This window comes from Corynebacterium sp. LaCa78, assembly GCF_046717505.1.
Taxonomy (GTDB): Bacteria; Actinomycetota; Actinomycetes; order Mycobacteriales; family Mycobacteriaceae; genus Corynebacterium.
Genome location: NZ_CP177112.1, coordinates 169,566 through 284,908, shown reverse-complemented (window position 1 = coordinate 284,908; position 115,343 = coordinate 169,566). Strand labels below are relative to the sequence as shown.

The 115,343-nt window shown below is 59.1% G+C and carries 98 protein-coding genes, 3 tRNA genes, 1 other RNA gene and 8 pseudogenes (2 of these 110 cut by a window edge); 52 read left to right on the top strand and 58 right to left on the bottom strand.

The genetic code is table 11. The features are described 5' to 3' along the window. Positions 1-794 carry the 5' portion of a DUF445 domain-containing protein gene (locus ACLI1O_RS01415; RefSeq protein WP_284772056.1) on the bottom strand. The gene continues 565 nt to the left of window position 1, outside the view, so 794 of the gene's 1,359 nt are visible here — the first part of the coding sequence; its start codon is at positions 792-794; its stop codon lies off the left edge, out of view. Between the two features lie 849 nt (positions 795-1,643). Here ACLI1O_RS01415 and ACLI1O_RS01410 point away from each other — a divergent pair. The 5 genes and pseudogenes from ACLI1O_RS01410 to ACLI1O_RS01390 all read left to right on the top strand — a co-directional run bounded on the left by ACLI1O_RS01410 (position 1,644) and on the right by ACLI1O_RS01390 (position 7,898). Continuing rightward, positions 1,644-1,874, top strand: a complete 231-nt coding sequence (locus ACLI1O_RS01410) for a helix-turn-helix domain-containing protein (protein WP_284772329.1) — start codon at positions 1,644-1,646, stop codon at positions 1,872-1,874. Continuing rightward, positions 1,867-3,537 (top strand): DEAD/DEAH box helicase family protein, encoded by a 1,671-nt coding sequence (locus ACLI1O_RS01405; RefSeq protein WP_411706907.1) that lies wholly within the window; start codon positions 1,867-1,869, stop codon positions 3,535-3,537. The genes ACLI1O_RS01410 and ACLI1O_RS01405 overlap by 8 nt, the downstream gene beginning before the upstream one ends. Further along, positions 3,515-4,752 (top strand): IS3 family transposase gene (locus tag ACLI1O_RS01400; RefSeq protein WP_411701846.1). Its coding sequence is split into 2 segments (ribosomal slippage): positions 3,515-3,842 and positions 3,842-4,752, totalling 1,239 coding nucleotides; the frame shifts between segments, so codons are not numbered across the junction. The genes ACLI1O_RS01405 and ACLI1O_RS01400 overlap by 23 nt, the downstream gene beginning before the upstream one ends. 51 nt (positions 4,753-4,803) lie before the next feature. After that, positions 4,804-6,489: pseudogene (gene hsdR / locus ACLI1O_RS01395) on the top strand (type I restriction-modification system endonuclease); the annotation flags it as partial. After that, on the top strand, positions 6,486-7,898 hold the full coding sequence (locus tag ACLI1O_RS01390) for an N-6 DNA methylase (RefSeq protein WP_284849792.1): 1,413 nt from the start codon (positions 6,486-6,488) through the stop codon (positions 7,896-7,898). The pseudogene hsdR and the gene ACLI1O_RS01390, both read left to right, overlap by 4 nt. A gap of 92 nt (positions 7,899-7,990) precedes the next feature. Here ACLI1O_RS01390 and ACLI1O_RS01385 read toward each other — a convergent pair. Then, a protein-coding gene (locus ACLI1O_RS01385; RefSeq protein ID WP_411706906.1) for an IS3 family transposase occupies positions 7,991-9,207 on the bottom strand; the annotation gives its coding sequence in 2 pieces (ribosomal slippage) (positions 7,991-8,946 and positions 8,946-9,207; 1,218 coding nt in all). 149 nt (positions 9,208-9,356) lie between these two features. On the opposite strand from ACLI1O_RS01385, the gene ACLI1O_RS01380 reads away from it, so the two are divergent. The 3 genes and pseudogenes from ACLI1O_RS01380 (at position 9,357) to ACLI1O_RS01370 (ending at position 13,236) form a co-directional block, all read left to right on the top strand. After that, the gene (locus tag ACLI1O_RS01380) at positions 9,357-10,454 is read left to right on the top strand and encodes a restriction endonuclease subunit S (RefSeq protein WP_411706905.1); all 1,098 of its coding nucleotides are present in this window, start codon (positions 9,357-9,359) and stop codon (positions 10,452-10,454) included. Positions 10,455-10,664: 210 nt separating this feature from the next. Next, positions 10,665-12,015, top strand: a pseudogene (locus ACLI1O_RS01375) (IS256 family transposase). Next, a pseudogene (locus tag ACLI1O_RS01370) lies at positions 11,999-13,236 on the top strand (IS3 family transposase). The pseudogenes ACLI1O_RS01375 and ACLI1O_RS01370 overlap by 17 nt, the downstream one beginning before the upstream one ends. A 312-nt stretch (positions 13,237-13,548) precedes the next feature. Here the strand turns inward: ACLI1O_RS01370 and ACLI1O_RS01365 are convergent. Genes ACLI1O_RS01365 through ACLI1O_RS01350 form a run of 4 tightly spaced genes read right to left on the bottom strand, consistent with a single transcriptional unit; the run spans position 13,549 to position 17,515 of the window. Continuing rightward, positions 13,549-13,923 (bottom strand): hypothetical protein, encoded by a 375-nt coding sequence (locus ACLI1O_RS01365; protein WP_005276566.1) that lies wholly within the window; start codon positions 13,921-13,923, stop codon positions 13,549-13,551. 56 nt (positions 13,924-13,979) lie between these two features. Then, complete coding sequence (locus ACLI1O_RS01360) at positions 13,980-14,729, bottom strand: succinate dehydrogenase/fumarate reductase iron-sulfur subunit (RefSeq protein ID WP_284771956.1); 750 nt, start codon at positions 14,727-14,729, stop codon at positions 13,980-13,982. Continuing rightward, positions 14,729-16,744, bottom strand: coding sequence for a fumarate reductase/succinate dehydrogenase flavoprotein subunit (locus ACLI1O_RS01355; protein WP_284771957.1), 2,016 nt, complete (start codon positions 16,742-16,744; stop codon positions 14,729-14,731). The genes ACLI1O_RS01360 and ACLI1O_RS01355 overlap by 1 nt, the downstream gene beginning before the upstream one ends. A gap of 15 nt (positions 16,745-16,759) precedes the next feature. Further along, positions 16,760-17,515, bottom strand: a complete 756-nt coding sequence (locus ACLI1O_RS01350) for a succinate dehydrogenase cytochrome b subunit (protein WP_284771958.1) — start codon at positions 17,513-17,515, stop codon at positions 16,760-16,762. Positions 17,516-17,887: 372 nt separating this feature from the next. Between ACLI1O_RS01350 and ramB the strand changes: the two genes are divergently transcribed. Continuing rightward, positions 17,888-19,297, top strand: coding sequence for an acetate metabolism transcriptional regulator RamB (ramB, locus tag ACLI1O_RS01345; protein WP_284771959.1), 1,410 nt, complete (start codon positions 17,888-17,890; stop codon positions 19,295-19,297). 92 nt (positions 19,298-19,389) lie between these two features. On the opposite strand, the gene lpdA is transcribed toward ramB, so the two are convergent. Beyond that, positions 19,390-20,802 carry a dihydrolipoyl dehydrogenase gene (gene lpdA / locus ACLI1O_RS01340; RefSeq protein WP_239268886.1) on the bottom strand — a complete coding sequence of 471 codons (1,413 nt, stop codon included), beginning with the start codon at positions 20,800-20,802 and terminating at the stop codon, positions 19,390-19,392. 658 nt (positions 20,803-21,460) lie between these two features. Between lpdA and ACLI1O_RS01335 the strand changes: the two genes are divergently transcribed. The 6 genes from ACLI1O_RS01335 to rfbA all read left to right on the top strand — a co-directional run bounded on the left by ACLI1O_RS01335 (position 21,461) and on the right by rfbA (position 29,054). Beyond that, entirely contained in the window at positions 21,461-22,540 is a 1,080-nt protein-coding gene (locus ACLI1O_RS01335; protein ID WP_239268888.1) for an alpha/beta hydrolase, read from the top strand. A gap of 39 nt (positions 22,541-22,579) precedes the next feature. Then, complete coding sequence (locus tag ACLI1O_RS01330) at positions 22,580-23,905, top strand: M1 family metallopeptidase (RefSeq protein WP_239268889.1); 1,326 nt, start codon at positions 22,580-22,582, stop codon at positions 23,903-23,905. 163 nt (positions 23,906-24,068) lie between these two features. Next, entirely contained in the window at positions 24,069-25,625 is a 1,557-nt protein-coding gene (locus ACLI1O_RS01325; protein ID WP_284849724.1) for an HNH endonuclease signature motif containing protein, read from the top strand. Positions 25,626-25,759: 134 nt separating this feature from the next. Further along, positions 25,760-26,764: a dTDP-glucose 4,6-dehydratase gene (rfbB, locus tag ACLI1O_RS01320; RefSeq protein WP_239268892.1), complete on the top strand. Its 1,005-nt coding sequence runs from the start codon at positions 25,760-25,762 to the stop codon at positions 26,762-26,764. A gap of 2 nt (positions 26,765-26,766) precedes the next feature. Beyond that, positions 26,767-28,203 carry a dTDP-4-dehydrorhamnose reductase gene (rfbD, locus tag ACLI1O_RS01315; protein WP_239268894.1) on the top strand — a complete coding sequence of 479 codons (1,437 nt, stop codon included), beginning with the start codon at positions 26,767-26,769 and terminating at the stop codon, positions 28,201-28,203. A 2-nt stretch (positions 28,204-28,205) separates the two neighbouring features. Beyond that, entirely contained in the window at positions 28,206-29,054 is an 849-nt protein-coding gene (gene rfbA, locus ACLI1O_RS01310; RefSeq protein ID WP_239268896.1) for a glucose-1-phosphate thymidylyltransferase RfbA, read from the top strand. Here the strand turns inward: rfbA and ACLI1O_RS01305 are convergent. From ACLI1O_RS01305 to ACLI1O_RS01295, 3 genes are read right to left on the bottom strand one after another with little or no spacing between them, the layout of a single operon-like run. After that, the gene (locus ACLI1O_RS01305; protein WP_411706904.1) at positions 29,051-29,665 is read right to left on the bottom strand and encodes an MBL fold metallo-hydrolase; all 615 of its coding nucleotides are present in this window, start codon (positions 29,663-29,665) and stop codon (positions 29,051-29,053) included. The genes rfbA and ACLI1O_RS01305 overlap by 4 nt on opposite strands. After that, entirely contained in the window at positions 29,665-30,765 is a 1,101-nt protein-coding gene (locus tag ACLI1O_RS01300; RefSeq protein WP_239268900.1) for an S-(hydroxymethyl)mycothiol dehydrogenase, read from the bottom strand. Before ACLI1O_RS01300 ends, ACLI1O_RS01305 begins: the two co-directional genes overlap by 1 nt. Positions 30,766-30,817: 52 nt before the next feature. After that, positions 30,818-31,636, bottom strand: a complete 819-nt coding sequence (locus tag ACLI1O_RS01295) for a GDSL-type esterase/lipase family protein (RefSeq protein WP_239268902.1) — start codon at positions 31,634-31,636, stop codon at positions 30,818-30,820. A gap of 152 nt (positions 31,637-31,788) precedes the next feature. Here ACLI1O_RS01295 and ACLI1O_RS01290 point away from each other — a divergent pair, with 152 nt between their 5' ends. Next, positions 31,789-33,411 carry an AMP-binding protein gene (locus tag ACLI1O_RS01290; RefSeq protein WP_239268904.1) on the top strand — a complete coding sequence of 541 codons (1,623 nt, stop codon included), beginning with the start codon at positions 31,789-31,791 and terminating at the stop codon, positions 33,409-33,411. Here ACLI1O_RS01290 and ACLI1O_RS01285 read toward each other — a convergent pair. From ACLI1O_RS01285 to ACLI1O_RS01275, 3 genes are all read right to left on the bottom strand, one after another. Beyond that, positions 33,395-33,736, bottom strand: coding sequence for a hypothetical protein (locus tag ACLI1O_RS01285; protein ID WP_239268906.1), 342 nt, complete (start codon positions 33,734-33,736; stop codon positions 33,395-33,397). The two genes, ACLI1O_RS01290 and ACLI1O_RS01285, sit on opposite strands and share 17 nt — an antisense overlap. 224 nt (positions 33,737-33,960) lie before the next feature. Then, a tRNA-Thr gene (locus ACLI1O_RS01280) sits at positions 33,961-34,036 on the bottom strand. 101 nt (positions 34,037-34,137) lie between these two features. Then, entirely contained in the window at positions 34,138-35,337 is a 1,200-nt protein-coding gene (locus ACLI1O_RS01275; protein WP_239268908.1) for a DNA polymerase III subunit delta', read from the bottom strand. Positions 35,338-35,374: 37 nt separating this feature from the next. On the opposite strand from ACLI1O_RS01275, the gene ACLI1O_RS01270 reads away from it, so the two are divergent. Both ACLI1O_RS01270 and ACLI1O_RS01265 read left to right on the top strand, forming a co-directional pair. Further along, a complete protein-coding gene (locus ACLI1O_RS01270; protein WP_239268910.1) occupies positions 35,375-36,907 on the top strand; it encodes an adenylate/guanylate cyclase domain-containing protein in 1,533 nt (510 codons plus the stop codon). Further along, complete coding sequence (locus ACLI1O_RS01265) at positions 36,907-38,115, top strand: DUF418 domain-containing protein (protein WP_239275271.1); 1,209 nt, start codon at positions 36,907-36,909, stop codon at positions 38,113-38,115. Before ACLI1O_RS01270 ends, ACLI1O_RS01265 begins: the two co-directional genes overlap by 1 nt. Here ACLI1O_RS01265 and ACLI1O_RS01260 read toward each other — a convergent pair. Together ACLI1O_RS01260 and topA are read right to left on the bottom strand one after the other, a co-directional pair. Next, the gene (locus tag ACLI1O_RS01260) at positions 38,108-38,866 is read right to left on the bottom strand and encodes a hypothetical protein (protein ID WP_239275269.1); all 759 of its coding nucleotides are present in this window, start codon (positions 38,864-38,866) and stop codon (positions 38,108-38,110) included. The two genes, ACLI1O_RS01265 and ACLI1O_RS01260, sit on opposite strands and share 8 nt — an antisense overlap. A 26-nt stretch (positions 38,867-38,892) precedes the next feature. Next, complete coding sequence (gene topA, locus ACLI1O_RS01255; RefSeq protein ID WP_284869869.1) at positions 38,893-41,886, bottom strand: type I DNA topoisomerase; 2,994 nt, start codon at positions 41,884-41,886, stop codon at positions 38,893-38,895. A gap of 246 nt (positions 41,887-42,132) precedes the next feature. Here topA and ACLI1O_RS01250 point away from each other — a divergent pair, with 246 nt between their 5' ends. After that, positions 42,133-42,762, top strand: a complete 630-nt coding sequence (locus ACLI1O_RS01250) for a DedA family protein (RefSeq protein ID WP_284849727.1) — start codon at positions 42,133-42,135, stop codon at positions 42,760-42,762. 22 nt (positions 42,763-42,784) lie between these two features. Here ACLI1O_RS01250 and ACLI1O_RS01245 read toward each other — a convergent pair whose 3' ends face one another. Next, entirely contained in the window at positions 42,785-42,988 is a 204-nt protein-coding gene (locus ACLI1O_RS01245; RefSeq protein ID WP_005276524.1) for a cold-shock protein, read from the bottom strand. 180 nt (positions 42,989-43,168) lie between these two features. Between ACLI1O_RS01245 and ACLI1O_RS01240 the strand changes: the two genes are divergently transcribed. Beyond that, on the top strand, positions 43,169-45,541 hold the full coding sequence (locus ACLI1O_RS01240) for a DEAD/DEAH box helicase (protein WP_284849728.1): 2,373 nt from the start codon (positions 43,169-43,171) through the stop codon (positions 45,539-45,541). Here the strand turns inward: ACLI1O_RS01240 and ACLI1O_RS01235 are convergent. The 8 genes from ACLI1O_RS01235 to ACLI1O_RS01200 form a co-directional block, all read right to left on the bottom strand. Continuing rightward, positions 45,538-45,861 (bottom strand): Rv3654c family TadE-like protein, encoded by a 324-nt coding sequence (locus tag ACLI1O_RS01235; RefSeq protein ID WP_284849729.1) that lies wholly within the window; start codon positions 45,859-45,861, stop codon positions 45,538-45,540. The two genes, ACLI1O_RS01240 and ACLI1O_RS01235, sit on opposite strands and share 4 nt — an antisense overlap. Beyond that, positions 45,854-46,168: a hypothetical protein gene (locus ACLI1O_RS01230; protein WP_284849730.1), complete on the bottom strand. Its 315-nt coding sequence runs from the start codon at positions 46,166-46,168 to the stop codon at positions 45,854-45,856. The genes ACLI1O_RS01235 and ACLI1O_RS01230 overlap by 8 nt, the downstream gene beginning before the upstream one ends. A gap of 33 nt (positions 46,169-46,201) precedes the next feature. Continuing rightward, positions 46,202-46,405 (bottom strand): DUF4244 domain-containing protein, encoded by a 204-nt coding sequence (locus ACLI1O_RS01225; RefSeq protein ID WP_005276515.1) that lies wholly within the window; start codon positions 46,403-46,405, stop codon positions 46,202-46,204. A gap of 57 nt (positions 46,406-46,462) precedes the next feature. Further along, positions 46,463-47,086 (bottom strand): type II secretion system F family protein, encoded by a 624-nt coding sequence (locus tag ACLI1O_RS01220; protein WP_284849731.1) that lies wholly within the window; start codon positions 47,084-47,086, stop codon positions 46,463-46,465. Further along, a complete protein-coding gene (locus ACLI1O_RS01215; protein WP_284849732.1) occupies positions 47,083-47,862 on the bottom strand; it encodes a type II secretion system F family protein in 780 nt (259 codons plus the stop codon). The genes ACLI1O_RS01220 and ACLI1O_RS01215 overlap by 4 nt, the downstream gene beginning before the upstream one ends. Next, positions 47,855-49,057 carry a TadA family conjugal transfer-associated ATPase gene (locus ACLI1O_RS01210; protein ID WP_284849733.1) on the bottom strand — a complete coding sequence of 401 codons (1,203 nt, stop codon included), beginning with the start codon at positions 49,055-49,057 and terminating at the stop codon, positions 47,855-47,857. Before ACLI1O_RS01210 ends, ACLI1O_RS01215 begins: the two co-directional genes overlap by 8 nt. Further along, the gene (gene ssd / locus ACLI1O_RS01205) at positions 49,054-50,124 is read right to left on the bottom strand and encodes a septum site-determining protein Ssd (protein ID WP_284849734.1); all 1,071 of its coding nucleotides are present in this window, start codon (positions 50,122-50,124) and stop codon (positions 49,054-49,056) included. Before ssd ends, ACLI1O_RS01210 begins: the two co-directional genes overlap by 4 nt. Before the next feature lie 350 nt (positions 50,125-50,474). Further along, positions 50,475-51,191, bottom strand: a complete 717-nt coding sequence (locus ACLI1O_RS01200; protein ID WP_284849735.1) for an oxidoreductase — start codon at positions 51,189-51,191, stop codon at positions 50,475-50,477. A gap of 126 nt (positions 51,192-51,317) precedes the next feature. Here ACLI1O_RS01200 and ACLI1O_RS01195 point away from each other — a divergent pair, with 126 nt between their 5' ends. Continuing rightward, positions 51,318-51,821 carry a phage holin family protein gene (locus ACLI1O_RS01195; protein ID WP_023025036.1) on the top strand — a complete coding sequence of 168 codons (504 nt, stop codon included), beginning with the start codon at positions 51,318-51,320 and terminating at the stop codon, positions 51,819-51,821. Positions 51,822-51,899: 78 nt separating this feature from the next. After that, positions 51,900-52,808, top strand: a complete 909-nt coding sequence (locus ACLI1O_RS01190; RefSeq protein ID WP_284849736.1) for an alpha/beta fold hydrolase — start codon at positions 51,900-51,902, stop codon at positions 52,806-52,808. A gap of 65 nt (positions 52,809-52,873) precedes the next feature. Here the strand turns inward: ACLI1O_RS01190 and ACLI1O_RS01185 are convergent, their stop codons facing one another. The 4 genes from ACLI1O_RS01185 to nth form a co-directional block, all read right to left on the bottom strand. Then, positions 52,874-54,070, bottom strand: coding sequence for a MarP family serine protease (locus tag ACLI1O_RS01185; protein ID WP_239268932.1), 1,197 nt, complete (start codon positions 54,068-54,070; stop codon positions 52,874-52,876). Between the two features lie 62 nt (positions 54,071-54,132). After that, on the bottom strand, positions 54,133-54,834 hold the full coding sequence (locus ACLI1O_RS01180; RefSeq protein ID WP_239268934.1) for an NUDIX hydrolase: 702 nt from the start codon (positions 54,832-54,834) through the stop codon (positions 54,133-54,135). Further along, the gene (locus ACLI1O_RS01175) at positions 54,831-55,427 is read right to left on the bottom strand and encodes a TlpA family protein disulfide reductase (protein ID WP_239268936.1); all 597 of its coding nucleotides are present in this window, start codon (positions 55,425-55,427) and stop codon (positions 54,831-54,833) included. Before ACLI1O_RS01175 ends, ACLI1O_RS01180 begins: the two co-directional genes overlap by 4 nt. Before the next feature lie 4 nt (positions 55,428-55,431). Next, complete coding sequence (nth, locus tag ACLI1O_RS01170; RefSeq protein WP_239268938.1) at positions 55,432-56,085, bottom strand: endonuclease III; 654 nt, start codon at positions 56,083-56,085, stop codon at positions 55,432-55,434. Between the two features lie 341 nt (positions 56,086-56,426). On the opposite strand from nth, the gene glxR reads away from it, so the two are divergent. After that, entirely contained in the window at positions 56,427-57,110 is a 684-nt protein-coding gene (gene glxR, locus ACLI1O_RS01165; protein WP_005276495.1) for a CRP-like cAMP-activated global transcriptional regulator GlxR, read from the top strand. Positions 57,111-57,198: 88 nt separating this feature from the next. Here glxR and ACLI1O_RS01160 read toward each other — a convergent pair whose 3' ends face one another. The 4 genes from ACLI1O_RS01160 to ACLI1O_RS01145 form a co-directional block, all read right to left on the bottom strand. Beyond that, the gene (locus ACLI1O_RS01160) at positions 57,199-58,014 is read right to left on the bottom strand and encodes an MBL fold metallo-hydrolase (RefSeq protein ID WP_239268940.1); all 816 of its coding nucleotides are present in this window, start codon (positions 58,012-58,014) and stop codon (positions 57,199-57,201) included. Positions 58,015-58,032: 18 nt separating this feature from the next. Continuing rightward, a complete protein-coding gene (locus ACLI1O_RS01155; protein WP_239268942.1) occupies positions 58,033-58,491 on the bottom strand; it encodes a RidA family protein in 459 nt (152 codons plus the stop codon). Further along, on the bottom strand, positions 58,492-58,650 hold the full coding sequence (locus ACLI1O_RS01150; protein WP_126318073.1) for a DUF4177 domain-containing protein: 159 nt from the start codon (positions 58,648-58,650) through the stop codon (positions 58,492-58,494). Positions 58,651-58,740: 90 nt separating this feature from the next. Beyond that, positions 58,741-59,064, bottom strand: coding sequence for a WhiB family transcriptional regulator (locus ACLI1O_RS01145; protein ID WP_005276491.1), 324 nt, complete (start codon positions 59,062-59,064; stop codon positions 58,741-58,743). Between the two features lie 145 nt (positions 59,065-59,209). Here ACLI1O_RS01145 and ACLI1O_RS01140 point away from each other — a divergent pair, with 145 nt between their 5' ends. Beyond that, the gene (locus ACLI1O_RS01140; protein ID WP_239275261.1) at positions 59,210-61,681 is read left to right on the top strand and encodes a transglycosylase domain-containing protein; all 2,472 of its coding nucleotides are present in this window, start codon (positions 59,210-59,212) and stop codon (positions 61,679-61,681) included. A 3-nt stretch (positions 61,682-61,684) separates the two neighbouring features. On the opposite strand, the gene ACLI1O_RS01135 is transcribed toward ACLI1O_RS01140, so the two are convergent. Continuing rightward, entirely contained in the window at positions 61,685-62,149 is a 465-nt protein-coding gene (locus tag ACLI1O_RS01135) for a GatB/YqeY domain-containing protein (RefSeq protein ID WP_005276488.1), read from the bottom strand. A gap of 43 nt (positions 62,150-62,192) precedes the next feature. Between ACLI1O_RS01135 and ACLI1O_RS01130 the strand changes: the two genes are divergently transcribed. After that, on the top strand, positions 62,193-63,080 hold the full coding sequence (locus ACLI1O_RS01130) for a metallophosphoesterase (protein WP_239268946.1): 888 nt from the start codon (positions 62,193-62,195) through the stop codon (positions 63,078-63,080). A gap of 68 nt (positions 63,081-63,148) precedes the next feature. Beyond that, positions 63,149-63,222: transfer RNA gene (locus ACLI1O_RS01125), tRNA-Pro, on the top strand. 68 nt (positions 63,223-63,290) lie between these two features. Here the strand turns inward: ACLI1O_RS01125 and ACLI1O_RS01120 are convergent. The 4 genes from ACLI1O_RS01120 to ACLI1O_RS01105 form a co-directional block, all read right to left on the bottom strand. Continuing rightward, positions 63,291-64,655 (bottom strand): CitMHS family transporter, encoded by a 1,365-nt coding sequence (locus ACLI1O_RS01120; RefSeq protein WP_239268948.1) that lies wholly within the window; start codon positions 64,653-64,655, stop codon positions 63,291-63,293. A gap of 350 nt (positions 64,656-65,005) precedes the next feature. Next, positions 65,006-66,469, bottom strand: a complete 1,464-nt coding sequence (locus ACLI1O_RS01115) for a hypothetical protein (protein ID WP_239268950.1) — start codon at positions 66,467-66,469, stop codon at positions 65,006-65,008. A 107-nt stretch (positions 66,470-66,576) separates the two neighbouring features. Beyond that, entirely contained in the window at positions 66,577-66,831 is a 255-nt protein-coding gene (locus tag ACLI1O_RS01110) for a hypothetical protein (protein ID WP_239268952.1), read from the bottom strand. 426 nt (positions 66,832-67,257) lie between these two features. After that, positions 67,258-68,808 (bottom strand): catalase, encoded by a 1,551-nt coding sequence (locus ACLI1O_RS01105; protein ID WP_284849738.1) that lies wholly within the window; start codon positions 68,806-68,808, stop codon positions 67,258-67,260. 183 nt (positions 68,809-68,991) lie between these two features. Here ACLI1O_RS01105 and ACLI1O_RS01100 point away from each other — a divergent pair, with 183 nt between their 5' ends. Together ACLI1O_RS01100 and ACLI1O_RS01095 are read left to right on the top strand one after the other, a co-directional pair. Then, positions 68,992-69,534 (top strand): RNA polymerase sigma factor, encoded by a 543-nt coding sequence (locus ACLI1O_RS01100; RefSeq protein WP_023025019.1) that lies wholly within the window; start codon positions 68,992-68,994, stop codon positions 69,532-69,534. Between the two features lie 260 nt (positions 69,535-69,794). Next, positions 69,795-71,153 carry a hypothetical protein gene (locus ACLI1O_RS01095; RefSeq protein ID WP_349819869.1) on the top strand — a complete coding sequence of 453 codons (1,359 nt, stop codon included), beginning with the start codon at positions 69,795-69,797 and terminating at the stop codon, positions 71,151-71,153. Between the two features lie 91 nt (positions 71,154-71,244). On the opposite strand, the gene ACLI1O_RS01090 is transcribed toward ACLI1O_RS01095, so the two are convergent. Next, positions 71,245-72,276, bottom strand: a complete 1,032-nt coding sequence (locus ACLI1O_RS01090) for an aspartate-semialdehyde dehydrogenase (RefSeq protein WP_239268957.1) — start codon at positions 72,274-72,276, stop codon at positions 71,245-71,247. A 35-nt stretch (positions 72,277-72,311) separates the two neighbouring features. Then, positions 72,312-73,577, bottom strand: coding sequence for an aspartate kinase (locus ACLI1O_RS01085; RefSeq protein WP_023016575.1), 1,266 nt, complete (start codon positions 73,575-73,577; stop codon positions 72,312-72,314). Between the two features lie 238 nt (positions 73,578-73,815). Here ACLI1O_RS01085 and ACLI1O_RS01080 point away from each other — a divergent pair, with 238 nt between their 5' ends. Beyond that, complete coding sequence (locus ACLI1O_RS01080; RefSeq protein WP_239268959.1) at positions 73,816-74,658, top strand: DMT family transporter; 843 nt, start codon at positions 73,816-73,818, stop codon at positions 74,656-74,658. On the opposite strand, the gene ACLI1O_RS01075 is transcribed toward ACLI1O_RS01080, so the two are convergent. After that, a complete protein-coding gene (locus tag ACLI1O_RS01075; RefSeq protein WP_411706903.1) occupies positions 74,655-75,740 on the bottom strand; it encodes a mannosyltransferase family protein in 1,086 nt (361 codons plus the stop codon). The two genes, ACLI1O_RS01080 and ACLI1O_RS01075, sit on opposite strands and share 4 nt — an antisense overlap. Before the next feature lie 234 nt (positions 75,741-75,974). On the opposite strand from ACLI1O_RS01075, the gene leuA reads away from it, so the two are divergent. The 6 genes from leuA to ACLI1O_RS01045 all read left to right on the top strand — a co-directional run bounded on the left by leuA (position 75,975) and on the right by ACLI1O_RS01045 (position 83,423). Next, a complete protein-coding gene (leuA, locus tag ACLI1O_RS01070; protein WP_005276465.1) occupies positions 75,975-77,792 on the top strand; it encodes a 2-isopropylmalate synthase in 1,818 nt (605 codons plus the stop codon). A gap of 34 nt (positions 77,793-77,826) precedes the next feature. Continuing rightward, positions 77,827-78,609: a hypothetical protein gene (locus ACLI1O_RS01065; RefSeq protein ID WP_239268963.1), complete on the top strand. Its 783-nt coding sequence runs from the start codon at positions 77,827-77,829 to the stop codon at positions 78,607-78,609. 423 nt (positions 78,610-79,032) lie between these two features. Next, positions 79,033-80,145, top strand: a complete 1,113-nt coding sequence (locus ACLI1O_RS01060; protein WP_370657788.1) for an exonuclease domain-containing protein — start codon at positions 79,033-79,035, stop codon at positions 80,143-80,145. 27 nt (positions 80,146-80,172) lie between these two features. Continuing rightward, complete coding sequence (locus ACLI1O_RS01055) at positions 80,173-81,450, top strand: Mur ligase family protein (protein ID WP_239268967.1); 1,278 nt, start codon at positions 80,173-80,175, stop codon at positions 81,448-81,450. Further along, entirely contained in the window at positions 81,443-82,216 is a 774-nt protein-coding gene (locus ACLI1O_RS01050) for a type 1 glutamine amidotransferase (RefSeq protein WP_284849740.1), read from the top strand. Before ACLI1O_RS01055 ends, ACLI1O_RS01050 begins: the two co-directional genes overlap by 8 nt. 124 nt (positions 82,217-82,340) lie before the next feature. Next, the gene (locus tag ACLI1O_RS01045; RefSeq protein ID WP_239268971.1) at positions 82,341-83,423 is read left to right on the top strand and encodes an HNH endonuclease signature motif containing protein; all 1,083 of its coding nucleotides are present in this window, start codon (positions 82,341-82,343) and stop codon (positions 83,421-83,423) included. 4 nt (positions 83,424-83,427) lie between these two features. Here the strand turns inward: ACLI1O_RS01045 and ACLI1O_RS01040 are convergent, their stop codons facing one another. The 6 genes from ACLI1O_RS01040 to ffs form a co-directional block, all read right to left on the bottom strand. Beyond that, positions 83,428-84,084, bottom strand: a complete 657-nt coding sequence (locus tag ACLI1O_RS01040) for a recombination mediator RecR (RefSeq protein ID WP_239268973.1) — start codon at positions 84,082-84,084, stop codon at positions 83,428-83,430. Positions 84,085-84,156: 72 nt separating this feature from the next. After that, positions 84,157-84,525: a YbaB/EbfC family nucleoid-associated protein gene (locus tag ACLI1O_RS01035; RefSeq protein ID WP_005276451.1), complete on the bottom strand. Its 369-nt coding sequence runs from the start codon at positions 84,523-84,525 to the stop codon at positions 84,157-84,159. A gap of 56 nt (positions 84,526-84,581) precedes the next feature. Further along, positions 84,582-87,110, bottom strand: coding sequence for a DNA polymerase III subunit gamma and tau (locus ACLI1O_RS01030; RefSeq protein ID WP_239268975.1), 2,529 nt, complete (start codon positions 87,108-87,110; stop codon positions 84,582-84,584). Between the two features lie 18 nt (positions 87,111-87,128). Next, the gene (locus ACLI1O_RS01025; protein ID WP_239268977.1) at positions 87,129-87,722 is read right to left on the bottom strand and encodes a suppressor of fused domain protein; all 594 of its coding nucleotides are present in this window, start codon (positions 87,720-87,722) and stop codon (positions 87,129-87,131) included. Continuing rightward, positions 87,676-88,947, bottom strand: a complete 1,272-nt coding sequence (locus ACLI1O_RS01020) for an aminotransferase class I/II-fold pyridoxal phosphate-dependent enzyme (protein ID WP_239268979.1) — start codon at positions 88,945-88,947, stop codon at positions 87,676-87,678. The genes ACLI1O_RS01025 and ACLI1O_RS01020 overlap by 47 nt, the downstream gene beginning before the upstream one ends. Positions 88,948-89,011: 64 nt before the next feature. Then, positions 89,012-89,108, bottom strand: an RNA gene (ffs, locus tag ACLI1O_RS01015) — signal recognition particle sRNA small type. A gap of 198 nt (positions 89,109-89,306) precedes the next feature. Here ffs and ACLI1O_RS01010 point away from each other — a divergent pair. Beyond that, a tRNA-Ser gene (locus ACLI1O_RS01010) sits at positions 89,307-89,395 on the top strand. A gap of 106 nt (positions 89,396-89,501) precedes the next feature. Here the strand turns inward: ACLI1O_RS01010 and ACLI1O_RS01005 are convergent. The 3 pseudogenes from ACLI1O_RS01005 to ACLI1O_RS00995 form a co-directional block, all read right to left on the bottom strand. After that, a pseudogene (locus tag ACLI1O_RS01005) lies at positions 89,502-89,825 on the bottom strand (IS481 family transposase); the annotation flags it as partial. A gap of 92 nt (positions 89,826-89,917) precedes the next feature. Next, positions 89,918-90,181, bottom strand: a pseudogene (locus tag ACLI1O_RS01000) (integrase core domain-containing protein); the annotation flags it as partial. Positions 90,182-90,217: 36 nt separating this feature from the next. Then, positions 90,218-91,568, bottom strand: a pseudogene (locus tag ACLI1O_RS00995) (IS256 family transposase). Between the two features lie 55 nt (positions 91,569-91,623). Here ACLI1O_RS00995 and ACLI1O_RS00990 point away from each other — a divergent pair. The 7 genes and pseudogenes from ACLI1O_RS00990 to ACLI1O_RS00960 all read left to right on the top strand — a co-directional run. Beyond that, a pseudogene (locus tag ACLI1O_RS00990) lies at positions 91,624-92,085 on the top strand (IS6 family transposase); the annotation flags it as partial. Positions 92,086-92,726: 641 nt separating this feature from the next. Beyond that, positions 92,727-93,200: a hypothetical protein gene (locus ACLI1O_RS00985; RefSeq protein WP_239268981.1), complete on the top strand. Its 474-nt coding sequence runs from the start codon at positions 92,727-92,729 to the stop codon at positions 93,198-93,200. 171 nt (positions 93,201-93,371) lie between these two features. Further along, on the top strand, positions 93,372-94,025 hold the full coding sequence (locus ACLI1O_RS00980) for a hypothetical protein (protein WP_239268983.1): 654 nt from the start codon (positions 93,372-93,374) through the stop codon (positions 94,023-94,025). Next, positions 94,025-94,381, top strand: a complete 357-nt coding sequence (locus ACLI1O_RS00975; protein ID WP_239268985.1) for a hypothetical protein — start codon at positions 94,025-94,027, stop codon at positions 94,379-94,381. Before ACLI1O_RS00980 ends, ACLI1O_RS00975 begins: the two co-directional genes overlap by 1 nt. Positions 94,382-94,859: 478 nt before the next feature. After that, a complete protein-coding gene (locus ACLI1O_RS00970; RefSeq protein ID WP_284849797.1) occupies positions 94,860-95,852 on the top strand; it encodes a hypothetical protein in 993 nt (330 codons plus the stop codon). Next, a protein-coding gene (locus tag ACLI1O_RS00965) for an IS3 family transposase (protein WP_232208497.1) occupies positions 95,779-96,992 on the top strand; the annotation gives its coding sequence in 2 pieces (ribosomal slippage) (positions 95,779-96,052 and positions 96,052-96,992; 1,215 coding nt in all). Before ACLI1O_RS00970 ends, ACLI1O_RS00965 begins: the two co-directional genes overlap by 74 nt. A 79-nt stretch (positions 96,993-97,071) precedes the next feature. Beyond that, positions 97,072-97,677, top strand: a complete 606-nt coding sequence (locus ACLI1O_RS00960; RefSeq protein ID WP_284869963.1) for a hypothetical protein — start codon at positions 97,072-97,074, stop codon at positions 97,675-97,677. A 134-nt stretch (positions 97,678-97,811) separates the two neighbouring features. On the opposite strand, the gene ACLI1O_RS00955 is transcribed toward ACLI1O_RS00960, so the two are convergent. From ACLI1O_RS00955 to ACLI1O_RS00940, 4 genes and pseudogenes are all read right to left on the bottom strand, one after another. Continuing rightward, entirely contained in the window at positions 97,812-98,069 is a 258-nt protein-coding gene (locus ACLI1O_RS00955; RefSeq protein WP_239275893.1) for a hypothetical protein, read from the bottom strand. 238 nt (positions 98,070-98,307) lie between these two features. Further along, positions 98,308-99,201 (bottom strand): annotated as a pseudogene (locus tag ACLI1O_RS00950) (IS3 family transposase); the annotation flags it as partial. A gap of 38 nt (positions 99,202-99,239) precedes the next feature. Further along, on the bottom strand, positions 99,240-99,722 hold the full coding sequence (locus tag ACLI1O_RS00945; protein ID WP_411702026.1) for a transposase: 483 nt from the start codon (positions 99,720-99,722) through the stop codon (positions 99,240-99,242). A 4-nt stretch (positions 99,723-99,726) separates the two neighbouring features. After that, a protein-coding gene (locus ACLI1O_RS00940) for an IS3 family transposase (protein WP_411701846.1) occupies positions 99,727-100,964 on the bottom strand; the annotation gives its coding sequence in 2 pieces (ribosomal slippage) (positions 99,727-100,637 and positions 100,637-100,964; 1,239 coding nt in all). Positions 100,965-101,075: 111 nt separating this feature from the next. Here ACLI1O_RS00940 and ACLI1O_RS00935 point away from each other — a divergent pair. The 6 genes from ACLI1O_RS00935 to ACLI1O_RS00910 all read left to right on the top strand — a co-directional run bounded on the left by ACLI1O_RS00935 (position 101,076) and on the right by ACLI1O_RS00910 (position 107,626). Beyond that, complete coding sequence (locus ACLI1O_RS00935; RefSeq protein ID WP_411706902.1) at positions 101,076-101,675, top strand: hypothetical protein; 600 nt, start codon at positions 101,076-101,078, stop codon at positions 101,673-101,675. A 589-nt stretch (positions 101,676-102,264) separates the two neighbouring features. Continuing rightward, positions 102,265-102,636, top strand: coding sequence for a hypothetical protein (locus tag ACLI1O_RS00930; protein ID WP_411706901.1), 372 nt, complete (start codon positions 102,265-102,267; stop codon positions 102,634-102,636). Next, a complete protein-coding gene (locus ACLI1O_RS00925) occupies positions 102,623-103,714 on the top strand; it encodes an AAA family ATPase (RefSeq protein WP_411706900.1) in 1,092 nt (363 codons plus the stop codon). Before ACLI1O_RS00930 ends, ACLI1O_RS00925 begins: the two co-directional genes overlap by 14 nt. 606 nt (positions 103,715-104,320) lie before the next feature. Continuing rightward, complete coding sequence (gene istA / locus ACLI1O_RS00920) at positions 104,321-105,955, top strand: IS21 family transposase (RefSeq protein ID WP_411696935.1); 1,635 nt, start codon at positions 104,321-104,323, stop codon at positions 105,953-105,955. Between the two features lie 2 nt (positions 105,956-105,957). Next, positions 105,958-106,755, top strand: coding sequence for an ATP-binding protein (locus ACLI1O_RS00915; protein ID WP_349837246.1), 798 nt, complete (start codon positions 105,958-105,960; stop codon positions 106,753-106,755). 196 nt (positions 106,756-106,951) lie between these two features. Further along, the gene (locus ACLI1O_RS00910; RefSeq protein WP_411706899.1) at positions 106,952-107,626 is read left to right on the top strand and encodes a hypothetical protein; all 675 of its coding nucleotides are present in this window, start codon (positions 106,952-106,954) and stop codon (positions 107,624-107,626) included. Between the two features lie 35 nt (positions 107,627-107,661). On the opposite strand, the gene ACLI1O_RS00905 is transcribed toward ACLI1O_RS00910, so the two are convergent. From ACLI1O_RS00905 to ACLI1O_RS00895, 3 genes are all read right to left on the bottom strand, one after another. Then, positions 107,662-108,078: a hypothetical protein gene (locus tag ACLI1O_RS00905; RefSeq protein WP_411706898.1), complete on the bottom strand. Its 417-nt coding sequence runs from the start codon at positions 108,076-108,078 to the stop codon at positions 107,662-107,664. Between the two features lie 282 nt (positions 108,079-108,360). After that, a complete protein-coding gene (locus ACLI1O_RS00900) occupies positions 108,361-108,534 on the bottom strand; it encodes a hypothetical protein (RefSeq protein ID WP_349864389.1) in 174 nt (57 codons plus the stop codon). A gap of 22 nt (positions 108,535-108,556) precedes the next feature. Further along, positions 108,557-109,138 carry a hypothetical protein gene (locus tag ACLI1O_RS00895; protein WP_411706897.1) on the bottom strand — a complete coding sequence of 194 codons (582 nt, stop codon included), beginning with the start codon at positions 109,136-109,138 and terminating at the stop codon, positions 108,557-108,559. 1,052 nt (positions 109,139-110,190) lie between these two features. On the opposite strand from ACLI1O_RS00895, the gene ACLI1O_RS00890 reads away from it, so the two are divergent. The 3 genes from ACLI1O_RS00890 to ACLI1O_RS00880 all read left to right on the top strand — a co-directional run bounded on the left by ACLI1O_RS00890 (position 110,191) and on the right by ACLI1O_RS00880 (position 114,017). Next, a protein-coding gene (locus ACLI1O_RS00890) for an IS3 family transposase (protein WP_411701846.1) occupies positions 110,191-111,428 on the top strand; the annotation gives its coding sequence in 2 pieces (ribosomal slippage) (positions 110,191-110,518 and positions 110,518-111,428; 1,239 coding nt in all). 773 nt (positions 111,429-112,201) lie between these two features. Then, positions 112,202-113,743, top strand: a complete 1,542-nt coding sequence (locus tag ACLI1O_RS00885) for a molybdopterin-dependent oxidoreductase (protein WP_411706896.1) — start codon at positions 112,202-112,204, stop codon at positions 113,741-113,743. Between the two features lie 25 nt (positions 113,744-113,768). Then, positions 113,769-114,017, top strand: a complete 249-nt coding sequence (locus ACLI1O_RS00880; RefSeq protein ID WP_239270015.1) for a hypothetical protein — start codon at positions 113,769-113,771, stop codon at positions 114,015-114,017. On the opposite strand, the gene ACLI1O_RS00875 is transcribed toward ACLI1O_RS00880, so the two are convergent. Further along, positions 114,014-114,349, bottom strand: coding sequence for a hypothetical protein (locus ACLI1O_RS00875; RefSeq protein ID WP_239270016.1), 336 nt, complete (start codon positions 114,347-114,349; stop codon positions 114,014-114,016). The two genes, ACLI1O_RS00880 and ACLI1O_RS00875, sit on opposite strands and share 4 nt — an antisense overlap. A gap of 3 nt (positions 114,350-114,352) precedes the next feature. Next, on the bottom strand, positions 114,353-115,343 hold the 3' portion of the coding sequence (locus ACLI1O_RS00870) for a cation:proton antiporter (protein WP_126318035.1). Its footprint extends 602 nt past the window's final position; the window shows 991 of its 1,593 coding nt (coding positions 603-1,593); the start codon falls outside the window, past its right edge — the gene reads right to left on this strand; the stop codon is at positions 114,353-114,355.

The following is a 115,343-nucleotide window of genomic DNA, read 5'->3' as shown; positions in this document are numbered from 1 at the left end:
ACCATCTCGCGGGCAAAGCGCGGCGCCCACCCGGGCATGCGCTCATCGATGGCCGTGACCACCGTCGATTCCATGCCAAGAATCTTCTTGTGTGCCCAGTCAATGAGGTCATCCTCCAGCGGGCGCGCCTTGCCGTCCGCGATATAGCCCTCCAGCAACCGGCCCAATGGCGGCCCCCACTCCGGCTCCGCCAGGCGGTCCATGACCTGGGTGCGGATGAACTGCTCCGCCTCAGCCGGGTCAAGGTCCTCCACCACGCTGGCGGCGCGCTGGCCAATCCATTCGGAGACCTCCTCCGCCTTGCCGGGTGCTGCCCCCTGGCGCGCCAACCACAGCGGCAGCTCCGCCTCCCGCACCTTGGCACTCAGCGCATCCGCGGTAAGGAAGTTCTCCTCCACAAAGTCCTTCAGCGCATCGCCCACGCGGTCCTTATTATTCGGAATCAGCGCCGTGTGCGGAATGGGCAGGCCCATCGGCCGGCGGAACAGTGCCGTCACCGCAAACCAGTCCGCCAGGCCACCGACCATGCCGGCCTCCGCCGCCGCACGCACGTAGCCCACCCACACTGGAGCCCCGCTTTCCGACGCCTGCCACCACGAACACCCCAAAAAGATCACCGCCGCACCAATCAGGAACGACAGCGCAATCGCCTTCCACCGCCGCAAGTCCGCCCGCCGGGCCTCCTGGTTACCGGCCTGCGGAACGGGAGCAGCGCCCGACGGCGCCGTTGCAGTTTCCGGCTCCGGTGCCGAAGCGGTTGCCGATTCGAGGCCTTCGTCCGCGCGGTGGTTCATGTGGTCTCCTTGGGATTGGGAAGGTGCTTTCGAGCTTCATTCTCTAACACTAGTGCGTCCTAAAACACTCGCTAAACCACGCGACCAATTCAGTTAGGGGTTAGACCTATGCCCCTACGGATCCTGATCTTTATTCGAAGGTCACGTTCCATTTCCAGCGCTTTCCGGTGAATAGCCTTTGCACATGGATACCTATACGTAAACTGGTTCCGCGCCTTCTATCTATGACAATCAAACCCCTGAAACAAAACTTAGCTTCGGTCTTCGAAAGTTTTCCGTCATATCACCGAATTGATATTGCAACGGGATATTTTAGCCTTCGCGGCTGGTCTTCGATTGACCCTTTAGTACGTGAGAGCTTTGAAACAGGGGATGTTGATGGGCCAATCGAGAGTGTCTGATGGTTTGTGTGTGTAGGTACCTAACCCGCATAAGAAGATGGAGGGCCTGACCCCTGTTTGGTGGACACAAGCCATCAACCAAATGGCCGTGGCCTACCCCGACCGCTTCGACAAATACCTATAAACCCAGCTCCACACACAAACAACTTGACACGCTCGGGAACGGAGCTCACCGCACTACCCAGGAGTCCTGGTCATCGACTCTGCACTTAAAGGTTTCGACCAAGGTCGTGCAGAAGCAGCAGGATCCATGCGTGAGGGACTCTCCACCTATCTGACGCAAGAGGCAATACACCCAGCAAATCATCATCCTGGAGAACACCGACGAAGTTCCCGGGGTTGACCGCACCATTATGGGGAATATCATTGATTTTACCAAAGACACCGAAAACGGCCGTTACGGCTACCTGAAAGGCGTCATAGACGTTGCAGAAGAGGAAGATTTCGAATGACGACACCAGTGGTCAGTTACAAACCTCTCTGGAAGACTCTCACTGACAAAGACATGACAAAACAAGACCTACGTAAAGCAACCGGCCTCTCAAGCGCCACTATCACCAAGATGGGATGGGATGAGACAGTGTCAACACAAGTACTCGCAAGAATATTCGAAGCACTCGAATGCGATATTTCAGATATCTGCACAATCGGAAATAGCCAGGAGGTTGGAAGTGACTAACTTCGAATTTCTAAAAAATAGTTTCCCTTCATTGGAAAACCTGGGAACTTTAGCTGAATCATACCTTTATACCGACCCGAGTACCTCTGTGATGAAGCTCGGCATTCTATGCGAAAGCATTGTAGAGCTGATATTCCAGTTCGATCGTTTGACTCCTCCAAATAAAAGCACAGCTTTCAAGCGGATTGACATGCTCTCTCGTGAAGGTCTGCTGCCTCGCGAAGTTGTCGATATTTTGAATCTGGTTCGCAAAGCCCGAAACAAGGCGGCACATAAGGACTGGGGAACAACAGAAGATGCAAAGCGCTTTTTGCCAATGGTTCATTCCCTTGCTTGGTGGTTTGAAGCTACATATGGTGACCCAAATGTGGAGGCATCAAAATATGTACTCCCAGTTGAAAAATCCCTAACTGATCAGGCTACCGATTGGCTGGAGCAAGAGACTGCCGCACTTGCAAAGGACGATGGCACAAAGGCTAAACAGGCACCAGCGGTGTCAAAAGCGAAACGTTCCCAGCGTTCTACTGCTGCGGTGAATCAGCGTCCAAAAACAGAAGCTGAAACGAGGCTCCTCATTGATGAGCAGCTTCGTCAAGTGGGTTGGGATGCTGATACTGAAAACCTAAGGTACAGCAAGGGCACACGCCCTGTTGAGGGACTAAATCAGGCTATTGCTGAGTGGCCTACTGATTCCACGGTAGGGCGGCAAGGCCGAGCTGACTATGCCTTGTTCGTAGGTTTGAATTTCGTTGGTGTGATTGAAGCAAAGGCAGAGCACTCTGCAATCCCATCAGTTTTGGATTTTCAGGCTGCCGATTACGGGCGGCTTATTAAAGATGAGCACGTAGAGTTTACGATGGGTCAGTGGGGTGCCTTCAAGGTACCATTCCTCTTTGCAACGAATGGTCGCCCATATATAGAGCAATACAAGACTCAATCTGGCGTCTGGTTTCAGGATGTGCGTAACCCACTAAATTCTCCACGCGCATTAGTTGGATGGCCAAGTCCACAGGGTCTTCTCGAAATGCTTGATGCTGATCAACAAGCTGCGCAGGAGGCACTCGACAACCTGAACGATGATCTGCTCACATCTAGTACTGGCTTAAATCTGCGTAAATATCAGGTCGATGCAATCCACGCTGCTGAGAACGCGATCAGCGAAGGAAACCACCACGCGCTACTTGCCATGGCCACCGGCACTGGCAAAACCCGAACAGTGCTTGGGATGATCTATCGATTCTTGAAGACTAATCGGTTCCGCAGAATCTTGTTCTTGGTTGACCGTACGTCACTAGGCACTCAGGCTTTGGATACCTTTAAGGATGTCCGATTAGAGGAATTGCTGACGCTGGATGAACTCTATTCAATTAATGGTTTAGACGATTCCGACGTTGACCCTGAGACACGTGTGCATGTCTCAACGGTCCAAGGAATGGTGAAGCGCCTGTTCTACCCAGAACCTTCTACTGAAGATACTCAGGCACGCAAACCATCCGTTACTGACTACGACTTGATCATTGTTGACGAAGCTCACCGAGGTTATTTGCTTGATAAAGAAATGACCGAAGATGGACCTGACCCCCAGATGGTGGACACCTTGAAACCAGCATCTCGCTGGGGAAGTGAGGTACCTTTCCACCATGCCACGCAAGACCTACACTGAGCAGTTCAAGCGCGACGCAGTCTCGTTGTACGAGTCGACCCCCGGAGCAACGCTCAACGCGATCGCCTCCGATCTCGGGGTCAACCGCAACTCCCTGCGCACCTGGCTCGACGCCTTCGGCACCGGCACCAAAACCAACGCCAACGGTGAAAAAGTCGCCAGCCCCATTGCCGCAGCCAACAGCGCACGCACGCCTGCTGAAGGACTCTCCGACGCCGAACGCATCCGCGTGCTGGAACGCGAAAACGCCAAGCTCCGGGAGGAACGAGAGATTCTCCGCAAGGCGGCCAAATATTTCGCGGAAGAGACGAACTGGTGAACCGCTTCCGGTTCGTTGATGACAACCGAGGCCTCTACGAGGTCAAGCGGTTATGTGAGGTTTTGAAGATCAACCGGTCCTCGTATTACAAATGGAAATCAGCTGCTCCTGCCCGCCGGCGACGCGTCCTTGACGACGCGGTGCTGGGAGCGAGGATCAAGGCCGTGTTCACGGCCGAGAACGGTTGTTACGGGGCGAAACGCGTGACGGCGGCCATCAATTCCGATCCAGCCAACGACGACCTTTTCAATCACAAGCGCACCGCCAGGTTGATGCGCCAGATGGGCCTGTTCGGCTACACCAAAAAACGCCGGGTGAAGACCACCGTGTCTGCGAAACGGGCTCCGAAGTTGCCCGACCTGCTGAAACGCCGGTTCACCGCGGAGAAACCGAACACCATCTACGTCGGCGATATCACGTACCTGCCGATCGCGGACGGGTCGAATATGTACCTGGCCACCGTCATCGACTGCTATTCGCGGCAGTTGACCGGTTTCGCGATCGCCGACCACATGCGCACGGAGTTGGTCGAAGAAGCTCTCACGATGGCCCACGGGGTCCGAGGCAACCTTGACGGGGCGATTTTTCACTCCGATCATGGCAGCGTCTATACCTCTGGGCAATACCGGAAGCTGTGTGAACGATTCGGTGTCACCCAGTCGATGGGAGCAATCGGGACGAGCGCGGACAACTCGTTGGCGGAGTCGTTCAACGCCACGCTGAAACGGGAAGTCCTCCAGGACGAGTCCGTTTTCCCAAGTCAGATCGTATGTCGTCGGGACGTGTTCCGGTGGTGCACGCACTACAACACCAAGCGCTTGCACTCGTGGTGCGGCTATCGCTCGCCGAACGCCTTCGAAGCCGCCGGATCAGCTACACTTACTATCGCATCTTGATTAAATCCCCGTGTCCACTTTCCGGGGTTCGGGCCCCATGAAGCTCTCTACCGGGACCAATCTGACTACCAATCCGCCTACCGGTCCGTAATTGACTATTTCGATGCAACGAAAATCGCGCTCACTGCAACACCTGCGTTACACACAACTGAGATTTTCGGTCAACCGGTGTACACCTACACCTATCGTGAAGCAGTCATGGATGGCTATCTCGTTGACCACGACGCACCACATCGCCTCACAACAAAGCTTGCAACTGAAGGTATTCGATTTGCCGAGGGCGACACTCTTCCGATCTACGACACTGCTACTGGAGAAATCGCCAACAGCGCTGAATTGGCTGACGAGGTTACTTTTGAAGTGGAAGACTTCAACCGGTCAGTAATTACCGAAAACTTCAACCGGACGGTTCTAAAAGAAATCGCTCGGGATCTTGATCCGAGCATGCCTGAATTATTCGGCAAAACCCTCATTTATGCCGTTGATGACGCTCATGCTGACCTCATCGTCGATCTCCTTAAAGACATCTATGCCGACCAGGGGGTTGAGCCAAAAGCGATTATGAAGATCACCGGCTCAGTCGCAGGCGGCAACAAGAAGAAGATCGAGCAAACAATTAAGCGCTTCAAGAACGAGCGTTTTCCATCAATAGTTGTCACCGTTGACCTGCTCACCACCGGTATTGACGTACCAGCAATCACGTCATTGGTTTTCATGAGGCGAGTTAAGTCGCGTATCCTCTTCGAGCAAATGCTCGGTCGAGCCACGCGACTATGCCCAGAAATCTCAAAAGACCGCTTCGAAATCTACGATCCGGTAGGAGTGTACGAAGCCCTTGAAAAGGTTTCTACCATGAAACCACTGGTTGCGAACCCCAATACCAGCTTCAAAGATCTCATGGAGGACATTGATCGCGCCGGTACTAATGCTGACAAACTTACTCGAGCAATCGAACAGGTAGTGGCTAAGCTCCAACGTAGACGACGCAAGATTGCCGAAACTACAGCTGAACACCTTAAAGACCTTGGCGGTGGAAACACGATCTCCGAAGTGATTGAAGAACTTCGTGAAGCCTCACCAGCAGATGCAGCCGCATGGATTCAAGAACACGCGCAGTTCTTCGATTTCCTCGACAACTCGACCTTTGGCGACCCACGAAAACTAGTGATTTCAGAGGCTGAAGATGAACTCATCTCACACACCAGGGACTTTGGAAACGCCCAAAAGCCTGAGGACTATCTAGAAGAGTTCAAATCCTTCCTGGAGCAAAACAGTGATGAGATTGCAGCCTTACAAATAGTGTGTACTCGCCCTTCTGAACTCACCCGAGCGGAACTGAAATCACTAAGGCTCATGCTCGACCGCAAAGGCTATACCGAGCAAAAACTCTCTTCAGCCTTGTCGCAAGTGTCTAACAAAGAGATTACTGCAGACATCATCTCACTCATTCGCCGTTTTGCACTCGGATCTCCGCTCCTTACCCACAAGGAACGGGTGAAACTTGCTATCGACAAACTGAAAAGAGAACATGACTTTACTAGAGTTCAGCAGGGCTGGATATCTCGCGTTGAGGCGTACCTCGAAAACGAGTTACTCATCTCAACAGACACCTTCGATACAGACTCTCGCTTTAGACAACAGGGAGGACTGAATCGAGTGCAGGCTGCATTTGATGGCGAATTCGCCAAAATAGTCTCTGAACTTAAGGACTATATGTATGAGGACCTAACCGCATGAACAATCAAGAGATCGTTGCGAAGCTCTGGAACCTGTCCAACGTCCTACGCGATGATGGAATCACCTTCCATCAGTACGTCACCGAGCTGACTTACATCCTATTCTTGAAAATGGCCAAGGAAACCGGTGCAGAAGACGGGATTCCCGAACAATACCGATGGAATGAACTGCGCACGAAGTCCGGCATCGAACTCAAGCGGTTCTACCGTGACCTGCTCCAACACCTCGGCGAAGAAGCAACTGGTCGAGTCCATGAAATCTATGCTGCGTCATCTACAAATATTGATGAGCCGAAAAACCTTGAGAAGATTATCAAGTCAATTGATGCTCTGGATTGGTATTCCGCTCGTGAGGAGGGGCTCGGTAACCTCTACGAAGGGCTGCTTGAGAAAAACGCTAACGAGAAAAAGTCTGGTGCCGGTCAGTACTTCACCCCGCGTGTCCTTATTGACGTTATGGTGCGGCTTATTGACCCACAGCCTGGTGAGCTCTGCAACGACCCCGCATGTGGAACTTTTGGCTTCATGATTGCTGCGAGTGAGCACGTATGCGCCAACACAGACGACCTGTTCGATCTGGACGAAGATCAAGCCGACTTCCAAGTAAAGAAGGCATTTACCGGTGTGGAGCTTGTCCATGACACTCATCGACTTGCGTTGATGAATGCTATGCTTCATGGCATCGAATCCCCTATCCATTTAGGAGATACGCTTTCGCCTGACGGCAAGCGCTTTATTGGGTTTGATGTTGTTCTGACTAACCCGCCATTTGGAACGAAAAAGGGAGGGGAACGTGCAACTCGTGATGATCTAACCTTCCCGACATCAAATAAGCAGCTGAACTTCCTGCAGCATATTTATCGAAGCCTTAAGCCAGGTGGACGCGCTGCGGTTGTACTACCAGACAATGTTCTTTTCGCTGACGGTGATGGCCGCCGCATCCGAGAAGACCTGATGGACAAATGCAACCTACACACTATCCTCAGGCTTCCAACCGGTATCTTTTACGCCCCAGGCGTCAAGACCAACGTACTCTTCTTCGAACGTGGACTCACCGACAAAGGAAATACCAGCGGAGTTTGGTTCTACGACCTTCGTTCTCAGATGCCTTCGTTCGGCAAGCGTACGCCACTTACCGTTGAACACTTCGCTGACTTTGAGAAAGCGTATTTGGCTGAAGATCGAACTCAGCTGGCAAACGAGCGGCTAACCTACTTCAAGCGCAGCGAGATTAACGCTAAAGAGGACTCTCTAGATCTGGGCCTCATGCGTGTTGAAGTAGAAACTTTCGACGCGGAAAACTTTGCCCCAGCAGCATCCGCGCTCGAAGCCGCAACCCTTCTTGACGAAGCAGCTGACCTCCTGCGCACTCTAGCAAGCGATCTCAGCCTCGGAGAAGGTGAAGATTAGTGGCAATGAAACTCCCGCTCATCACAGACTTCAAAGGGATTCCTAATGGGGTTGCCCGCAAATCGTGGACACGTAGTGGAGCTACCTAGTGGTTAGGCAGCGATTTCTTTTCTGCTGGTGGTTAGGCTGGTGTGGTTTTCGAAATCGACGGGGCTGACCATCCCAAGGGCGGAGTGCCGGCGCCGACGGTTGTAGACGGCTTCAATCCAGTAGGCAACGGCCTGACGCGCAGCATCGCGGGTTGGCCAGCGCTTCCGGTCGTAGAACTCGGTCTTAAGCGTCGACCAGAACGACTCAGCCATCGCATTATCGAAACACACCCCAGTACGCCCCACAGACTGAGCAACCCCTAGGTTGCGGCACACCTCCCAGAGCTGCTCGCTGGTAAATTGTGTTCCCCGGTCGGCGTGAAACACCAGCCCGTCAGGAACGTCACCACGCAGTGTATGTGCCATCCGCAGTGCTCGTTCGACCAGGAATGTATCTTGCACGCTATCCATAGCCCAGCCCAGCACCCTGCGGGAATGACCATCGCGAACTGCGCATAAGTACAACCAACCCTCGCCGGTTCGCAGGTAGGTAATGTCTGACATCCATACTCGATTGAGCTCGCCGGTATCAAACATGCGCTTTACCAGGTCAGGAAGACTCGACTTACGTTTAGATTGAATCGTTGTCACGGGCACAAAAGCACGCGGTGAAATCCCTTCAATTCCCATCAGGCGCATCCGCTTAGCCACAGTCTTACGATTCACACTGATCTGGTAGCGATCGGCGAGTTCTGCGGTAATCCGCGGAGCACCATAGACCTCATCGGAGTCTTTCCAGATCTGATGAATCTTGCGATCAACATCATCGTAAAAAGATGTCCGATCATCATTACCGGATAAGCGTTGCTGCTGCATATGGGCCCATTTGTAGTATCCAGACCGAGATACCTTCAACAAGCGCGCCATGCGCTTGATACTGAAATTCGCCTTCTCCTGCTGCATTAATTCGAACTTTTCTGATCGCGTTGCTTTGCGGCGAAGAAGGCTGTCGCTTTTGACAAAAACTCGTTATCCATCTTGGCTTCTGCCAGCTCACGACGCAGACGAGCGTTCTCAGCACGAAGATCAGCCTCGCTTAGCCCATCAGAGGATCCTCGGCGTTGACGCTCATTTTTTACCCACCGACCTAAAAGGCCAGGTGCGACACCAATTTCTTTCGCTACATGAGCAATTGGGCGCTGCGATTCGATTACTAGGTTCGCGGCTTCACGCCGGTACTCCGGCGTGTATTTCTGGCGTTGTTGACTCACAATGAACATCCTCTCCTACGGACACAAAATCCGCACTAATCGGGTGTCCACTAAACGAGGGTAACCTCACTAACGAAGCCATCGTTCCAGAGGCCGAACAACCATACGCCGTTCCTGGAGACTGGCGGTGGGTGCGGTTGGGTACGGTATTACTTCCCATGGAGACACGCAAACCTAGGGGAGGCTCCTTTACTTACATCGATATCGATGCAGTCAATAATAAGTGCCAAAAAGTAGCAAACCCAAAAATCGTTGCAGCGTCCAAAGCGCCAAGCAGGGCATCTCGAGCGGTGCACGACGGAGATACCCTATTCTCTCTCGTTCGTCCCTACCTCATGAACATAGCGCGTGTAGGGTCAGAATTCTCAGAAGCAATCGCGAGCACTGGTTTTTATGTTTGCACACCTGCCCCAGTAGTTGATTCGCGCTACCTTTTTCATTTCCTTTGTAGCCCAACGTTCATTTCGATGGCGACGGCAAAGATGAAAGGAGACAATTCACCATCGATTAAGGCGACCGATTTTTTACAGCTCCCGATTAGTCTGCCCCCGTTAGGTGAGCAAGCACGTATCGTTGATTTTATCGAGAAAACTAACGCCAAAATCGACGACGCCATACAACGACTCGATAGTTTTCTAGACAATCTTTCAGATAGAAAGGTTGGCATTGCCCGAACATTGCTTGCGGGGCACGGAGTTTCAAATGAAGGTAATGTACATGACACTGTTTGGGAGACTAAGCCCTTGGGCGAGATTATAAGGGTCTCATCTGGAAAAGGCTTAACGGCAAAAGAGATGGCCCCTGGTGGTACCGTTCCTGTTTATGGTGGCAACGGCGTTACCGGATACCATGACCAGTCCTGTTACCCAGCTGAAACAATCACAATCGGTAGAGTCGGATTTTATTGCGGTTCTGTCCACATGACGAACGAAGAATGCTGGGTAACTGATAACGCTCTGGTCGTGCACTTCAATGAAAACGAGATAGACAAGAAGTTTCTCTACTTTCTTTTGCTACACACCAATCTGCGAAAAAATACGAGTTCCAGTGCGCAGCCACTAATTTCCGGCAAGAAAATATATGACATCCTCGTCAGAATCCCTGCGTTAGATTCTCAGAAGGTGATTGCAGAGGGCATTGAAAATTCCTTGGAAAAGCTTGATAAAATTCAACACTTGGTAGAAGGATCCAAGCAGATTCTGGTGCAGCTCCGGAAACAGTTAATTCATCATGCCTTTATGGGGAAAGTGCAATAGATCGTGAATGTAGGCACTTGTGAATTCATGATTACTTTGCGTGGAATTCGTAAACAACTACCTGGAGCGAATATTTTTCTCAGCACCAATAATCGATTCTTCGAAAACAAATTGTTGCGCGCGAAATCTTGGGTGGTTCACCAACACTATGGGTGAGGGTGTCAGGAAGTTTGTGTGTGAGGCTCTGATCTAGAAGGAGTTTCACCGATAATGACTACGGTGTCACCGAAGAAAAACCATGACCCGGCGAGGGTCAACGAGATCAGTAAGAAGCTGATGGAAAATCCTGAAATCGCCAGCTTGATCAGCGAGCTGTCGACTTCTGCTGATGATGCAAGCGAGCTGGTCAAAGGCCTGCTGCAGGCATCGATCAACGCTGGTCTTAAAGCGGAGATGGATGCGCATTTGGGCTATAGCCATTGCGACCGCAAGGCCAAAGCGCAGGTGGATACCGCACAGAGCAGCAATCACCGTAACGGGTCCTACACCAAGACCGTCAATTCTGGCTACGGCGCGGTGGAAGTGACCGTGCCCAGGGATCGTGCCGGCACGTTTACTCCCCGCATGGTGCCCAAGGGTGCACGCAGGCTCACAGAGCTCGACGACATGATTATCTCGCTCTACGCCGGTGGGATGACCGTGCGCGATATTCAGCACCATCTCGCAACCACCCTTGGGGTGGATATGAGCCCGGATACGATCAGCACCATTACCGATGCGGTCTTGGACGAAGTCATGATCTGGCAAAACCGCCAGCTCGACGAGTTTTACCCGGTGCTCTTCCTCGACGCGCTACGCGTCAAGATCCGTGACGGCCACCGCGTGGTCAACAAGGCTTGCTACATGGCGGTTGGTGTCGACATGGACGGCATCAAGCACATCCTGGGATTGTGGATCGCGGACAATGAAGGAGCCGCATTCTGGGCATCGGTGTGTGCGGATCTGGCCAACCGCGGTGTCCAAGACGTGTTCATCGTGTGCTGCGACGGGCTTAAAAGGCCTGCCGGAAGCCGTGGAGGCAACCTGGCCGAATTCCATGGTGCAGACCTGTATTGTGCACCTGATTCGGGCTGCGAACCGGTGGGTGTCCTACCAGGACCGTAAAGCAGTCTCCCGCGTACTGCGTGAGGTCTACACAGCCGCTAACGAGGACACCGCGCGTGCCAGCCTGGATGCCTTCGAGGCCAGTGAACTTGGCCGGAAATATCCCCAGTCGGTCAAAGTCTGGCGGGACGCATGGGAGCGGTTCGTGCCGTTTCTGCAGTTCCCGCCAACGGCCAGGCGAGTGCTCTACACCACCAACTCCATCGAATCGCTCAACGCCCAACTGCGTAAAGCTACCCGTAACCGGGGGCAATTCCCAAACGATACTGCCGCACTAAAGACACTGTGGCTGATGATCTGCAACATCGAAGACAAGCGCGCTGCCCAGCGAGCGAGGAAAGCAAAACGCGATATTGAATGCAACGGCTATATTGAAGGAGCGAAAGCAACTGAAGTGTCCCAGGTTTTGTTCCGTTTGAGTAGATGGGAAAATCTGGAATATGCCAAGAAAATTTGACCAGGATGCGAAGGATCGTGTGGTCCGTCTCGTGGAAGACCGCATCGTGGCGGAAAACATGTCGATGCAGGCCGCGTGCCAGGCAGTAGCTGCAAAGTTGGGGTTTCATGGCACACGGCTCGTCTATGGACTTAAGTCTGCTCGTCGTGCGGGAAACATCCCAGAACCTGTGCCTGAAGATTTGGCTGCCGAAAACGCGAGGCTACGCCGTGAAAATCACCAGCTTCGAGATACCAATGAGTTGCTGAAGGCTGCGTCAGCTTTTTCGCCTCACGACCAGGCCCCAAGCCTCGGTTATGATCCGGTTCATCGATAAATACCGCAATCATTTCTCTGTCGAGTTCATCTGCACTGGCGTTAAAAGAATAGCCGGGCTGGTGGGTTCATCACTTCGCGTGGTTATCGCCAGTCCAAAGCCCGTGGGCTAAGTGCTCGTCGCCTTCGTGATGCTGTTCTAGTTGAACGCATTGGTGCTGTTCATCGGGATAATTACGGTGTCTACGGCGTGCGGAAAATGTGGCATGCGCTTCACCGTGACGGAATCGACATCGGTCGTGAGCACGCTACCCGGCTGATGCGCCTGGCTGGTGTTTCTGGCAAAGGCAAAGGCGGATCACCTATCACAACCCGCACACCTCAACGTGCCGGATCTGCGCCCGGATTTAGTGGGGCGTGAGTTCAAAGCCCAAGGCCCGAACAAGCTGTGGGTGGCCGACATTACCTATGTGCGCACGAAGAAAGGCTTTGTGTACACCGCGTTTGTCACTGACGTTTACTCCCGGCGGATCGTCGGATGGGCGTTATCAGATTCCATGCGCACTTCAGGCATTGCCGCTGCAAGCACTCAATCAAGCGATTGTGAGTGCGAGGGAAACAACAGGTCTCATTCACCATTCGGATCACGGCTTATAGTACGTCAGCGTTGTCTACAACGAGCGTCTCGCCCAGCACGGGATTGTCGCTTCTACTGGGACTGTCGGTGACTGAAATGACAATGCTTTGGCTGAAAACGTTAACGGCTCCTACAAGAATGAGCTCATCCATACTCGCAGGTGGGATGACGTTGTCGAAGTGGAAATCGCGACGTTCGAGTGGGTGTCATGGTGGAACGAGACAAGGCTCCACCAAAGCTTGGGATACCGAACCCCGGTCGAGGTCGAAACCGAGTTTTGGAAGCAGAACCCGCCACAGGCAATAATAGAAATCAAGGCACATGCCTAGGAACAAAACCCGGGGCACTTCAACATGATTGCCGCGGTCAAACAAGGTTTCACCGAATAAGCGTGCCGTGAATGCGACAAGGCCGATTGATTTCAGGACTTAAGAGGTCTTCCTGTGTGCTTTTATGTCCTAGCTGAAGGAACCGGCTGTTCCCGGCAGCAGCCCCTCCCCTAACGCGAGCAGATGCGGGGTGTGGGGTACTAAGGGGGCATCGCCAAGCGCCAGCTCCCCGTCAAAACAGGAACAGCCCCGCCTCCTGGCATGTTCTCAATGCTATTGGAGGCGGGGCTGGAGGTGTTTTAAGAGCGAATACTAGTTAACTCGGCCGGTTTCCTTGCGGTACTGGCGGTAGTAGCGGCGTCCATAGTGGATGGTGCCGGCGGCGGCGATGGCCACCACAACCAGGGAAATGACGCCGATGGCGATGGTCAGACCGTAGTTGCCTTCACCTGCGGTACCCAGCGGGGTGTCCCAGACGCCGAGGCCCCAGATGAGGATGCCGGCTGCTGGCAGGCAAGACAGGATCAAGCCCATGCCGACCCACGTGGAGGTGCGGAGAAGGGAAGAGTGAGGAGCTGCGAAGGATACCGGGTCGTAGCCTTCGATGTAGTTGTCCTGAATCTTGCCGGAGAACTCCGGATACGTTTCGCTCTGGTAGTCAGCAACTACGTGGGTGTTATCGCTCATGGCGGAGTCTTTCTGTCTTTCTCTCGTTCCTAGTATTCCTACGGAATAACTCTAGCTTAGTCGTCCTTGCCACGGAAAGCAGCACGTGCACGTTCGCGGGTAACGGCAGACACTGCGGTCAGTGGGACGCCAGCCGGGCAGACATCGGCGCACTCACCGTAGAGGGAGCAGTGGCCGAAGTTGGATTCCAAATCAGCAACCATGTTGCGGGCACGGCTACCGCGCTCTTCCTTACCCAGCGGCATCATGGACAGGTGCACCAGCTTGGCACCGGTGAACAGGTGTGCCGCACCGTTCGGGCAGGCAGCAACGCAGGCACCGCAACCAATGCATGCTGCGTGGTCCAGCGAGTACTCGGCGGTCTCGTGGTTGATGTGCATGGTATCGGCATCCGGTGCGGTGCCGGCGTCCATGGATACGTAGCCGCCCTGCTCCATCACGTGGTCCAGTGCGGAGCGGTCAACCACCATGTCCTTGATGACGGGGTACGCAGCGGAGCGGAAGGGCTCCAGCTGAATGGTGTCGCCATCGTTGAAGTTGAACAGGCGCTGCTGGCAGGCAGGGGTGTTCTGGCCCGGGCCGTGTGGGCGACCGTTGACGGTCAAACCACAGGTACCGCAGATGCCCTCGCGGCAGTCAGAGGCGAAAGCGAACGGCTCTTCGCCGCGCTCAATGTAGCCTTCGTTGACGTGGTCCAATAGCTCCAGAATGGACATCTGCTCGGAGGCATCATCCACCTGGACGGTTTCGAATTTACCTTCCTGGGTGGGTCCGGCTTGACGCCAGATCTCAAGTGTCAATTTCATTACTTGTAGTTCCTTGTCATCAGCGGGATCGAGTCAAAGTACAGGGGTTCTGCGTGGCGGATGAACTCGTTCTTGTTCGCGCCCGGCTCCCAGGCGGAAACGAAGCACCAGTTCTCATCGTCACGCTCGGCTTCGCCTTCTTCAGAAAGGTGATCTTCGCGGAAGTGAGCGCCGCAAGACTCATCGCGGTCAAGGGCATCGATGCACATGAGCTCACCCAGGTCCAGGTAATCGGCAACGCGCAGGCCGTATTCCAGGACTTGGTTCATGTCATTCGCCTCACCAGGGATGCGGACGTTCTTCCAGAAGTCATCGCGCAGCGCGCGGATCTTCTCGATGGTGTCCTTCAGGTCATCGACGTTACGGGACACACCGCAGCCGAAGTACAGCAGGTCACCCAGCTGGCGGTGGTAGTGGGACGGACCGTGCGGGTCATCGCCCTGGACCTGCATCAGCTTATCGATGCGCTCCTGGGACTTCTGCACGGCTTCCTGTGCCTCAGCGGAATCCTCGGCCAGCTTGTCCTCGTTGAGGTGGTCAGCCAGGTAGTTCGGGATGGTAAACGGCAGGGTGAACCAGCCGTCAACGGAAGCCGAAAGCAGGGAGTTCGCGCCCAGGCGGTTAGCGCCGTGGTAGGTCCAAGAGCACTCACCGGCGGCAAAGAGGCCGTCAATAGAGGTCATCTCGTTGAAGTCGGTCCACAGGCCACCCATGGTGAAGTGGCAGGTAGGAGCGATGCGCATTGGGGTCTCGTAGGCGGACTCACCAATGGCCTCTTCATACATCTGAATGAGGTTGGAGTAACGCTCGCGGATCTTGTCCTTGCCCAGGCGCTCGATGGCGTCACGGAAGTCAAGGTAGACCGAGTTATTCAGCGGTCCAACGCCCAAGCCCTTGTTGATCTGCTGGGAAATTGCACGGGAGGCAACGTCACGGGGAACCAAGTTACCGAAGGCCGGGTAGCGGCGCTCCAAGAAGTAGTCGCGCTCTTCCTCCGGAATGCTGTTCGGGTCGCGGTCATCGCCCTCTTTCTTGGGGGACCAGATGCGGCCATCGTTACGCAGGGACTCCGACATCAAAATGGTCTTGGACTGCCAGTCGGAGTTGACTGGCAGGCCCGTTGGGTGGAACTGCACGAACGCCGGGGAAGCCAGGTAAGCGCCCTTGTCATAAGCGCGCATCATGGCGCTGGCGTTGGAGTTCTTTGCCAGGGTGGACATGTGGTAGACGTTGCCGTAACCACCGGTACCCAGGATGACGGCGTGGCCGGTGAAGGCCTTGAGCTCACCAGTAATCAGGTTGCGGGTGACAATGCCGCCCGCGCGCTTCTTGCCGTTGTCATCGTAGGTGATGATGTCCTGCATATCGTTGTGGGCAAAAAGCTCCACATTGCCCAGGCCGATCTGACGGTACAGTGCAGAGGTCGTGGACAGCTGCAGCTGCTGACCTGTTTGGCCACGGGTGTAGTAGGTACGGGAGACCTGCACACCACCGAAGGAACGGGTGGCCAGGGTGCCGCCGTACTCACGGGCGAACGGGGCGCCGATGGCGTTCATGTGGTCGATAACACGAACGGACTCGTTGGCCAGGCGCCAGCAGTCGGACTCGCGGCAGCGGTAGTCGCCACCCTTCACGGTGTCCTTGGTGTGGCGGTAAGCGGAGTCATTGTCCACCTTCTTGGCGCGGGAGGCGTTGACACCACCCTGCGCAGCAATGGAGTGCGCGCGGCGTGGGGAGTCGTGGTAGGTAAAGACCTTGACGCCGTAGCCCAATTCACCAAGGGCTGCCGCAGCAGCACCCGCGGACAAGCCGGTACCTACGACGAGGACCTCGAACTTGCGGCGGTTCAGTGGGGAGACCAAGTTCATGTGGTCAACGTGGTGAGACCACATATCCTTCATCGGCACACCGTGCGGTTCCTGGGATTCCAGGATATTACCAGCGGAGACGCCCTCAACGATGGACTTTGGGTGCGAGAAGTTGGGGTGTTCACGCTTGAGTTCAGTAGTAGTCATGGGTTCCTATCTCCTTTAGCTGACCAAGCCCAGGGCAACGGACAAAGGCATAACGATGTTGCCGATGCATACAACGGCCGGGATGATGTACGCCAAGACCAAGAAGGTCTGACGCCATTTTGCACCGGTGATACCCAGGTCAGATGCGGCAAGGCGGATGCCGTGGGTCAGGTGCAGGAAGAGGCAGCACATTGCCAGCACGTAGAAGATAGTGACCGGCCAACGGCTAAAGGTTTCGATCATATTGGCCTTGACAGAACCTTCAACGAAGGCCTCTGGGGCCACCGGCTGTACGCCCAAGGTGAGGTCCAGCAAGTGGAAGATGATGAAGAGCAGCAGCACTACACCGGTTACCAGCATGGACTTGGTGGCGAAGGAATCCAGGCCACCCATCAGGTTGGTGCGCTTGAACTTGCCGCGGGATGCCTTGGAGCGGGAAGCCAAGGTAAAGGCACCGTAGATGTGGGCAAGGATTGCCACGATCAGCACGATGCGGATGACCCACAGGGCAGAGCCGTGCGGCAGCAGCGGTTCACCCATAGAGCGCAAGAACTCGCCGTACTCATCCAGGGCAGGCTCACCGTTGTGTGCCGGCATGTACAGCTTCAGGTTGCCGGCCATGTGGCCGACCACGAAAAGCGCAAAGAGCAAACCGGTAACGGCCATGATGAGCTTCAGTACCCACGATGGCGTTCCGGGATTCTGACGAATTGGTTCATTAGTGATGTGTCCGTGAGCAATTGCCTCACGGTCCGGATTTTTTAAAGTCATGACACCTCCATAGTCATACTCACCTTAACCGGGCTTAACCGCTGGTTACTAGTTATTTTCGAGCGGTTATTTGCTCCCGGTTCGCAGGCACGATGAGGCGGTGAGATCTTTTAGGTAAGGGTATCCTGAGAAGCAGAATGCGAAAACGCTATTACCTTGGGCACCTTCATTTCCGCAATGCAGATGTTTCATATTTGTGGACCAAACTGTGAGCTTCACCACCCCGTGTTACGTGAGTGATTAACCCACCCCTTTATGTGTCAAACTTTCGCATGAAACCCCACAAACCCTGTGTCCAGGTAGCGAAGAGTCTTCACAAAATTTTCGCCATAAAGATGCACAGCCGCGCTTTCTACTAGTAATCTTTGGCGCATGAGTAAGACGTATGTGGGCTCTCGCCTTCGCCAGCTTCGCCGTGAACGCGATCTCAGCCAAGCCTCCCTAGCTGGCACCCTCGGCCTTTCCGCCAGTTACGTCAACCAGATTGAACACGACGTCCGCCCCCTGACCGTGCCGGTGCTGCTGCGCATTACCGAGGTCTTTGGCGTCGACGCCACGTTTTTCTCCCGCGATGATGATTCCCGCCTCCTCGCGGAGATCCAGGACGTCATCCAAGACAAGGAGCTCTGCCCCTCCCCCGTGGAGCTCCAGGAGCTATCGGAACTGGTGTATAACCACCCCACGGTCGCCCGCACGCTTGTCGATGTACACCGCCGCTACCGCAATGTACGCGATAAGCTGTCGCTGGCTACGGATACGAGGAGGACATCGGAAAGCGCCGCTGCCCTATCCATGCCGCACGATGAGGTGCGGGACTTCTTTTACGCCCGGCAGAATTACTTGGACGGGCTGGACCATCACGCAGAGGAGCTTGCCGGTGACCTCGGCGTTTCCGGGTTCGGCATTCGCGATACCGAGCAAGCGCTGGCAAACCGGCTGCGCGAGAAACACAGTGTAGATATCGAGCTGACGGCGCAGATGGATGGCACTCTGCACCGCTTTGACCGCGAGAGCGGGCAGTTCACGCTCGCCTCGCGCCTGAGCGAGGGCCAACGCGCCTTCCGCATGGCCGCCGAGCTCGGCCTGCTCGAGGCCCAGGACCAGATCTCCGTGCTCGTGGCCGATGAGCCCTTTACCTCTGATTCCTCCCGCAGCTTGGCAAAACGCGGCCTGGCCAGCTACTTCGCCGCCGCCACACTCATGCCCTATACCATGATGCACAGCGAGGCCGAGCGCGCCGGCTACGACGTGGAATACCTATGCCAGGTCTTCGGCGTGGGATACGAGACGGTCGCCTCCCGGCTTTCCACCCTGCAGCGCGATAACCTGCGCGGCATTCCGTTTACCTTCGTGCGCGTGGATCGCGCCGGCAATATGTCCAAGCGGCAATCCGCTACCGGCGTACATTTTTCCAATAACGGCGGCACCTGCCCGCTCTGGAATGTCTACGAGACCTTCACCCGTCCAGGTGTCATCTCGCGCCAGCTCGCGCAAATGCCCGATGGCCGCAACTACCTGTGGATTTCCCGCGCCGTGCAGCACCATCAGGGACGCTACGGCGATACCAATAAGCTCTTCGCCATTGGCTTGGGCTGCGAGGCCCGCCACGCCGATCGCACGGTCTATGCGGAGGGCCTCGACCTCACCAATCTCCACGCCGCCACCCCCATCGGGCCAGGGTGTCGCACCTGCGCCCGGGAAAACTGCTCGCAGCGCGCTTTCCCGCCCATCAACGAGGCAATCAATATCGATATCCACCGCTCGGCGGTCGCGCCTTACTAGCTGGGCTTTATCCGCACACAGCGAAACGGCACCGCGGTCCTCCTTTCTGGAGAACGCTGCGGTGCCGTTATGCGGTATAGGGGGACGCTTGTTTAGAGGTTGATCATGTGGCCGCTGATACCTTCGGCGGCTTCCTTCATGGCCTCAGACAAGGTCGGGTGGGTGTGTACGTTGCGGCCGATTTCCTCAGTGGTCAGGTCGAAACGCTGCGCCAAGGTCAACTCAGGCAAGAGCTCCGAAACATTGGAGCCCACCATGTGTCCGCCGATGAGCTCGCCGAACTCGCCGTCAGCAATAAGCTTCACAAAGCCGGCGGTCTCATTCAGGCCGGCTGCCTTACCGTTTGCGGAGAACGGGAAGGTAGCAACCTTGATGTCCTTATCCGGGAACTTCTCCTTGGCTGCCTCTTCGGTGTAACCGAAGGATGCAACCTGCGGGTTGCAGAAGGTAGCGCGCGGCATGTTGTTGTAGTCACCCAAGAATTGGGTTTCTGCATCAGCAATGGTTTCTGCCGCTACAACGCCCTGCGCCTCTGCCACGTGGGCCAGCTGCAGCTTCGCGGTGACGTCACCGATGGCGTAAATGTGGTCAACGTTGGTGCGCATCCGGTCATCGATGTCGATGGCACCGCGCTCAGTCAGCTCAACGCCGGTGTTCTCAAGGCCAAAGCCCTCAACGCGCGGGGCAAAGCCGATGGAGATCATGGCGCGATCCACGGTCAAGGTGTCCTGCTTGGAGCCATCCTTGGATTCCACCTCAACGGTGACATCGTCGCCGTTGTCCTTTACAGAGGTGGTCTTGTAACCGGTCAGGAGCTTAACGCCGAGCTTCTTGTACTGCTTGGCAATCTCCTTGGATACGTCCTTGTCCTCGTTCGGCAGGACGCGGTCCATAAACTCCACGATGGTAACGTCCACACCGTAGTTGGCCAGCACGTAAGCAAACTCCATGCCGATCGCGCCGGCGCCCACGATGACCATGGACTTCGGTGCTTCCTCGTTCAGGATCTGCTCCTCATAGGAGACGATATTGCCGCCGAGCTCAACGCCAGGCAGGGACTTGACCACGGAGCCGGTGGCGATGATGCAGTCATCAAAGGTAACGGTCTTACCTTCGTCATCGCCCTCAGTAATCTCAATGGTCTTATCGTCCTTGAAGGAACCCAGACCGTTGATCTCGGTGATCTTGTTCTTCTTCATCAAGTAGTGAACGCCCTTGACGATGCCCGAAGAAACCTTGCGGGAGCGCTTGTGGGCTACACCGAAATCAAAGGAAACATCGCCGGAGATGCCAAAAGCCTTCGCCTCGTGGTTGAAGGTGTGGGCAACCTCTGCATTCTTCAGCAGCGACTTGGAGGGAATACAGCCTACGTTGAGGCAGACTCCGCCCCAGTACTGCTTTTCAATAACAGCGACTTTCTTTCCAAGCTGAGCTGCACGGATGGCGGCAACGTAGCCGCCAGGGCCCGCACCGAGTACTACTACGTCATAATGTTCGTTAGTCACGCCCTACAGGATACGTAACTTTGTCCTGAATGTCGCGTAATTGGTCACACTTGGGGGCACCCCACCCCAAGCCGCGGTGAGGATAGGGAAAGGGCCCTGCAAGGGGGCATCGGCAAGCAGCAGATACACCTCCGCAGGGCCCTTAAGCAATCTTGGACTTAAATCACGCCCAAGGATGCTAGCAGCTTGGAATATGCATCCATTGCAGAGTGGATGAATGGCCCAATGAATTCATTGAAGGACACGAGGGCGGAGTCAAAAAGGTTCATTGAAGTTCTTTCTCTTGATGGGGCGCGAGTAGACAATCTCGCTGCTTAGCTTTTCACACTAAAAGCACTAACGCAGCCGTTACTGATGTTATTACAGGTGTGTTATTACAGGTGCCAACCGCGTCACGCCGTGCTTCATTGGGAAATTATGACATAGAAACCTCAGTTGTCCCAGCGTTACTTATTATTGATAGCAGAAAAGGCAATGAAGGTATGCCTACCCCCACTATTCCCCCACATCAGTGAAAGTCTTTACCGCCAGGCGTTTATTGGGCACTATTAATGGTTAGGTCTACATGTAGGAATACTAAATATACTTCCCTCAACATGCCGATTTTTCGCGGCCGAAGTATAGTTATCGAGTCCACTCCCTACAGGAAAGAAGCACCATGAAGCGTCTCAATTCTGTCCTCGCGGCAGCTGCGGTTTGCACGGGCTTGGCTTATGCCCCCGTGGCAGGCGCGGCCGAGCTGACCCCGCAGCAGGTGGCGGGCGATGCCGCACAGTCCACGATTTCCCCGCTGGAGCCTACCCCGGAAATCGAGGGTAAGTCCTGGTACAAGAAGTACAAGGACGATGCGCGCGTTGAAAAGCTCGAGGCAACCTCACCGGCAATGAATGACCGGAAGATTCCGCTAGCCGTCATCCGCGCCAAGAGCGAAAACCGCCCAACCATTTACCTGCTCAATGGCGCAGGCGGGGCAGAACAAGACATGGATTGGCTGAAGCTTTCTGATGCCGTTGATTTCTACCACTCGAAGGACGTCAACGTCGTCGTCCCGCAGGCCGGCGCTTTCTCCTACTACACCGACTGGATCTCTGAGCCGAATTCGGGCTTCCTCAAGGGACCACAAAAGTGGGAGACCTTCTTGACCAAGGAGCTGCCGGGGGCCATCGAGAAGCACATCAATGCCGATAACCACCGCGCCATCGCGGGCATGTCCATGTCCGCCACCTCTTCCTTGCTGCTAGCTCAGCACAACCAGGGCTTCTACGATGCAGTGGGCTCATACGCCGGTTGTGCCGCTACCGCTTACCCGCTGGAGCGCCAGGCCGTAGAGCTGACCGTCAACCGCGGCGGCGGCAGCGTGGACCAGATGTGGGGCCCGTACGGCTCTGAGACCAACCGTTACAACGACGCCATGATGAACGCCGATAAGCTGCACGGTACCGAGCTATACATTTCTTCCGGTTCCGGCCTGGCAAGTGAAGAGGACACTTATAGCTACCTGCGCTCTATGGGTCTGGACCAAGAAGATGCCATCCGTGGGTCTTCTACCCTGCAGGTTGAGGGCGGCGGCATCGAAGCTGGGGTGAACTACTGCACCCACAACTTCAAGGCCAAGCTTGACCAGGCCGGAGTGCCAGCCACCTACAACTTCCGCAATACCGGAACCCACTCGTGGCCGCACTGGAAAGAGGATCTGAAGGATTCTTGGCCAGTATTCGAGCGGGCATTCAATAGCTAAATTTCGGCTGCGCGTGACGGGCGGTAGGATCGCAATATTATGACATTGCTTCCTACCGCCTTTTCGCGTGCGCATACTGATCCCTATACCGGCGTGGACTTCAACCTTGGTTTTGAAATCACCCACTACACGCTGGACTTGAACTACCGCGTGGAGCCTAACCTGCTGCAGGGTGAGGCCATTTTAAGCGTGCGCGCGGTGGAAGAGCTGACCTCCTTAACTTTGGACCTCGGCGGGGCGATGGTGGCCCGGCGCGTGACCGCCAAGCATGCCCCGCGGGTGGCTAAGTTCCGCCAATCTTCCGGGAAGCTGCGTCTGCGTTTTGCGTCCGAGATCTCTGCCGGTACCGAGTTTGAGCTGCACATTCGCTACGGCGGCAGCCCGCGCCCCATCCGCACCACCTGGGGCGAAATTGGGTGGGAGGAAACCGAATCCGGCTCATTGGTGGCCAGCCAGCCCAATGGCGCGCCCAGCTGGTTCCCGTGCGATGACACGCCTTCAGAAAAGGCTCCGTATGACATCATCATCACCGCCGATAGCCCCTTTACCGTCATTTCCAATGGCGAGTTGGTCTCCCGCAAGGCCGGCGGTTCCACCACCCGGTGGCACTACCGCACTCGCCACCCCATGGCCACGTACCTGGCAACGGTGCAGGTAGGAGAGTTTTCTTCTTATTCGCTGGGGCCTGATACCCAGGCGTGGGCCTCGGCGTTCTTGCGCGAGCGCGTGCGGGAGGAATTTTCCCAGCAGCAGGAGATGGTGGATTTCTTCTCCTCTATTTACGGGCCTTATCCCTTCCCCACCTATCAGGTCGTCATTACCGAGGATGAGCTGGAGATTCCCCTCGAGGCCCAAGGCCTGTCCATCTTTGGTTCCAACCATGTGAAGGGTGATCACGCCTTTGAGCGGCTCATCGCACACGAGCTGTCCCACCAATGGTTTGGCAATTCCGTTGGCCTTTCTGAGTGGAAGGATATTTGGCTCAATGAGGGTTTTGCCTGCTACAGCGAGTGGTTGTGGGGTGAGCACAAGGGCGGCGCATCCGCGCGCGAGGCGGCGCGCTCGCATTATCAGGTCCTGTCCCGCAAGCGCCAAGACATCAAGGTTTCTGATCCGGGCGCGCGCGATATGTTCGATGATCGCGTGTACAAGCGCGGGGCCCTCGCGGTACACGCCATTCACCGGCTGCTTGGCGATGCCTTCTTCCCCACCCTCTCCTTTTACCTCACCCAGCATCAGCACTCCGTGGTCGAGCCCTCCGATCTCCTCTCCGCCTTCCGTGAGGCTGCGCCGGACGCCGCTCTTTTCGATGCCACCGTTGCCGCATGGCTCGATGAAACAGCGTTGCCCAAGTTTCCGGATTAGTGGTTTTGGGCGCTGTTTGGTGGGGGGTTGCTTGCGTTTGGTTGCGGCTGGGCCCGTTTAAGTGGGGAATGTACAGTCTATTGACCAATTCCTTTCTTGCTGTTGCGCTGGCGTTTTATTGGATTACAATAGAACATGAAAGCGAAACAGGAAGGAGGGAACCATGGAAACTGCCAAGCACACGGAAATCAATACAGCCATTTCAGATGTGGCTGCGGGACTTACGCGCCTGCGCAACCTTATGCAGAATCCGGACGATCTCTCCTTCGAGTTGCTCCACCCCAACTTCGAACATTTAGAGCGGGCGTTGGGCAATAAATCCACCATCGATGCCGCCTTTGCCTTCATTGCAGAGCGCGATGATGCCGGCAGGCGGGTCGGCTCCTCTAAGGCCAAGGATTACTTAGTCGCCCGCCTTGGCCTCACGGAATCTGAGGCCGCCGCCCGCCTGCGCAATGGCAAGAACCTCTTTGCTCCCATCGAGGATCCTGAACCTACTCCCCCGCCAGAGGATGACGAGGCAGACGCGGCGGCGCAAAAGAAAGCCGAGGAGGAAGCGCGCCGCCGCGCCGATCGTGAGCGCCGCGCGGAAGAACAGCGCCGCAAGAAGCTCTTCGAGGAAGACCCTATCCCAGAGCGCGTCCTCAACCTCATCGAACGGGAACTGCGCAACCTCAATAAGTTCGCGGTTCCTGGGCCATGGGAGCTGCGCAATAAGGCCCTGGAAGAGGCCAAGCGCCGCTCCTATGAATCCCTGCGGGATTGGCTGCGTCAGGCCATCCGCAAGGCGAATAAGCATGCCGTGGATCCCTCCGGGAAGCGCGATCCGCACGCGGCCACCCGCAAGCGCCGCTTCAGCATTTCTCACCAAGATGCGGACGGTGGCGTGCACATCTCCGGCTACCTCGATGCCTCTGCCGCCGCGGTCCTGGCCAGTGCCTTCGCCCCTGCCAAGAATAAGGGCAGCGAGAGCCTGAGCCCCGAAGACGATACGCGTACCTATGCCCAGCGCATGGCGGATCAGTTGACCGCGGCACTAGGCAGCTACTTATCCGCAGGCCAAAAGAAATCGGACGGCCTCGGATCCTTCTTCGTGGCCACTACCCTTGAAGAGCTACAAGCGATGAACAGCGATACTCGCTTCACCACGAGCGTGGGAATCGACCTATCCCCGCTCGATCTTCTCCGCTTGGGCGCTGCGCGGAACGACTTTTTCTGCGCCGTCGATGACAAAGGCTTCCCGCTCGAGCTCGGCCGCACCAAGCGCACCGCGTCGCTGTGGCAAAAGCTGGCGCTCGCCGCCAGTGAAATCGTGTGCACCCACCCAGACTGCAACCGGCCGTGGCAAGACTGCGATGTCCACCACCTGCAGGCGTGGTCCCACGGGGGAGCTACAGACCTCCAGAACCTCACTCTGCTCTGCCGCCGGCACCACGTGGACAATAACGATAACCGCGATGGCCGCAATGGCATGGGGCATGCGGAAAGAGACCCAGAAACGGGCCGGGTGGGTTACCGCTCAGCGCATACCGGAGGGCTTTCTCCTTCGGTGGAGCTCAATAACTCCCCCGCTGCAGAGCAAGCCCCGGCGCGCAAGCTCGCTAACCCGCCTGCTCAGCCTCATGAACCGGTGGATTCACCACCCAGTTCCCCGGCCTATTCGCCACACACTTCCGGGACGGATTCACCACCTAGTCCACCACCTCCCGGCGCAGCGTGAGCATGCCCTACTATCCACCCGCTACCGTGCCTTCAGGCCGTACGATCATGTCGTGCGGCCTAGAAGTGCGTGTACAAGCGTTTTGGGGCTGGCCACGCGCAGCGCTTGTACGGACTGCCCTACACTGGAGACTCATGCACACCATGCTCGTTACTGGCGGCGCCGGCTTCATCGGCGCCAATTTCGTGCGCCTCATGACCAAGGTGCGCCCAGATACCCGCATCACCGTCCTGGATAAGCTGACCTATGCCGGCAACCGGGATAACCTTGCGGGGCTCGATGTGGAATTAGTGGAGGGCGATATCGCGGATCCTACGGTGGTGAATCCGCTCGTCGCCAAGGCGGATATCGTCGTGCACTTCGCAGCCGAGTCCCATAATGATAATTCCCTGCGGGATCCCTCCCCGTTTATCCACACCAATGTGGTGGGTACCTATACCCTTCTAGAGGCCTGCCGGACATACGATGTCCGCTTTCACCACGTTTCCACCGATGAAGTCTTCGGGGACTTAGAAATTGGGGCGGATACCAAGTTCACGGAAGATACCGCATACGCGCCCTCCAGCCCCTATTCGGCCACCAAGGCGAGCTCCGATCACCTCGTGCGGGCATGGGTCCGATCCTTTGGCCTGCGCGCCACCCTTTCTAATTGCTCAAATAATTACGGGCCTTACCAACACATCGAAAAGTTCATCCCGCGCCAAATCACCAATATCCTCTCCGGGCATACCCCCAAGCTCTACGGCACGGGCGAGCAGGTTCGAGACTGGATCCACGTCGATGATCACAACGCGGCGGTGCTAAAAATCATCGAGGAAGGGCGGATCGGTGAAACGTATAATATCGGCGCTGACCAGCCGGACATCGATAATAAGCGCATCATCGAGATAATCTGCGAAATCATGGGACATACCCAGGGAGGTCGAGCCCTGTACGAGCACGTGGCGGACCGGCCCGGCCACGACCAGCGCTATGCCATGGACGCCTCCAAGCTACGCCGCGAATTAGAGTGGCAGCCCCGCTATACCGATATCCGGGCGGGTCTGGAAGATACCATCGCCTGGTATCGCGATAACGAAACGTGGTGGCGCTCCCAAAAGGATTCTGTAGAAGCCCGCTATAAAGAGCAAGGACAGTAATTATGCAGGTACACAACACCGCCATTGAAGGCCTACGCATCATCGAGCTGGACGTGCACGGGGATAACCGTGGCTGGTTCAAGGAAAACTGGCAGCGCGAAAAGCTTGGCGAGGCCGCGCCAGAGTTGGCTTCGTTCCAGCCGGTGCAAAACAATATTTCTTTTAACCGCACTGGTGCCACGCGCGGGCTGCACGCCGAGCCCTGGGACAAGCTCGTCTCCGTCGCGCACGGCAAGATCTTTGGCGCCTGGTGCGATCTCCGCGAAGGATCGGAAACCTTTGGGGAAATCGTCACCCATGAAGTGGGTCCGGAGACCGCCATATTTGTACCGCGCGGGGTTGCCAATGGCTTTCAAGCGCTCGAGGAAACTTCCTACTCCTACCTGGTCAACGAGCACTGGTCCCCCGAGGCGCGCTATACCGGAATCAACCTCGGCGCCGTGGAGTGGCCCCTCGAACCGCGTGAGGTATCAGAAAAGGATAAGCACCTGCCTGCGCTTGCCGACGTAGCCCCCATGCCTCCCCGCAAAATCCTCGTTACCGGTGCGAATGGCCAGCTCGGTAGGGCGCTGAAGCGGGTTCTTAAGAATGCCGAGTTCTGCACCCATGCGGAGTTCGACATCACCAATCCCCCGCAGCGCCAGTGGAAGCAATACGAGGCCATCATCAACTGCGCCGCCTACAACGACGTCAATGGCGCTGAGGACGATCGCGCCGCCGCCTGGGCCGTGAACGCCGACGCGCCGGCCAAGCTCGCCCGCATCGCTGCCGAAAACCAGCTGACCTTCGTGCACGTATCCAGCGACTACATTTTCGATGGTTCTAAGGAGCTGCATACCGAAGACGAGATTCCCTCGCCCCTTTCCGCCTACGGGGCGTCGAAGGCCGCGGGCGAAACCGCCGCGCAGACCGCACCGCAGCATTATGTCGTGCGCACCTCGTGGGTATTTGGCGATGGCCCAAACTTCATCGCCACCATGCGCCGCTTCGCCGAAGCCGATAAAGAGCCGAAGGTCATTCATGACCAGCGCGGGCGACCCACCTTTGCCGAGGATCTGGCGAAGGGCATCGCGCATCTCCTGCACACCCAGCCCGAGTACGGAATCTATAATATTTCCAATTCTGGCGATACCGTCGGGCGCGATGAAATGGCGATGTCCGTATTCATCGGCTTGGGCCATGACCCATCAGAGGTCACGCCGGTAAGCACCGAACAGTATCGGGAAATCGCTGGCCCCGAAGCACCACGGCCCAAAGAATCAACGCTTGCCCTAGACAAAATCGAGGCCACGGGCTTTTCCCCGCAGAATTGGCGGGCCGCACTCGCCTTGTACCTCGCGCTGTACCCTAGTGAGCCCAGCGATACTGGCAATACCAGCGAGCCCAGCGCCGCAGAAACCGCCAAAACCGCTGAGACCGCAGAGGCCAGCGAGGAGTAGCGATGAAAGGAATAATCCTTGCCGGTGGATCCGGAACGCGGCTTTATCCCATCACTAAGGGCATCTCTAAGCAGCTCATGCCCATTTATGACAAGCCGATGATCTACTACCCGTTGACCACGCTCATCCAAGCGGGCATTCGGGAGATCCTCATCATCACCACCCCAGAGGACGCTGGGGCCTTTCAGAGGCTCTTCGGGGATGGATCCCAACTCGGGTTGATGATCGATTACGCCGTCCAGCCCCGCCCAGAAGGGTTGGCGCAGGCCTTTTTGATTGGGGAGGATTTCATTGGTGATGACGGCGTTGCGCTGGTCCTCGGCGATAATATCTTCCACGGCTTCGGCGGGGAGCTAAGCCAGTGCCGCAATCCAGAGGGCGGCATCATCTTCGCCTATGAGGTATCGGATCCGCAGCGCTACGGAGTCGTGGAATTCGACCGAGCTGGTCAAGCACTGAGCATCGAAGAAAAGCCGGAGGAACCGCGGTCTAATCACGCCGTCGTCGGGCTGTATTTCTACGATAATTCGGTTATCGATATCGCTAAGTCCATCACGCCTAGCGATCGCGGGGAGCTCGAGATCACCTCCATTAACGAGGCCTACCTGCGCCGCGGCGCGCTGAGCGTGCAGCGCCTCCACCGCGGCAGCGTGTGGTTGGATACCGGCACCGTCGATTCCATGAGCGAGGCCGCCGCCTACGTAGAGGTGATGCAAAAAAGGACGGGCATCGTCATCGGTTCCCCCGAAGTGGCAGCCTATGAAGCCGGATTCATCTCGCAGGCGGAGCTGGAAGCGCTAGCCCAGCCCCTCCTCAAATCCGGCTACGGGGAGTACTTGCGCGATTATTAGTAGCCGCGCTCGATGTACTCGTCGATACGCGCCGCTTCCGCGCCCACCGTCGTGGCATCGCCGTGTCCCGGCAAGACCTTCGTGTCATCCGGCAGGTTGAATACGACGTTGCGCAGGGATTCGATGATGACATCGAAGTCCGAGTACTTGCGCCCCGTCGCGCCAGGGCCGCCGTTGAACAGGGTATCGCCAGACAGCAGGGTGCCATCGACGTAGAGGACAACGCAGCCCGGCGAGTGGCCCGGTGTGTGGTAGACAGTGATCTTCTCACCGTTGATGCCGAACTGGCCGTTATCGGCTAGGTCGATGTAGTGGGCATCGCCATTCGCCTCTCGCCAGAGCATGTCATCGTCCGGATGCATGTAGACATCCGTGTCGAAGCGCTTCGCCGCCTCCGGCGCGAGCTCGCAGTGATCGTTGTGGCCGTGGGTCAAGATGATGCCCTCAACCTTGCGATCGCCCACCAGCTCTGCCACGGCATCGAGGTCGTGGGAAGGGTCGACGATGTAGACGCTGGAGGCATCGCCAAGCACGTAGACGTTATTGTCCACGTCCCATTCGCCGCCATCCAAGCGGAACTTGCCAGAAGTTACTGTGCTTTCAATCTGCATTAAAATTCCACCACCGAACGTAGTACCTTGCCGTCCTTCATAGTTTGGAAGGAAGACTCGACATCGTCAAGCGCGATGCGCTCAGAAACGAACTTATCCAGCGGGAAGTTGCCGGCCTTGTGCAGGGCAACGTATGCGGGGAAGTCGCGCTCCGGCAAGCAGTCGCCGTACCAAGCCGGCTTGATGGAACCGCCGCGGCCGTAGAGATCGATGGCCGGGATGTCCACGTGATCGGTCAGGTTAGGCACGCCCACCATCACCATGCGGCCGGCATGATCGCGGGAGTAGAAGGCCTGGCGCCACGTCGGCTGGATGCCCACCGCGTCGATGGAAACATCCGTGCCGAAGCCGCCGGTGAGATCGCGCACCGCATCGATGACCTCCTGCTCCGACATGCCCTTCGAGCAAATGGTGTCGGTGGCGCCGAACTCGCGCGCGGTCTCCAGCTTGGACTCGTCGATGTCTACGGCGATGATCTTCGCCGCGCCCGCCAGCTTCGCACCGGCAATCGCTGCCACGCCAACGCCGCCGCAGCCGAAGATGGCCACGGACTCGCCCAGCTGGATATCGCCGGTATTAACGGAAGCACCGAGGCCAGCCATGATGCCGCAGCCCAGCAGGCCAGCAGCGGCAGGATCCATCTCATCAACCTTGGTGCACTGGCCCTCGTGGACCAGGGTCTTCTCCGCGAAGGAACCGATGCCCAGCGCAGGCGTGAGCTCGGTGCCGGCGTCCGGATCATCGTCTGCGAGTGTCATGCGAGCGGACGCGTTGTGGGTATTGAAGCAGTACTTGGGCTCACCCTTCTTGCAAGCGCGGCACTCGCCGCACACCGCGCGCCAGTTCAGGACGACGAAATCGCCCTCCTCCACGTGGGTGACCGCAGAACCTACGGTCTCCACCACGCCTGCCGCCTCGTGGCCCAGCAGGAAGGGGAAGGCATCCTCGATGTCACCATCGCGGTAGGCCAAGTCGGTGTGGCATACACCGCAAGCCTGCACCCGCACGATGACGTCATTGGGGCCGGGATCGGGAACGACGATATTTACGGTCTCAACTTCCGCACCCTTAGAGCGGGCAATAACAGCTTTTACAGTCATGTCCACAACCATACCTACATTTTCAATATGTCCGCGGTAATGAAAATGGTTGCTAGGAAGCCGCAATCACATTGGCCGCATGCTCGTGGCCACGCTGGTTCATATGGATGGGCAGGTTACCCGCACCCGCCGTAAAGTCCACCAGACCTGCCCACATGCGGTCATTCGCATTGGCACACATGCCGTTATTACGGGTCGATGGCTTCATATCCAGGAACTGCACGCCCGTGCGTGCCGCCAGATCAACCTGCATCCACTGCGCCTTATTCTCGTAGTCTTGAACCATGGGCAGGAAGGTCGAATCCAGCGGCGTCGGGCCAACGTGAACGAGGCAGTAGTGCGGACCCGATCCGATGGTGGGGTAGCCCACGATCTGGATGCGGGCATTCGGCGCGGCGTGCTTAATCCGCTCAACCTGCGGGGCGGTGCGATCCGTAAATTCCCGGCGGATCTGATCCATGTTCAGATCGCGGTGGTTATAGGTGTCGTTGAAGCCGGTAGTAATCAACACGCGCGCCGTATCTGGGGTCAGCGCGCCAGATCCGATGGCGGCATCAACCTGCTGCCAGATCTGCGGGCCATTGGACATCGACACCGCACCAGAGCAGGAGAAATCGCGCACCGGCAGGCCCATCTTGGCGCCAGCCCGCTTCGCATAGTTGAAGGAGGTGGGGCAGTTTTCCCCGATGACCCGCGTTGGATTGAAGCGGTCCTTCAAGTATTCTCCGCCGTTCGGATCCGCCATGACCGAGTCACCGAAGGAAACGAGATTGCGCTCCGCCGCGCTAGCCTGCGGCGCCGCTACCGCCACGCCCACCACCGCGATCGCGGAAGCGACGACCGAAAATGCCTTGAGTTTTAGGGATTTCATTGAGGGACCTTTTCTTCAAACCTTGTAACTTAAGTGTAGATTAGTCACTCCAGTAACATTTTTCGAGTTAGAAGCAACATCATCTTTCCTTCTAACGATATCGATCGTAGTTATATTTTTGTTATCTTCGCCTTTTCGGAGTTATCTCTTTCATGAAATTGTCTGATGTTTCCTTCCACGCGTCCGCGCTCAGCCAGTTCTTCCCTGCCCTCTTCAAATCGGGGCTGATTACCCGGCAAGGCGGGCTGAGCGGGCAGATCAAGCTCCTGCCCAACCTCGCGCGCTACCGCTTCACCACGGCGCGCGAAATCGAGCAGGCCTATTTAACCTGCCCCGATCGCCTCGCGCTTATCGATGACGACGGCACCCTCACCTACCGCCAGTTGCGATCCCACGCGCAGAATTTCGCCCGCTACCTAGAGTCCCTGGAACTGCCGGAAATCCGGCTCGGCGTCATGGCCCGCAACGGCCGAGGCATCATCATTCCCTTGGGCGCCAAGGGCTACGCCGGTGCCGGGATCTACCTGCTCAATGTCGGTTCTTCCCCAGAGCAGCTCGCCGGCTGCATCGAAGAAAATGGCATTAACGTCCTCGTCATCGATGATGAATTCATCGACCGCGTCAATCCCAACCTCGATATCCCGGTCATCATCGCCCACGATACGGGGGCAAGCGATCTACCCACGCTCGATAAGATCGTGAAGAACCCCCTGGATATCGAGCTGCCCGCCTTTCCCAAGCACGGCCCCATCGTGCTGATGTCCTCCGGCACGACCGGCATCCCCAAGGGCATCGTCCGCCCCGAGCCGACCTTGCCGGTTGTCCTCGCCTCCATCGTGGGCAATATCCCGTGGCGCGCCGATCAGCGCGTGCAGATGACGGCATCCATCTTCCACACTTGGGGCTGGGCTTGCATCAATATTGCCTTGGGGCTGCGCAATACCATCGTCACCCGCCGCGTTTTTGAACCGGAGCAGGTGCTTGATGATGTCCAACGCTACCGCCTCGACGGCATGCTCTCCTCCCCCATCTTTTTCAAGCGCTTGGTGGATCACGATCCCGAGGGCGCTTTCGATACCTCTAGCCTGAACTTCATCGCCTCCGCCGGCAATGCCCTTACCCCGCAGGTGGTCAAGGACACCAACGCGCGCTTCGGCCCCATCCTGTGCAACGTTTATGGTTCCACGGAGCTTGCTCTTGCCTCAACGGCCACGATGGAACAGGTCGCAGAAAACCCTGATGCGGTGGGCAAGGTAGCCAATGGCACCAAGCTTCGCATCCTCGATGAGGAGGGCTACCCCGTTCCCCGCGGCGAGGTGGGCGAAATCTACCTCACCAATTCCACCGCCATGACCGGCTATACCAACCCCAAGCTCAAGCTCAATCGGGTCGATGGATTGTTGTCGATCGGTGATCTGGGGTACATCGACAAGCAGGGCTTCCTCCACGTCGTGGGCCGGGCCGATGACATGATCATCGTGGGTGGCGAGAATGTCCACCCCCAGTCCGTGACCGAGGTGCTCGAGGCCATGCCCGGCATCGATGAGGTGCACGCGGGTGGCGTGGAGGATAGCGAGACCTTCAGCCGCATCGCCGTCTGGGCGGTGCCTACTGCCGATGCCGCCGGCCGCGATCTGACTGCCGATGCCATCCGCGCCTGGGTGCACGATAAGCTCGCCGAGCACTCCGTGCCCCGCGACGTACACTTCCTATCCAAGCTACCGCGCAATGCCACCGGCAAGGTGGTTCCGCGCCTACTTAAGCACGGCGACTAAATTTTTCAATGCCCCACCACATCGGTGGGGTAAAGAGCACGGCAATAAGCCAATAAATCAACCAGAAGCTGCCGTTTAGCCCTACCACCGCGATGCTAACTATAAGGATCGCAGCCGTCACCGCACTGGCATATACGGATTTTCTTAAATTATTATCGGACTGATTCCCAGACTCGGTTTTCGACCTCCCACTGAGTTTCCGATCAACTGCGCGAATGATGTCACCGCCAAAGACCAGCGAAAATGCGATATAAAAAGCTGCGAAACCGTGCATGAATCCCGCTTCGCCGTCAGTATGCAGAGTGAAAAATGAGAAAATTAACAAGACTATGTCAATAATTGGCGTAGCGATAAAGAATGCCAGTCCAATTCTTGGGGCCTTGACGATGTATCGGAGAACACCGCCCAGAATAAGGCACGCCCAAAAGAGGATTTCTGCTGCGACGGTAGCAATAAGCAGTGTCTCGTTCCTTCTCTCATCGAGGCCATATGGCCTGCGTCTATTGAAGGAGAGTTTATATTAAGGAAGAAACCCGCACATATAAAAAATGGAGCCGCCTGCGAGAATCGAACTCGCGACCTTTTCATTACGAGTGAAATGCTCTACCGACTGAGCTAAGGCGGCGCGCTGCTTAAGCAGCACTGGCGATTCTATCGCAGGGGTGGCGCGGAAAAGAAATCGGGGCTCAGGGTCGGTTTTTGGCGGGCCGGCGCTAAAGACCGGCCTTAGAGGCAGGCCCGCCGCAACCTGCCCACCAAGCCGTCGAAGGCAATCTGCGTGCCCACGTTCTGGGTCAGCTGCTCGCGGCAATAAGAAATGGCGGACTGGCACTCCAAGAGGCCCTCCTCGCTCACCCGCTGCGCCAGTTCGCCGGATAGCCCCGCGAAATCCGGGTGGGTCATCTCCACCTGCGTGCCCACCTTTGTCATCAGCGCGTCGCGGTAGATTCCGGAGAGATCGACGAGCACCAAATCGAGGTTATCGATGACCCGCCGCTTCGCCCGCTTCTTGTGCTGTTCCTGCAAGTCTTTGATGGCGGAGCGGGCATCGCGCTGCGCCTTCGCCGCGCCCTTGCCCTTCGCGCCCACGCCAAAGGTATTTTCCAGCTTGGCCAGCTCCGCTTCTTCTTCCTCCTTGTGCGATTCCTTCGCCTCCGCATCCACCAGCTTGAGAAGCGAGGTCACCGCCTGAAAGCCCTGGGATTCGTGGAAGATGTCCTCGGCCAGGTTGATGGCCACAGCGCGGCGCTTTTGCACCGTCGGATCTGCTACCAAGTGGCGCGCCCTGCCCACGTGGCGCAGGGAAGTGACGGCGGCGAGGCGGGCATCGTGATCCGAGGCGCCTTCGCTCACCAACTGGGCAACGATATTGTCCACCGACGGCGAGGGGATGTACAGGTGCCGGCAGCGCGAGCGGAGGGTTTGGGAGAAGTCCTCGGGGGCATCGGAAGGCGCGCACATGATGATCACGGTGCGCTCCGGCGGCTCCTCCACCGTCTTGAGCAGCGCGTTGGCGCCGTTATTGTTGAGGCGATCCGCGTTATTGAAGATCACCACGCGCCACGGGGCGACCGTGGGCAAGCTCGCGGCGCGCCCAATGACCTCGCGCACCGTATCCACCGGGATGATGACCTCCTGCGGGTCCACCAAGACCAAATCCGTGTGCTGCTTAGTCTCCAGCACGGCGCGGCAGGCCTCGCATTTTCCGCAGCCCGGTTCCTCTGGATCGGTGCACATGAGCGCGGCCGCGAAATCGATTGCGGCCAAGGAACGCCCAGAGCCGGGAGGTCCAGTAAAGAGCCAGGAATGGCTCATCGCCCGCGGATCTGCCCCCGGCATCCCCCGCGCCGCCCGCGCGGCACCCAAGATAGTGCGGGCCACACCTGGGGTATCTGCCAATCGTTGCGCAACGCTTCCCGTATTCACTCGCTCTAGCCTACTGGTCTTACTACAGTAAGTAGTTATGAACAGACTATTGCGTGGCGCTCGTTGGCTTATGGGAACCCAATGGCCGGTATACGCTGCCTTGGTCTTGGGCGCCAATCTCATCGGCGCCATCGCGATCATGACCTTCATCCTCTATTTCCTGCCCATGCCGGAAATCGAGGACTTTGCCGCCGAGTTACCCAACCTGAAGGGAGTGGCGGCGGTCTACCTCATCTTTGCCGTCATCATCGGCATCGCCGCTACCCTGCTGCTCTTCCGCCCCGTGCTGGACTGGCAGCGCAATCCCGATGCGCACGATCCAAATATGGTGCGCACCCTCGTGCTGCGCATCCCCGTGTACCAATCCCTGGTCGCGGCCGCGGTCTGGCTCATCGGCATCATCTTGACGGTGGCTATCTCCAGCGGGCAATCCGGGCGGCTCGGGCTCGTCGTGGGTGTCTCCACCACCCTGGCGGGCCTAGTGGTCATCATCTTGACCTACCTGCAGGCAGAGCGCCTCGTGCGGCCCGTCGCCGCGCAGGCCGTCGCCCGCCGCTTTGAAGATTCCACCGTCGAGCCACCCATCAAGTATCGCCTGTTTTCCACCTGGCTGATGACCTCCGGGGTGCCGCTGCTCGGCATCGTGTTGGTGCTGCTGGGCCAGCACACCAGGCTCTTCTCCGGCGACGCTAGCGAGATTATTCCGGCCATCGTGGCGCTCGCGCTCACCGCGCTGGCCACCGGGTTTATCGGCACCAGCTTCGCCATCATGAGCGTGGTCGATCCCATCGTAGAATTGCAGGATGCAATTAACCGCGTGCGCCGCGGCGAGGCCGATGCCGAGGTCGATATCTACGATGGATCCGAGCTCGGCGTCCTGCAGGCAGGTTTCAATGAGATGATGCGCGGGCTGCGCGAGCGCCAGCGTGTCCGCGATATCTTCGGCCGCTACGTAGGCACCGAGGTGGCCCAGCGCGCCCTTGATGAGCGCCCCGAATTGGGCGGCGAGGACCGGAAGGTCGCGGTGCTATTTATCGATGTCATCGGTTCCACCACCTTCGCTGTCAACCACTCGCCCGAAGAAGTGGTCACGGAGCTCAATAAATTCTTCGAACACGTCGTGACGGTAGTGCACCGCAATAAGGGCATCATCAATAAGTTCCAGGGCGATGCCGCCCTCGCCGTCTTTGGCGCGCCGCTCAACGTGTACGACTCGACCTCGATGGCGCTGCAGGCCGCCCGCGAGCTACGCGGCGAATTGCGCGGGCTCGAGCTGCAGGCCGGCATCGGCGTCGCCTCCGGCCACGTGGTGGCCGGCCACATCGGCGGCGCGGATCGCTTCGAGTACACCGTCATCGGCGATGCCGTCAATGAGGCCGCCCGCCTAACCGAAATGGCCAAGGACACCCCCGGCCAGGTCTTGACCAACGCCGCCACCCTAAAGACCGCCAACGAGGCGGAGCAGGCCCGCTGGACCGTCATGAAATCCATCGAGCTGCGCGGGCGCCGCCGCATGACCCAGTTGGCGCGCCCCATTCGCGCCAGCCTGGCAGAAAGGTGCGAAATCTAATGGCAAGCACCCGCCTCATCGTGCCCGATGCGGCGCGCGGAATGGCGCTCTTAGGCATCGCGATAGCGAATATGACCACCGCGTGGATCATCACAGAAGACCGGCCGGGCGCGTATTTCGGCGGCATCCTCAATGACAGCGTGCTGGATAAAATCGCCGTCGTCTTCGGCGCTTTCTTCGTGCACAACCGCGGCCTGCCCATGTTTTCTACCCTGCTGGGCTTCGGCGTGGGGCTCATCGCGATGAGCCTGTGGCGGCGGGGATTTCCGCTGCGGGAGGCGAGGAGGGTCATCGCCAAGCGCTATGGCTTCCTCGCGCTACTGGGCGCGGTGCATATGGTGCTGCTGTTTTGGGGCGATATCATGTTTGTCTATGGCATAGCGGGCATAGTCATTGCCCTGCTGCTCACGCTGCACAATTCTACGCTGCGCAAGATTTCTTATATCGCGCTTGGGGCGCTGACGGTGCTCGGCATCGCAACGTTAATTTTCTCCGCGGTGGACGGCGGGCTCGATATCCCCGTCGATGCCATCGGCACCGTGAATTCCTATGGTGACCTGCTGCTAAGCCAGCTTCTCACCCTCGGCGCGCAGATCATCTCCGCCCCGCTCATCGTGCTGATGTACCTGCCGGTCATGCTGGTGGGCTTTGTGTGGGCGCGCGAGGGCGTGCTTGCCGATGTCCCCTCTCACCGCCCCCAACTCCTGCGCTGGGTGGCCATCGCCGCAGCCGTAACGCTGGTCATTGGCACGCTGTGGTCTTTGGGCACCCTCGGGGTCATAGATCAGCGCTGGGCGAACGCCGCCAGTAGCGCCAATTCCACCCTCGGCGTGCTAACCGGGCCGGGGATCCTTGCCGGGCTCGCGCTTATCCTGCAGCCCGTGCAAGAACGGATAGCGGCCGGTGCCTCCGTGCCCGTGCTCTTGTGGCCCTTCGTCGCGCTGGGGAAGCGATCCATGAGCGGTTATGTGGGCCAGTCGATACTGTTTTTCCTTATCGTGCACCCCTTCACGCTGGACTACGGCCACGAGCTAGGCGCCTTCGGCCAAGCCGCCCTCGCCTGCGGCGTGTGGCTGGTGACCGTAATTGGTGCCTGCGTGCTCGAGGCGCTGGGCCTGCGCGGGCCCCTCGAGGTGGTGCACCGCCGGCTATCTTATGGGCCGAGCATGCAGCCGGAGCGGAGCTTACCTCGTCAGGGCCTTACCTAGTCAGGGCATCGACTAGCAGGAAGTGCCCCAGGGCAAAGGCGCCGGCCTCCGCCGCGCCCACCGCCCGGGCCACCTTCGTGGGCTTGGGATGTTTCTTGTTTTTCTTCAGTATCCGCGTCTTCTGCTGAGACTCAGCAAAAGACAGCCGCGCCCGCAGCGCCGTCAAGCCTTCCGCCGCAACCAAGAGGTTCGCGCCGTGGCTCAAGCCCTTCGTCGCATCGGTGCGCAGGCACGGATCGCCCGCCAGCGCCGAGGTCGTGAGCACCGCCGCGCCGCCGACCGCTACCGCGGTCCGGGTGGGCTGCTTGCGCGCAGCGACGATCGCCGCTACCCAAGCGATGGCGCGCAGGCCCCACCCGCGGGCATCGTTGCGCGCGCCGCGCCGATAAAGCACCCACGAATACGCCGCGTGGCTAGCGCTAACGCCAGCTACCCCGAGGAGGGAGGGGCGGTGCAAGCGGCGCGACTTTTCCGCCTGCCCCACCGCGCCGGCCAGCAGGGCGGGGCTCAGGGTAGGGTCCTGCGCCTCCGCTGCCAATAGCGGCAGAAGCGGCGCGCTCGTGGCGGCATGGGCCTTCTTCCAGCCAAAGAGGCGGGCCCACACCGTGGACTCGCCTAGCGTTAGGTACGCAAAACGCCGCCAGCCCCGCGGCGTGCGCCGGGCTGGGTCGGTGACATCAGCAAAAGTTTCGGACACCGCGCGGGTCAAGGCCGCGGTGCCCTCCTCGGTGCGGGCAAGAAAATCATTCATGCCCGCCACCTTACTTATTTCTACACTTATTTCTTGCGCGAGCCGGCCTTCACCACGTTCTTCGTGCCGGGCGAAGGCTTCGAGCTGGATTTCTTAGAAGCCTTCTTAGAAGCCTTCTTAGTGGCCTTCTTAGTGGCCTTCTTCGTCGATTTCTTCGTCGACTTCTTTGTGCTCTTCTTAGAAGACTTCTTCGTGGACTTCTTCTTCGTCTCCCCAGAGGCCTCTTTGGCGCGGCGCTCGGAAAGGAGCTCGTTGGCGCGGGCATCGGTAAGCTGCTCCGGATCGTCGCCGCGGCGCAGGGACGCATTGGTGGTGCCGTCCGTGACGTACGGGCCGAAGCGGCCATCCTTAACGGTCATAGGCTTGCCCGAAACGTCATTATCGCCGAGCTGCTTCAGCGGCGGCTGTGCGGCTGCGCGGCCTCGACGCTTCGGCTCCGCATAGATGCGGCGGGCCTCATCCAAGGTGATGCTAAAGATCTGCTCTTCCTTAGCCAGCGAGCGCGAATCCGTGCCCTTCTTCAGGTATGGGCCGTAACGGCCGTTTTGGGCGGTGATCATCTCCCCGTCGTCCACGCCCACCTCGCGCGGCAGGGATAGCAGCTCAAGGGCCTGTTCCAGCGTGACGGTCAGCGGCTCCATCGAGCTAAAGAGCGAGGCTGTGCCAGGCTTCAGCTTCTCATCAATGTAGTCATTGATGCGCTTTTCCTTCTGCTTCGCGGCCGTCTTAGTCTCCCAATTCTTGGCGCGCTTGCCTTCCTCGGCGCGCTGCTTATCCTCTTCGGCGCGCTCCTTGGCGACGATCTCCAAGGCCTCTGCCTCGGCCTTCTCCCGCTCATCATCGCGGACGACCTCGGTGACATAGGGGCCAAAGCGGCCTTCCTTCGCCACCACCATGCGGCCGTTTTCGGGATTCTCGCCCAACTGACGCCCGCCCTGCGAGGTAGCAAAGAGCTTTTCCGCCAGCTGTTCATTCAGCCCATCCGGGGTCACGGTTTCTGAGAGGTTGGCGCGCTGGTATTCCACGCTGCCGTCCTCATTGGTGCCGATCGCGCGCTCGATATAGGGCCCGTAGCGGCCGACGCGCACGAAGACCTCGCGGCCCTCAGAATCGGTATAGAGCTTGAGCGAGTTGACCTTGCGGGCATCGATGGCCTCGAGGTTGACATCGATAAGCGATTTCAGCCCGCCATGCCGCGCGATGGAGGCCGCCTTGTGCTCGTTGGCCTCAGCGTTGCCAAAGTAAAAGCCGTTGAGCCAGTCCGTGCCATCCTCCGTGCCGGTGGCAATCGAGTCCAGCTCATCTTCCATGGACGAGGTGAAGTCATAATCCACCAGCTCGGTGAAGTTCTCTTCCAATAGGCCCACCACGGCGAAGGCCACCCACGAAGGCACCAAGGCGTTGCCGCGCGAGACGACGTAGCCGCGGTCCTGGATGGTCTTGATGATGGAGGCATACGTCGAGGGGCGCCCGATGCCCAAATCTTCCATCTTTTTCACCAGGCTGGCCTCTGTATAGCGCGCCGGCGGGTTGGTGGAGTGACCTTCTGCCGAAACCTCTTCGGCCTGAAGATCGCGGCCCTCCTCCAGGTGCGGCAGGCGGTTTTCACTCTTCTTGCTCGTATCCTCGTCGGCGCCGTAAGCCTTCAAGAAACCCGGGAAGGTAATGGTGCGGCCGGTTGCAGAGAACTCGACGTCATAGGTGCCGTTATCCGTGTTCGCGGTGCCAGCGACCGCCACCTTCATGGAAGTGCCCTTGGCATCGGCCATCTGCGAGGCCACGGTTCGCTTCCAAATTAGGTCATAGAGCTTAAATTCCTCCGCATCCAGCTGGCTAGAAAGCTGGCCCGGGGTGGCAAAGGACTCACCGGCGGGGCGGATAGCCTCGTGCGCCTCCTGCGAGTTCTTCACGCGGCGGTCATAGACGCGCGGGGAATCCGAGACGTATTCTTCGCCATAAATGCTGGTCGCGGAGCTGCGCGCGGCGTTCAAGCCCTGCTGGGACAGCGAAGAGGAGTCCGTACGCATATACGTAATGTGGCCGTTTTCATAGAGGCGCTGCGCAATACGCATCGTGCGCTCCGAGGTAAAGTGCAGGCGCCGGCCCGCCTCCTGCTGCAGCGTCGAGGTCATAAACGGCGCATAAGGCTTGCGGGTATAGGGCTTGTGCTCTACCCCGGCTACACTCATGCCCGCGCCCTGCAGGGCCTTTTCCAAGGCCTCCGCCTGCGGCTGGGTAATGACGATGACGTCCTTGGTTTTCACATTTCCGCGATCATCGAAATCGCGGCCCAAAGCCACGCGCTTGCCATTAACCGCGGTCAGGCGCGCGTCAAAGGCCGACGGGCCCTCGCCGCTGCCAGCGCCCGCGTCCAAGGTGGCGAGCAAATCCCAGTAATCGGCGGAGATAAACGCCATGCGCTCGCGCTCGCGCTCGACGATGACCCGCGTGGCCACCGACTGCACGCGCCCGGCCGAAAGCCGCGGCATAACCTTCTTCCACAACACCGGGGAGACTTCGTAGCCGTAGAGGCGGTCGAGGATGCGACGGGTTTCTTGGGCATCGATAAGGTCATAGTCCAAGTCGCGGGTGTTTTCCGCCGCCTCCAGAATTGCGGACTTGGTGATCTCATTAAAGACCATGCGGCGCACCGGCACCTTGGGCTTTAAAACCTCCAATAGGTGCCAAGCAATGGCCTCGCCCTCGCGGTCCGGGTCTGTTGCCAGCAAGAGGTTATCGCACTGCTTCAGCTTGGATTTGAGGTCAGCGACCTTTTTCTTTTTATCCGGGCTGACGACGTAAAGCGGGGCGAAATCATCTTCCGGGTTAACACCCAAGCGGGCCCAAGATTCTTTCTTGAACTTCGCCGGCACGTCGGCAGCGCCCCGCGGGAGATCGCGGATATGCCCCACGGAGGCCTCCACGATGTAGTTATCTCCCAGGTACGGCTGGATCTTCTTCGCCTTAGTCGCCGACTCCACAATCACTAAAGTTTTGCCCGGCTCGGCCGCTTCTGCCACTTCGACTTCATCCCTTTCGATGATGCGAACATTAAAATTTGTGCGCTTTCAGCAATCGCCCCTAGCGTACACAGGTGGTTTATACCGTTCTTCGCACCATATACTTGGTACTACCAAAAGGCTTTGTAGGGGGCACTTCGCACCCCCACCGAACCGGTCTATACTGACCTTTTTAGAAAGTCCAGCAGCTGTGAAAGCATTGTTGGGGACGATAGCACACCCACAACACACCCCGTGGAGGATTAGATGGTTGACACAGTAACGATGTGGATTGAAGCCATCATGGGCACGGAGTGGGTGTATCCGATCGTGGGCCTGCTCATTTTCGGGGACTGTTTCTTTCCAGTGCTCCCCTCTGAAATCCCGCTGAATATGGCCGGCGCCTGGGCCGGATCGCAGGGATTTCCGCACCTGCCCACCATGTTCTTTGCGGCGCTCGTAGCCGCCATGTTGGGCGATAACCTGTGCTTTTTGCTGGGCACGCGGTTCATGCCGCTGCTCAATCGCATTCAAAAAGGTACGAAGGCCTACGAGGCCCTCACCTGGGTAAAACGCAATATGCGCCGCGGCGGTGGCGCGGCCATTATCATTGCGCGCTTTATCCCCTCAGCCAGGCTCTTTATGACCATTTTGCTGGGGTCAATGCGCTTTCCCTGGCCGGTCTTCCTTTTCTTCGACACCATTGGCGTGATGCTCTGGGCATTCCAGGCCTTGGCCATTGGTTATGTGGGCGGCTTAGCGTTCTCCGATACCCCACTGTTTGCGATGGTTATCAGCATTATCGCCGCCGTATTCATCGGCTTGGGACTGCAAAAGGCCCAAAACAACATCATGGAGTGGTGGGATACCCGCCGCGGCTACGCCGAAACGCCCTAGGGCGCTTAAAACCCTAAAGGCGTTAGAGGATGGAAACGGCCTGCGCCTGGTCGCCCTTCGGGCCGGATCCAACCTCGAAGCTTACCTTCTGGTTTTCTTCCAAGGTGCGGAAGCCGCTGCCCTGAATTTCGGAGTAGTGCACGAAGATGTCTCCGCCGCCGTCCTCGCGCTCGATGAAGCCGTATCCCTTTTCGGAGTTAAACCACTTAACGGTTCCTTGAGTCATGGTGAACTGAGTTCCTTTTCTTAAAGAGGTAGCGCGGACAACCGCGCCGGTAGTTATTCGGTAAATGGGTCCTCGAGCAGTACCGTGAAGTATAAAACCGCACCAAGACAACATTGGCCTGTCAACAGTGTGACACGTTCCACGCCAAAGCGATAGATTTAACTCACAAGGGGGTAAAAATTGTCTCACCCGGCTGGCGATAACCCCATTGGTGAAGAGCTCCTAGACCTCATCCAGCGGCGCCTTTCTGAGTCCACCCTGACGTTTCACACCACGCTCCCGGCGCAACGGGCCCGCTACGCCGATTGGCCGGAGTGGGTGCTGCCGGGGTTGAAGGAGAAGGTGGTAGATGGGGGCATCGGCAAGCTCTATGCGCACCAGGCCGAGCTCGCCGAATGCGCGTGGCAGGGCCGCGACGCGGTAATTTCCACCGGTACCTCGTCCGGAAAATCCCTGGGCTATCAGCTGCCCATCCTCACCCGGCTGGCAGAGGATCAGACCGCGTGCGCGCTCTACCTCACCCCCACCAAGGCCCTCGGATCGGACCAGCTGCAGTCCACGCTCGAGCTGTGCCGCGGGATTCCGGAGCTCAAGAACGTGGTGCCCGCGCCCTATGACGGCGATACGCCCCAGGAGTCGCGGGCGGGCGTGCGCGAGCATTCGCGCCTGGTGTTTTCCAATCCCGATATGGTGCACATGTCCATGCTGGCCGCGCACGCGCGGTGGGCGCGGGTGCTGCGCCACCTGGAGTTCATTGTCATCGATGAATGCCATTCCTACCGGGGCGTATTCGGCGCCAATGTGGCCCTGGTGGTGCGCCGCCTGCTCCGTCTGTGCCGGCATTATGGATCGCGGCCCACCATCATTTATGCCTCCGCAACCATGAATGATCCGGCGCGGCATGCCGAGCGCCTCACCGGCCGCCCGGCGCATGCGATTACTGAGGATTCCGCCCCCACCGGCGCGCGCACGGTCGCGCTCTGGGAGCCTGGATTCCTGGAGGGTGCGGAAGGCGAGCACGGCGCCCCCGTCCGGCGCGCGGCCACGACTGAGGCCGCCGAGATGATGGCGACCTTCATCGCGGAAGGCGCCCGGACCATGACCTTTGTGCGCTCCCGCCGCTCCGCCGAGGTCGTGGCGATGGTAGCCGCCGAGACTCTCTCCGGCAGTTTGGGCCGGCCGGATTTCGCGCAGCGCATCGCCGCCTACCGCGCCGGTTACTTGGCCGAGGACCGCCGCCGGTTGGAGCAGGCGCTTGACGATGCCTCCCTATTAGGCGTCGCCACCACCTCCGCCCTCGAGCTGGGCATCGACGTCGGCGGCCTCGATGCCGTGGTCACCGCCGGGTTTCCGGGCACCGTGGCCAGTTTTTGGCAGCAAGCCGGGCGCGCAGGCCGCCGCGGTCAAGGCTCGCTCGTAGTGCTCGTCGCCCGCGATGAACCCATGGATACCTACCTGGTGCACCACCCCGATGCGCTACTGGGAAAACCGGTAGAAGCAAGCGTCTTTAACCCCACGAATCCCTACATCCTCTTTGGACACCTCTACTGCGCGGCGGTGGAAAAACCGCTGGATGATGCCACCATTGCTGAGTGGGGTGCACGCGATGTCATCCACCAGCTTGCGGAGCAAGGCCTCGTGCGCCGCCGCGAGCGCGGGTGGTTCGCCGTGCCGATTCCCGCTTCCAGCGCAGAAGAGCTCTCGCCGGAAACCGCCCACTCGGCGGTATCGCTGCGCGGCGGGGCGGGCGAGGAGGTCATGATCGTGGATGCCTCTGATGGACGGCTCTTGGGAACCATCGATGCAGCCCGCGCGACCAGCCAAGTCCACCCCGGCGCGGTCTACCTGCACCAGGGCGAAAGTTTTGTCATCGAGGAGCTCCTCCTGGCCGATTATGTGGCACTCGCCCGCCCGGAGACTCCCGAGTATTCGACTACCCCGCGCTCCACGACGGATATTCGCATCGTGCGCGAGGCCGATAACCTGGTCAATTATTCCCCGGGCTTGTGGGTGGCGGACGTGGAGGTCGAGGTCACCGACCGCGTCACCGGCTACCAGGTGCGGCTTGCCGATGGCACCATCGGCGACGATATCCCCCTCGATCTCCCCGAACAGCGGCTGACCACCCGCGCCGTGGCCTATACCATCGACCCGCTGGCGCTTTCTGCGATGGGCATTACCGCCGCCGATATCCCCGGCACCCTGCATGCGGCCGAACATGCCGCCATTGGCCTGCTGCCGCTTATCGCCACCTGCGACCGCTGGGATATCGGCGGCGTATCCACCGCCCTGCACGCGGATACACAGCTTCCCACCGTCTTTGTTTACGACGGCCACCCCGGTGGTGCCGGGTTTGCCGAAGAGGGATTCCGCCGCTTCCCCGAGTGGATCGCGGCCACCTTTGAGGCGGTGCGCTCCTGCCCGTGCGAGGCCGGGTGCCCATCGTGCGTGCAATCGCCCAAGTGCGGCAACGGCAATAACCCTCTGAGCAAGGACGGCGCCATCAAGCTGCTCGGCGCGCTCGTCACCATGACGCAGGATGCCGCGGTTTAGACTGGGCCCGCCTTGGCCTTGGCGCTCTGGCCGCGCACCGCGGCAACGGCGATGATATCGGGTACATTTTCTGTGCATTCCTCGAGGCTCGCGCCGTTATCCCGCGCGGTGCTTTCTGCGGCCGCACATGCATCCTTGCCGGTGGCTAAGGCCCACGCGCCGGCCACGGCGGCAAGGTCCGCGGCCACTTGCGCTTCATGGCGCGCGGTCACACGAGATCCCACCGCCACGATGACCAGCAATAAGCTGACAATGGCGACGATGATTCCGGTGGCTGCGATGGTGGCGTATCCATCCTCGCCGCGGAGCCTGCTAGTCATTGCCGGCCACCTCGGCGGGAAAGACCGCTTCCGCGCTCATGGTGCCAATGGGAGCATCGACGCTTACCGATGCCCTGATAAGCCCCGCACTTTCCTGCACGTTCACCCGGGCATCCTCGCGCGCCGGTTGGTACTCGACGCCGATGGCGTGCGACCTAGCCGCCGCGCCCGCCATATCCACCGCCGCGATATAGGACGCCATCGTCGCGATCGCACCGATGATGCCCGCCGCCACGAGGACGAGGGAGCTTAATGCCAGGGCGGCCTCGATGGTCACGGAACCATCGTCATCGACTACTGTGCGCATGATTCCTCCTTTCTGTTTCTCTAGTGCGCCCGGCTAGCTTGGAGTATTCGATAGCGCATCGGTGATAATTCCCTCGATGGCATCGACCACGCCGCCGCCGTTGATGACCATGTACAGCACGCCGGCAAGCGCTGCGGCCGCGAGCGATCCCATGGCGTATTCAATCGTGCTCATCCCCTCATCGTTGCGGACGAGGGCGCGGGTGAGCTGGGAGTACTTAATAAATAGTGCAGACATTTTAGGAGTCCTTTCTTAAAAGGTGTGGTGGTTGAGTAGAAGTGAAAGGTGGTGTATCTAGAAAAGCTGCGCACCCAAGCTGATCACTACGGGCGCGAGGCCTAGAACGATGAATGCTGGCAGGAAGCACACCGCCAGCGGGAGGGCAATGAATACTCCTGCACGCTCTGCTTTAGCCGTAGCGTGAGCAGATGCTTCGGCGCGCAAAGAAGTACAGATTCGCGTGCATCCGGCGGCTATGGTGGCGCCGGATTGGCCCGATAAGATGACAAGCCCCGCCACGTCCTCTAGTCCCGCATGGCCTTTCATGTGGTCCCATGCAGATTCCGTGGGTACGCCAACCCCTAGGAGCGCGGATACCGTCTCCCACAGGTGCTGGGAATCGGCCTCTGCCGTGCGCGCGACTGCCGTAGCAGCCGCGTGCACCGTCAGGCCCGCACTCAGGCAAGCTGCGAAAAGTTCGATATCCCCGGCCACGAGGAGTGGATCCACGGTGGTAGAGGGCTGGAGTTTGCTCATCAATCCCCCGCGCGCTGTTGCGCCATCGCGCTTTCTTGGGCCGGCGCGCGGGGTCTTCGCCGTGTGCTGCGCTGCGTTTTGTGCCGTAGCAGGTCCCAGCCGCCCTTTGGTGGCCGGCAACCCGACGAGCACAGCCAGCGCTAAGCAGATAAAGGCCATCATGGTGCCGCCTTCCTGATAATGACGCGGGACCAGGCAAAGCCGCCGCAGGCAAGCCCCACCCCGATGACCAGCAGGATTCCGCCTAATCCCCCGCCGAGCAAGAAGCCCAGCGAATTGGCCCCCATCGCCCCACCCATGGCGATGCCCGCAATGGGCAGGCAGGCCAAGACCGTGGCCGTAGCTTGGGGCCCTTGCAGGCCGGCCGCGGTGGATTGGTGGTGGCGGCGCAGCGCATCCATCCGGCTTTGGGCCTGCTCAAAGAGGCTGGCCACCGCGATGCCGTGCTGTGTCGATAATTCGAGCAGGTGTCCCAGCCGGGTAAGTTCTGCATCCGCATGGGCGCCAGAGAGCGCCACGTGTGGGGGCGCACCGCGCGCAGCGGCGGTAGCGGTGGATTCTAAGGCTGCGATCATATCCCGCGGCGTCGTCGCGGGAAGGGACTCCGCCCCGCGCGATAGCGCGCTTGCAAGGGTTGCCCCGGCGCGCAGGTCAGCGGTGACGACCCCAAAGTATCCGGCTAGGGCTTCGCGGCCGCGCCGGCGCGCGCGGGCGGCCATGATGTCCTTGATATACCACGACACGCACCAGGCGATGATCGCTGCCGCAACCGCAATGCTCATCCGCCCGACCGAGAAGAAGACCAAGCTGCCACAGAATACGGCGCCCAAAATGACTAAGGAGCTGGCCTTTATCCGGCTGCCCTTGCCAGCAATGCGGGCCGCGCTCGAGGGCGCAGACAGCAAGAGAGCTGCGGCGAGCAATAAGAAGCTAAGCATCCGTCTGACCCCCTGCTTCTTCGTGCGGTTCATCCAGCAACGCAGCCGAGAATTCCGCGAAGCCAGGCGCGGGGCCCTCGGTTGCGCTCCAGACAATGCGCGGGGTGACCGGATTGCCCTCTAAGACGCCGATATGGGCCAGGCGCCGGCCATGTGGCGTGCGCTCCATGGTCAGCACCACGTTGACGGCGGCCGCTAATTGCGAGTGCAGGGCGCTGCGGTCCAGGCCGCCGAGCGCGCCGAGGGCCTCCATGCGGGCGGGTACCTCAAAGAGGGAATTGGCGTGCAAGGTGCCCGCGCCACCATCGTGTCCCGTATTCAGCGCGGCGAGGAGATCGACTACCTCTGGGCCGCGAATTTCACCGACGACGATGCGGTCCGGGCGCATGCGCAGCGCCTGCCGCAGCAATTGCGCCATGGTGATTTCCCCGCTGCCTTCCGCGTTTGCCCGACGCGAGACGATGCTCACGCAATGCGGGTGGTGGGGTGAAAGCTCCGCCGTATCTTCGATGACCACGATGCGCTCGCGCTCAGATACGGTCCCTAAAAGCGCCGAGAGCAGCGTCGTCTTGCCGGAACCGGTGCCGCCAATGACGAGGAAGGACACCCGCTTGTCCACCATCGCGGCAAGCAGCTGGCGAATGTCTTCGGGCACGGTGCCATTGGCCACCAACTGTGGCAGGGTGGTCTGTGCCTGGCGCAATACACGCAGGCTAATGCACGTTCCGCCCACGGCGGGTGGGCTTAAAAGGGCGTGCACGCGGAGCACGACGCCATCGGGGCGCGTGACGCGGCCATCGGCAAAAGGCTGGGCATCATCAAGCCGCGTGCCCGAGGCCGCCGCCAACCGGGAAGCGAGCTGGCGCACCTCCCCATCGTTGCGAAAGGTGATATCGCTGCGCTCTAGCCCCTCGCCGCGGTCCATAAAGACGTCTTCGGGCCCGTTGACCACGACATCGGTCACGCCCTGCCGGGCCAATAAGGCATCCAGTGGCCCCATGCCGGTGGCGTCCTGGCGCAGGCGCCGAAGCAGATCCACTACGGCAACGTCACTGATAACCCCCGCTTCCTCGCGGATCCGCCGGGCCAAGCTAGAGGCGTCGTGCACCAGACCTGGTTCGGCAGCAATGAGCCGCTGCATCTTCTCCATGGTCTTTTCCATGGTTTCGGTCGAACTATCCATCGCTGCGCTCATACCCCTACCTCCTCGCGCACCGCAGTGGCGGTTTTGGCCAAAGCCGCGGGAAGTCGGGCCGGGAGTCCGCCGATCTCGATGCTGCGGGTTAGCCCGCGCACGGTAGGCAATTGGGCACTGACCCGGTGGTGGATAATGTCTTCTACCTCCGGCGCGCTCAGCGCCGCCCACTGCCGTTGGCGCAGCACCACCACGATGTCGCGCCGGGCCTCATCCATGCGCAGGATGAGTTGTGCGGCCGCCGCTGCCGATCGCACCTCCGCAGCCACCACCAACACCACGTGCGTGCAGGCAGCCGGGATATTTTCCGCCGTGCAATCCACAACGCACAGGCCCTCGCCTGCGTGCGCCGCAGACGTCGCCGCCGCCAGAAGCGTGGCATCTAGTGTGAAGGTGTCTTTCACCGTGCTGCGCGCTGCGGATAGCACCGCTATGCCATCGGCGGTAGAAGGCAAGGCGCGGTAAAGGTCGGCGGCATCGATGCTGCCATCGCCAATGTTGAGCTCCGGCCAGCGGGCACCTGGCGCGGTTTCCACGCCGAGGAGGAGATCGAGGCCGCCGGAGTGCGCGGTGGCATCGATAAGCAGCGCCCGCGCCTGCTCACTCGCCGTGCAGTGGGAACGCGAAAGGGCTGCGGCAAAGGTGGAGGTGCCTACCCCACCGCTGGCGCCCACCACCGCGATGGTAGCGCTACCGGGGCGATCTTCCGGCGGGTGCGCTGCCTGGGCAATAGCCGCCAGCAGCTCTTTAATCTCCGCGGGGATAATAAAGGCGCGGTCCGCATGGCAGGCAAGCGCTGCCTCATAATCGATGGGCCCCGGGTCCGCGGCGAGGAAAAGCACCGGAGCGGGAGCGGTCTGCGCGGCTTGGGCCGAGGCTATAACGCGCGCCATGAGCGCGTCGACCAAGACCGTATAGGCTCCGGGGAGGCTGCGCGGGATATCGCGGGGATCGGTTGCCGTGATGACCTCGTGGCTGGTCGCGGCGGCGGCATGAACCGCCTCAGCGCGCAAGGCTTCCTCACCTATGGCAACGACGATGGTGGAGCGAGAGTGTGCTGTGTTCATGCTCCCTAGCCTGAAGCACCCGCGCCACCTGCACTAGGGACGGGACTTCCCGCCTGTGGATAAGCGGGCGAAAGCCACCACTTAGCGCTCAGTTAGTTGAATTTCCAACAAATCCTTGTGGATAACCGTAGATATAGGTGACGGCCCGCGCATCGGGGGGTGCGCGCGGGCCGTCAGTAACCCGGCCTCGGGGGGCGAGCCGGGGCAGGCCACACAGTATATCGGGGCCTTGCACCGATTATTATGACACGTTCATTACCCGATCACAACAGCTAAGAAAAATAATCTACCTGCACGGCGCTGACCTGCGCCGAATGGATGTTCACCGCCTACCGAATACGAGGATACGGCTAGGCCGCGCGGGCGATGGCATCGGCTTCTTTACCGCCTGCCGCCCAGGCTGAGAGGTGAAAAAGCACCACCTCACCGGGCCTGTCGCGGTAGTTCGCGCGGCACTCGCGGTAGTCCTTGGAATGGCGGTGGAAATACACCTCTGGCACGGCGAACCCGCGGGGATCAAAGCCGGTATGAATAGCGGCAAGGCGGGCCGCAACGCGCGCTACGACACCGCTGCGCGGGCCGAAGAATTCGCCTGCCGCGATTTCGGCATGCACGACGCTTGGTAAGAGATCGCGGAATGCGGGGCCACTGCCCTGCGCAATCAGGCGCGCCAAGCCCTGCAAGCGCGCACTATCGCCGCTGGGAATCCCAGTTCCACCAGCGGCGACGTCGATGCGTGCGAGCACCTGCAGCGGCGCGCGGGCAAAGGAGCGGACGGTAGAATCCACCACCTCAGGTGCCGCCACGGAATACGCGCTGACCGCGCCGGCGAGCGGACCGCTTTCCACATCGCCCGGGCCAGGGTGCGGGGGGATGGCATGCCCATCCAAGGCCACGCTGGCGCGCGCGCCCCGCATCAAGGACTCCGCCGAGATGACCTCATACCTGCGCAGCCCAGCCGGCCTGCGGTGGGCGCGCGCGATGGAGCCCGCGGCTTTTTCCGCACCTTCTTTCACCCCCGGGAGGCGAAATAGCGGGGATAACGCGTCATTTTCTGGCATATACATTAGGATAGCCCTAGACGCCCCGAGCCCCGAACGCCCCCTGTGACTGGCGCGGCACCATAAAACCGCGCTGTATCTATTATCATTGGGGCCGTTACAAGGTTTAGATGAAAACGAGGAGAATTAATCGTGAGCAACGATGGATTATTTACTGACGGCACCGATCAATTCGCACCAAAGGTTAATTCGATTCCTTTGAGCGATGTTGATGCATCGTCCTCCGAAACCTCCATCGGCAAGTTGGTCTCCAATGCCACCGAGCAGATGTCCCAGCTCGTGCGCTCTGAGGTAGAGCTGGCCAAGACGGAGCTGGCGGAGTCCGCCAAGAAGGGCGGCATCGGCGCCGGCTTCTTCGGCGCGGCGGGCACCATCGCGCTGTACAGCTCCTTCTTCTTTTTCTTCTTCCTCGCTGAGCTCCTCGCCCTCTGGCTGGACCGCTGGGCTGCCTTCCTGATCGTCTTCCTCGTGATGATCGTCGCGGCCGGTGCCCTCGCCCTGCTCGGCGTCAAGAATGTCAAGAAGGTCAAGGCACCGCAAAAGACCATAGATTCCACCAAGGAACTCAAGAACCTGATTCCGGGCAAGGCGCAGAAGTCGCTGGACCGCAAGGACACTCACGGCCTGTACACCTAAACCGCACGCACCATTAGATCCGCCTCAGCCTTTCCTGGGGCGGATTTTCTGTACACATAGAAAGGCGCCTTGCCCTCCATGGCCTTAGCACCACTTCCCCCCTCCACGGTTGAGCTGGAAGGACCCTTTGCGCACGAGTTTGTCCACACTCGGGGCATCCGCCTGCACGTGGCCATAGCGGGCGATAGCGCCGATCCCCTCGTCGTTTTTATTCACGGAGCTTTTGGCGGCTGGTTCGATTTTCAGGAGGTCATCGGGCCCCTCGCCCAGTGCGGGTACCACGTCGCCGCGGTGGATATGCGCGGCTTTGGCATGTCCGATAAGCCGCCCATCGATCCCGGCCAGGATATCCGCACCTTGGTCGGGGATCTGGATGGCCTCATTCAGGCATTGGGCCACGATGATGCCTATATCGTCGGCGCCGATACTGGTGGCGCGGTGGCGTGGTGCCTGGCCGCCGAGCGCCCCAATCGCGTGCGCGGCTTGGTCTCGGTCTCGGCCGCGCACCCCGTGGATATCCGCCGCGCCATCGCCGCGCGCCCCTGGGATTTTGGGTGGATGATCCTGCGTTCCCTGCTCTGCCACCTGCCAAAGGTCACCCGCGCGAATACCTTGCTGCTCAGTCCCCGGGCCTACCGCAAGGAGCTCAGCCTGGATACGGGGCCCGCGCTTGCCGATGCCACCCTAGAGTCCATCCTTGCCCTGCGCCTGCGCGCCTCCCAGATTGGCAAGGTACGCCGCGGCATCCTGTGGAATCATCGGATGCGCACCGCCGTGGTGCCCTTGAACTGGTCCGAATTAAGCGTAAAACGCCCCGTCCTTTTCATCCACGCCCAGCAGCGCTTGTGGAACCCCGTCATCCAGCGGGCCTCCCTGCGCGCCCGCGCTGGTTTTAGCGCCACTTCGATTCCAGGGGCCAAGAACCTGCCCTTCCTCGAGGCCCCTGAACAGTTCGTCGACGAGCTGCGCCGCTGGCTCGACGCGTAGGGCGCGTAGGGCGGCGTGTGGGGCGCGTAGGGCGGATTGCCCTACGCGGATCTCTAGTACGAAAGCTAGTGCGCCACGCACTCGCCCGTTTCTACCGGGCGCTTCAATTGGGTGACATCCCCAATGTGGCCGATGACCTCGTCTGCGGTCAACGCGTATCCGGTCTCAGAATCATCCACTGAGGCACCGAAGATAACGCCCAAGACCTCACCCGCGGTATTGACCAAGGGGCCGCCAGAGTTGCCCTGTTGGATATTGCCGCGCACCGTATAGGAATCGCGCTCTACCCTGCCTTGGGAGTAGATATCTGGCCCGGCGATGGTGATGCGATCGCGCACGCGTGCCATTTCCGCATTAAAGGGGCCGGAGTGTGGGAAGCCCATGACCATGGCATCGTCGCCGGTCTGGGCCGGCTGCTGCGCCCACGGCAGGGGTTGGATGCCCAAATCCGGCGCGTGCAAGACGGCGATGTCGACCTCTGGGTTGTAGTAGACCACCGTGGCGTCTTTCAGCCCCAGCTTCGTATCCAACCTCACCGTTTGGGTGCCGGCCACCACGTGGGCATTGGTGACCACATAGTCATTGTCCACCACAAAACCGGAACCCATGAGGCGGCGGGAGCACTCTTCGGCATCGCCAAGCACGTGAATGATGGACGGGCGGATGCTGCGCACCAGCTCCGGATCCTGCACGTCTGGGGCGGGGTCCTCAACGTCCTTGCCGCTGATGGAATTTTCCCACGGCGAGACCAAGGGCGGAAGCCCCGATTCATTGAGCAACGCCGCCACGCCATTGGGAAGGGAAGCCAGGCGCGTCGGGGCGGCCGCGTTGAGGTTGCTCAGGATGCGGGAATCGCGCAGCCCCTGCCCCGCGGATCCGCCCAAATTGGTGGCCACGGGAATGGAAATCATCCAGATGACGATGAGCGCGATGAAGGACTGAAAGACCGCGCCGAATAGCGAATCTATCCGCTGGGTGGTGCGCGCCTTCATGCGATCGCGCATGCTGGTGCCCAAGGAGGAACCAATGATCTGCCCAATACCCACCAGCAAAACTAGGATGCCCACGAGCAGGAGCAGGCGCAGCGAAGGCTCCTCCACTGTGCGCAATACGCTGGGTGCTACGGCGATGCCCACCACGAGGCCCGCGCCCACGCCAATGGCGGAGAGCACCGCGGCGAGCGCGCCATTGCGCCAACCACTTAGCAATGCTGCTAATACGGCAAGCACGATCAGGCCGTCAACAACGAGCGCAGCAGTCATGGCTTTGGTTCTTTCTCGATCGAAATCTCGTGCGTCCTCCGGCACCTTAAGCGCGCGGGCAATTAGGACATCTTCTCATTATTGCGGGACTTTTTGAGGGTGTCACGCAGGTCTATGACCGAATTGTTATCCCACGGTACGCTCCACCCAGAATGCTCCAATAATGCTGACAGAACTCCGGCAGTAAAGCCCCAAATCACGTAGTCATTGGCATAAAACGCCGGGCCTTGCCACTGCTTAAATCCCACCAGCAGGCGGTTGCGGGGGTCAATGAGCTCCCCGAGCGGGACGAAGAACACATCATCGGTCTCCGCCGGGCTAGCGGGATAGACTTCGCCCGGCTGGTTCCAATGGGCCAGGATGGGGCTTACCGGATTCCCCGTGGCGCGAATGTGCAGCTGTTCCCACTGCTCTAAGGGCGTGACCGTGTGGCGCTGCAGATCGGTTTCCTCCCACGCCTCCCGCAGGGCGGTATCTACCAGCGAGGTATCGCCCGGATCCCGCCGGCCGCCAGGAAAGGCAATCTGACCGGAATGCGAGCGCAGGGACGGCGAGCGGTGCGTAAGCAAAATTTCGCCATCCTCCACACTGTTCCCGCTAAGCAGCATCAGCACCGCGGCTTCCCGCTTGGTTGGCACCTCTTCCTCTGAGCCATTGAGCTGCGATGCTTGCCGCTGCCCAATAAGTTCCTGCACCTGACTCGGATCGACGCCCAGCGCGGGTTTTATCCACTCGGGTGCGTACTCGGGCCATAATTCACTCATCCGGCGAGCGCCTCCTCAACCGTTTTTTCGATTTCGGCCGCCGAGGTAAACGGCTGGGCTGCCTGCTTAACCACTTCCCCATCGCGGAGAATCACGGTCACGGGAACCACGCCCGGCAGGCCCAGCGTGCCCGCGAAGCTATTATCCGGATCCTGGAAGCTCGGCAGGTCTACCCCCACGTCATTGAGGAACGCGGCCCCGTTGGCGGCGTTTTTATCCGCGTGCACCCCAACGACCTTCCAGTCAGGGTGGGACTTTGCCACCTCGTCCAGGTGGGGCAATTCCGCGCGGCACGGCTCGCACCACCACGCCCACACATTGGCGATGGTAATGCCTTCATCCGCCTTGTCCCCTTCGCGTGCATCATCGCCGCCCAAGCATTCCAGATCCACTCCGGCGATGGGCCCTGCGGGGCAATCTGGGCGTTCGGCCACGTCCTGGTCACCCGCCGAGCCCGATTCCGATCCCGCGCCAGGGGCCTGCGCCGAATCGCCCGTGCTGTTGTCATCCCCACGCAGCTGCATGACCCCCACCACCACGAGGGCTGCGATGACAATGGCCGCAATGACGGTGCCGAAGACGTATTTTTTCATACCGCTAGCTTAATGCAGCCGGGCACAGATCCCGCACCACACAATTCCCACACTCCGGGTTCCGGGCATGGCAGATCCGCCGGCCGTGAAAAATGACGCGGTGGGAAAACATCGTCCACTGTTCCTCTGCAATGAGCTTGGCGATGTCCCTTTCTATCTTCACCGGCGTCTTCTCCCCCGTCAGCTCCAGGCGCTGCATCAGGCGGCTAAAGTGTGTATCCACGGTAAGGCCCGGTACCCCGAAGGCATCGCCCAGCACCACCAGCGCCGTCTTGCGGCCCACCCCAGGCAGGGAGGTCAGTTCCTTTACGGTCTGTGGCACCTCGCCATCGAACTCAGAAACTAGGCGCTCGCCGATACCCATGAGATGCCCCGCCTTCGCCCGCTGAAACCCCAGCGGCCGCAGGATCGCCTCCAGATCCTCCCGGCTGGCTGCCGCAAAATCGGCCGCGGTGGGATAGGCGCGAAACAGCTCAGGGGTTACCGAGTTCACGCGCGCATCCGTGCACTGCGCGGAAAGCACCGTGGCCACCAAAAGCTGGAGGGGAGAATCGAAATCGAGCTCGCACCGCGCATCGGGGTGTTCGCTTGCCAATCGCTCGTTAATGATGGGCGCTCTCTTACTCGGGGCCGCGGTGGCCGACAGTGATGAACTCATGCCGCCAAGCTTAGTAGGATAGGAATACATGATTTCACTTGTTATTTTTGTACCGCTTGGCATCGCCCTTTTCGCCCTCCTCATGGAAAAATTGGAAGCAGTTGTCTTCGCCGATTAGCCGGAAACCCGCTGGCTGTAACGCTAGGGGCGTAAGTGAACCCATTTCTGTCGTGTGACCATTATGGGGACAGTGCCCAAAAGTGACTAACTGCACTGTAAAATGGGGTACGCTAAAAATTGACCCCGCTTGTTCCGCATTAGCGTGCCTCCCTGGAGCCCGCAAAAGGATGTGGCCCAAGCACTTTAGTGACTTTTCGCAGTCGACATCCAAGGAGTAAAACGTGGAAGGCGTACAGGACACCCTCTCCCGCGCCGGAATCTTCCAAGGCGTTGATCCCGTAGCAGTGCAGAATCTTCTCGAGCAGATGGAGACAGTGCGCTTCCCGCGCGGTACCACCATCTTCGATGAAGGCGAGCCCGGTGACCGTTTGTATATCATCACCTCCGGCAAGATTAAGCTGGCCCGCCACGCCCCGGATGGACGCGAAAACCTCCTGACCGTGATGGGCCCCTCCGATATGTTCGGTGAGCTCTCCATCTTCGATCCGGGCCCTCGCACCTCGTCTGCCGTCTGCGTGACCGAGGTCCAAGCCGCCACCATGAACTCCGAGCTGCTGGATAAGTGGGTCAGCGATCACCCCGCCATCGCCCAGCAGCTGCTGCGCGTGCTGGCCCGCCGCCTGCGCCGCACCAACGCCAACCTGGCGGACCTCATCTTCACCGACGTGCCTGGCCGCGTTGCCAAGACCCTGCTGCAGCTGGCTAACCGCTTCGGTGTCCAGGAAGGCAGCGCGCTGCGCGTCAACCACGATCTCACCCAGGAAGAGATTGCCCAGTTGGTGGGCGCTTCCCGCGAGACCGTCAACAAGGCCCTAGCCACCTTCGCCCACCGCGGCTGGATTCGCCTCGAGGGCAAGTCCGTGCTCATCGTCGATACCGAGCACCTCGCCCGCCGCGCGCGCTAAAGCCAAACAATTCCCTCCGTCCCCCGTGCATAAGCACTAGGGGTGGAGGGAATAAACGTTTTAAGCCGGCTGCCTGCCGCGCAGCGCGTTAGTTATCCGTACCGTCGAGGTACTTCAACGCGGTGCGCGTGGACTGCTCTGCGGCATGGCGCAGCACCGGATCCACATCGTCATACATTTCATTGACCAAGGTGGTCAGATCCACGTCATCGCCCAGCCGGGAGCGAATTTCCCGGATCTGGTCTAGGCGGTAGTGGCGGCGGTCAATGTACTTGCGCGCCACCTGCGAGGTATCTTCCAAATCCGGCCCGTGGCCTGGGAAGAGCGGAACATCCTTGCCGCGAGATTCCAGCACATCCAGGGTATGCAGGTAATCGGCCAAATCACCGTCCGTTTCTGAAAGCAAAACGGTGTGGCGCCCCGCGATGGTATCGCCGGTGATAATGCCTTCTAGCCGGGAATTTTCTACCTCACCGCTCCACACGAAGAAGGACGTGGAGTCCGCGGTGTGGCCCGGCGTGTGCAGGACCTCCAATTGCGGGGTGATGCCTTCCAAAGTCAGAATTTCACCATTCTGCAATGCCTCCGCGCCATTGCAATAGCTGGGATCGAAGGCGCGGATGGGCGCGCCGGTCATCTGCCGAAGCCGTTGCGCGCCCGAAGCGTGGTCATCGTGGCGGTGGGTAAGCAGAATTAAAGCCACCTCACCGGCATGGCGATGCACAACGTTGAGATGGCCTTCATCTTCCGGCCCCGGGTCTACGACGATCGACCGAGAGTCTTCAGCGGCACTGATAATCCAGGTATTCGTGCCCTCGAGGGCGGTATAGCTGGGATTATCACAAAGAACTACGCCAACGGATTGGCTTACGGGACGCAATTGACTGTATGCGGGGTGCTCCATGCCTACCAGCCTAACCGATCACTCAGCGATCTCTACGATCAATTCGATCTCCACCGGGGCATTCTTTGGCAAGGCAGCTACGCCGACTGCAGAACGCGCGTGCGTGCCAGCCTCGCCGAATACCTCCCCGATGAAATCCGATGCCCCGTTAACCACCGCGGGCTGGTCCTCGTAGCCAGGGTCCGAGGCCACAAAGCCAACGATCTTGATCACGCGGGAGATATTATCCAGTCCGATCTCCGCATCAACGGCCGCCAAGGCGTTGAGCACGGCGGTGCGGGCCTGGTCCTGGGCCTGCTCCGTGGTGACTTCAGCACCAACCTTGCCGGTCACCGGCAGGGAGCCTTCCACTAAGGGAAGCTGGCCAGAGGTCCATACCTGGTTGCCCACGCGCAGTGCGGGCACATAGGAAGCCAGCGGCTTAGCGACGCCCGGCAGCTCCACCCCTAGCTCTTTCAAGCGAGCGGAAAAGCTCATTTACTCTGCCACCTCGCGCTTGAAGTAGGCCACCACGTTCTCCGGGTTTGGGCCAGGGGTGATGGAGACCAATTCCCATCCGTCTTCGCCCCAAGAGTCAAGAATCTGCTTGGTGGCGTGGGTCAGTACTGGTGCGGTTGCGTATTCCCATTTAGTCATGGGGTTCATTCTAGCGATTTAATACGACTTATGCCGCCCCTATTTCGCAGCGCTGTCGCCGCTGCAAGGACAGTCACACCCCTGACCGCCTTAAATGCCGACGAGTTCGCCACCCTTAGCCAGGTAATTGGCCCAGTCCGTGATGTGGGGGTTCTTGCGCAGGAGCGCGCGGCGCTGGCGCTCGGTCAACCCGCCCCACACACCAAATTCCACGCGGTTATCAAGGGCGTCTGCACGGCATTCCGTTAATACGGGGCAGTGGCGGCAAATGACGGCGGCTTTGCGCTGTTCAGCGCCGCGCACGAATAATGCGTCTGGGTCCTCATTGCGGCACTTTGCTTGAGTGACCCACTCACCACGCTCGGGATTTCGGGCTGTATTGGACATCCCCGCAGTCTTCACTCGAACGGTCATGGGTGAGTGTTCTCCTTCCCAGACGGAATACTATGTACCGAGGCCTGAGTCTATTCACTAGAACGCGAGATTGTCTACGAGGTCACACTTTAGGGGGTGCAGGTCACCTTCCCCATTGCTAGGCAGACCACGTAGGGTATTGGGCGTGACTGTCTTCAAATCTTTGTCCAAGATAGCCCTGTCCACGGTCTTGGTAGCCGCGCTCATCGCGCTCGCGCTCGCCCCCTTTGCGGGCATTTCCGGCGTGGCGATCGCCCGCACCAACCAGACCATGCAATCAGACCTGCAAGACCTAACAGCGGGCAATATCCCTGGTGTTACCACGGTGCAGGATGCCTCGGGCAAAGATATGGCCTATGTCTATAGCCAACGCCGCCACCCCGTAGATGGTGACGAGATTTCGGATGCGATGAAAAACGCCATCGTCTCCATTGAAGACGAGCGCTTTTACGAGCACGGCGGCGTTGATCTCCAAGGCAATTTCCGCGCTCTGTGGACCAACCTGACCTCCGGCGGGGTATCTCAGGGCGCATCCACCATTGACCAGCAATACGTCAAGAACTACCTCCTGCTCGTCTCCGCACAAAACGATGAAGAACGGGCTGCTGCGACAGAGCAGTCCGCCACCCGCAAGCTGCGCGAAATGCGCATGGCAACGCAGATGAATGAGGAGTTGGATAAGCAGGAAATCCTCACCAATTACCTCAATCTGGTCTCCTTTGGTAACCATGCCTACGGTGTGGAAGCCGCCGCGCGGACCTACTTTGATAGCCACGCCGCGGACCTCACGGTGCCGCAGGCGGCGATGCTGGCGGGTATGGTGCAGTCTTCAGAGCGCCTCAACCCTTATACCAATGAGGAAGAGGTGCTTGACCGCCGCAACGTCGTGCTCCAATCCATGGTGGATAACGGCTATCTGGAGCAGGCGGATGCGGATGAGTATAAGGGGGAAGAATTGGGCGTCGGCAAGCAGCCCAATACCCTGGCCAATGGCTGCATCGGCGCAGATGATCGCGGTTTTTTCTGCGATTATGTGCTGCAGTACCTCGAGGAAAAGGGCATAGACCAAGACCAGCTCGCCCACGGTGGATATACCGTAAAGACCACGCTGGACCCGCAGGTGCAGGATACGGCGCTATCTGCGGTGCAGTCGCGTACCAACCCGGATGCCCAGGGCGTCGCTGAGGTGATGGACGTTATCGAACCGGGCACGTCGGACCGCAAGGTCCTGGCCATGGTCTCGTCCCGTGCGTACGGGCTGGACCAGGACAATAATGAAACCCTGCTGCCGCAGACCAACTCCTTGGTGGGCAATGGCGCGGGCTCGGTTTTTAAGGCCTTTACCGCCGCGGCCGCCCTCGAATCTGGCTACGGCATTAAGAATACGGTGGATGTGCCCACCCGCTACGAGGCCGAAGGCCTTGGCCACGGCGGCGCCGATAACTGCCCCGCCAACCGCTACTGTGTGGAAAACGCGGGCAATTATAAGGCCACGATGACGCTGCAAGAGGCCTTGGCCCACTCGCCCAATACGCCATTTATCAAGCTCACCGAGCAGGTTGGCGTGGCACCCATCGTAGATATGGCGGTGCGCCTTGGCCTGCGCTCCTATGACGAAAAGGGCACCTTTGATAAGGACACCTCCATCGCGCAGCGCACGAAGGACGCCAATTCCGGTTCCTTTACCTTGGGCCCCAACCCGGTAAATCCGCTGGAGCTATCCAATGTCGGCGCAACGATTGCCTCCAATGGCCGGTGGTGCGAGCCCAACCCCATTGACAAGGTCCTGGATAAGGACGGCAATGAGGTCTACCTCAAGGAGACCCCGTGTGAGCAGGCGGTAGACCAGGATGTGGCCCACGCCCTGGCCAATGCGCTATCTGAAGATGCCAAGCAGGGCACCGCTAAGGATGCCGCCCAGGCCGCTGGCTTTAGCTCCCCCATCGCCGCCAAGACCGGTACCACCGAGTCCAACCAGTCCTCGGCATTTTTGGGATTCAACGACGGGCTCGCCGCCGCTCCTTATATTTATAACGACGGCACCGATACCCAGCCTCTGTGTACCTCCCCCGTGCGCCAGTGCACCGGTGCTGGCAACCTCTTTGGTGGCTTAGAGCCCGCGCAGACATTTTTCACCATGGCATCGCAGCTACCGCAGGCTACTCAGAGCGGTCTGCCCAATTACAATAAGAAATACGATGACGGCACCACCGGGGATAAGTTGCTCGATAGCTTGCGCGGCAAAAACGAGTCACAGGCCCGCAGCACCCTTGAAGCCAAGGGCTATGTGGTAAAAACCTCCCGCGTCGTCGGCGGGGATGTCCCCTACGGCCGAGTGGTCCGCGCGATTACCGGGAAGGATGGCAAGAAGGACGGCGCCGAGATTACCCTGCAGCTTTCCGATGGCACCTCTGCCACCCAATCCCCCTCCAGCGGCGTGGGCAGTGCGAATACGACCGGCGCACAAAATAACACCGGCAGCGCGAACACTACCGGTGTGAGCAACTGGGGAGGAAATAACGGCGGCGGATTAAACCTCAGCCCAGAGGACTTTGGAATCCGCCAAGAAGATATCGATAACTTCCGCAACGATATCCGCAATCTCCTCGGCCGCTAAAGATTAGTTAAGCTGGCCTTTTACCTCTGCGGAAAGGCGCTTGCCGTCGGCCTGGCCGGCGGCTTTTGCATTGGCCACTTTCATGACCGCACCCATCTGCTTCATGGTGGGTGCTTCACCGTTTTCCTTTTCTACCTCAGCAATTGCTTCTTCTACCAATGCCTTAAGCTCCGCATCATCGAGCTGGCGCGGCTGGTAGGCCTCGAAGAAGGGGACATCGACAAGCTCAGCCTCTGCCAATTCCGGGCGGCCATTTTCTTCATAGACCTCCGCAGACTCGCGGCGCTTTTTAATCTCGCGCGCGATGACCTTGAGGATGTCTTCATCCTCCAGCTCATGGCGGGAGCCAGTGGTTTCCTCGGCCTGGATTGCCGCGAGCAGCGCGCGAATGGCGCTGGTGCGCTGCTTTTCCTTGGCCTTCATCGACGTTTTCAGATCTGCTCGGATAGTATCTTTTAGCTCGCTCATGCCTTTCAATATACGTCCATTTAAGGCAGGTAGTGTAGAAGCTGTGAAACTTCAACGGATTCTTGGCGGCGTCGCCGCAGGCCTAAGTGTTGCTGCTTGGGGCTTTAGCGAGCTCACGAAATTCGAGCTCAAGGAATATACTCTTCCGCTCCTTCCCAAGGGCACCCTGCGCGGCGAAGAAGAGTTCCGCCTGCTGCACATTTCTGACCTGCACATGATCCCGGGGCAACAGACCAAGATCGATTGGGTCTCCGCCCTCGATGCACTGGAGCCAGACCTCGTGGTCAATACTGGCGATAACCTCTCCGATAAGCAGGCCGTGCCCGATACCCTGCGCGCGCTCGGCCCGCTGCTCGCCCGACCCGGCGTGTTCGTGTTTGGCACCAATGATTATTGGGCGCCGCGCCCGGTCAACCCCTTTAAGTACCTGCTGGGCAAAAAGCGCGAACCCTCCTACGTTGACCTGCCTTGGCGCGGCATGCGCGCGGCCTTCGTGGAGCACGGCTGGTACGACGGCAACCAAGCCCGCCACGAGTTCAAGGTGGGCAATGTCCGCCTCGCCGTGGCCGGTGTGGACGATCCGCACCACGACTTGGATGATTATTCCGAAATCGCCGGCCCGCCCCACGAGGATGCCGATCTATCGCTCGCCCTGCTCCACGCCCCCGAGCCGCGAGTGCTCGAAAAATTCGCCGCCGATGGCTACCAGCTTTCCCTTTCCGGTCATACCCACGGTGGGCAAATTTGCCTACCTGGGTCGCGCGCCATCGTGACCAACTGCGGCATCGATCGCCCGCGCGCACAGGGCCTGCATGATTTCGGCCCTATGAAGATGCACGTCTCCAATGGCTTGGGCACGTCCAAATTCGCCCCAGTGCGTTTATTCTGCCGCCCCTCGGCCACCCTGCTGAGCATCACTGAGGCGGACTAGACCTGCCGTTTTGTCGATCTCATTCACCATGCGTTAAAGTATCTCAGTACTGCTTTTAAGCAGTAGACCGGGATATGGCGCAGGTTGGTAGCGCGCTTCGTTCGGGACGAAGAGGTCGCAGGTTCAAATCCTGTTATCCCGACAATAGCCCGCAGGAAACTGCGGGCTTTTTCCATGTCTGCAGGGCCCTTGGATTCCAGGGCCCGCGACTTAGGCCAGCATTCCGGTAAAGAATGCGATGGCGACGAGGATGATGGAAAATACCCATGCGACGGGGAAGGCTATCTTCAAGTACTTGCCCATCTGACCGTCCGCCAGTCCCAGCGCCAGCCACAGCGCCGGCGAAAATGGGGAGACGAAGGTTCCCACCACGTTGCCAATAATGAGGGCGCTCGCAGCGCCCATCCCGCTGACGCCGAAGGACTCCACCGTGCCCTGCACGATGGGCAGTACCGAGAAGTAATACGCATCCGTGGAGGTCAACAGGTCTAGCGGAACCCCAAAGAATCCCACGATGAGGTGCAAATACGGTGCCACTCCTTCTGGGAGAACATTCACCAGGCTCAGCGCGATTTCTTCTAGCATCTTGGTCTCATTGAGCACGCCCAAAAACATCGCGGCCGCGATGATCACTCCGGCCATGGACAAGGCGTTGGGGGCGTGACGCCGCAAGGCATCGCCCTGCTCCATCGCGCCGTCGAAGTTCACCACCAAGGCAATGGTGGTAGCAATGAGGAACGCGGGCGCCGGCGGCAGCAGGCCCGAAAGCAGGGCGGCGAGCACAGCCAAAGCGATGACGATATTCGCGATGGTAACCCACCGGGATTTCCGGTACCTAAACCCGAGTTTCTGCTGTTCCTCGGCCTGCTTGGCGGAAAAATCATCCGCCAACGAATTCACGTCCACAGAGATGGTGCCCTTAATCTCGCCGCTTTCCTGTAGCTTGGCCAAGCGGCGGTTTTCGCGCCAGCCCAACAGGGTGGCAGTAGCAAAGATGAGGACCACTGCCACACCCTGAATGGGCAATAAGTGCAGCCAAATATCGTTCGGGTCTTGCTCAACCACCGCACCGGCACGCCCCAGTGGCCCGCCCCACGGGACCATATTCATCACCGAAGCGGCTAGGGCCACGATGGTAATTAGGACATAGCGCGACATGTGCAGCGCCCGGTACAGCGGCAGCAATGCGGGAATCGTAATAAGGAAGGTCGTGGAACCCGATCCATCGAGGTGTGCCACGATGCCGATGGCGGCCGTGCCTATGGTCACGGCCATGACATTGCCGCGGGTCGCCTTGATGAGGCTGCGGATCACCGGGGTAAAAAGCCCCACATCCTGCAAAATGCCGAAGAAAATGATGGCGAAGATGAACATCACCACGACGTTGATGACAGAACTTAAGCCTTCACCAAAGAAATCCGCGATATCTTCTACGCCGAAACCGGTTATCACAGCGCCGATGACAGGCACCAGGGTCATGGGGATGATGGGATTAACGCGGCCGCGGATGAGGATGCCCACCGTCACAAAGATGATGGCCAGTCCCATCAGGGTCAGCCCCAGGGAGGTCTGCATTGCGCTCCTTCAAAAGTCACTGGCGCCCGCCTGGCGCACGCCATTAGCCAATGGACGTATAGCTAATGTTAAACACTGCTGTGTGGTAGCGCACATTCCTGCCGTGAGCCGCACATATCCCCCTGGGCCGACCTGGATAAATAGCTTTGGGCAAAACGGGAAACGACGCGGCGCCCCTACAGCACCGCGTCGCCCCTATTCCCTATCACTCACAACGGCGCAAGCCGTTCGCCTACCCCCTAAGTAGACGGTGTGAGCACTAGCAAGAATAACACTCCTCGCATTCCAACCATAGCGATGGCAAATATTGCCAGCTTCATACAAGCTTTTGCCTATTTAAGTACACAATTTCATACTTTAGCGCCTGTTTTTGGGTTCTTCCTGGCAGGCACGATCCATTTCACTGCACTCAGACCTACAAGAGTGATAGCGCCCAATACGGCAAGGCCGGTCCACAGCACCACTGCCTCACCATCGTTGCCCGCCACGGTGACAGCCGCCGTTGTCCAGTTGAGCGGCAAAAGGTTAGCTACTACCTGCCACACCTTGTCCACCCCGGCGATGGCCGCGGATTTCCACAGCCACCCCACCAATGCGGTCTGCCCAATGCCAAAGATCGCGGCGAGGATGGATCCTACGGTCATGCCACACAGTTCGAGCAGGCCACGCACGATAAGAGCGGAGGACAGGGCACCCAAGAACAGCGCCCCTCCGGCGGCCACCGCGGCGATGGGGGTAAGGCCGATGGACAAGACGAAGAGCAGGATCTCCCCGATAGCCACCGCTGCCAGCGATCCGCCGAGAACCATCAGCCACGGGCGGAATCCCAATTTCCACGCCACTCCGGCCGCGGATCCAGCCAGCAGGACGAGCGCGGAAATGAGCATGGCGATGACCGGGCTCAGCTGGCGCGCATCTTCCTCCGCGGCCACGTGCGCGGGAGGCAGGGCGCGCTGCACCGCGCCCAGGTTCGATTGGTTTTGTTCCGCCATGCCGGTGAGCTTGCCGGCGCCATCGTCAAGCTGGCCCACCCCATCGAGAGCCTCATCCACACGGCTATTGAGCTCCGCTATGGACTGGTTGAGCTGTTGCGCACCTGCCACGGCCTGGTTGATGCCATCGTGGTAGGCATAACCGCTTACCGCCAGCTGATTGGAGAGATCGCGCGAGCCATCCTTCAGCTTCTTCAGCTCCCCAGTCAGGGATTCATCGAGGCGGAAGTTTTCCACCTGCTTGCGCAAATCCCCCAGCTGGGAACGAACTTGTTTCGCTTCCTTGGAATCATTTCCTTTCAGGTCGCGCACCGTACCGTCGATGGCTTCTAGGATTTGGCCTTGGACGGCTCCCAGGCCCACGACCTGGTCAACGGCCCCTCCGACGGTATTGGCCAGTTCCGTCGCCCCACCGCCGAGGGTATTGGTCCCTGACTGCAACTGGTTAAGCCCCGACACCAGCTCTTGCGAACCACCGGCGAGCTTTTCGACGCCCTCGCCTAATTCCCCAGCACCCTTATCCAGCTCACTGGTGCCCTTGTTTAACCGATCCGCGCCAGATTTCAGGATGCTAGCCTGCGCTTGGGCGTGGCTGGCGGCCTCGGCGGCTTCCTTAAGCTCTGGCGAGGTCGAATTCGCCTGCGGCGCGCCATAAGGCTGCGCGGCGCTCGACCACGCATGCGCCGGTTCCCACTGCGACCAGGCCGCCACTGCGGTACCAACGATAAGCGGTACGGCGAGCAATACGAGCAGTAAGAGTGTGCGCCACCGCGAGGAACTCGCGGACGCGGTGGGCGCGGTCGAGGCAAGGCGTTTGGTCATGCTAGTAACCTATCGCTGCAGGTCATTCCCTTTCTGCAGGCGCGCCGATCCCCACGCATTACAAAGAGAATCTACTATTAAGACATGTCTAATCCTCTAAAACTCTCTCACTCCCGCGCCTTGGCGTGCGTAGCCGCGTTTCCGCTGTGCATGGCATTGGTCTCCTGCACCGATGATGCCGATAACTCTGGCGATTCCAGTGAGCCCCAGTTTTCTGATGCCGTGGCGCAATCCAGCTCCAGCTCCAGCACTACAAGTTCCACGGAGCAAACGGCGACTACGACGGACTCGCCCACAACCTCCCCGGTAGAAACGGTAGAAACTACTGCACAGCCACCTGCACCACAGGAGACAACAGTCACTACCACTACCACGCAGGCCAAAGGTGATTGTTCCCCAAGTACCTTCTCGTCTCTAGAGCCCGATATGGGCAAAATTGTGGTGTCGGATTGCGACGGGGAATGGGCTCATTTTGGCAAAGACAGTACAGATTGGACCGCTTGGGCACGTTTTAGCGATGGCGCATGGACAACTATTGAACCCATCGGTGAAACAAATAGTGGTTTGACCGCACCGTGCTATGACGTAGACAAATGGATCAATCAGGGCGCGCCGAGCTTTGTTGCAGACAATATGCGCCGCTGCGATTAATCCCGCCTAACGCACAAGCCGCCTTCGACCAATTACTCCACCCAACTCACAGCAGCTCACTGTGGGGTGAGGACGCAGGGATGGTCGAAGGCGGCTTTGCTTTACGCCTCTAAGAAGCAGTACACCGCAGTAGTGGGCTACTTCTTTTCAGCGAAGACCTCGCGCACGCGCTGACCCAAGTCCGGGTGGACGTTGGTCCAGTACTGGTACACGCGCTCTTCGGTTTCTTCGGACACGCCGGCCATCGCGTTGGTGATATTGGTGACCAAGCGCTCCTTGGCGGCATCGTCATAGACGTTTTCGTACAGGTCGCGTGCTTGGACGAAGTCATCGTCTTCCGCGTGGCGCACGTATGGCGCGCGGACCAAGTCCTGACCGTGGGGGTCTGGGTTCACGTAGAGGTCCGCCGCGGTGGTGGTCTCGAGGTCCTCGCGGTTGTTGACGGAGGCATCGTCAAGCACACCCGCGCCCTTCGCATGGCGGTTGGGCGAGTACACCGGATCCTCTGGAGCATTGTAGAAATACTGCATGGGACCCTCGTGCTCGTAGGTATTGACCTTCTCCGCATTGCGCGGCTGGTTGACCGGCAGCTGCTTGTAGTTCGGCCCGATGCGGTAGCGCTGCTGGTCAGCATAGGCAAAGACGCGAGCCTGCAGCATCTTATCCGGGGACAGGCCAACGCCCGGCACAATATTGGAGGGATCCAGCGCAACCTGCTCGATCTGGGCGAAGAAGTTGCGCGGGTTGCGGTTGAGCTCAAAATAGCCCACATCGTGCAGCGGGTAGTCCTTCTTGGACCAGACCTTGGTCAGATCGAAGGGGTTGAAGCGGTAGTCCTCTGCCTCCGCAAGCGGCATGATCTGCACCTTGACGTCCCAGATGGGGTAGTTGCCCTCTTCGATGGCATTGTAGAGGTCCGCGCGGTGGCTATCCGGGTTCTTACCGGCTTCCACGGTGGCCTCTTCATCGGTGAAGTTCTCTACGCCCTGGCGGGAGATGAAGTGGTACTTCACCCAGAAGGCCTCGCCATCTTCGTTGACCCACTGGAAGGTGTGGGAACCGTAGCCGTTTTGGTGACGGGTGGTCTTCGGGGTGCCGCGGTCACCCATCAGGTAGGTCACCTGGTGGGCGGATTCAGGGTTGCGGGTCCAGAAATCCCACTGCATATCGGCATCGCGCAGGCCGTTGGAGCCCAGGCGCTTTTGGGAGTGGATGAAGTCTGGAAACTTCATGCCATCGCGCAGGAAGAATACCGGGGTGTTATTGCCCACGATGTCGAAGTTGCCGTCTTCGGTGTAGAAGCGCAGGGCAAAGCCGTGCACGTCGCGCCAGGTATCCGGGGATCCCTGCTCGCCGGCGACGGTGGAAAAGCGGCCCATCATCGGGGTGACGGTGCCCTTCTGAAAGACCTTGGCCTTGGTGTAGGCGGACACGTCTTCGGTGATGTGCAGCTCACCGTAAGCACCGTGACCCTTGGCGTGCGGGGTACGCTCGGGCACGCGCTCACGGTTGAAGTGGGCGAGCTTTTCAATGAGATGAGTATCGTTGAGCGCGACCGGACCCTGGGGACCGGCGGTCACGGACGTGTTCTCGGAAGGCACGGGCTGGCCGGACGGGCGGGTAGTATTGCCCTTACCTGCGGGACGTTGTCCCTTGTTCAGGATGTCATCAGCGGTGGAATCAGTCATGGTAAGTCTTTGCCTCCTGGCAATCAGTCGATAATTTGGGGTCAATTATCAATCACGGACAACCCATAGCTTACTACGTATAACGGCACTGCGCTACCTTTTCCGCACATATGCCGCTTGCCGATGCCCCGGCCACCGCAACCTTGGATAAGAAATGCAGGAGCTACTGGTAGATTCATTCAGGTGACACACCACTCCGCAGCAGACGACGCCCGCGTCACCGAGCTCGCCCTCCGGGCTGGGCGCGGCGACCGAGCAGCGCTTACGGAGTTCATCAAGGCCACCCAGGATGATGTCTGGCGCCTGCTCGCCCACCTGGGCGGCCCCGAAATCGCCGACGATCTCACCCAAGAGACCTACCTGCGCGTCATCGGCGCCTTGCCGCGCTTTGCCGCCCGCTCTTCTGCACGCACGTGGTTGCTCTCGCTGGCCCGGCGCGTCTGGGTGGATAATATCCGCCACGACATGGCCCGACCCCGCAAATCCGCCACGCAATACGAGGACGCCATGGGCTCCGCCGCGGAAAACTCCGGTTCCTGGAGCGATTGGATCGATGCCCGTGCGCTTATCGATGCCCTGCCCGCCGACCGCCGCGAAGCCCTTATCCTCACCCAGGTACTGGGCTATACCTATGAGGAAGCGGCCAAGATCGCCGGTGTGCGCGTTGGCACCATCCGCTCCCGCGTGGCGCGCGCCCGCAAGGACCTCATCGAGGGCGCAAATTAATACCCCCGAATGTTCGAGCGCTTGGACACATACTTTCGCCGCAATACTTATCAAAGTGCAGGTACTTAGGGCAGTGCAGCGGGCGCATGCGGCCTGAGGGCGGGGTAGAAAAATACTAAAGTGACACGATTTCAGCTGTGAAGTCACGGGTGAAATGTGATTCTATTAGATACACACACGTGATAAATCGACCGTCGATCCGGGCCCGCGCGTTCCCAAAGCCGGGCCCGGCGAGTGTGAGTAAGAGAGTTTCTCCCCTCATGATTAAACGCGCAATCGGAATCTCCATGGCGTTTATTGGCATCGTTGTGGGCGCAGGCTTTGCTTCGGGCCAAGAAGCCATGCAGTACTTCGTAGCTTTCGGTGAATGGGGCCTGTGGGGCATCGCCCTCGCCGCCGCCCTCATGATGGTCACCGGCGTGTCCATCCTGCAGCTGGGCTCCTATTTCCAAGCGGTGGAACACACCGCTGTTTATAACAAGATCGCTTCGCCAATCACCGCCAAGATCTTGGACTGGTCCACGCTTATTACGCTGTTTTCCATCGGTTTCGTCATGTTCGCCGGTGGTGGCTCCAATATCAACCAGCAATTCCCCAGCATCCCCGTGTGGGTCGGCGGCACCGTCATGCTGATCCTCGTGCTGCTGGTGGGCCTTATGGATGTGGACCGCGTTACCCGCGTCATCGGTACCATCACCCCATTCATCATCTTCTTCGTGGTGCTGGCCACCGGCTATACCATCCTCACGGCCGATGTTGACTTTGCGTCCCTGAATACCTGGGCCATCGATAACGTCAATACCTCGCTGCCTAACTGGTGGCTTTCTGCCCTGAACTACACCGGCCTGAACGTCATGACGGCCGTGTCCATGTCCATCGTCATCGGCGGTAACTTCCTGGATAACCGCGCCGTGGGCATCGGCGGCCTCATCGGTGGTTTCCTTTACCTCATCTTGCTTGCCCTGCTCGTCTTCGCCCTCTTCTTCGAGGCCAAGGACGTCAACGGCGAGGACATGCCGGTGTTGAAGCTGATTACCGGCATCCACCCAGTTCTCGGCATCTTGATGACCTTCGTCATCTACGGCATGGTCTTTAACACGGCCATCGGTATGTTCTACGCCCTGGGCAAGCGCCTGACCCGCAATAATCCACAGCGCTTCTACCCCGTCTATGCAGCATCCTGCATCATCGGCTTCATCCTGTCCTTCATCGGCTTCCAGTCCCTGGTCAGCAACGTCTACCCCATCCTGGGTTACCTCGGCCTGCTGATGATTGTCGTGATGGTTTATAACCGCATTAAAAACCGCGGCATGCTTGCCGATGAATCCGATCGCCGCATGCGCGCCCACGATCTCGTCGCCCGCAAGCTGGACCCGCGCGAGCGCTTTACCAAGAAGAACGAGCGCGAGCTGCGCATGCTAGCCGCGGCCTCTAATATGCACACGCAAGAATTCATCGATCACCTCGCCGAGGATATCCACGAGGAGCTCGAAGAGGACGATGAACTCGACTACGACCGTTCAGAGCCCGCGCCTTCCGTCACCTACGTCCAGCACACGAAGCCGGAAGTACCTTCCGTTGATAGTGACTTGGACTTTGGCAAGAAAGACGAAGACTAAGGTTTAAGCGCCACTAAACGCAATTCGGCTCCTCGCTTCCCATTACAGGAAGGAGGAGCCGAATTTTTATGCGCCGGGCAAAGCTTTGCGGCTATACCAACAGTTCTGCGATCTGAATGGTATTAAGCGCAGCGCCCTTGCGCAGGTTATCGCCGGAGACGACGAGCACGAGGCCCTTATTGTCATCTACCGTCTGGTCCTGGCGGATGCGCCCGACCAAGGAATCGTCCTTGCCGGCGGCGGCGAGGGGGGTGGGGACATCGGCAAGCGTCACGCCTGGGGCATCGCTTAGAAGCTCGGTGGCCTGCTCGGGGGTGATGGGCTTGTCGAACTCCGCGTGGATGGTCAGGGTGTGGCCGGTGAAGACGGGAATGCGCACGCAGGTGCCGGCGACCTTGAGGTCCGACATGCCGAGAATCTTGCGGGATTCATTGCGCAGCTTCTGCTCTTCGTTGGTCTCATTGCTGCCATCATCGACGAGGTTGCCGGCAAAGGGCAGTGCGTTATAGGCGATGGGCGCAACGAAGGGACCCAGGTCCTCATCATCGAGCGCAGAACCATCGTGGACCAGATCCACGTTGTGATCACCCACGCTGTAAACCTGCGCGGCCAGCGTCTGTACGCCCGCCAGGCCGGATCCGGATACCGCCTGGTAGGACGATACGTGCAGCTTGTTAAGCCCGGCGGCATCGTGCAGGACCTTGAGCACCGGCATGGCGGCCATGGTAGTGCAGTTCGGGTTGGCGATGATGCCCTTCGGCGGGTTCTTCGCCTCCTCGGGGTTTACCTCCGATACCACGAGCGGGACCTCCGGGTCCTTGCGGTAGGCCGAAGAATTATCCACCACGGTAGCGCCCGCGGCGGCAAAGACCGGGGCCCACTTCTCAGAGGTGGACCCGCCCGCGGAAAATACCGCGATATCGACATCGGCCACGGATTCTTCGGTGACCTCGGCCAAGTCCTCTACTTCGATCTGCTCGCCGCGGAATTCCAGCTCGGTTCCGGCGGAGCGGGCGGAGGCGAAAAAGCGCACCTTATCCGCCGGGAAATTGCGTTCTTCCAAAATGGAGCGCATCACACGGCCGACCTGGCCGGTAGCGCCGACGACTGCAACGGTAGTCATTGTCTTCCTTTTTTATTGCTCTGTAGTGCTCTGATTTAGCGTCCGGTTCCAGCATAGACGGTGGCTTCTTCCTCGCCGCCGAGCTGGAATTTATCGTGCAGGGCGCGCGCCGCCTTCTCTAGGTCTGCCTCGCGCGTCAGCATGGAGATGCGGATTTCGGAGGTGGAAATAAGCTCCATGTTCACTCCCACATCGCGCAGGGCCTCGGTAAAGTCCGCCGTCACGCCGGGGTGGGACTTCATGCCGGCGCCGACGAGGGAGACCTTGCCCACCTGGTCATCGTAAAGCACATTGGACCAGCCGCCCTCAGACTGCAGCTTGCTCAATAGCTCCATCGCGCGGGGGCCATCGGCGCGCGGGCAGGTGAAGGTGATGTCGGTGGTGCCGTCCTCCAAGGAGGAGACGTTTTGCAGCACCATGTCAATATTGATCTCCGCATCGGCGATGACGCGGAATAGCTTCGCGGCCTCGCCCGGGCGATCTGGGATGCCCAGCACGGTTACCTTCGCCTCGGATTTATCAGTTGCTACACCAGTAAGTACTGCTTCTTCCACGGGGATATCCTCCATCGAGCCGGTCACCAACGTGCCGGGGTCATTTGAATAAGACGAGCGAACTCGCAACGGAACATTGAAAGCGCGGGCGTATTCCACGCTGCGCAGGACCAGAATCTTGGACCCTACGGCGGCCATTTCCAGCATCTCTTCAAAAGAGAGCTTTTCTAGCTTTTGCGCATCCGGAACGATGCGCGGATCGGCGGTATAGACGCCATCGACATCGGAGTAAATCTCGCACACATCCGCCTTCAGCGCCGCAGCCAGGGCGACCGCGGTGGTATCGGACCCGCCGCGACCCAGGGTGGTCACATCGCGCGAGTCCTTATTCACGCCCTGGAATCCGGCGACGATGCAGATCTGTCCATCCTCTAGGGCCTCGGTCAGGCGGCCGGGGGTTACGTCAACGATGCGCGCATTGCCGTGGCGCTCGGTGGTGAGCACGCCCGCCTGGGAGCCGGTAAAGGATTGGGCCTTCGCGCCCAGGGACTCCACCGCCATGGCCACTAGCGCATTGGAGATGCGCTCGCCGGCGGTAAGGAGCATATCCATTTCGCGCTGCGGGGGAACGGGATTGACTTGCGCTGCAAGGTCGAGAAGCTCATCGGTGGTATCCCCCATTGCGGAGCACACCACGACGACATCATTGCCCTGCTTTTTAGTGGCCACAATCCGCTCCGCTACCGCGCGGATGCGATCTGCGGATTCGAGGGAGGAGCCGCCGTATTTTTGAACGATCAGGGCCACGGTGTGGTTGCCACCTTTCGTTTTAAAAGGCACTCCTGAGCGCAGGCACGCCACAGAAATACCTGTCGGACACTAGTCAAATTCCTATGCTACCCCGCAAGGCGCTACACCTCATCATAATTCCGAAACAATACTTTTATTTTATTCACACCCACCCCCGTGCGCACGAGGCGGCGGGGCGGGGGCGGCATCGCTAAGCAAAATGCATCTCCGGGACTTTTTTACTAGCGTTGAGCGGGTGTTAAGCAACTTCCTGGCCGTATTCTTCGCGCTCGCCTCCGCGCTTACGGTTGCTTGGGGCACGGTGGTTCGCCACCGCATTGCCCTTGAAGCAGACGATTCAGTCATGCGCTCCGCCATGACCAACCCACTGTGGTGGGTCGGCACCGGCGCGGCCATACTCGCCTACGGCCTCCAAGTCGTCGCCCTGGGCTTTGGTACCTTGCTGGTGGTCCAGCCCATTTTGGTGCTCTCGCTCATGTTTACCCTGCCGCTTTCGGCCTGGTACGCCAAGCGCCCCATGCCCGTGCACGAAACGTTCTGGTCCATTGCACTCACGATTGCGGTCGGCGTGATGGTGGTCTACGGCCGCCCCGTCGCCGGCAATCCCCGGCCCGAATGGAGCCAGTGGTGGCCCGCGCTACTATTGGGCCTGGCCACCCTGGTCGCGTTGGGCGTGGCCGGCCATAAATTCCGCGAGCAGCGCCCGCTCGCCCTGGGCACCGCCTGCGGCGTCATCTATGGCTTCGTCGCCCTGCTATCGAAGGCCGTGGTCGATATCTTCACCCACGAGGGCCTGAGCGTCCTGGTGGGCAGCTGGCAGTTCTACGGCCTCATCGGCCTCGCCCTGACCGGCACCGTGGTGCAGCAGTACTCCTTCAACGCCGGCCCGCTGGCGCAGTCGTTGCCGGCCATGACCATCTTCGAGCCCATCGTCGCCTTCGGCTTGGGCTATATGGTCTTGGGCGAAAAATTCCTCATCGATTCCACCGCCGGCTGGCTCGTCATGATGGCCGCGCTCGGCGTCATGATCGCCGCGACCATCATTTTGTCGCGCAATCCTGTCAGCCAGCGCAGTTAGATGGCCCACTCGAATACGGTCAGCATATAGGCCGAAAACCAGGCCCCGAAGAGCACCCAGGCACTCACGCTTGCCGATGCCCCCTTCTTGCCCACCCACGGCAGCAAGACCACCGCTGCGGGCAGTAAGAGGCGGGGGCGGGAGTGCATGATGCCATCGGAAAGCAGCACATTGGCCATCAGCACCGCGGCAAACAGCCAGGCAGGAAGCGGCAGGCGCCCCCAGGCCAGCAGCAGGCAGATGGGGGCGGCGATGATGACTGCGGCGCTGAGCAGATACCCACCATTCGTGGCGCTAGACAGCGTCTCCGCCACCCAGGACACCGTCGCCCGGCCGCCGTCGAAACCGGAATTCCAGTGCTTTTCCTGCAGGCCGAAGTACCCGCCGGCGCCGGATAAATGGCGATTGGCCCACCAGATATAGCCGGCTAAGGGCAGCGCCGATACCGCCACGCTCAGCCAGGCCCACCAGGTGCGCCGCGCCTTGAAGAGCACCATGAGCGCGAAGACCACGATGAGATCCACCGCGGTGAGGCGGACGAAGGAGGCAAGGAAAATGAGCACCCCAGCCGCGATCCAGCGCTTATCATGCAACATCACCACGGCCCAGATCGCGAGCGCGCCGAAGAGCGCCTCCGTATAGGGCATGACAAAAACGATGCTCATAGGCGCGCTGGTGACCACCGTCGCGCCGAGCACCTGGCCGCGCGTGCCCAGCCCCATCTGCCTAGCCAGCGCCATAACGCCCGCCGCCAAGACGATGGTGAAAAAGAGGTTGAGGACCATTGCCGTGCCCGCAATATCCGCGCCCAGCAGGTTACTGACCGCCCGCACCGCCAGTGGGAAGCCGGGAAAGAACGCGAGGGCGGTTTCCCCGCCATAGCCCGCGCGGGCGATGTCGACATAGTAGTGGGCGTCCCATTTATTCAGCAGCCCCCAGAGGGAATCGCCCTGCGCCGCGGCCAGCGCCGCGAGCACGCTGAGGCGAATCGCCGTTCCCGCAACCGCCACCAGTGCAGCATACAACCAGCAGCGCAGCGCGGGCGCGGCTGCGGGGCGGCGGGTGGTAGGAACAGTAGGCACATCAGCATGGTACGCCACGCGCCCGGGTGTCCCGCTGAATGAAATATGTTGCCACACCGTGAGATCCTCTGTAGTGTGACCGGTATGACATTGCGGAACGACCTACTCCTTATCTGCCGCGGCGGGATTTCGGCCTGAACCTACGGCCAGCGCCCCGTCGCGGAGTCTGGCAATCCTTAGCCCAGCTGGCCGTCGCACTTCCCGACACCAAACATATTAAGGACACCGCACCCCATGTCTCCCAACGATTCCTTCATTAGCGCACCCCGCGAAATCACCACCCCTGCAGGCCCTCCCCGCGAGGGACAGCCCGCTTGGAATAAACAGCGCGGCTCCTCCATGCCCTTCGACCGCTACCAGCCCTTCGCAGTAGAGGTCGAGGACATCGACCTGCCGGACCGCACCTGGCCGGGCAAGAAGATCACCCACGCCCCGCAGTGGTGCGCCGTAGACCTGCGCGATGGCAACCAGGCGCTGATCGACCCCATGAGCCCCGAGCGCAAGCACCGCATGTTCGACCTGCTGGTGCAGATGGGCTACAAGGAAATCGAGGTGGGCTTCCCTTCCGCCTCCCAGACGGACTTCAACTTCGTCCGCGAAATCATCGAGGGTGATAAGATTCCAGAAGACGTCACCATCCAGGTCCTCGTCCAGGCCCGCGAGCACCTGATCCGCCGCACCTTCGAGGCCTGCGCCGGCGCAAAAAACGTCATCGTGCACTTTTATAACTCCACCTCGAAGCTGCAGCGCCGCGTGGTCTTCCGCAAGGACAAACCGGCCATCAAGAAGCTGGCTACCGATGCCGCCGAGCTCATCAAATCCATTGCCGCCGACTACCCCGATACCAACTGGCGCTGGGAATACTCCCCCGAGTCCTTCACCGGCACCGAGCTGGATTTCGCCCGCGAGGTCTGCGATGACGTGGTCGCCATCATGGATCCCAGCCCCGAGAACCCGATGATCATCAACCTGCCGTCCACGGTGGAGATGATTTCGCCGAATGTCTACGCCGATTCCATCGAGTGGATGGACCGCAACCTGGCCCGGCGCGATTCCATCTTGATTTCGCTGCACCCCCACAATGACCGCGGCGAGGGCGTTGCCGCAGCCGAGCTGGGCTATATGGCCGGCGCCGACCGCATCGAGGGCTGCCTGTTTGGCAATGGCGAGCGCACCGGCAACGTGGACCTAGTGACCTTGGGTCTGAACATGCTCACCCAGGGCGTTGACCCCCAGATCGACTTCACCGATCTGCCCAAGATCCGCGAAACCGTGGAGTACTGCAACCAGCTGCGCGTTCCGGAGCGCCACCCCTACGGCGGCGAACTGGTCTTTACCGCGTTCTCCGGCTCGCACCAGGACGCGATTAATAAGGGCTTGGACGCGCTGGCTGCAACGGTGCGCCCAGAGGCCAATTCCACCGACGTCAGCTGGGAAGAGCTGCGCGATGCCATCTGGGAGGTGCCTTACCTGCCCATCGACCCGAAGGACGTGGGCCGCGATTACCAGGCCGTTATCCGCGTCAATTCCCAGTCCGGCAAGGGCGGCGTTGCCTACATCATGAAGACCGACCACGGCATCAATATGCCCCGCGCCATGCAGGCAGAATTCTCCACCGTCGTGCAGGAAATCACCGATACCGAAGGCGGCGAGGTCAATTCCAAGAATATGTGGGACATCTTCGCCACCGAATTCCTGGACCGCACCACCCCGCTGCAGCTGGAATCGTTCGAAATCGACAATATTTCCGCCGAAGATACCGATGCCACCGTCACCGCCACCGTGACCTACAACGGCAAGGAATCCGAGGTCACCGGCACCGGCAATGGTCCCATCGCCGCCTACGCCAATGCGCTGGAGTCCTTGGGCATCGATTTCGATGTCATCGACTACTCCCAGCAATCGCGCTCGGCCGGCGATGATGCCGAGGCCGCCTGCTACATTGCCGCCGACGTCAACCAGAACAAGGTCTGGGGCGCGGGCATCGCCGCTTCCACGACCCGCGCCTCCATCAACGCGATTACCTCCGCAGTAAACCGCGCGTTGGCATAACGCGGGCGCGGCCGGGCATGGTAGAAGATCGACTATGCCTTCTTCTACCTACCTCATCCCCCACCGCGGCCTCGGCGCGGTGCAGACCTTGCCCATTCACGGCGCATCGGTGAAGGGCACGGAGGAATTTACCGTCACCCTGGCTCCCAGCCAGGAGGGCGGTTTAAGCGTGGAAGCACAGGGCCAGATCGGCACCATCAGCGCCGCGGACCGCGCGGAATACCCTGAGATCGACCTGCTTTTCCGCGCCGGTCTCACCCCGGCCGCCACGGCCCAGCCGCATGCCGATGGCCACGTCACCCTCCTGCTTCCCCGCCCCGGGCTCTGCCTGCCGGCGAATAATCCGCCCGGCGGGCCCTATACGATGCTGGGCTACGCCCCGCCCATCGATATCACCGATCTCCCCGCGGATCTCGATATCCCTGCCCAAGCCCGGATGCACGTGCTGGTCAACCTGGTGCCTTCTACCGACGCCGTCGATGTCTTCTTCGGCCCCACATTCCTCACCACCCTATCCCCGGGCCCCTCGCTGCCCCCGCTTGCCGATGCCCCCATCCTCGCCCACGCCTACCATGCCCCGCGCGGCAACGATCGCGTGCTGAGTATCTACGCCGGCGATCCGCGGCCCGCTTCCAACGAGGATTCCGTGGCCGTTGCCACCCCGACCACGCAGGCGGCGACCGAGACCTTCGAAACCAGCAGCTTTCGCGCCGTAACGGCTACCCCGGAACCCACGCGCCACACTGGGTGGTGGGTCACGGCCATAGCCGTGGTCGCCGTCGTGGCGCTGGTGACCGTACTCATCGTCGCGGTTTAGTTTCCACTAAACCGGATTAGGCACCGAAAAGGCACGGCGCGCCCTGTCCCGCCACAGGAATTCCGGGATACTAGACTAAGGTTGATGAATAACACACCTGGCCCCTCCCCACGGTCGCCGCAGGCTCCCTCGCCGGCGACTATGGCGTCCCAGCATGCGGCTAGGACCCACGCCCAGGCGTCCCCTCACTCCGCAGCCGACTCCGCCAATCCTGACGCCGACCCCGCGCAGCCGGGCCCGCGCCGGTCTCGGCCGCGCCGCGCCGTCCGCCCCTCCGGCGGGCCGGCGAAGCCGAAAACCCCGGCCGATACAGCTGCTTCGGCCGCTCCAAGCCCCACAGCATCCGAGGCCTCCGCATCCAGCGCGGACAGCGCGCCGCAAAAGCAGCCGGACAAAACCGAGACCGTCACCAAGCACCCCTACGTGGCCCTCACGCTGCAGACCACGGGCATCCACCCCTCGACCGGGCGCATCGTCACCATCGATGCGGTGGCCTTTGATAATGCCGGCGATATTGGCCAGCGCTTCCACGCCGTGCTCAAGCCGGATATCGACGCCGGCCCGCACCACCTCCACGGGCTGACCGTCGCGGATATCGAGCAGGCACCGGCCTTTAGCAGAGTCCTCAAGTCGCTGGATAAGCTTATCGATGGCCGCACCCTCGTCGTCCACGATATCCCCTATACCTGGGGCTTTATCGTCGCCGAGGCCCGCCGCGCGATGATGACCGCCGCCCGCCAAAACCGCGCGCGCAACCGCGGGCGCAATAAGGGCAAGCGGCGCCGCCAGAAGGTGGGCCACATGCCCGCGCCCGTGCGCATCATCGATACCTTGGCCACCTCGTATGCGCAGGGGGTGCGGTCGAATGATGTGCGGCTGAGGGGCGTCGCTAAGCAGAATGGCCTGGATGCCGATCCAAAGGCAACAGTGGAACGCGCCCGCCGCCCGGAGCAGGAGACCTCGCGCGAGGAGACGGAGCTGCTCATCCAGCTCTACCAGCACCAGCAGCGCGGCCCGGTGCGCAGCTATGCCCCGGACGAGGTCCGCGCCGACCGCTTTGGCCTACAGCGCTCGCACGTGCGCGTCGATGCCGCCGAAGCTCCCGTGCAGCACCACAACCCCGGCAAGTACGAGCCCGGCAAGGAACTGCGCCGCGGCATGGAAATCGTCGTGGCCCCCGAAATCCTGGAGGACCCGGATACCATCATCTCCGCCCTCATGCGCGAGGAGCTGAACTATTCGGAAAAGCTCACCCGCGAGGCATCGCTTGTCGTGTGCAACGTCACCACGGATCTCGTGGGCAAGGCCATGCACGCCCAGCGCAAGGGCATCCCGCTGATGTCTGATGCCGCGTTTCTCGATGCCCTCACCCGCATCGAAGACCCCACTACCGCCCAGCCGCCGGCGCGGCGCCAGCCCCCGCAAAAGAGCGGCGGAAATAACCAGAGCAAGAGCCAGAAACGGCGGCGCAGGCGCGGCGGGCGCGGCCGGGGCCGGCGAAATTCTGGCGGCTCGGCGCCCAAGAACAACGCCTAGGCCACTTCCCCGGCTACCCTAGAGGGCATGAGTTTTTCAGTCCCGGGTGCCTTTAAGAAGTTGCGCACCACCGCCGCGACATCCGCCGCGAAGCTGGCCACCACCGCTTCCCGCGCCACCGGCCGGGGCGCCGGCGGAATGATCGGCGGCCTTATCGCCAATGCCATTGATCCCTCCATCATGACCAACCTCGGCGGCGGGCGCCCAGCCGTGCTGGTCACCGGCACCAACGGCAAGTCCACCACCACCCGCATGCTCGCCGCCGCGGTCCGCGCCGAGCACCGCGTCGCCACCAACGACGGCGGCGATAACATGGACGCCGGCATCATCTCCGCGCTCATGGCGGGCAAGGACGCCTCGCACCTGGTCCTCGAGGTCGACGAGCTGCACGTGCCGCACGTTGCCGATAACCTCAACCCGCAGGCGCTCGTCCTGCTCAACCTCACCCGCGATCAGCTCGACCGCGTCGGCGAGATCAACAAGATCGAGCGCGCCCTCCGCGGCGCCGTGGAGGCCCACCCGGACATGCTGGTCATCGCCAATTGCGATGACGTGCTCATGACCTCGGTGGCCTATGACGCCAAGAACGTCATTTGGGTCTCCGCCGGCGCCGGCTGGCTCGGCGATTCCGTCACCTGCCCGCGCACCGGCGGCCACGTCGTGCGCACCGAGGATGACTGGTACGCGGTCAAGCCGCTTGCCGATGGCCGCGAGTTCCGCCGCCCGCAGCCGACGTGGGGCATCGACAAGCATGGCGTTATCACCCCCACCGCGAAGCGCCCGCTCAACCTCGCGCTGCCGGGCCGCGCCAATCGCGGTAACGCGGCACAGGCCATCGCCGCGGCCGTCGAGGGCTTCGGCGTGGACTTGGACCGCGCTATTGCCGCGGCGGAAAGCATCGATGACGTCGCCGGCCGGTATTCCACCATCCACTGGAAGGGCCGCGAGATTCGCCTGCTGTTGGCCAAGAACCCCGCCGGCTGGCAAGAGGCCCTGTCCATGGTGGACCGCAGCGCCGATGGGTTGGTCATCGCCACCAACGGGCAGGTTGCCGATGGCATCGACATGTCCTGGCTCTGGGACGTGAAATTCGAGGGCTTTAACGGGCTCAGCGTCAAGGCCGCCGGCGAGCGCGGCACCGACCTTGCCGTCCGCCTCGTCTACGCGGATATCACCCACGAGCTCATCCCGGACCCCATGGATGCGCTCGCCGCCTGCCCCGAGGGCCGCATCGAGGTCCTTGCCAATTACACCGCCTTCCGCGATCTGAAAAAGGCCCTGTCCAAGGAGGCTAATAATGCTTAATATCGGCCTAGTGCTTCCCGATGTCCTCGGCACCTACGGCGATGACGGCAACGCCCTCGTGCTGCGCCAGCGCGCCCGCATGCGCGGCCTCGACGCCGAGATCCACCCCATCCGGCTGGGCGAGCCGGTGCCCGAAACGCTGGATATTTATACTATCGGCGGCGGCGAAGACACCGCACAGATTCTTGCCGCAGAACACCTCATTGCCGATGGCGGGCTGACCCGCGCCGCCACCGCTGGCCGCCCCATCTTGGCCATTTGCGCCGGCTTGCAGGTCCTCGGCGAATCCTTCCGCGCTTCCGGCCGGGTTATCGATGGCGTCGGGCTTATCGATGCCACCACCGCCGGCATGCAAGACCGCGCCATCGGCGAGGTATCCTCCACCCCTACCGGCGCCGGCGTGACCGCAGACCTCACCGAGCCGCTCACCGGCTTCGAAAACCACTTAGGCGCGACCATCCTCGGCCCATCCGCCCAACCGCTGGGAACCCTCACCCGCGGAAACGGCAACGCCGACCAAGCCGCCACCGCGGATCTCGCCGACGGCTCCAGCCAGCGCACCTACGAAGGCGCCGTGCAGGGCAGCGTCATCGCCACCTATATGCACGGCCCGGCGCTTGCCCGCAACCCGCAGCTCGCGGATCTGCTCCTCGCCCAAGCCATGGGCGTCTCGCTCGCGGATCACGATCCGCTGGACATTCCCGCGGTCGACCGCCTGCGCACCGAGCGCTTCAACGCCGCCGAGCCGCCGCGCTCCCAGCGCTAAATCTGTGGATAACTTCCCCAATTCGCGGCCTTCACAACCAAAAAGAGCCGAATTGAGCCAAGTTATCCACAGGCTGGCCGCGGTCGCCTTGTAGCTCCCCGGCCCCAACCCTAGGCTGCGGGGCATGACGTTATTGGAGCAGCTGGGGGACATCGCCAAGCGCGGCGTAGACCTGATCGAAGAGGCCTACGCCGCCGCTGACCTGCCCCTGCCTGCGGACCAAGCGCGCGAGCTGCGCCGCACCGCCGAGGCTTTCCTCGCGCCCACAAGCCACTCGCGCTATCAACGCCGCGCCCTTGCCGCCGCGCGCCGCAACCAGCACAGTCTGGCCACGCTCGCGCTCATCGCGCGCCGCTCCCGGCGGGTGAAGAATCCCACCGAGCGCTGGCGCTTCCGCGAAACCCTGTGTGCTACCGCCGGGACCACCGCCGAAGTGTCCCGGGCCGCCACCCGCCTGCTGCGCGAAATCGCCCCGCCGCCCGAGCGCGAAGACGGCGGGCGCCGCATCCTGCACGGCGAGAAAACCACGCTGAGCTTTACCGGCCCCGCCGCCGAAATGGCCGATATCTGGGCCACCGCGAAGGATAATCCCCTCGCCTGGCTCACCGGTTCCCGCGCCGTCGCGCCGGCCAGCGTGACCACCAATGTCATCATCGAGCTGCCGGATTACCTGAAAGTTCTGCGCGGCGAGGGCTCCGAAGTCCGCCTCGCCATGACTAACGGTGCCACCATCACTGGCGCCGACCTCATCCGCCGCACGCTCGCCGGCGCCGGCCTTTTCACCCTCATCCACCCCGAAGAAGGCCCCGTCAATCTCTACCGCGCCCGCCACGCCTCCGCCAAGCAGCGCCGCATGCTCGAGGCCGAAGGCGCGCGCTGCGCGTGGCCCGCTTGCCGACGTCCCGCCGCCGAATGCCAAGCCCACCACATCTTCGAATATGCCCGCGGTGGCCACACCCATCCGGCGAATATGTGCCTCTTGTGTCCATACCACAATTCCATCAACGGCCTTCCGGGGCGCGGGCGGATGGCGCGCATCAACGGGCGCATCGCCTGGCTGCCGCCGCATCCTCGCCACGCGAATCAACCAGCCGCCCCGCCGAATTCAGCGTCACCGCCGCACTCTGCCTCGCCGCCGGAGCCGAATTCGCCTCCCCCAGTCTTCACTGGCCGCGCCCCACGCGGGCCAACCGCCGACGTGCCCTAAACGCCTAAATGGTCAAGCGCCCCGAAAGCGCACGGGACAAGGTCAGCTCGTCCACGAACTCCAAATCGCCTCCGAGCGGCATGCCGGAGGCCAATCTGGTGATCTTTAAATCGGGAAAGTCCCGCAATAACCGCACCAGGTACGCCGCGGTGGCCTCGCCCTCCGTATTTGGATCGGTGGCGAGGATGACTTCGCGGATGGTGGGGGTGTCGTCGTAAAGCGGGACCTCTGGCGTGGAATCCGCCAACTCCCTATCCGGTAGCACCCCGCCGAGGCGCTGGAGGAGCGTGGAAATATTCAAATCCTTCGGCCCAACATTGGCCAGCGGATCCAGCGCACCGCCGAGCACGTGGTAGCGGCCCTCGTACTCACCCGTGCGCTCGATAACCTGGATGTCCTTCGGCTCCTCCACGACGCAAATGGTGGAGGCGTCGCGCTGCGAATTGATGCAAATCCGGCAGACGTCCTCGCGCGAAATATTGCAACAAATGCGGCAAAAAGTAACGCCGTCCCGCACCCCGCCTAAGGCATTTTGCAGGCGCTCAATATCCTCCGGTTCCATGTGCAACACATGAAACGCGATACGCTGCGCCGACTTCGGGCCGATGCCCGGCAGGCGCGAAAACTCATCAATGAGGTCCTGCAGAGGTCCTTCAAACACCACAACTCCCAAAATTACGTCAAGGCCGCGGCCCCACTATCGGGACAACGGCCTTTTTAGAATATCGCGCAGCTAGAAATTGCCGCCGAACATGTCATCCATCGACGGTCCACCCTGGCCGCCCATGCCCTGCGAGAGGGGACCAATCTTTTCCTGTGCCAGCTTGCCCGCAGCGGCGTGGGCATCCTTAAACGCGCCCATGACCAGGTCTTGCAGCGTGTCGATGTCCTCAGGATCAACCACAGACTTATCAATCTGCAGGTCTACTAGCTCGGCGCCGCCGGTCATGGTCACCTTAACCAGGCCATTGCCCGCGCTGCCCTCAACGTTGGTAGCCAGGATCTCTTCCTGCGCCTTCTGCAGCTCGGCCTGCACCTGCGCGGCCTGCGCGATGAGGTCGTTCATGTCATTGGGTTGTGGGGTGGAATCTTGTTCAGCCATAGCTTTCGTCCTTTCTCAATAGCTTTGCTACCGCCCGAGTCTACCGTGCCACAGTCCTATACACGGCGTGCGCCTAGTTCCTTTTCCACGAGCTCTATCGCAATCTCGGTGGCGCTGCGATGGTCCATTTCGCCTGCGGACTGCGCGGCTTCGACCATGTCGCGTTCTTCGTCATCGCGCGTATAGGCCGGTTCCGGCGGCGGCTCGTCCGCGGGGCCCTCCGGCTCGGGCGGCAGCGGCACCCCGTTGCTAAATTGCGGCGTGCGCGCGAATTCTTCATCGCGTTGCTTCGCCACCTCGCTTGCCTTGGCAATGCGCGAGCGCCACCCGGGCTTACTCTCCGCCTCCTTGTCGTCGCTCGGCTCCCGCTCGGGCGCGTTGGGGTTCCATTCGGGTTTGGCCTGCGGAGCCCGCGGCGCATCGAACCCGGCGCTCTTAGGATCCGTGCCCACCACGCAGTTGACCTGAATATCGCGCTGGAATTCCTCCCGCAGCACGTCCACAATGACGGAATTATTCGCCGGCGCATTGATGCGTTCTGCCAGCGCACCGGTGGTATGCCCCAGCGTCAGCGTATTATCGCGGAATCCGAGCACGCGGGCTTCGGCAAGCATGATTTCGGCGACCTTATTACGCTTGCCGACGCTCCCCCTCAGCTCCACCCATTTCCTCTTCACCGCATCCACGAAGTCATCACCGCTTACCGATGCCCCCTGCGCAGGCGCCGCCGGCACCGGCTTCTCCAGCGGTTCCGCCTGGCCGTTGCCGCGGGCTGGCGCATTCTGTGGAATCTGCCGCTCCTGGCCCCATGGATCCGCGCCATCGTCAGTTTCTACGTCGCCGCCTGCCGCGGTAGCCGAAGCATCCTTTTCAGGCACATCGCTAGACTGCGAATCCGTGGACTGCTGCTCAGGCTGCCCAGCCTGTTGCTGCTGCCCCGACTGCGCATATTCCGCGCTCGGTTGCGCAGGCTGCGACGCAGATCGCTCCTGATTCTCAGCTGCTGCCGGCCCCGTTTGTGCCGGCTGTGCCGACTGCGCTGAACCCTCATGCTCGCCACGCGATTGCTGCGCAGTTGTCTCCGGTTGCTCAGGCCGAGACAATGGTGATGTCGATTGCGTCCCCTGTGCCTCGGTGCCCGCGGCCGCTTGATTCCGTTGTTGTCCAGGCGCCTCTGATGCAGTAGGGCCCGTGGCGGCCTGGTTTTGCTGGGCCTGGGACTTTGCGCGGCGCCGCGCGATGATGGCGGCCGCTGCCGACTGCGGGTCTTGGGCACCCGAAAAGGCTGGCCCGTTTCCCGCAGAGGGTGCCGCCTGCCCCGATTGTCCTGGCTGCCCTGCCTGCGCTGCCTGCGCCAGTTGTGCCCCTTGGCCGGCCTGGTTGTGCTGGCCAGACTGTGCGGATTGCGGTGCGCCGCTGGGTTGGGTGGCCTGAGGCAACTGCCCCGGCTGGCTCACGGCGCCGACAGCTGCACCCGGCGCCGCGCCGGCCGAGGTACCGATGAGCAGGTGCGCGCACATGATTTCGAGCAGCAGGCGCGGCGAGGTGGCCCCGGTCAGATCGCTGATGCGGTCATTGACGGTGGAGGCAAGGTAGGTCAGCTGCGGTCCGGAAAAGCGCTGCGCTTGGGCGGTGAGCACCTCGGCGCGGTCGGTAGGCGCGGAGACCAAGCCGGCATCGATGGCGCCCGGCACGGCCTGCAGGATCATCAGGTCGCGCAAGCGGTCGAGCAGATCCACGGCAAAGCGGCGCGGGTCGTGGCCAGCCTCGATGACGTTGTCGATCTGCGCGAAGAGGCCGGCCTTGTCGTTCTCGGCGAGGGTGGCGATGGTGTCATCGAGAAGCGTGACGTCCGTAACCCCCAGCAGCGGGCGCGCAAGGTTATAGGTCAGGCCATCGGGACCCGCACCGGCCAAAAGCTGGTCCAGTAGCGACAAGGTATCGCGCGGGGAACCGCCGCCGGCCTCGATGACCATGGGATAGACGGAGTCTTCAACCTGCACGCCCTCAGAGGCGACGGTCCTTTGCAGCAGCCCCTTCATCGCGGGCGGGGTAAGCAGGCGGAAGGGATAGTGGTGCGTCCGGGAGCGAATGGTGCCGATGATCTTTTCCGGCTCCGTCGTCGCAAAGATGAAAATCACGTGCTCCGGCGGCTCCTCAACCACCTTGAGCAACGCATTGGCACCGGACGGGGAAATCATATGCGCCTCATCGATGATGAAGATGCGATAGCGCGATTCCGCCGGCGCATAGTAGGCGCGGTCGCGCAGCTCGCGCATGTCCTCCACGCCATTGTGCGAGGCGGCGTCGAGCTCCGTCACGTCCAGGTTGCCCGGGCCGCCGGGCGCGAGCGACACGCACGAATCGCACTTGCCGCACGGCGTCGAGGTGGGCCCGTGCTCGCAGTTGAGCGAGCGGGCCATAATCCGCGCCGAAGACGTCTTACCGCAGCCGCGCGGGCCGGAAAAGAGGTAGGCGTGGTTGATGCGCCCCGCGTCGAGGGCGGCAGATAGCGGCGTGGTGACCTGCTCTTGCCCCACGACCTCGGCAAACGTTGCTGGACGGTATTTCCGGTATAAAGCCACGGTTAGCCAGTTTACCGGCTAACCCTCGCGCGACCAGTCCAGCAGGTCAATGCCCTGCTCGGCCACAGCTTCCTGCAGCTTGCCGACGCCCTCTTCCACCCCAAACGCATATTCCGCATCCGTCAGCATGACCAGCTGCAGCACGAGCGTCAGGCGGTCATCCTCGCGGTACTGCGGTGTCTGCCCGCCCCAGAGGTACGGGGCAATAAGCAGCCCGTGGTGCACGGTCGGCTCGCCGGGCAGATCAAGAAGCGATGGCAGCAAGACGCCGGGTTGCGCGGGCAAGAGGCCGCCCGCCTTCTCGAGCTTCGCGGCGGCGGCCCCCACAGCGGCGGCGACTTCGGGCTGGCCCACGCGCGCCACCGTCACCAGTTCGCAGCGCACATCCAGACCTTCGGCATCGCTGCGCAGGCCGGTATCGACGGCGTTGAAGGTGGTGGTGAGGGCGAGGGATTGGGCATCGGCAAGCGTGGCTAAACCCAGCCTGCGCCCGTCGACGTACCGGAACTCCAGCGGGGCCGGGATGACCTCGCTGAGCCACACGGCGGATTCGGCGGCGTTGATTTTAGCCCTCCGCCTTTTCGATGGCCGCCAGGAGCACGCAGGTGGCAACGCCGTCGATGGCTTCCTCGATTTCCTCCTGCGGCGGCAGCGACACCGCAAGTCGGATATTGCGGTCATTCTCATCGCGGCCGTGGGGGTAGGCCGCGCCCGCCTTGGTGAGCACGATGCCGGCGTCCTTGGCCAGCTCCCACACGCGGGTGGCGGTGCCGTCCACGACGTCCATGGAAATGAAGTAACCGCCCTCCGGGTCGGTCCATTCCGCGACGCCGTACTCGCCCAGGCGCTCGTCCAAGATGCGGCGAGCGGCGGCGAACTTCGGCGCCAGCAGCTCGGCGTGGCGGCGCATCAGCTCACGCACGCCGTCCGCGGACCCGAAGAACTCGGCGTGGGCGAACTGGTTGATCTTATTGGGCCCAATGCCGCGGATGCCTGCGTGCTCCAGGTACCAATCGAGGTTCTCCGCCGAGGAGCCGAAGAAGCTCACGCCGGAGCCCGCGAAGGTGACCTTGGAGCTCGAGGACATGGCCCAGAAGCGGTTGGGGTGCCCGCCCTGCTTGGCGATGTCCAGCACTGGCAAGACTTCCGGAAATTCGTCTGTCAGCGTGTGCACGGCATAGGCGTTATCCCACACGATGCGGAAGTCGGGCGCCGCGGTATCCATTTCCGCCAGGCGGCGGGTCTTTTCCTCCGAGATGAGTACGCCGGTGGGGTTGGAGAACATGGGAATGAGCCACATGCCCTTGACCTGTGGGTCCTGGGCGAGCTTAGCGATGGCCTCGACATCCGGGCCGTCGTCTTCCATCGACACCGTCACCAACTCGAATCCGAAGAGCTCCGTGATGGCGAAGTGGCGGTCATAGCCGGGCACGGGGCAGATCCACTTGACGGTTTCTTCCTCGCTCCACGGGCGCGGCGAATCATTGGTGCCAAAGGTATAAGCCCAAGAAATGAGGTCGAACATGATGTTGAGCGAGGAGCTATCGCCGGCCAGCAAGAGCTCTGGGTCAATATTGGTAAGCTCGCCCCACAGCTCGCGCAGCTTCTTGACGCCCTTCAGGTTGCCGTAGTTGCGCAGGTCAGCGCCTTCAGAATCGGTGTAGTTTCCCTCACCCGGCAGCGACAACAGCGCATTGGAGAGATCGAGCTGCGCCTTCGAAGGCTTGCCACGGGTCAAATCCAGCTTGAGGCCCTTTGCTTTCAGGTCTGCGTATTCTTCGCGGACTTTCGCGGCAAGTTCTGCCAAGGCGGACGATTCCAGAGTGAGAAGCGACATTAGTATGTCTTACCTTCCATAGTGTGGTGCGACGTTTAGCCACCAATACTAACGCACCCTGCACAAAAAAGGGACCCCGCGCACCCGTCAGAGCCTCCTGACCCTTGCTGCATTCCTGCCCTGGGGGAGTTCAGAGGATGGACGCCACGCGGAATCCTGCCCTTACTTTAACGCCCGCAACCCGCATTAGCCAAATACGCGTCTCTCGGGGCGAGACGGAAGGCTACGGGGGCATCGGCAAGCGGCGGCAGCACAGCGATCGCCGGCCCCTGCCCCACCGAAACCCAATAATTGCCCAGAAATTACGTCTGACCAGGCGATTGGCATTCTAATTGCTACGGCTGCTAATGTTTCTTCTCGGAGGATTCGACTAGCGGCCTATGTCACACGCCTGGAACGCGTGCGGGGTTCACGCCCCTCGTGGGTTCAAATCCCACATCCTCCGCCATTGTCATGAGTCGCGACATACTTGACAGGTCAGTCGCGACATCGTTGACGAACCGGCATCTCAGTTGTTTTTGTTCTGGGGTGCCGGTTTTTCGTGTTTTGGGTCTAGGGGTGGGGCTCCTTTTTCCAGTAGGGTTTTGGTAGTCGCGGGCTGTGTCGATGTAGTGCTCGGTGATGATTTCTCCGGTCGCAGCTAGTGATGTGGTGATGTGGTTGTCGGCGATGACCATGAGGATTTTTTGTTTCTTGAATGCGCGCCCGATGCCTAGGTGGAAGAGTTTGCCGGCGTAGCGGACGGTGACTTTGCCGTTGTCCCAGACGATGTCTTTTCTGGTGCGCCATTCTTGTGTGGGATTGTCGTTGGGGCTGGCTTTTGTGCCGGTGGTGTAGCTGTGGTGTGGGGTATGTCGTCCTAGTGCGCGGTGTGGGCGTTAGGGTTGCCCGCAAATCGTGGACACGTAGTAGAGCTACCTAGTGGTTAGGCAGCTAATTCTTTTCTGCTGGTGGTTAGGCTGGTGTGGTTCTCGAAATCGACGGGGCTGACCATCCCGAGGGCGGAGTGCCGACGTCGACGGTTGTAGACTACTTCAATCCAGTAAGCCACAGCCTGACGCGCAGTATCGCGGGTTGCCCAGCGTTTCCGGTCGTAGAACTCGGTCTTAAGCGTCGACCAGAACGACTCGGCCATCGCGTTATCGAAACACACTCCGGTACGCCCCACGGATTGAGCAATGCCCAAATTGCGGCACACCTCCCAGAGCTGCTCGCTGGTAAATTGTGTCCCACGGGAGAGTGTCCGATTCTTTGTGTGCGGGGGCTTGGTTTACAAGTAATCCGCGAATCGGTTGGGGTAGGCCACAGCTAGTTGGTTGATGGCTTGTTTCCACCCGGTGGCTTTCGCTCCTTCAATATAGCCGTTGCATTCAACGTCGCGTTTTGTTTTCTTCGCTCGCTGGGCAGCGCGCTTGTCTTCGATGTCGCAGATCATCAGCCACAGCGTCTTCAGTGCGGCAGTATCGTTTGGGAATTGCCCCCGGTTACGGGTAGCTTTACGCAGTTGGGCGTTGAGCGATTCGATGGAGTTGGTGGTGTAGAGCACTCGCCTGGCCGTTGGCGGGAACTGCAGAAACGGCACGAACCGCTCCCATGCGTCCCGCCAGACTTTGACCGACTAGGGGTATTTCCGGCCAAGTTCACTGGCCTCGAAGGCATCCAGGCTGGCACGTGCAGTGTCCTCGTTAGCGGCTGTGTAGACCTCACGCAGTACGCGGGAGACTGCTTTACGGTCCTGGTAGGACACCCACCGGTTCGCAGCCCGAATCAGGTGCACAATACAGGTCTGCACCATGGAATTCGGCCAGGTTGCCTCCACGGCTTCCGGCAGGCCTTTTAAGCCCGTCGCAGCACACGATGAACACGTCTTGGACACCGCGGTTGGCCAGATCCGCACACACCGATGCCCAGAATGCGGCTCCTTCACTGTCCGCGATCCACAATCCCAGGATGTGCTTGATGCCGTCCATGTCGACACCAACCGCCATGTAGCAAGCCTTGTTGACCACGCGGTGGCCGTCACGGATCTTGACGCGTAGCGCGTCGAGGAAGAGCACCGGGTAAAAATCGTCGAGCTGGCGGTTTTGCCAGATCATGACCTCGTCCAAGACCGCATCGGTAATGGTGCTGATCGTATCCGGGCTCATATCCACACCAAGAGTGGTTGCGAGATGGTGGCAAATATCGCGCACTGTCATCCCACCGGCGTACAGCGAGATAATCATGTCGTCGAGCTCTGTGAGCCGACGTGCACCCTTGGGCACCATCCGAGGAGTAAACGTGCCGGCACGATCCCTGGGCACGGTCACTTCCACCGCGCCGTAGCCAGAATTGACGGTCTTGGTGTACGACCCGTTACGGTGATTGCTTCCTTGGGCGGGGCCAACCTGGGCTTTCGTCTTGCGGTCGCAATGGCTATAGCCCAAATGCGCATCCATCTCCGCTTTAAGACCAGCGTTGATCGATGCCTGCAGCAGGCCTTTGACCAGCTCGCTTGCATCATCAGCAGAAGTCGACAGCTCGCTGATCAAGCTGGCGATTTCAGGATTTTCCATCAGCTTCTTACTGATCTCGTTGACCCTCGCCGGGTCATGGTTTTTCTTCGGTGACACCGTAGTCATTATCGGTGAAACTCCTTCTAGATCAGAGCCTCACACACAAACTTCCTGACACTCTCGGGTTGGCGGCAGGTGGTGCTACCTCTATCGGGCGATCACCGCTGGTGGCCAGACCTTGGGCTTTTACCTCTCTTCGAATCGGAACGTGGCCGCAGCGAAGTGTTTCCTGGCCAAGGCCGTCAGATCCAATGCGTCAGCCGGGTATCCCAGAGTGATCAACGCCGATAAAGCACCCTCCCTAGCCAGGGCAATCGCCGAGTTGAAGTCAGAGGGAATCTGCCCGCCAACAGTGGAACACCGGCAGGTGAAATACCTCAACAACATCCTGGAAGGCGACCATGGTCGGCTGAAGCGGATCCTCGGGCCAAAAGGCGCGTTTAAGAACCGGATATCTGCATATCGGACGTTGAAAGGGATGGAGGCGATGCACTCATTGCGGAAAGGGCTAGGCGCGATGTTTGCCTACGGGCAACCGAACCCGGACGCGGTGATCGTCAACCAGGTCTTCGAGACGGCCTAACAACGCCCACACGCAGCGGCCGTCAGGGAATGAGAAACTGAGTCTTCGCTGCTCTCCGCCCAACTTTGCAACAGTACCGCTAAAACAATCGGGAAGCCTACACCTTCACCTCGGATATGATCGCCGAGAACTTTTCGACAAAATGGACTACTGCGGTAGAGCGAAGAAACTTTCGCAACGACATCAAGAAGGCCATCCATGACATTCTGTGTGTGGCCTAACGCTGGAATTACCTCCAATACTGACCGGTGTCACGTTGATCAAGACAGTCACCTCAGTCCGACAGCGGCCGTCTCGTCCAGAACTCGACTAGACAGAACACAGAAGACTAGCGCCCTCCGGCGCGCTTTCTTTTTACCTGAAAGCACTTTGCGCTGATCTGCCATCATCTTGCTAGTTATACACAGGGGTTTACCTATTTTCCCAGGTGGCTTATAACTATATCCCTGTAGATCTATATCCCCAGCCGATCAACCAACAGAACCGTCATATTGTGGGTTATGGTTTATACTCCCGCCTCGCCTTGCGGCTCGTTGGGCTGCCGCCCAAATCAAAGATTTGGTTGCCACCAACCAGCCCTTGTTACGGGTGCGTTGTGAAAGAATCAACAACTAAGACTTACCTACCCACCTTAGAAAGCCATGACCACACCACAATCCCTGATCACTCGCCTGGCGTCCCCAGACGCCACTGAGCGCACTGAAGCTGACATTCAGTCCGACATCAAGACCCTGCTGACTACCGCCGACTTCGACCTGGATACCCCACGGTTGGAAGAGCAGATCGGTGATGGTTCTCACCGACGAATCGACATCGCCACCGGAGCCACTGTCATCGAAGTAAAAAAGCGGCTCACCAACGAGAGCGCCGACGCGGACTACATCAACCAACTCGCTGGCTACGTCACTACCCACATGAGCCAAGATGGTTCCCGCTACAACGGAATCCTCACCGACGGGAAAACCTGGTGGCTGTTCGAGCAGTCCCCGCCGATGGCTCCTTCGTCCGGCGCAGCACCTTCGAGCTTGCCCCTGGAGCTACCGGGTTCGGGCTTATTGAATGGCTCAAAGCCGTGTTGGCTACTCGGAGCAATTCGCGAATATCATTTTGATTGAACCTATCACAGGCGAGAACTCTCATTTATGAAACATCGGGAATCCCGCAATTCTCATTCCACCAGCGAGAGTATTCCACATGCTGTAGGATGCGGCTCATCTGAGAAGCGGGATGTCAGGATGGCGTGTATCCTAGATTTGTTCCGCCTATCGATACAGAAAGGTTCTATCATGAATCGAGTCGCACTTCTGACAGTTGTGTCTCTAATCACTGCAGGTATTGCCCCCGCAGCTTCTGCCGAAACGGTTGAACAAGCAGAGAAAACTCCTGTTTGGTCTGAAGAGCAATTTGATAGGTCTCTTAAGGAGATCACTCCTGAAGAGAAGAAGCAGCTTGAGCTAATTAGTAACGTCGGTGAACATATTGATTACGACGATGAGGGTAACCTCAAGTCCGATCTCAACGATGATCAGCTTCGTAGTGATTATGGTTTCGAAGACAAAGATGTCAGTTTTTTCCACTCAGTGCTTGCTGAGGATGAAAGCATTGTTCAGCACAAGGAAAACGAGCCAAAAATTGTCACTACATATGATCACAAGCTCGGCCACATATCAAATAGCGATTTGACGGTTGGGACGGCTGCAACTCTTACCGCAGCGGCAATGGAAGGGCCAGCTGCTCTTGAGGCGGCATTCTTTGCTTGGGGTGCTGTAGCAGGCGGGCCGATCGGAGCTGCTATTTCTGACGCTGCCGGCCTTCTTGGGGCAACTTACTTTGTCGATCTCGCTACTAAAATCACAGGGGCGGTCGCGCAGGGTAAAGGTATTACCTGGTACTCTAAGTGGGGATTTCCGCCAATTACCGCAGAGATTGAGGATGACTAATGCGGACGGATAAAGATCCAAAGTTTATTCGCTTTCCAGAATCTCTGTGGGCTTTTGTCACTATATTCCCCTCGGATATTATTGAGAAACATGGAGTTGAGCACTTTTTCAATTCTGGATATTTGTGGCTCTATTCAATATTGGGAGTAATCCTTTTTGGTATTTCCATGATCATGGGTGAAAAAGCGGTATCTCCTTGGATGCATCGTGTGCGTTCCATTTTCCTCTTTGCTGCAACGATAGCTATTACAGCTTTCTTCCCTAGCTTGGTTGGGCGAATAGTCGTGGCGTTCCTAGCCATCTGCTACTTTTTCTGGCCCAATAACCATATAGTCTTTCGTCGAGCAGCGGCATGATCGGTGTTTTAAGTGGAGCTAGCAGTTTATTAATCACTTGATAAAAAGTGATAGGATCTTGCTAAACTGTCTTCCAAAACTTGGCCACAGTACTCATGCGGGTACTGTGGCCAAATTGGTGCATCTATCAAAAAGGGTACATAAGGGTTAAGTAGCTCTTAACTATGGAGTTGTGACGCCTTGAGAGTGTCAGGGAGATTTGGATTCAGAATCCCGCCACAAGGAGTTATTGAAATCCGCCCTTGATGCCCTTTTCTCGTTTCCGACCTAACCTAAACGGAACACGCCTAGGGGGATGAAGCGTCCGGGGTTTAGTTCCTACCTCAGCTAAGGATGTGATGTCTAGTGACTTTTTGGACTCGGAGTCCATTGACTTTTTGGACTCGGAGTCCAGTTAGTTTTTTGACGCGGAGTCCAGGAAGTTTATGGACAGGATGTCTAACGACTTTTTGGACTCTGGCTTCTTGACAATGTGGGGATGGCAATTCCCATTACTCTCCGCAAGAAGATAGCGGATTTCGACCCCATCCGTGAGGGCATCACGGTCCAGCAGTTCTGCAAGAACATCGGCGTATCGAAGCAGACGTACTACAACATCAAAGCACGTATCGCCGAACGCGGGCGGGCTGGCATCGTGCCCGACAGCACGGCACCACTGAACCCGCGACGGGTCTACGATGACAAGATTCGACAACAGGTCCTGCAAGCTCGCGGTACGTTAAGAGCCCGCGGCCAAGACTGCGGCCCATGGTCAATCTTCTACTTCTTCCTCGACGAACTCGGCTACGACCAACCACCGTCACGAGCTTTAATCGCACAATGGTTGCACGAGGCTGGCGTCGCTGACATCAATGCACGTAAACGACCGCGTAAGTCCTACAGGCACTTTGCCAGGGGCGAAGTCAATGAACTGTGGCAGATCGATGCGTTTGCCTACAGACTCTTCGATGTGCCTCACACGCAAGTGACTATCTACCAAGTCGTCGACGATGCCAGCCGCTTCGACGTCGGCTCCCAAGCTTTTGGAACTCCAGAAAACGGCACCGATGCCCGCATCACGCTAAGTGGAGCCATTGATGCTTACGGACTTTTCCAAGAAGTCCTCTCTGACAACGGTGATGCCTTTGCCACCTACCATCGCGGCCGGCTGTCGCAAACCGAACGCTGGCTCGCCAGCCTGGGAGTTCAATCAAGTGCGGGCTTTGCTCCCACGACGCAAGGCAAAGACGAGCGATCGCACCAAACCATGACCAGGTTTTTGGATGCTCGTACCCCGACGACGCTGGCGCAGGTCCAACAGCTGATTGTCGACTACCGCAACTTCTACAACACACGCCTGAGGTTACCCTCGTTTAGTGGACACCCTATTAGTACGGATCTTGTGTCCGTAGGAGAGGATGTTCATTGTGAGTTCGTCAAGGAAGAAGTACACCCCGGAGTACCGGCAGGAGGCCGCCAGACTGGTCATTGAGTCTGGGCGCCCAATCGCTCATGTGGCTAAGGAAATTAGCGTATCAGCCACAATTTTAGGCAGGTGGGTCAAACTTGAGCGGGAACGCCAAGGCTCGGTAGATGGCCGCAGTGATGCCGATATACGAGCCGAAAACGCTCGCCTGCGTCGTGAGTTAGCTGAGGCCAAGATGGATAATGAGTTCTTGTCAAAAGCCACCGCCTTCTTCGCTGCGAAGCAACGCGATCGGAAAAATTTGAGCTAATGCAGCAGGAGAAGGCGAACTACAGCATCAAACGAATGAGCAGGTTATTAGAGGTTTCTCGTTCTGGCTACTATAAATGGCAAAAGGCTCAAGCAGTACGGCTTCGTGGTGAAAATCAGCGTCAGAGATTCCTCGACCAGTTAGACAGGAAAATTCATGACATCTGGGAAGATTCTGACGAAGTCTACGGTGCCCCACGGATTACTGCAGAACTCGCCGAGGGTGGGGTCTATGTGAATCGCAAAACCGTGGCCAAACGCATGCGGATGATGGGTATTGAAGGCATCTCACCCAGGGCGTTTGTTCCCGTAACGACGATTCAATCCAAGCGGAAGTCAACGCTTCCAGACCTAGTGAAACGCCTATTTGATCAAGGGCAGCTTAATCGAGTGTGGATGTCGGATATTACCTATCTACGCACGAATGAGGGCTGGCTGTACCTATGCGTTATCCGCGATGGACACTCCCGCCGAGTCCTAGGCTGGTCCATGGATAGTGTGCAGGATTCTTACCTAGTTGAACGTGCACTGCGCATGGCTTACACCCTGCGTGGTGAAGTACCCGACGGCGTGGTCTTCCACGCCGATCGTGGTACCCAGTTCACCAGCGAACAGCTGTGGCAGGTCTGTCAAGAACTAGGGATTGCACAATCGGTCGGCCGTACTGGTGTCTGCTTTGACAATGCGATGGCCGAGTCGTTCTGGTCGACATTGAAGACCGAATTTTACGATCGGAAGGAATGGCGAACCCGCAACGAAGCCCGGAAGGCGGTGGCTCGCTGGATTGAGATTGTCTACAACCGGCGCCGTCGCCACTCGTCCATCGGGATGGTAAGCCCCGTCGATTTCGAAGCCCAGCTCGCTGATCAAAATGGTAATAAGAAGGCCGCTGCTTAACCCCTAAGCAGCTTAACTACGTGTCCACGATTTGCGGGCAACCCTACGCCGTCGCCACCAAGGACTTCTCAGGGGCAAGATGCACATCACCCCAGCCCAAGCCTGGGAGATTATCTCGCATGCCCAGCCACCGACGCAGCCGATTGACCCAGATGTTTTATGGACAAAAATCGCGAAACAATATCACCGGATTCACCCCGACAACCAGGCAGATGCCTTAGCAGCCGACACAGTGGTCGCGACAGATAATGCCCTGCCTGAAGTTGCAGCTTCAGACAGGGCACCAAGTAACGACACACAGGCGATCCAGCAAGATACACCCCATGCCGATTCCTCAACCGTAATGCCAAGCCCTACCGGTGTAAATGCACTCTGGCCTATCCCGGACAAGCTGTGGATCAACAAAAGCGGGGTGGTACGCGTTATGGGACACGGCCTCTACGTCGGGCTGCGCTTCAAGAATCGAGCCATCTACAGCAGCGTAGCCGATGACTATGTGGAATTTTTTACTGATCACGACGGTGAGAAACTGTTTTCATTTCCGCTACCGATCCAACTGAATCAGCGTCCACCCGGCGGTCAAATCAACATAAACCACGTTGTCGGCATGTGGCACCGACAACCCCCAGAGCTAAAACCCAACCTCTCTGGGCCACGGCCAAGCCGCCGGAAGAAGCCAAACTAGCACCAGTACAAAAACTCCGTGGACTCCCCGCCCAAAAAGCGGGGAGACTCCGCGTCCACAAAGTCCCTAGACTCCGAGTCCACAAAGTAGCTGGACTCCAAGTCCAAAAACCTCATGGACATAACATACCTCAGCTAAGGAAGGGTTGAACTCTGCCTAAGACGCTTCACTTTACCGAAAGCCGGGCTGGTATTCATCGCATTAATAGCGTCCATTGCCGCCAGCTGCTCATGGCTGAGTGTGCATAGTGACGAGCTAATGGTCGGCGCGGCATTGATCGTGGTCGCGATTGTTTTATCCAGAAATCGGGAGGGGTGACGATTTAACCAAAAGATAAAAGCTGCAGGTAGTGCTACATGCTCGGAAACATATATTTTCCATAGTTTAGCCATACGGCAGGGGGTGACGTCTGTATATAAGACGGCATCACACGACTGCACAACTCTTACCTGTAGCAAGGGAGGAATGGCGAGCGTCCCAGCGTGAGAGTATTGCGAAACCCCCGCGCGCGCATTAGCCTAAAACACGACAGCACAGTTCACCTTTGAATGGTTGCGTCCAGTAGCGTGGTGTATCTGTAACTGACGGTGGGGGGCCTGACCCCCGGAAAGTGGACACATCGGGGGCTAGCTATGCTGCTGTGGTCAGTATAGCCGAAGACTTGGTTTCAAAGACATCAGGCGCTACGAGATTGCACCAGGAGTGCCGCCGGCGCGTGTTATAGCGCATGCACCACCGGAAGACCTCTTGGCGACAGGTAATTGGGTTGTCAAAGACTTTCCGATCACGCAAGACTTCTCGCTTTAAGGTGGCGTTAAATGACTCTGCCAGGGCATTATCGGCACTAGTTCCCACCGCTCCCATGGACTGGCGGACACCTAACGACGAGCAGTAGTTCCTAAAGGTTTGTGAGGTGTACACACTGCCGTGATCAGAATGGAAAATAGCCCCGTCAAGACTGCCACGCACACCATGTGCGTGGGCTAGGGCATCGATGACCAGTGAGACCCGCATGTGGTCTGCGAGTGCATAACCTGCAAGTTTACGTGAATACGTGTCAATGACTGTGGCCAAATACATGTTCTTGCCGCCCTTACACGGCAGGTAGGTAATGTCGCCGACATACACACGGTTCGGCTCGTTGGCGGTGAATGTACGGCCTAGTAAATCTGGCATGACACGGTGACCAGGCTTGCGCCTGGTGGTGATGCATCGACGCCGTTTGCTAAAGCCTTTTAGTCCCATGGATTTCATGATGCGTGCAACCTTCTTGTGATTGACCGGGGTATACGCCAGGTCTTCCTTAAGGCTTGCGGCGATGCGTTTAGCCCCATAAAGACCATGCTCATCATCGAAGATGGTTGTGATTCTTGCACCAATAAGACCGTCAGAATATATTTTTAACCTGCGCTTTTTGCGGGTGCTCACCCACTTGTAAAACGAGGAACGATTCAGCTTTAAAACGTGGCACATCCGCTTAACCGAGTATTCGGTTCGGTGGTCATAGACAAACTGGAAGCGGATGGGCCCGACCCCCGAAAAGTGGACACATCGGGGGCTAGCTATGCTGCTGTGGTCAGTATAGCCGAAGACTTGGTTTCAAAGACATCAGGCGCTACGAGATTGCACCAGGAGTGCCGCCGGCGCGTGTTATAGCGCATGCACCACCGGAAGACCTCTTGGCGACAGGTAATTGGGTTGTCAAAGACTTTCCGATCACGCAAGACTTCTCGCTTTAAGGTGGCGTTAAATGACTCTGCCAGGGCATTATCGGCACTAGTTCCCACCGCTCCCATGGACTGGCGGACACCTAACGACGAGCAGTAGTTCCTAAAGGTTTGTGAGGTGTACACACTGCCGTGATCAGAATGGAAAATAGCCCCGTCAAGACTGCCACGCACACCATGTGCGTGGGCTAGGGCATCGATGACCAGTGAGACCCGCATGTGGTCTGCGAGTGCATAACCTGCAAGTTTACGTGAATACGTGTCAATGACTGTGGCCAAATACATGGGGCCCGAACCCCGGAAAGTGGACACGGGGATTTAATCAAGATGCGATAGTAAGTGTAGCTGATCCGGCGGCTTCGAAGGCGTTCGGCGAGCGATAGCCGCACCACGAGTGCAAGCGCTTGGTGTTGTAGTGCGTGCACCACCGGAACACGTCCCGACGACATACGATCTGACTTGGGAAAACGGACTCGTCCTGGAGGACTTCCCGTTTCAGCGTGGCGTTGAACGACTCCGCCAACGAGTTGTCCGCGCTCGTCCCGATTGCTCCCATCGACTGGGTGACACCGAATCGTTCACACAGCTTCCGGTATTGCCCAGAGGTATAGACGCTGCCATGATCGGAGTGAAAAATCGCCCCGTCAAGGTTGCCTCGGACCCCGTGGGCCATCGTGAGAGCTTCTTCGACCAACTCCGTGCGCATGTGGTCGGCGATCGCGAAACCGGTCAACTGCCGCGAATAGCAGTCGATGACGGTGGCCAGGTACATATTCGACCCGTCCGCGATCGGCAGGTACGTGATATCGCCGACGTAGATGGTGTTCGGTTTCTCCGCGGTGAACCGGCGTTTCAGCAGGTCGGGCAACTTCGGAGCCCGTTTCGCAGACACGGTGGTCTTCACCCGGCGTTTTTTGGTGTAGCCGAACAGGCCCATCTGGCGCATCAACCTGGCGGTGCGCTTGTGATTGAAAAGGTCGTCGTTGGCTGGATCGGAATTGATGGCCGCCGTCACGCGTTTCGCCCCGTAACAACCGTTCTCGGCCGTGAACACGGCCTTGATCCTCGCTCCCAGCACCGCGTCGTCAAGGACGCGTCGCCGGCGGGCAGGAGCAGCTGATTTCCATTTGTAATACGAGGACCGGTTGATCTTCAAAACCTCACATAACCGCTTGACCTCGTAGAGGCCTCGGTTGTCATCAACGAACCGGAAGCGGTTCACCAGTTCGTCTCTTCCGCGAAATATTTGGCCGCCTTGCGGAGAATCTCTCGTTCCTCCCGGAGCTTGGCGTTTTCGCGTTCCAGCACGCGGATGCGTTCGGCGTCGGAGAGTCCTTCAGCAGGCGTGCGTGCGCTGTTGGCTGCGGCAATGGGGCTGGCGACTTTTTCACCGTTGGCGTTGGTTTTGGTGCCGGTGCCGAAGGCGTCGAGCCAGGTGCGCAGGGAGTTGCGGTTGACCCCGAGATCGGAGGCGATCGCGTTGAGCGTTGCTCCGGGGGTCGACTCGTACAACGAGACTGCGTCGCGCTTGAACTGCTCGGTGTAGGTCTTGCGTGGCATGGTGGAAAGGTACCTCACTTCCCCAGCGAGATGCTGGTTTCAAGGTGTCCACCATCTGGGGGTCAGGTCCCGATTAGTTTTACCTAATCATAAAAGGGTACCGACACTCCTATGCTTTACGAGGCAAGAGATAAGGCAAGGAGCGCAACAAAATCATTCCTTTTAGATAAGGGGTACACGGTTCTAGCCTTACAGAACGACAGATGTAATACCTTTCCAATGAACCCACATACCAAAATATATTTTATAATTAACGAAGCCCTTGCTGTATTAGCCCTGTTAATTCTTGTTTTTTCTATTCTACAGGGGATTACGATTCACAAGAATGAAGGAAACTTGGCAAGTGTCATAGTGATGGCAATTCTTGCTCTATGTGGTGGCTTCATTTTTCTATCGCGAGCCACTTGGATGACTACCGTATCTGAGAACAATCATCAAATAACGGATAATCCAGACGACTATTCATTAGAAAGAACCACATTCTTCGCTTGGGTACTTTTGCTTATTATCTGGGCCATCAGGCTTATAACAAAGGCGCCACCTGATGAGGGAGGCTTGGCAATATTAGAGGACTGGGTCATCGCCCTCGCTTTCTGGACTCCAATTATTAATATCATTGGACCTAGCTGGGGAAAGCTGAAAGCCCAAGAACCTAACGGGGGGAAGATTACGTGGCACCCTTGCTGGACATTAAGGTTCCGCAGGTGCTGAGGATAAACATAAAAATTTTATCCCTACCCCCCTTAAAACGTGTCATAAGACAGTGGTTAAACGATTGAAAGTAGTCCCGTCTGATGAGCTCACTGCAGTAGGACGGGGATCCGTAACTCTAATCTAAAGAGTCCAAATGCCGGGCATAGTATCCGTTATCGGACATCTATTGCGCAGACAAGGCCGTAGGGGTGTGCATCTTCAGGTACCGCAGAGGCTTCCTCCGTAGATCTATTACCCCCCGTGCCGCGGCGGTATCGCTATCGCGAGCAAAATCTTTAGCGGTGTATTTTCCCTTTTCCTTCAGAGAAAACAGTTTTCAACTGCAAAGGAATATTCGAGGGTCACCTGCATAAATGCCGCATGCGTCAATAACTATGATACGCCGCGCCGTACGCCATGACGTACGGTTAACACACCAGAATTACACACGTGCTTCACCCCCGTCAACCCCCACCCCCTTGCGGGTGGGGGCGGAGTATGCGTAGTCTCAAGGGTGCGCACAGCGCAAAGTCCCCTCGGGCGTGCTTGCCGGCTGACCCGAGAGGACTCAATTCCCCTGTATATATAGAAAGGAGATGAGCGAATAATGCTCAATCTCAGTATCCCATCATATCTGGTGCCTGTCTACCAGACCCTCGAAGGCGTGCGCGTACGTACAGTACCAACGGAGCCCGAGACTAAGGGCGACATGCCTAAAACAAATTCCTATTTCCCAGGATGCAGCGCTTGGAAAATGCAGGTTTCGCTCGTCATGAGCGAGGAGGAAGGCGCGGGCGGAGCCTTAGAGCGCGAGATTCGCCGACAGTCGATCACTGTGTGGGCGCCAGAACGTCCAAGTGTCTCTGTCGGAGACAAAGTTCGTATCACCGGCCTTATGGCCGGCGCGGTAGAAGGATCCCTTTTTCTACAGGCGACGGGCGTAGAGCGCGTGGAGGAGGGCAGCGATGCGATACTCTAGCGGTGAAGACTTCCTCAGTCCGCTGAACGACAACGTCGAATTCCTCCAAGAAAAATTTATGGGTGCGCTCCCCTGGGCTATCGCAATTATCGTTGCATCAATGGCCCTGTGGGTAGTAATGCCGTGGGCCTGGTCTCTGTGGTGGTATAGAAAGAACCCCTTAGCTGGGAAAATACAGCGCCGCAAGCAGCGCCTTAGCGACCTTTTCGGGATCACTATCAAGCGGGTTCGTCGTGATGGACGCATCCGCATCTCCCCTGGTGAAACAGGAAAATGGCAGCGAGAGGGGCTCGCTGAGGAACTCGGAGTAGAGCTCGGCAGTCCGATACGACTAAGTGTCCAAGACGGATACGCGTGGATACAAGAGGTATGCCACATTGGGGAAACCGTGAGAGGGGAACCAGTTTATGACCCAGGCACTGGAGACATCCTTGTCGGCATCAACACAGCAACTGGTGGTCTGGAAGGTTTTTCGATAAAGGAGATCTCTGGGGTTGTTCTTGCGGCCCGCCCAGGAGCTGGTAAAACCGCCCTCCTCAGCCTAATCGAGCAGGCCTTAAAGCCGCATGCAGAGGTAAAAGTGGTTTCCGGTAAAAGCAGCAATGACTTGGATAAGGCTGAGAAGGAAATCACCTCTGCTCAAGAGGAAATGGAAAAGCGCTTTGATGCTGGAATAGATTTCTGGAAGAGTCCCGCGGGGAGAAGACCCGTAGTCCTAATCCTGGACGAATGCGCAAGGCTCTTCGAGCCTGGCTCGGAGTCCAAAGAAGATAAGGCCTCGGCTAAACACCGAACTCGCCAGGTTAAAGATCTAGTCCAACGTGGGAGATCAGCAGGGGTCATTACTATCCTGGCGACACAGCGCATGAGTGCGGACACTATCCCGACGGCTATTCGCGACCTAGCTGCCGTGCGGATTTGCGGAAAGGTGACTACGCCTAAAGACGCGGAGATGGTCCTGGGCAGACTACCTGAGCCCGGAGAGCCGTCACCGGTCTCTGCAGGAAAACGGCGATTTATCGTCGACGATGGCGAAGGCATCTGGCAAGAACTGCATGTCTTCGAACTTGCTCAGTAAAGGCTTCCTTTCTCCCGAGTGCGTAGGGGAGCGGAGCCGAATGCCGAAGCGCGCGAGGACGACGTGGCTGGCCGCAGGCCAAGCCGCCAAAGGATGAGCGCAGCGAAGGCAGAAGGCAAAGCGACCGGGAGCACGAGGGCGTCAGGGGTAAGAACCCACGCTGATAAGTCGAACGAACGCATCTTGTATTAACAAGAGCCTCGTGGCAAGGCGGCGAATGCCGCCGCGGCAGCAGAAAGGTGCCGGTGTAGTGTTACCGGCACCTATGTAGCATGTATCAACCCAGCTCAGAAGGGGTATTCAGGTGAAGCAATGCGTAGCAAAAAATGTAGCAAGACAATGCAGTCCCGGTCATGGATGGCCACAATATCAGCAGAGAAGATGAGCCGAAAGGAGATAGAAGAAGCACTTAGCTCATACAACTACCTAGGACAGCTCGAAGAAGGCGAAGAGGATGGATTGACGCGCGACGCTATTTAGTACCGGTAGGGCGGTATCGAGTACCGACCGGTGCGGATATCGGGTACCGGGGGTAGTTTTTAGGCACTCTTTAGTGGACGGCCCACGCAGTGTGTACGCGTGGGTCGCGTTCACGTGGAAGGAGTGATGGTGGTGACGGATTACCGTGCCATCATGTTTGTCTTGGTTGCCGGGAATCGTTCCTGGAACCAGATTCGAGCCGATTTAGGGGTCTCGAAGTCGACGATTGATAAGGCCAGTCGCGTTGTAAGGGACCATCGACTCGATGCTCGTGGGATTGCTGGATTGTCGAATGCCCAGTTAGAGGAGCTATTTCCGGATAACCGGCGTCGCAACGATGCGGAGTTCCTCGCACCGGATTTCAAAAAGGTTGCTGAGCGGATGGTCTCTGGCAAGCGCGTGACGTTGAAAGTCGCGCACGCCAAGTACCTGGAGTTCCCTGTTGGTACTGGTCAGCGTCATTATTCGTATCGACAGTACTGTTCGCTGTTTGAGCATTATGTCGATGTTCATCAGCTGTCAGCGCCACTGAATCACGATCCCGGTGACGAGCTCATGGTGGACTGGTCGGGCGATGGAATGGTCGTTGTGGATCCTGTCTCAGGCCAGCGGGTTACCGCGCACTTGTTTGTAGCTTCATTGCCGCACTCAGGGATGATGCATGTATCGGCGTGGCCGGATCAAAAAATGCGGTCGTGGCTTTTAGCCCACCGTGCGGCTTTGGAGTATTTCGGTGGTTGTCCGCTGCGGTTGATCCCGGATAACGCGCTCACAGCCACGCAACAGATTTCCTGTGGGCTGCGGGGGCGTATCCCGGTTGCGGAGTATTCTACATTTGCCGATTTCTATCAGATAGGTATTACTGCGGCGAAAGGCTACCGGCCGCGGTATAAGGCGAATGTTGAAAAGGCCGTGGATATTGCCCAGCAATGGTGCGTGGAATACCTCGACGACCAGGAGTTCTACAGTTTCGACATGCTCAATAAGGCCCTCGAGGACCAAAGCGATTTCATCAACGATCGCCGTCCCTTCCGCGGGCAGGATATCTCTCGTCGCCAGTTGTTTGAAGACCATGAGCAACAGCTGCTGCGCCCATTGCCCGACCGGCGGTGGTCGTGGTCGCGGTGGAAGAAGTCCAAGGTCGCAATGAACTACCACATCCGGATCGCCAATCACTGGTATTCAGTGCCGTGGAAGCTAGCGGGCAAGTTCGTCGACGTGCAACTTTTTGATGACTATCTGGATGTCTTCTACGACGGTGAGATTGTTGCTTCACATCGTATTGCCCCTGCTAATTATGGCTACTCCACCTTGGATGAGCATGTCCCCGACAACCATAAGGACTTAAACACCCAGTGGAACCGGCAACGCTTGGAAGACTGGGCGAAAAGTATTGGGACCGCGACAGCACAGCTCATCGGCCAGATGTTTAACGCTCGTAAAGTCGAAGCCCAAGCATATTCTAGCGTTCTGGGCGTACTGAACCTATCGAAGGATTACTCCCGAATCGAACTCGAACAAGCCTGTGGTCAGCTGTTATCGCGCAAAGCAGTCCCCAGCGTCAACAAAGTAGCCCAAGAGCTCAAGGATCTAAAACAGGCCGCAGCACAGGCGTATTTGCCCACCGATGTACCACTGTCGACGGCCATCGACACTACGCGTGCGCACCGCCAACAGCCCACGGCGGACACGCCGGACTCTGTGTCGCATGTACGCGGGGCCGGGGCGTTTGCCTTCACTGATAAAGAATGGAAGGTATAGCCATGGCTCTTACCGATGAAGACTTCGAACTGCTCGGTTCTCTTCGCGGGATGCGTGTGTTTGCCACGACGCTGCAGGAGATCGTCAACGATCCCAGTCGTGACTTGGACTCCTTTGAAGACAAGATCAAAGAAGCTCTCGATGCTCAGGTAGCTGCACGTGATTCGAAAGTAATCGAAAAACTCGTCAAAGCCGCCAAGCTACCCAACGCGCTTGCGGCTTTGGAACGCTTTGAAGCACACAGCAACCGAGGGATCACTCCAGACCGTATTGAGCGGTTAGCTACCTGCGACTGGATTACCTACGGCAGAGATCTAACCATCGTGGGAGCTACCGGCACCGGCAAAAGCTTCCTCGCCCAAGGCCTAGCCGTGGCTGCGTGCCGGCATAAACTAACCGCACGCTACTTTAGACTCGCCGACTTAGCCGACGAGTTCGACGCCACAGCCGACGCTGCCTATGAGCGCAAAGCCCTCCTTGAGGAACTGACAAAGCCGGCTGTGTTGGTCATCGACGACTTCCTGGCCACGGACGTATCTGCCTTCGCCTTAGCCCAGGTATTCAACCTCCTGGTCAAGCGGGAGCATTCCTCAACCGTCATCGTCAGCCAGCACGAGCCGGAATACTGGTACAGCGTCTTTAGTGAAAACGCGATCGCCGACGCTGTCCTATCCCGACTTGCAAACAACGGCAGCAAACTCACCCTCATCGGTGAAGACATGCGCACCCGTGACGACTTCCAAGAAGAAAGGGGAACACTTAGCAAACAGCTCAAGCAACGTCAACGGTCCAAACGATAAGCGGGGGTAAAACCGGCTACCGGGCGGCTACCGCCACCCCGGTACCTGGTACCGCCTTACCGGTCCCTAAAACAAGCCCGCGTCAGATGGATACCGCCACTGGCAGCTACTTATCGACGGTGGAAAATCCCCTATTAGGTTTTCCACGCTCAAAAGAAGACTCCCAACCGCTCATCTAGAACCCCGTCGTGGTCCCATGCAACAGGCCGTCGAGTACGTCACCAAAGAAACAACTCGTGTCACTGGAGAACCAAGGCTAGAACACGGCACGATTAGACACAGTGACGAAAGAGGAAGACGTAAAGATGTCGAGGCAGTTCGTGAAGCAGTCCTTGAGAAAGGGCTTTCTGCTGACGAGGTTTTCCTTCAAGTCCCGGAAGCCGCGCGCATGACGTTGTTCGTCGAAAAACTCGTCTCTGCCCGTGACCGCTCCCGCCACACTAAGCCTCGCCAGCTAGAGGTCATCTGGCTTTACGGGCCACCTGGAACGGGGAAGACCAGTCTTGCTGTCGAACTGGGCGATACGAGCTACTACCGCGTCACTGATTATAAAAACCCATTTGATGGCTATATGGGAGAAGAAACGCTCATTCTAGACGAGTTCGACGGAGAAATGCGCCTCAGTACGCTCCTTAATATCCTCGATTTCTGGCCAACGACGCTTCCAGCTCGCTACACCAACAAAACAGCTCGCTTTAACCAAGTGGTGCTTGTATCCAACGAAGCGCCCTGGACCTTCTACACGTGGGAACCATTATCACGAAGACAAGCCCTCGCACGTCGTCTGAACACCATCATGTGTGTAGACACCGACGGATCCCACAACACCACCTATGAACTCAACAGATTCGATAGAGGTTGCGTCCGCTAGTGTGGTGCTTACGGTCCTGGTCTTTCATCGCTCGCTTACGACCGTGTGCCCATAAATTGACCAGGATAGAGCTGAATCCATAACAAAAAGCGTGTGTGCCAGGGTTCCACCTGTGTTAAAGCGAGGAGGCTTGAAGTCTCCGACAGCATTTCCTTTATCAGTAATGTGCGTCCATTTACTGTGCCTGCAGCCTTTGCTGGGATGGTGAGAATGCTGGGAAAGCCCGTGAAAACGCTTTTATCGTCTATGAACCCTTTGTCTCGGAGCACCCGAAGACGCTTAGAAGCTCCCGAATGGTTAATCCCCCACAGCCTGACAACGTGGTCGCGCGTCATAGCTTCAAACGCGGTCAACCAGTCAAAAAGGAGCCGATCTCGATCGGTTAATTCAAATTGCTTGGCCGTGCGAAACGGTCGTCGCCTCCGGTCTGAAACATGAATAATCTTCACCATGTAGTAATGGTCGCATTAGAGTGTGCACACCATATTGCACAAACAATTCCAGAGAATAAGGGCCAAAACGAAATGGAGCGCTGCCTATTCACTAGACAGCGCTTGCCACGACGATTTTCGTTCTGCTGTTTACACGAGCACTAGAAATCAAGAAGCGCACAATAAAAGGAACTCCCCAGCATCTCCTTTCACTAGAAGCACTGGGGAGGACATTTACAGGAAGTTATCCGTACTTAGTAGATAAAAGAATTAAGTACGCATTTATGCAGATTTACTCACTGGTTATTCCTGATGACTGTTTTTGACGCGATTGACCAGTACTGATGCAACTATGGTGAGCAGTATGAGGACAAAAAATCCGAGGATCGACTTGTTTGCGATGGCGACATAACCTGAAATTGCCAGCCCAAATAGTGCAACGACAATCGCATTGGGAGATATTTTATGTCTGTTCATTATTTCTCTTCACACTTGATTGTTAAGCACACTCGCTGTCACGGACGTTTCCGGCCCACGTGTAATGGACTTTTATGCGTTTATCGCAGCCCTTGTTGTGGCTGAGGACTACTGTTGCCCCGGTGATGATGGCTTCAACGACGGTGCAGGCAGCCCACCCGACACCGGGAATGGCGCAGATGGCGGTCCCTAGGGCAAGCCCCGATCCGCTGATGATCATGTCCTGCTCAAGAGGGGTGAACTCTACCCAGAATCCCCCGTTTTCTTTTCCTCCGCTCACATAGGGGGTGACGGCATGTGGATCCCTTAACGTTAGATCCATGTGCTCGAGGTCGAAGGTTACGGTGGAGTCGTCATTTACAGTTCGGGGAACATCCGAGTTGATTAGTTCCTCAAAAGCTTGATCCAGAACCTCCGGAGTGATTGATCCTTCTGCAGCGGTCTGTTCTTGGAGCTCTTGAGGGGTTGTAGGATCGTCCTTTTCTGCAGCGGAGGCTAGTCCCTGACCGGCAAAAAGGATAGCTACGGAAGCTAGTGCCGTCAGTGCTTTTGACTGAGTTCTCATAGTGTTCCTAATTTCTAGAGAGGTGGAGAGGTGGTTCACCTCCCGAGGTTACATGCGTTCCAAAATACGAGCAATAGCTTTGACGAACTGTGTGAGGGCATCTATCACACCTCACGCGAGAAGGCACTTGGCAGTGCTACGTCCAAGCCAACCCAAGCACGATGAATAACCTTTTAGTGGTCGATATTGCCCACCCTGACGCGCTTCTGCGCGCGATGTGGGACAGACGCGACTAGCTCCTAAGCTGTGGTGGAAACCCGCACAACGGGCCCGCACACGCAGTCTAATCGCTGACAACGCCATTACCCCGCACCGAGTACGCGCCAAACGCAAGCCGCTGTCCTACGCCGCTCCGTCGATGGCGACAAGGGCTACTCCGGTCTGATGACTAAGAACCCAGAGCACATCGCCTGGGATAGCCATTGGGCACATTTGCAACGAGCTGAAGCCCCCCGGAGCCGCCTTATCCCGATTCTCATTAAGAGTGCATATAGTGCGTGTTCCCCAGCCGCTTCGCGGCGTGGTCTCGGGCCGGTTCTTCCGTCCCGAAAATCAGGCGACAGACCGCCGCAAGACTGCCCGGCTTGTCCGCCAGGACTGGCGGGTGGGACAGCAACATATTTGGGTACATTCCGCCCGACCGTGCTTGTCAGCCCTGCGGGGCGGTGCAGCGGCGTCACACGGCGCGCTGTGCACCCGTCTAAGCGGTTAAAGGCCCGGCAGCGGTACCCACACGGAAGGCTAGGGGCTTCTGCGCGATTGAGTACGCGAGGACTGAATCGGGGCAGCCGAGCCGGACAGCTCGGGCTGCAGTCCAGACCGAGCGCCTGGAGTTGGACAACGCGACGGTTGCGATATTCCTTTTCCGCACGACCGAAATACGGGACGTGCAAGGAGGAATCTATGAAAAGAGCCCCACGCCCCCACACCAGTCTTAGGCGACTTTCTGAGCTGCTCTCGCTCACACTAGGCGCTGCCTTGGGCGCGATACTTGCCGACCCTATGGCCACGATCCACAGCTGGACCTGACCCCCAGATGGTGGACACCTTGAAACCAGCATCTCGCTGGGGAAGTGAGGTACCTTTCCACCATGCCACGCAAGACCTACACCGAGCAGTTCAAGCGCGACGCAGTCTCGTTGTACGAGTCGACCCCCGGAGCAACGCTCAACGCGATCGCCTCCGATCTCGGGGTCAACCGCAACTCCCTGCGCACCTGGCTCGACGCCTTCGGCACCGGCACCAAAACCAACGCCAACGGTGAAAAAGTCGCCAGCCCCATTGCCGCAGCCAACAGCGCACGCACGCCTGCTGAAGGACTCTCCGACGCCGAACGCATCCGCGTGCTGGAACGCGAAAACGCCAAGCTCCGGGAGGAACGAGAGATTCTCCGCAAGGCGGCCAAATATTTCGCGGAAGAGACGAACTGGTGAACCGCTTCCGGTTCGTTGATGACAACCGAGGCCTCTACGAGGTCAAGCGGTTATGTGAGGTTTTGAAGATCAACCGGTCCTCGTATTACAAATGGAAATCAGCTGCTCCTGCCCGCCGGCGACGCGTCCTTGACGACGCGGTGCTGGGAGCGAGGATCAAGGCCGTGTTCACGGCCGAGAACGGTTGTTACGGGGCGAAACGCGTGACGGCGGCCATCAATTCCGATCCAGCCAACGACGACCTTTTCAATCACAAGCGCACCGCCAGGTTGATGCGCCAGATGGGCCTGTTCGGCTACACCAAAAAACGCCGGGTGAAGACCACCGTGTCTGCGAAACGGGCTCCGAAGTTGCCCGACCTGCTGAAACGCCGGTTCACCGCGGAGAAACCGAACACCATCTACGTCGGCGATATCACGTACCTGCCGATCGCGGACGGGTCGAATATGTACCTGGCCACCGTCATCGACTGCTATTCGCGGCAGTTGACCGGTTTCGCGATCGCCGACCACATGCGCACGGAGTTGGTCGAAGAAGCTCTCACGATGGCCCACGGGGTCCGAGGCAACCTTGACGGGGCGATTTTTCACTCCGATCATGGCAGCGTCTATACCTCTGGGCAATACCGGAAGCTGTGTGAACGATTCGGTGTCACCCAGTCGATGGGAGCAATCGGGACGAGCGCGGACAACTCGTTGGCGGAGTCGTTCAACGCCACGCTGAAACGGGAAGTCCTCCAGGACGAGTCCGTTTTCCCAAGTCAGATCGTATGTCGTCGGGACGTGTTCCGGTGGTGCACGCACTACAACACCAAGCGCTTGCACTCGTGGTGCGGCTATCGCTCGCCGAACGCCTTCGAAGCCGCCGGATCAGCTACACTTACTATCGCATCTTGATTAAATCCCCGTGTCCACTTTCCGGGGTTCGGGCCCATCGAAAGGTAGAAACACCACTCAAACGGACTTGACCCCTTCGTGGTCCTACTGCTAGTCGGCATAGGCCTGTTTATGGTGACTAGTACAACAAAGTTTCCCATATTTGTCCCTCTTTTTATGGGACTTGTATGCACAATCGCAATTCTCACCTCTGGGAAGCCCGATCCTGCTGAATGTAGTAAGCCCGATCCTGCTGAATGTAGTGACGTAAACATCACGAAACAGGCGGAGTCCGAACAAAAAGGGGTCGGTTGGATTATGAGGCTAACCTCCGTTCAGGTCGTTAACTTGGTCATAGCGTGGCGGGCTTCGGGAAAAATAAAAAGCACTTGGAAAAGGGGTGACTAGGAGATCTGGGGGAATGGTTGACATTATTCATGAAGCTCAGGACGCACACCTGTGCGCCCTATTCATCAAAGCCCACGGACACGGTGGAGACTACGAGTACGCGCGAGACGGCTCCAACAGCGCAGTCAAACACCTGCAAGCAATACTGGCAGAACTGCCCGCTACTTCCCCACTGGCCCGCGATGCCGGCATACTCGCTAAGTTCGTGCGTGCAGCACAGAGGAATTTGTCTCGGCAACGCCCTGACACAAACCGGTAGTATCACACCAAAATAACCATCATCGTTGCAACGACCCCTAGAATCCGCCCTGCTTGTTTAATCCATGAAAAGCCGTCAAAATAGAGATAGCCCTTTTCCCATAAACTATCTCCCTAGGACGCTCCCCATGGACTATGTCTTGGCTCTCGGCGAAAACCCCGATTTTCCTTTGTGGCTTCGCGCGACGCACCTCATCAACTTTGTACTCATCGGCATGCTCTTGCGCTCCGGGCTGGAAATGCTTTCTTCCATGCCGCGCCTGTGGTGGCGCAATGACTGCGCGCCTGGCACCGAATGGCTGCGTTTTACCAAGCGCAAGCTGCCCAAGGAAGAGGGCGTATATACCTCTTTGATGGACGAGCTTTCGTGGTCACCGGTCGTGGCGCTGCCGGGCCGCGAAAACATTGGCCTGGGCCGCCACTGGCACGGCCTTTCGGTCATGCTGTGGGTCCTCAATGGCCTGGTGTACGTCGTGCTGCTCTTTGCCACCGGCCTGTGGCAGCGCCTCATCCCCACCTCCTGGGACATCATCCCGGAGGCGTGGGATACCTTCAAGGTCTATATCAGCCTCAGCGCGCCCGGCATCGAGCACTTCACGCCATACGATGCCCTCCAGCAACTCGCCTACGCCTTCGTCATCTTCATCGTTGCGCCCTTCATGATGGTGACCGGCCTGGGGATGTCGCCGGCCATCCGCGTGCGCTTCCCGTGGTTTGTAAAGATGCTGGGCGGCCACCAAGGTGCGCGGTCGCTGCACTTTATCGGCATGGTCTTGATGTCCGCGTTCATCCTGGTCCACGTGGTGCTGGTCTTCTTCGTGCACCGCGAGTACAACATGGTCCACATCGTCTTCGGTGACGTCTCCACCGAGCGCTATGTGCAGGCCTTTACCACCGTCGTCATCACCATCGTGGCGGTCATCATCTTCTGGATTGCCCTGTCCTATTGGACCTTGGCGGACCGCGCCCGGGCGCATAATTTCTTGGTCTCGTTCACCGAAATCGGCCGCAAGCTTTCGCTGAACCACTTCCACCCGCGCAAGCCCAAGGAGACCAAGGACTCGCCGATGCCCATTTCCTCCTTCCACTGGACCAACGGCCTGCCGCCGACGGAGAAGGAATCCCCTGAGTGGACCGAGTACAAGCGCAATGGCTGGGAGAACTACGCCATTACCGTGGCCGATGATGTCAACGGCACCGAAAAGACCGTCACCCTTGAGCAGTTGCGCGAGCTGCCGCAAACGTCCTACATCGCCACGCATACCTGCATGCAGGGGTGGTCTGCGACCTCCAAGTGGGGAGGGCCCAAGCTTGCCGATGTCCTCGAGCTACTCTGCCCCCGCCCCGAAGGCGCCAATTACGTGCTCATCGAGTCTTATGGCTTGGCGCAAAAGATGTACGATAACCGCCCGCGCGAGCCTTTCTACGCGGCCTTCGATATCGAGACCGCCATGGAGAATCAGTCCATTTTGGCGATTTCGCGCAATGACCAGGACATCGATCTGCACTTGGGCGCCCCAGTGCGCGCCCGCGTGGAATCGAACCACGGGTATAAGGCCGTGAAGTGGGTATCGCGGATTGCCTGGATTGGTGATTACGCCGACTACGGCGATGGCGGCGGCGGCACCCGCGAGGATTCCGCGCTCCAGGCCTTCAACGGCCGCATCTAGCACCGAAGGATTAGAATCTGTTTCTATGACTGATAAATCTTCTGTCACCGAAACCCGCATCGCCATCGATGGCATCCGCAATGACAATGACGTGCGCAAGTGCCTGCAAAAGCTCTACGGCATCTTTGCTGATACGGGAATGGGCCAAGCCACCTTCGAGATGACCGGGGATGCCACCGCGGATGTCGTCATCAAGCACGCTGAGTCCGTCACAGTAGATCCGGAGGTCATTGATGCGGCGGTGCGCAAGGCGGGGCCGTACCGCCTGGCCTAATCGATGCGCGGCGGCTCGTAGCCGTCCTCTTTAAGCCACGCGATATGCGGTGGGGTATTCATGCCCCACTCGCTGCGCGCCCACGCGAAGGTCTGGCGCACCTCGGCCTCGGAATAACCGCCATCGCGCAGGTACTGCCGGAAGCCATTCGGCCCGGGATCCTTGATCCAGAGCCAGGCGTAGTCGTCGAGGGAGTCATCGGCAAGCAAGCTTTCTAAGCCCGCCGGAACGAACTCGCGCTCGGCGCGCACGCGGTCCGCCAAGTCCTCGTCGAGGAAATCGTAGAGGTAGTCCATCGCGTCCTCGAGCTCGGCATAGTGTTGTGGATCCATGGGCTAAATCTCCCGGTGCTTAGTGCCGATGACCATGCGGTCGATCTCTTCCAGTATCTCATCCACGATGGCCGGATTGAAGGCCCGATCCTTGCGCAGGACTAGGAGCTCGCTCTGCGCGGCGTTAAGCGCGGTGCGCCGGGCCTCCAGCGCGACGCGGCGGGCCTCCTCGGCGCGCTGCTTGCGCTCGTCGTTATTCTCGGCGGGGTTTTCGCCATCACCCAGGCGGTCCTCGAACCACTGGATGACGTTGGCGGAAATTTCCGGATCGACCGTTTCGGCCTCGCCGGTGGCATCGTCTTCGGGGCGGAATTGCGATAGCGCATCGATGCTGGCGGCGCGCGCCCGCGAAACCACCGCGGCTCGCATCTTATCGTTGGCGGCCTGCGAAGCCTCCGTGAGATCGAGCTGCCTCATCAGCCACGGCAGCAGCAGGCCGGGCAGCACCATGGTGACCAGCAAGACGGTCAGGGCGATAACGGCCAGCTCGTGGTGGAAGGCGAAGACGCCGGTGGGGATGGACAGCACCAGCGCCAGCGTCACCAGGCCGCGCATGCCGGACCAAGTCATCAGCAGCACCTCCTGCATCCGCAGCGGGGCAACGTGCGGGCGCCCGCGCGAGACGTTGAGGCGGTAGTAGAAGAACATCCACACAAAACGCACCACGAAGGCCACGAGCGATAGGATCACGCCGACCATAACGGAGTGCCACAAATCCGAGCCCACCTCCGCGATGGCGGTATTAACCGTCAGCCCGATAAGGCCGAAGGCGACACCGGTAAACAGCAGCTCCATGGTCTCCCAGAAAGACTGGCCGGAAAGCCGGTCCTCGGCCTGGATATCGGCGCGCGAGTTGAGCTCGACGGCGGCGATGACCACGGCGATAACGCCAGAGGCCTCCAGCTCCTCAGCCACGAGGAAGGTGGCGAAGGGAACCACCCAGGTCAGGGCGTTGCGCGCTACCACATCGTGGACGTGGGTAATAAACAGCGCT

Coding starts and splice junctions, on each gene's coding strand:
- ACLI1O_RS01410 (WP_284772329.1), top strand. CDS start 1,644: ATGACGACACCAGTGGTCAGTTACAAACCTCTCTGGAAGACTCTCACT.
- ACLI1O_RS01390 (WP_284849792.1), top strand. CDS start 6,486: ATGAACAATCAAGAGATCGTTGCGAAGCTCTGGAACCTGTCCAACGTC.
- ACLI1O_RS01380 (WP_411706905.1), top strand. CDS start 9,357: ATGGAGACACGCAAACCTAGGGGAGGCTCCTTTACTTACATCGATATC.
- ACLI1O_RS01365 (WP_005276566.1), bottom strand. CDS start 13,923: ATGAGCGATAACACCCACGTAGTTGCTGACTACCAGAGCGAAACGTAT.
- ACLI1O_RS01360 (WP_284771956.1), bottom strand. CDS start 14,729: ATGAAATTGACACTTGAGATCTGGCGTCAAGCCGGACCCACCCAGGAA.
- ACLI1O_RS01355 (WP_284771957.1), bottom strand. CDS start 16,744: ATGACTACTACTGAACTCAAGCGTGAACACCCCAACTTCTCGCACCCA.
- ACLI1O_RS01350 (WP_284771958.1), bottom strand. CDS start 17,515: ATGACTTTAAAAAATCCGGACCGTGAGGCAATTGCTCACGGACACATC.
- ramB (WP_284771959.1), top strand. CDS start 17,888: ATGAGTAAGACGTATGTGGGCTCTCGCCTTCGCCAGCTTCGCCGTGAA.
- ACLI1O_RS01335 (WP_239268888.1), top strand. CDS start 21,461: ATGAAGCGTCTCAATTCTGTCCTCGCGGCAGCTGCGGTTTGCACGGGC.
- ACLI1O_RS01330 (WP_239268889.1), top strand. CDS start 22,580: ATGACATTGCTTCCTACCGCCTTTTCGCGTGCGCATACTGATCCCTAT.
- ACLI1O_RS01325 (WP_284849724.1), top strand. CDS start 24,069: ATGGAAACTGCCAAGCACACGGAAATCAATACAGCCATTTCAGATGTG.
- rfbB (WP_239268892.1), top strand. CDS start 25,760: ATGCACACCATGCTCGTTACTGGCGGCGCCGGCTTCATCGGCGCCAAT.
- rfbD (WP_239268894.1), top strand. CDS start 26,767: ATGCAGGTACACAACACCGCCATTGAAGGCCTACGCATCATCGAGCTG.
- rfbA (WP_239268896.1), top strand. CDS start 28,206: ATGAAAGGAATAATCCTTGCCGGTGGATCCGGAACGCGGCTTTATCCC.
- ACLI1O_RS01305 (WP_411706904.1), bottom strand. CDS start 29,665: ATGCAGATTGAAAGCACAGTAACTTCTGGCAAGTTCCGCTTGGATGGC.
- ACLI1O_RS01300 (WP_239268900.1), bottom strand. CDS start 30,765: ATGACTGTAAAAGCTGTTATTGCCCGCTCTAAGGGTGCGGAAGTTGAG.
- ACLI1O_RS01295 (WP_239268902.1), bottom strand. CDS start 31,636: ATGAAATCCCTAAAACTCAAGGCATTTTCGGTCGTCGCTTCCGCGATC.
- ACLI1O_RS01290 (WP_239268904.1), top strand. CDS start 31,789: ATGAAATTGTCTGATGTTTCCTTCCACGCGTCCGCGCTCAGCCAGTTC.
- ACLI1O_RS01270 (WP_239268910.1), top strand. CDS start 35,375: ATGAACAGACTATTGCGTGGCGCTCGTTGGCTTATGGGAACCCAATGG.
- ACLI1O_RS01265 (WP_239275271.1), top strand. CDS start 36,907: ATGGCAAGCACCCGCCTCATCGTGCCCGATGCGGCGCGCGGAATGGCG.
- ACLI1O_RS01260 (WP_239275269.1), bottom strand. CDS start 38,866: ATGAATGATTTTCTTGCCCGCACCGAGGAGGGCACCGCGGCCTTGACC.
- ACLI1O_RS01250 (WP_284849727.1), top strand. CDS start 42,133: ATGGTTGACACAGTAACGATGTGGATTGAAGCCATCATGGGCACGGAG.
- ACLI1O_RS01245 (WP_005276524.1), bottom strand. CDS start 42,988: ATGACTCAAGGAACCGTTAAGTGGTTTAACTCCGAAAAGGGATACGGC.
- ACLI1O_RS01235 (WP_284849729.1), bottom strand. CDS start 45,861: ATGACTAGCAGGCTCCGCGGCGAGGATGGATACGCCACCATCGCAGCC.
- ACLI1O_RS01230 (WP_284849730.1), bottom strand. CDS start 46,168: ATGCGCACAGTAGTCGATGACGATGGTTCCGTGACCATCGAGGCCGCC.
- ACLI1O_RS01225 (WP_005276515.1), bottom strand. CDS start 46,405: ATGTCTGCACTATTTATTAAGTACTCCCAGCTCACCCGCGCCCTCGTC.
- ACLI1O_RS01220 (WP_284849731.1), bottom strand. CDS start 47,086: ATGATGGCCTTTATCTGCTTAGCGCTGGCTGTGCTCGTCGGGTTGCCG.
- ACLI1O_RS01215 (WP_284849732.1), bottom strand. CDS start 47,862: ATGCTTAGCTTCTTATTGCTCGCCGCAGCTCTCTTGCTGTCTGCGCCC.
- ACLI1O_RS01210 (WP_284849733.1), bottom strand. CDS start 49,057: ATGAGCGCAGCGATGGATAGTTCGACCGAAACCATGGAAAAGACCATG.
- ssd (WP_284849734.1), bottom strand. CDS start 50,124: ATGAACACAGCACACTCTCGCTCCACCATCGTCGTTGCCATAGGTGAG.
- ACLI1O_RS01200 (WP_284849735.1), bottom strand. CDS start 51,191: ATGTATATGCCAGAAAATGACGCGTTATCCCCGCTATTTCGCCTCCCG.
- ACLI1O_RS01190 (WP_284849736.1), top strand. CDS start 51,900: ATGGCCTTAGCACCACTTCCCCCCTCCACGGTTGAGCTGGAAGGACCC.
- ACLI1O_RS01185 (WP_239268932.1), bottom strand. CDS start 54,070: ATGACTGCTGCGCTCGTTGTTGACGGCCTGATCGTGCTTGCCGTATTA.
- ACLI1O_RS01180 (WP_239268934.1), bottom strand. CDS start 54,834: ATGAGTGAATTATGGCCCGAGTACGCACCCGAGTGGATAAAACCCGCG.
- ACLI1O_RS01175 (WP_239268936.1), bottom strand. CDS start 55,427: ATGAAAAAATACGTCTTCGGCACCGTCATTGCGGCCATTGTCATCGCA.
- nth (WP_239268938.1), bottom strand. CDS start 56,085: ATGAGTTCATCACTGTCGGCCACCGCGGCCCCGAGTAAGAGAGCGCCC.
- ACLI1O_RS01160 (WP_239268940.1), bottom strand. CDS start 58,014: ATGGAGCACCCCGCATACAGTCAATTGCGTCCCGTAAGCCAATCCGTT.
- ACLI1O_RS01155 (WP_239268942.1), bottom strand. CDS start 58,491: ATGAGCTTTTCCGCTCGCTTGAAAGAGCTAGGGGTGGAGCTGCCGGGC.
- ACLI1O_RS01150 (WP_126318073.1), bottom strand. CDS start 58,650: ATGACTAAATGGGAATACGCAACCGCACCAGTACTGACCCACGCCACC.
- ACLI1O_RS01145 (WP_005276491.1), bottom strand. CDS start 59,064: ATGACCGTTCGAGTGAAGACTGCGGGGATGTCCAATACAGCCCGAAAT.
- ACLI1O_RS01135 (WP_005276488.1), bottom strand. CDS start 62,149: ATGAGCGAGCTAAAAGATACTATCCGAGCAGATCTGAAAACGTCGATG.
- ACLI1O_RS01120 (WP_239268948.1), bottom strand. CDS start 64,655: ATGCAGACCTCCCTGGGGCTGACCCTGATGGGACTGGCCATCATCTTT.
- ACLI1O_RS01115 (WP_239268950.1), bottom strand. CDS start 66,469: ATGACCAAACGCCTTGCCTCGACCGCGCCCACCGCGTCCGCGAGTTCC.
- ACLI1O_RS01105 (WP_284849738.1), bottom strand. CDS start 68,808: ATGACTGATTCCACCGCTGATGACATCCTGAACAAGGGACAACGTCCC.
- ACLI1O_RS01095 (WP_349819869.1), top strand. CDS start 69,795: ATGATTAAACGCGCAATCGGAATCTCCATGGCGTTTATTGGCATCGTT.
- ACLI1O_RS01090 (WP_239268957.1), bottom strand. CDS start 72,276: ATGACTACCGTTGCAGTCGTCGGCGCTACCGGCCAGGTCGGCCGTGTG.
- leuA (WP_005276465.1), top strand. CDS start 75,975: ATGTCTCCCAACGATTCCTTCATTAGCGCACCCCGCGAAATCACCACC.
- ACLI1O_RS01065 (WP_239268963.1), top strand. CDS start 77,827: ATGCCTTCTTCTACCTACCTCATCCCCCACCGCGGCCTCGGCGCGGTG.
- ACLI1O_RS01055 (WP_239268967.1), top strand. CDS start 80,173: ATGAGTTTTTCAGTCCCGGGTGCCTTTAAGAAGTTGCGCACCACCGCC.
- ACLI1O_RS01050 (WP_284849740.1), top strand. CDS start 81,443: ATGCTTAATATCGGCCTAGTGCTTCCCGATGTCCTCGGCACCTACGGC.
- ACLI1O_RS01045 (WP_239268971.1), top strand. CDS start 82,341: ATGACGTTATTGGAGCAGCTGGGGGACATCGCCAAGCGCGGCGTAGAC.
- ACLI1O_RS01035 (WP_005276451.1), bottom strand. CDS start 84,525: ATGGCTGAACAAGATTCCACCCCACAACCCAATGACATGAACGACCTC.
- ACLI1O_RS01020 (WP_239268979.1), bottom strand. CDS start 88,947: ATGTCGCTTCTCACTCTGGAATCGTCCGCCTTGGCAGAACTTGCCGCG.
- ACLI1O_RS00985 (WP_239268981.1), top strand. CDS start 92,727: ATGACCACACCACAATCCCTGATCACTCGCCTGGCGTCCCCAGACGCC.
- ACLI1O_RS00980 (WP_239268983.1), top strand. CDS start 93,372: ATGAATCGAGTCGCACTTCTGACAGTTGTGTCTCTAATCACTGCAGGT.
- ACLI1O_RS00975 (WP_239268985.1), top strand. CDS start 94,025: ATGCGGACGGATAAAGATCCAAAGTTTATTCGCTTTCCAGAATCTCTG.
- ACLI1O_RS00970 (WP_284849797.1), top strand. CDS start 94,860: ATGGCAATTCCCATTACTCTCCGCAAGAAGATAGCGGATTTCGACCCC.
- ACLI1O_RS00960 (WP_284869963.1), top strand. CDS start 97,072: ATGCACATCACCCCAGCCCAAGCCTGGGAGATTATCTCGCATGCCCAG.
- ACLI1O_RS00955 (WP_239275893.1), bottom strand. CDS start 98,069: ATGGCTAAACTATGGAAAATATATGTTTCCGAGCATGTAGCACTACCT.
- ACLI1O_RS00935 (WP_411706902.1), top strand. CDS start 101,076: ATGCTTTACGAGGCAAGAGATAAGGCAAGGAGCGCAACAAAATCATTC.
- ACLI1O_RS00930 (WP_411706901.1), top strand. CDS start 102,265: ATGCTCAATCTCAGTATCCCATCATATCTGGTGCCTGTCTACCAGACC.
- ACLI1O_RS00925 (WP_411706900.1), top strand. CDS start 102,623: ATGCGATACTCTAGCGGTGAAGACTTCCTCAGTCCGCTGAACGACAAC.
- istA (WP_411696935.1), top strand. CDS start 104,321: ATGGTGGTGACGGATTACCGTGCCATCATGTTTGTCTTGGTTGCCGGG.
- ACLI1O_RS00915 (WP_349837246.1), top strand. CDS start 105,958: ATGGCTCTTACCGATGAAGACTTCGAACTGCTCGGTTCTCTTCGCGGG.
- ACLI1O_RS00910 (WP_411706899.1), top strand. CDS start 106,952: ATGCAACAGGCCGTCGAGTACGTCACCAAAGAAACAACTCGTGTCACT.
- ACLI1O_RS00905 (WP_411706898.1), bottom strand. CDS start 108,078: ATGGTGAAGATTATTCATGTTTCAGACCGGAGGCGACGACCGTTTCGC.
- ACLI1O_RS00900 (WP_349864389.1), bottom strand. CDS start 108,534: ATGAACAGACATAAAATATCTCCCAATGCGATTGTCGTTGCACTATTT.
- ACLI1O_RS00885 (WP_411706896.1), top strand. CDS start 112,202: ATGGACTATGTCTTGGCTCTCGGCGAAAACCCCGATTTTCCTTTGTGG.
- ACLI1O_RS00880 (WP_239270015.1), top strand. CDS start 113,769: ATGACTGATAAATCTTCTGTCACCGAAACCCGCATCGCCATCGATGGC.
- ACLI1O_RS00875 (WP_239270016.1), bottom strand. CDS start 114,349: ATGGATCCACAACACTATGCCGAGCTCGAGGACGCGATGGACTACCTC.